The organism is Streptomyces sp. NPDC047315 (assembly GCF_040643215.1).
GTDB lineage: Bacteria > Actinomycetota > Actinomycetes > Streptomycetales > Streptomycetaceae > Streptomyces.
Genome location: NZ_JBEYTZ010000024.1, coordinates 1 through 113284 on the forward strand (window position 1 = coordinate 1; position 113284 = coordinate 113284).

The window sequence follows — 113284 nt, forward strand, 5'->3', positions numbered from 1 at the left end:
CCGTTCGGGCCCAGCAGGGCGAACACCGACCCGGCCGGAATGCTCAGATCGATGCCGTCCAGGACGGACTTGCCACCGTACGACTTGCGCAGGCCGGTGACGGAGATGGCGGCGTTGGAGGAGGCGGCGGAGGCGGCGTGCGGACCGTCGCCCTGCCTGGACGTGGGCATGACAGAAGAAGGCATGGAGCCCTCCGTTCGAAGACCGAGGTGAAAGTGGGCGGGGTGAGGGGTGAGGCGGGGGTGAGGCGAGCGGGGCTCAAGCGCCCGGGCGCTCAGCGCTCAGATGCTGCTCTGTGGCCGTGCAGCTGCTGCGCGGGGCCGCGGGGCGCGGCGCAGCAGCGTTCGATCGGGGCGTTCAGGCCCTGGCGCGGAGGATGTCGATGCTGCCGTACCGGGTCCTGGCGCGGACCTCGACGGTCTCCTCGGTCTGCTTCGGGCTCTCGGACGCCGTGAGCGTGTTCCGGACCTGCCCGGAGTCCGATGTGACGTCGAGCCAGGCGGCCGTGCCCTCGCGGACGCCGACCTCGATGGAGCCGAAGGACGTCTCCAACTGGACGGTGCCGCGGGCCACGTCGGCGACGCGCAGGGCGCCGTGCGCGGTGGTGGCCGCGACCGAGCCCTCGGCCCGTGCCACGTCGATGTCACCGTTGGCGCCGCTCACCCGCAGGTCGCCGACGACCGTGCCGACGATCGTGGTGCCGTGCGAGTTCTTCAGCACGCCGGTGCCGTCGATGCTGCCGACGCGCAGGCTGCCGGTGCTGGTGGAGACCTCCGCCGGGCCCTCGACGCGGTCCACGGTGATCGAGCCGTGCGACGCGTTCAGGTACAGCGGACCGGTCGTGTCGAGGCGGACGTCGCCGGACGAGGTCTTCACCCGCACCTCGCCGAGCCGGCCCTCGCCGTACACCTGGGCCCAGGCGCCGGTCAGCTCGATGCGCGAGCCCTCGGGCAGTTGGACCGTCACGTCGACGGTGCCGGTGCGCCCGATCAGATAGCGCTGCTTCGGCGTCCGGATCGTCAGGGTGCCGTTCGCGAAGGAGACGTCGGTCTGCTCGGCGGCCCGCACGTCCATGTCCTTCTTCGGTTCGCGGGGCTCCACCGCGACGACGGTGTCGAGGCGGTCGCTCGCGGCGAACCGGATGGAGCCGGCTTCCACGTGGGCGATGGCGGAGATCGGTTCGGGGGTGTCGAAAGAAGGCATGGCTGTCCCGTCCTCTTGGCTCTCTGGGGCGTCCCCGCTGGTGGGACGTGGTGTGGATGAAGTGGTGCGGGTACGGCGCGTACGTGGTCTGCGTGATCTGCGTGATCTGTGCGGGCTACGCGTTCTGCGTGGGGCTACGCGGCCGGCTCGGCGAGCGCGGCCGGCGAGGTCCGCCCGGCCTGCGTGGTCAGCGCACCCAACCCGTGATGCTCTGTCCGAAGCTCTGGGTCCTTCGCGGTGTGTGCGACGGGGGCTGTGCGCCGCCGTCGACCGCGGCGGACACGGCGCGCACCAGCCACGCGTTGACCGAAAGGCCCTCGCGGCCGGCCGCCTCCTCGGCGCGCGCCTTGAGGTGGGCCGGCAGCCGCAGGTTGATGCGGGCGGTGCCGCCCTCGTCGCCGTCGACCGGGGCCGCGGGCTTGAGCGGCTCGGCCGGCGCGGCGGTCGCCTCCGCCGGGGCGTCGGCGGGCGGCAGCGACACCACGAAGTCGGGGTCGAGTCCGCGCAGCCGTACGTCGACCGAGCCGGGGGCTAGCTCGCGGGTGATCTCGTCCATCGCGGCGGAGAGCACGTTCAGCATGGTCAGTCGGGTCGCGGACTCCAGAGGAGCAGTGAGCCGCTCGGCCAGCTCGCGGGCTTCGCCCCCACCGGCTTCGGCGGCCACCGCGAGTTCGCGGCGGAGGTTGTCGACATACGGGGTGAGGTCCATGGCGTCATCATGGCATCACTTGTGGTGCCACTGCAAGCCCTGTTTGGCCTCACTCGTGAAAACTGCAGGTCAGGGTGGGTATTTTTGGTGATGCCAAAGGTGTCGCGGCAGGTGTTGCCGGGTGTGGTGCTGCCACATGGCATCGCTTGGCGTCATGTGGCAGCACCTTTGTGCCGTTGCTGGTGCCGGGTGGCACGCGGTGGCACTCGGTGGCGTTCAGCGGCGTTCAGCGGCGCTCTGTGGCGCCGGACCGGGTTCCCCGTGCTCCTCGACTCGTAGAAGCGCGCGTACGAGCGGACGCGTCCGCGCGTACGCCTACCCGTCCAGGGCCGTCAGATCGATCCCGGCCAGCCGGTCCGCACCGGCGAGCGAGTCGATCTCCACGATCTTCCCGTCCGTGATCGTGAAGGCCATGACCGAGAGCGGCGTGCCGTGCGGGGTGTACGCCACGAAGCCCGCCGCCCCGTTGATGAGCGCCGGCCGTGCCGACCCCGCCAGCCGGGTGTACGTGATGGCGTTGCCGGCCACCGTGTCGGCGCCCCGCACCACGCTGCCCGGGCGCAGCGCGCCCCAGTCCGTCCGCACCACCACGTCCGGGTCCAAGATCGCCAGCAGCCCGGCGAAGTCCCCGCCGCGCGCCGCCGTCAGGAAGGCGTCCACGACCGCCCGCTGCCCCGCCAGGTCGGCATCGGGCGCCGGGGTGCCCTGCACCCGGCGCCGCGCCCGGCTGGCGATCTGCCGGGTCGCCGCCGGCGTGCGTCCCACGATCGGCGCGATCTCGTCGAAGGGCACCGCGAACAGGTCGTGCAGCACGAAGGCGAGCCGCTCGGCCGGCGCCAGCGTCTCCAGGACCACCAGCAGCGCGAGCCCGACCGAGTCCGCCAGCACCGCTTCGTGCTCGGGGTCCTTCGGCTCCGCCCGGTCGACCACCGGGTCAGGGAGGCGGACGCCGAGTGGCTCCTCGGCCCGCTGGCTGCGCGAGCGCAGCATGTTCAGACAGACCCGGCCCGTGATCGTGGTCAGCCAGCCGCCCAGGTTCTCCACGTCGTCGTCGCCGTGCCGACTGACCCGCAGCCACGTCTCCTGGACGGCGTCGTCGGCCTCGCTGACCGAGCCGAGCATCCGGTAGGCGACCCCGTGCAGGTGCCGGCGGTGCGCCTCGAAGCGCTCGGCCAGGAAGTCCTTCTCGTCCATCGGTCGCACGTCTCCTCGTGTCTCCTCGCGTCGTGTCAGTGAGGTGACCCGTCGGGCGCGGCCGATGTGACACCCGGTGCAGATCCTGCACGTACGGACGGAGCGCGCGGCACCCTAACCCCTCCGACCCGGTTCGGAGACCCGGAGGGGGCCGATCGGGTGGTGTTCATCAGAAGAACCGCTTAGCAGCTGCGTCGGTCCCCCGCAACCCGAGATGCGTACACATCATGAGGAAGGTATGTAGATCGCCCAACCCGAAAGTGCGTCGTCCAACCCGGACGTCGCCCGACGCGGACGTCCTCCCACCCGGACGTCCCCCAACCCGAAAGCGAGGGGTCATGGCCGCCCTGAAGGTCAGAAACCTGTGGACCGCGTTCCTCACCGCGCTGGTCGCACTGTTCGCGTCGCTGGGGCTCACCAGCGCCGCCGCGGCGAACGGCGCCCGTTCGGCCGCCGCTCCCACCCCCGAAGAGCCCGCCCGCCCGGCGCAGGACGCGGTGTCCGCCACCGGCGCCCCGGCGCCCGGAGGACGAACGGCCGTCGACGCCGAACCCGGCGGGACCGCCGCCGGCGGCTCGCCGCGCCGGGAACGCGAACGGGAGCGCGAACGCGAGCGCGCGCAGGAGGCGGAGCGCGCCCGTGCCGTGCGGTCCCTGCTGCCGATGCTGCTGCCCGCACAGCACTCGCCCTGGCACGCCGAAGCGCGCGAGCGGTCTCTGCCGCCCACGATCAAGCAGCGCATCCGCGCCGAGGCGCACGGCTCGTCCCCGTCCGTCCGCAAGCTGGCCGTGTACGACACCGGCGCCGAGCCGGTGGCACCGGAGGCGGCGGCGGTGGCCGACCGGTCCCTGCACGCGGGCGAGCCGGTCACGACCGACCGGACGGTGGTTCCTGCGGCCCGGTCCTCCTTCACCACCGCGGCGTGAAGCGCCGGGAGCCGCGTGCACAGCAGCTTCCCGGCGCTCCTGAAGACGTACGTCGTACCGCGCGTCCCGCGCCCCTAGTCGTCGTACGCAGCCACGGATGCAACCGCAGCCACGGCCACAACCACAGTCACAACCGCAGCCTCAGCCTCAGCCACGGCCGCCGTCAGCGGCCCGGACCGTCCTCGTCGCGGTCAGCGGCGTCCGCGTCGGCCTGCTTGGCCCGCACCTCGGGGTCCAGCGCCTCCGGACTGCCGTCGACGGACGACAGCGGATCGCGTCCCGGCACTTCCGTAGCCGCGGGCGGCTCCACCAGCCAGTCGGGATTGGCCTGCCGGTCCCACCACTTCCACGCGGCGAAGGCTCCGACAGCCACCACGCCCACGACCGCCAGACCCTTGACGACCCGGCCGGCCTTCGCCCGCCGCTCGTGCTTGCGCACCAACCGCTGAATCTCCTTGGCCGTCACCCCGCCGCGCAGCGCGGCGAGAGCGGCACTTGACCTCACCGCGGCCTCCTCCCGTACCGGCTGGGCCGCGGACACCACGTGCTCGATGCGCGGCTTGCCGTAGTCCACCGCCTGACGAGCGGCCTTCCGGGCCTGCCACGCCGCCCGGTGCGCGGCCTCGTCCACCTTGGGCGGCACGTGCGGCGCCACATGGGCGTCGTATTGGACCCGGGCCTGCGCGGCTGCCTGCTGAGCGGCCTTCGAGACCTTGGGCGCGATCCGCACGCGCGCTTCGTGCGCGTAATGAGCGGCCTGGTCCCGGGCCGTACCGGCGTATGGCGCCACCACGTCCGCTGCGTGCAGCACGCTGTCCCTGGCCGTCTCGGTCGCGGCGCGCACGCTGTCCATGCGGGTCACGGAAACCTCCTCATCGGTGGCGTTCTCCTGGGTACGGCCGCACGATCCGCCCGACCCAGTTCGGTGCATTTCGCCTTTCCGCCTGCTCGGAAATCATGCCTCCGGGCGCTGGCCTCGGCATGCGGTGCGGGCATCCGGGTCATACGCCCCGCCCTCAGACGGTTCGTCCGCATCCGTCCCCGGCCGGTTTTGTCCCCCGGCCCTGCTTCCGTGCGAGGATCGGGGCGTCCCGAGACGACTGACGACCTACCGGAAGGCAGGACCGTGGCTGAGCAGCTTTACGCCACCCTGAAGACCAACCAAGGCGACATCGAGATCCGGCTGCTGCCGAACCACGCGCCGAAGACGGTCAAGAACTTCGTCGAGCTCGCCCAGGGCGAGCGCGAGTGGACCAACCCCCAGACCGGCAAGCCGTCCACGGACCGGCTGTACGACGGCACGATCTTCCACCGGGTGATCAGCGGCTTCATGATCCAGGGCGGCGACCCGCTGGGCAACGGCACCGGCGGCCCGGGCTACAAGTTCGCCGACGAGTTCCACCCGGAGCTGGCCTTCAACAAGCCGTACCTGCTGGCCATGGCCAACGCCGGCCCGGGCACCAACGGCTCGCAGTTCTTCATCACGGTCGGCCCCACGACCTGGCTGACCGGCAAGCACACCATCTTCGGCGAGGTCACCAACGACGCCAGCAAGAAGGTCGTGGACGTGATCGCGGGCACCCAGACCAACCCGCGCACCGACCGTCCCGTGCAGGACGTGGTGATCGAGTCCGTGGTGATCGAGACCCGCGAGGGCTGATCCCGCCCGCCGGCCCGTCTCGCGGTCGGCCGTCCCGCCGGTCCGTCCCGCGGCCGGCCTAGCCCGCCCGCCCGGTGGCCCCACCGGCGGCCCGACGGTCGCTCCGACGGCCGGCCCCACCGCCGCGGTCACCTGCGATCGCGCGCGCCACGGGAACAAATGCGCCCCGCCCATCCGTCTGGTGGATGGGCGGGGCGGTGTGTTCTGCCCCGGGTGCCGGGGCAGACGTGCGCAGACGGTTGCGGAGAGCTGGAACAGCAGCGGGAAGCAGAGACCCAGGATGTCGAGGGAATTCATGGACCAGGCGCCAGACAGTCCGCGCGAGTCACCGGGCGCGCACGGCCTGCCCAGCTGCTACCGCCACCCCGGCCGCGAGACGGGCATAAGCTGCACGCGCTGCGAGCGGCCCATCTGCCCCGAGTGCATGATCAGCGCGTCCGTGGGCTTCCAGTGCCCCGAGTGCGTGCGCAGCGGCTCCGGTACGGGCCACGGCCCCGCGGCGAACCAGCCCCGCACGATCGCCGGCGGCACCGTCGTCGCCGACTCCTTCCTGGTCACGAAGGTCCTGATCGGGATCAACCTCGCGGTCTTCGTCGCGGTGCTGGCCCTGGGCGACAGATTCGTCGACGAGCTGAGCCTGATCGGCTACGCGTACAACCCCCAGCTCGGGGAGGTCGTCGGCCTCGCCGACGGCGAGTGGTACCGCCTGGTGACCTCGATGTTCCTGCACCAGGAGCTCTCCCACATCGCGTTCAACATGCTCGCGCTGTGGTTCCTGGGCCGGATGGTGGAGCCGGCGCTCGGCCGCGGGCGCTTCCTCGCCCTCTATCTGCTGTCGGGGCTCGGCGGCGACGTCTTCGTCTATCTGCTGAACGCCCCGAACCAAGCAACGATCGGCGCATCGGGAGCCATTTTCGGACTCGTCGGAGCCTTCGCCGTGCTGCTGCGGCGGATGAAGCTCGACATGGGCCCGGTCGTCCTGATCATCCTCTTCAGCGTGGTCCTGACCTTCGTGCGGCCCGGGGAGATCTCCTGGCAGGCGCACCTCGGCGGGCTGCTGACGGGCGGGCTGCTCGCGCTGGGGATGGTGTACGCCCCGCGGGAGCGCCGCACCCTGGTGCAGGTCGTGGTCATGGCGGCGGTGGCGGTCGCGATCGTGGCGGCGCTGGTCGCCCGCACCGCGTACCTCACGTAGCACGGGCACCGGGTCCCACGTGGGGCGTTGCACAGGGTTGTCCACAGCGAGTGGCGGATCCTGTGCATGTCGTGGGGAAAGGGTGCGCCCCTCGTCCCCGACTGCGGTCGAACAGCTGTCGACCCAGCGGGGACAAGGGGCGTGGACGGTCTTCGCGCAGGTCACCAGGGTGGCGCAGGCGCAGTCATCCAGTCACACCAGCGTCAACATCCTGAAGGTTATCCACAGATCGTCTGACCTTTTCCCCACTGTGGACAACCTTGTGGACAAAGCTGTGGACCATCACTTCCACTGGGTGGAGACACCGAAGCCGGCGGCGATGAAACCGAAGCCGACGACGATGTTCCAGTTACTGAGGCTCTCGATCGGCAGGTCCCCGTCGGTCACGTAGAAGAGGACGATCCAGACCAGCCCGATCAAGAACAGGGCCAGCATGACCGGAGCCACCCAGCTGCGATTGGTCAGCTTGATGCTCGTCGCCTGCTTGGCGTTCGGCGGCGTGTAGTCGGCCTTCTTGCGGATCCGTGACTTCGGCACGAGGGACTCTCCTGTCGATGCGCTGCGTGACCGCGCAGGGAACTTGGCTGGGCTGGCGCCGAGGGCCGGAGCGACGGGGACCACTGCCTCCCTCGGGGCGTCCGTTAGCGTAGTGCTTCCGCGGCGCCTGGTGAGATAAGGGTACGCTGAGCAATTCTGCCGAGGCAGGGGGTGGGGAGCGCGATGACGGCCGGCCGCCGCATCACGGGCAGGGCGCTGACCGCCTCGGTCTTCGCCCTCGCCGGCGTGATCTTCGTGACGAGCTTCAACACGGCGAAGGGCACTGATCTGCGCACGGACGACTCCCTGCTGAAGCTCTCCGACCTGATCCAGCAGCGCAGCGACCGCAACGGCGAGCTCGACGAGTCCACCGGCAGGCTCCGCGACGACGTCGACGCCCTCGCCCGGCGCGACGACGGATACACCCGCGCGGAGAACGAGAAGTTCGACGCCCTCCAGAAGGCGTCCGGCACCGAGCGGGTCAGCGGCGACGCACTGACCGTCACCCTCAACGACGCCCCGCCCGACGCCCGCGCCGCGCCCGGCTACCCCGAGCCGCAGGCCAACGACCTGGTGATCCACCAACAGGACCTCCAGGCCGTGGTGAACGCGCTGTGGGCCGGCGGCGCCCGCGGCATCCAGGTCATGGACCAGCGGCTGATCTCCACCAGCGCGGTGCGCTGCGTGGGCAACACCCTGATCCTCCAGGGCCGCGTCTACTCGCCGCCGTACAAGATCACCGCGGTGGGGGACCGGGAGCGGCTGCGCGCCGCGCTGGACCGCTCGACCGCGATCCAGAACTACCAGCTGTACGTGGAGGCGTACGGACTCGGCTGGAAAGTGGACGAGCGCAGGGCAGTGACTCTTCCGGGGTACTCGGGCACAGTGGATCTCCATTACGCAAAGCCCGTTCAGTAGCAGGGCGCCGCCGGCGCGGCAGAGGTGCCCACACGTCTGGGGGCCCGGGTGTCGGTGCGTCTGATCGTCCGCAGCTTCAGCGAGCTGTGCATCACCGTCGGCACGGTCATCGTGCTGTTCGTGGTGTACGTCCTGTACTGGACCGGGGTGAAGGCGGCGGACGCCACGGACGGGCAGATCGCCCGGCTCCAGGAGCAGTGGTCGCAAGGGGCGGTCCCGCCGCCCGCGGCCCCGCCGACGGCCGATCCGCCCGGCGTCGACCCGACCCCGCCCACCGCCGCCCCGGCGCCGGGACCGGGGCCGAAGGAGCAGCCGCCCGCTCCCGCGTACCGCCCCGGCAAGCCCTTCGCCGTGATGTACGTCCCGCGGTTCGGCGCGGACTGGGACTGGCCGGTGCTCGAAGGCACCGCGGTCGACACCCTCAAGAAGGGCCTCGGCCACTACGCCGGCACCGCCGCGCTCGGCGCCACCGGCAACTTCTCCGTCGCCGGCCACCGCCGCACCTACGGCGACCCCTTCAAGGACTTCCCGCGGCTGCGGCCCGGTGACCCGGTCGTGGTCACGGACGGCACGACCTGGTTCACCTACCGCATCGCCAGAAAGCCCTTCAAGACGGTCCCGACCGACGTCGGAGTGGTCGATCCCGTTCCGAAGAAGTCACCTTTCGAACAACCCGGGCGCTACCTGACCTTGACGACGTGTGATCCGGAGTGGGGCAGCAGCCACCGGCTGATCGCCTGGGCGCGGCTGGAAGCCACCCGGCCTGTGACGCAGGGCAAACCGGAAGCTCTGCGCAGCTGACCCGGCGGACCGTGCCGCCCCGTAGTCTGGAGCGGTACCGAGAAACGGAAAGGGACGGCAATGTACGGCTGGATCTGGCGGCACCTGCCGGGCAACGCGTGGGTGCGTGCGCTCATCTCGCTCGTCCTGGTCCTCGGAATCGTCTACCTGCTGTTCCAGTACGTCTTTCCGTGGGCGGAGCCGCTGCTTCCGTTCAATGACGTGACGGTCGACGGGGCGGGCGGCGACACCGGAACCGGTGCCGGCAGCGGTTCCGACGCCGGCTCCGACCCCGAGGAAGGGATCCGATGAGCGAGCCGAGCGCCCGCATCCTGGTCGTCGACAACTACGACAGCTTCGTCTTCAACCTGGTCCAGTACCTGTACCAGCTCGGGGCCGAGTGCGAGGTCGTACGGAACGACGAGGTCGAGCTCTCCCACGCACAGGACGGCTTCCACGGCGTCCTGCTCTCCCCCGGCCCCGGCACCCCCGAGGAGGCCGGCGTCTGCGTCGACATGGTCCGCCACTGCGCCGCGACCGGCGTGCCCGTCTTCGGCGTGTGCCTGGGGATGCAGTCGATGGCGGTGGCGTACGGCGGCGTCGTCGACCGCGCCCCCGAGCTGCTGCACGGCAAGACATCGCCGGTCACCCACGAGGGCAAGGGCGTCTTCGCCGGGCTGCCCTCGCCCTTCACCGCGACCCGCTACCACTCGCTGGCCGCGGAGCCGGCCGACCTGCCGGACGTCCTGGAGGTCACCGCGCGCACCGCGGACGGCACCATCATGGGGCTGCGCCACCGCGAGCTGGCCGTGGAGGGCGTCCAGTTCCACCCCGAGTCCGTACTCACCGAGCACGGCCACCTGATGCTGGCCAACTGGCTGGCGCAGTGCGGCGACGCCGGTGCGGTCGGGCGATCGGCGGGCCTCGCGCCGGTGGTGGGCAAGGCCGTGGCGTGACCGTGCGGGAGCCCGTGCCAGGGGAGGGAGCGTCCCCGTGGTTCACGGAGCGCGCCCCCGGCCCGGCCGAGCAGGGCGCCGGCCCCGGGGACCCCGTACCGGAACCGCCGCCGTACGGCTCCGTGCCCAAGCGGCCGTCGTACGGTTCCGCGCCCGAACCGCCCCCGTACGACTCCGGCCGTACGCAGGACGGGTACGCGCCGCCGCCCCGGGCGGCCCGCCACGCCCGCCCTGCGGCGCCGCCCGCCGCCGCGGCCGGCGGTGGGGACACCCACGTCATGCCCGTCTTCGACGGCTCGGACCCGAGCCCGAGCCCGGACGACGAGCCCGGGGCCAGCACCGTCGCCCCGCCGGTGCCCGGCGAAGGCCGGGCCGCCCGGCGCAAGGCCGCTGCCGCCGCGGCCAAGGGGCGGGGCGGACGACGGAAGCCCGCACCCACCGCCGCACCGGCCTCCACGGCCGCCGACGGCGCCCCCGCCCGCCCCCTGACCCGCGTCGAGGCGCGTCGGGCCGCCCGCGCGGCCAAGGACAGCCCGGCCGTGATCGCCAGCCGCGCCATGGGTGAACTCTTCATCACCTGCGGCGTGCTGATGCTGCTCTTCGTCACGTACCAGCTGTGGTGGACCAACGTCCGCGCCGGCATGGAGGTCAGCAAGGAGAAGGACCGGATAGCGCAGAGCTTCAAGGAGAAGGACGAGGACCGGACCCCGGGCGTCTTCAAACCGGGTGAGGGCTTCGCCATCATGTACATCCCCAAACTGGACGTCGTCGTGCCGGTGGCCGAGACCATCGACAAGGAGAAGGTTCTCGACCGGGGGATGGTCGGGCACTACGCCGAGGGCAAGTTGAAGACCGCGATGCCCTCCGACACCACGGGCAACTTCGCCGTCGCGGGCCACCGCAACACCCACGGCGAACCGTTCCGGTACATCAACCGCCTCAAGCCCGGCGACCCCATCGTGGTGGAGACCCGCGACGCGTACTACACCTACGAGATGGCGAGCATCCTGCCCCAGACCGCCCCGTCCAACATCGACGTACTCGACCCGGTGCCCCGCGGCTCCGGGTTCACCGGACCCGGCCGCTACCTCACCATGACCACCTGCACCCCGGAGTTCACGAGTACCTATCGGATGATCGTGTGGGGCAAGATGGTGGAGGAACGGCCGCGCAGCAAGGGCAAACCCGACGCTCTCGTGGGCTGAGACGGGCGGGACGGACCGGGAGTCCAACCGGACGACCGGACCACTTCGAGACGGGAACGGTGCAGTGACACGTGCGCGCAGCCGGATCGCCGGCGCCATCAGCGTCTTCGGCGAACTGCTGATCACGGCAGGCGTGGTGCTCGGGCTCTTCGTCGTCTACTCGCTGTGGTGGACCAACGTCCTCGCCGACCGCGAGTCCACCCGCCAGGGCAACGAGGTGCGGGACGGCTGGAAGGACCGCGCCGTGCCGCCCGGCATCGACACCAAGGACGGCATCGGCTTCCTCCACGTGCCCGCCATGAAGAACGGCGAGGTGCTGGTGAAGCGGGGCACCGACCCCGAGGAGCTGAACGACGGCATCGCCGGCTACTACACCAAGCCGGTCAAGTCGGCGCTGCCCTGGGACGAGAAGGGGAACTTCTCCCTCGCGGCCCACCGCGACGGCCACGGCGCCAAGTTCCACAACATACACAAGATCAAGACGGGTGACCCGATCGTCTTCGAGACCCGGGACACCTGGTACGTCTACAAGGTCTACAAGACGCTCCCGAAGACGTCGAAGTACAACGTCGACGTGCTCGACGCGGTGCCGAAGGAGTCCGGGAAGGCGAAGCCGGGCCGCTTCATCACGCTGACGACCTGCACGCCCATCCTCACCTCCGACTACCGCTACATCGTCTGGGGCGAGTTGGTGCGCGAGGTGAAGGTCGACAAGGACCGCAGCAAGCCGGCCGAGCTGCGCTGAGGGCCCGAAGACCCCGACACGAAGGCCCCGACACCCTTGAGGGGTGCCGGGGCCTCCTGCTGTCACGAACGCCCCGAGGGGCGGTACGGGTCAGTCGTTGTCCCGCCCGTTGCCGTTCCCGTTGTCCCCGCCGATCCCGCCCTGCGTACGGACGTTGATCCGGTCGCCCTGCTTGGCCTGCGCGCCCAGCTTCGGGTTCTGGTCGATGATGATCGCGTTGTCGTCCCGCGGGCCGTCGATGTCACCGAGTTGGAGCCCCTGCTGCTCCAGCGCGGCCCTGGCCTGCCCCACCGTCTGCATGAACAGCATCGGCACCTGGACCGGCTGCTGCGTCTGCTGCGGGCCCTTGGAGACCTTCAGCTTCACGGTCGAGTTCGCCGCCGCCTTGCCGCCGTTCGGGGTCTGCTCCACGACCTGGTTCGCCGGCTGCTCCGAGTCCACCATCTCCGTGGACACCTGGAAGCCGGCGGCCGTGAGCTGCTGTTGCGCGAGCGCGAGCTGGCGGCCGACCACGGGCGGCACGTCCATCTGCGCCTGGCGCGCCACCGTGATGGTCACGGTGGAGCCCTGCTCGGCCTCGGTGTTGCCGTCCGGCTTCTGGGAGATGACCTTCCCGGACTCGACGTCGGACGACTCCTGCGTCTTCACCTCGACCTTGAAGCCCTTGCGGTCCAGGGCCTCCTTGGCGTTCTGCTCGGACTTCTCCGTGACGTCCGGGACCTCGACCTTCGGCGCGCCCTCGGAGACGACGACCTGGACCGTGTCCTTCTTCTTCATCTTCCCGGAGTCGGGCGTCTGGCTGCAGATCTGCCCCTTGGGCTGGTCGCAGCGCTCCGTACCGGACTGGGTGATGTTCACCCCGGCATTGGTCGCCGACTCCTGCGCCTGCTGCATCGTCTGGCCCACCAGGACGGGCACGTTGACCTCGTCCTGGGCGCTGTCGGTGCCGTCGAAGAAGTACTTGCCGATCAGGATCGCGCCCACCAGCACCAGCACCGCGGCGACCACGAGCAGGACCGTCGAGGTGTTCGACTTCTTCTGCTGACGGCGGCGGTCGGGCCGGTCGTCGTAGCCGTAGCCGCCGTCGTCCGGGTTCATCGGCGGCAGCATGGAGGTCTGCGCCGCGGCCGGGTCCGCCTGCCGCAGCGCCGTCGTCGGCTGGTCCTGCGGGCCGTACCCGCCGCCGTAGCCGACCGCGCCGAGCGCCGCCGTCGCTGCCACCGGCTGCCCGTCCAGGCACGCCTCGATGTCCGCGCGCATCTCGTCGGCGGACTGGTAGCGGTAGTCGGGGTCCTTGACCAGGGCCCGCAGGACGATGGCGTCCATCTCGGGCGTGATCTCGGGGTCGAAGTTCGAGGGCGGCTGCGGCTCCTCGCGTACGTGCTGGTACGCCACGGCCACCGGCGAGTCCCCGATGAACGGCGGTCGCACGGTCAGCAGTTCGTACAGCAGGCAGCCGGTGGAGTACAGGTCGGAGCGCGCGTCGACCTGCTCGCCCTTGGCCTGCTCGGGGGAGAGGTACTGCGCGGTGCCGATCACGGCGGCGGTCTGGGTCATCGTCATGCCCGCGTCGCCCATGGCGCGCGCGATGCCGAAGTCCATCACCTTGACCTGACCGGTTCGCGTCAGCATGACGTTCGCCGGCTTGATGTCGCGGTGGACGATGCCGTTGCGGTGCGAGTACTCCAGCGCCTGGAGGATGCCGATCGTCATCTCCAGGGTGCGCTCGGGCAGCAGTCTGCGCCCGGAGTGCAGCAGTTCCCTGAGCGTGGAGCCGTCGACGTACTCCATCACGATGTAGGGGATCGAGACCCCGTCGACGTAGTCCTCGCCGGTGTCGTACACGGCGACGATCGCCGGATGGTTGAGCGAGGCGGCCGACTGGGCCTCCCGGCGGAACCGGGCCTGGAAGGACGGATCACGGGCGAGATCGGCCCGCAGCGTCTTCACGGCGACGGTGCGGCCGAGCCGGGTGTCGTGGGCGAGGTAGACCTCCGCCATGCCACCACGGCCGAGCACCGAGCCCAGTTCGTACCGGCCGCCGAGGCGACGCGGCTCTTCCATAACTGTTCCAGCCCTCTCCGTCACTCCCCGCCGCACTCGTGTCTGGTCCGGCGGTGTGCTGCTCGCGCCTACGCTACCGGGCCCCCACCACCCGATCGGCCCGCGACCGCCACCTGATATCCGACCGGTATACCGATGTGCAGGTTCCGAGGACGGGGGTGAGCTGCGTCACGCCCCGCGGGTGCGGGGGCCGGCCGGTCATCGCTTGCTGTCCACGACCGCCTTCATCACGGCCTTGGCGATCGGGGCGGCGAGGCCGCCGCCCGAGATGTTCTCGCGCTCGGCACCGCTGTCCTCGACGACCACGGCGACCGCGACGGGGGAGCCGTCGCCCGTCTTGGCGTACGAGATGAACCACGCGTACGGGTTCTTGGCGTTGTTCTCACCGTGCTGGGCGGTACCGGTCTTGCCGCCGACCTTGACGCCGCCGCCGAGCGCCGCGTTCTTGCCGCCGCCCTTCTCGACGACGTTCTCCATCATCTGCTGGAGCAGTTGGGCGTTCTCGCCGGAGAGCGGTCGGCTCATCTCCTGCGGCTTGGTCTTGGAGATCACGTCGAGATTGGGCGCCACGAGCTGGTCGACCATGTACGGCTTCATCAGCTTGCCGTCGTTGGCGATCGCGGCGGCCACCATCGCCATCTGGAGCGGGGTGGTGGCGGTGTCGAACTGGCCGATGGACGACAGGGCGTTGCCCGGCCGGTCCATGGTCTCGTTGTAGCGGGACTTCGCCGCCCGCACCGGAGTGTCCAGCTCGGCGTCGTTGAAGCCGAACTTCTCCGCCGTCTCCAGCATCTTGTCCCGGCCGACGTCGTCGCCGAGCTTGGCGAAGACGGAGTTGCAGGAGATCTGGAGCGCGAACATCAGCGTCGCGTTCTCGCAGCCGCCCGACATGTTCTTCATCTCGGTGCGGGTGTTCGGCAGGATGTACGGCTGGGGCGTGTCGGTGGGGTCGTTGATGTCCTTGACCTTGCCGTGCTCCAGCGCCGCCGCCGCGGTGACCACCTTGAACGTGGAGCCGGGCGGGTAGACCTCGCGCAGCGCCCGGTTCAGCATGGGCTTGTTCTTGTTGTCCTTGGCGGACAGCGTGGCCCACGCCTTCTCGTCCTCCTTCGCGCTGCCGGCGAAGGAGGAGGGGTCGTACGAAGGAGTGGAGGCGAGCGCGAGGACCTTGCCGGTCTTGGGGTCCATCGCGGCGACGGCGCCCTTCTTGGAGCCCAGCCCCTCGAAGGCGGCCTTCTGGGCGGCGCCGCTCAGGGTCGTGACGACGTTGCCGCCCTTCTTCTCGTCGCCGGTGAACATCGACATCGTGCGGTCGAAGAAGAGCTGGTCCGAGTTGCCGCTGAGGATGCCGTCCTCAAGCTTCTCGATCTGGTTGGCGCCGAACACCTGGGAGGCGTACCCGGTCACCGGGGACCACATGGGGCCGTTGACGTAGGTGCGCTTGTAAGCGAAGTCCGTGTGGTCCGTCTTCACCGAGCCGGTGATCGGCTTGCCGTCCACGATGATGTTGCCGCGCTCGTACGCGTACCGGTCGATCAGTACGCGGCGGTTGCGGTCGTTGGTGTTCAGCTCGTCGGCGTCCACGTACTGGAGCCAGTTGGCGCGCACCAGCAGGGCGAGCACGAGCAAGCCGCAGAAGATCGCGATCCGGCGCAGTGGCTTGTTCACGGGCGGACCACCTGGGTCATCTCGGCGTCGGGGGACGGAGCGGGCGCGGGAGCCGGGCGGCGCGCGGTGTCGCTGATCCGGATCAGGATGGCGATCAGGGCCCAGTTGGCGATCACGGACGAGCCGCCGGCCGCGACGAACGGCATCGTCATGCCGGTCAGCGGGATCAGGCCCATCACGCCGCCGGCGACGACGAACACCTGGATGGCGAAGGCGCCCGAGAGGCCGATGGCGAGCAGCTTGCCGAAGGGGTCGCGGGCGGCCAGCGCGGTGCGCACGCCGCGCTCCACGATCAGCCCGTAGAGCATCAGGAAGGCCATCATGCCGGCGAGGCCGAACTCCTCGCCGACGGTGGAGAGGATGAAGTCGGAGTTCGCGGCGAAGCCGATCAGGTCGGAGTTGCCCTGGCCGAGGCCGGTGCCCAGGGTGCCGCCGGCGCCGAAGGACATCAGCGCGTTGGAGATCTGCGTGCAGGCGCCGCTGTCGTCGTAGCAGCCGAAGGGGTCGAGCCAGGCGTCGACGCGGGCGCCGACGTGGGGGGAGACGGAGGCGACGCCGACCGCGCCCGCCGCGGACATCAGCAGGCCGAAGACGATCCAGCTGGTCCGTTCCGTGGCCACGTACAGCATGATCACGAACATGCCGAAGAACAGCAGCGAGGTGCCGAGGTCGGTCTCGAAGACCAGGATCAGGATCGACATCGCCCAGACCACGAGGATCGGGCCGAGGTCACGGCCGCGCGGCAGGTAGAGGCCGAGGAAGCGCCGGCTGGCGAGGGCCAGGGCGTCCCGCTTCACCATCAGGTAGCCGGAGAAGAAGACCGCGATGATGATCTTCGCGAACTCGCCGGGCTGGATGTTGATCGGGCCGAGGCTGATCCAGATCCGGGCGCCGTTGCGGGCCGGGAAGAACATCGGCAGCACCAGCAGCACCAGCGCCGCCGCCATGGAGATGTAGGTGTAGCGCTGGAGGATCCGGTGGTCCTTCAGCAGCAGGAGCACGCCGACGAAGAGCGCGATGCCGATCGCGGAGTACATCATCTGCTTGGGCGCGTCGGGGGAGAACGAACCCCAGGCGGCTTCGGCGCGGGCGATCAGTCGCGGCGACTGGTCGAGCCGCCAGATCATCACCAGTCCGAGGCCGTTCAGCAGCACAGCGAGCGGGAGCAGCAGCGGGTCCGCGTACTTGGCGAACTTCCGCACCACCAGGTGGGCGACGGCGGCGAGCAGCGTGATCCCGAGCCCGTAGCCGAAGACGCCGGCGGGCAGCTTGCCGTCGAGGGCGAGTCCCACGTTGACGTACGCGAACACCGCGATGGCGACCGCGAGGCCGAGCAGCATCAGCTCGGTGTTGCGGCGGCTTGGTGCGTCGATCGCGCCGATCGTGGTGGTGTTGGTGACAACGCTCATGGTCGAGAAGGCCCCCTACGGCTGACTACTGCTTTCCGCAGTTCGAGGCGAGCTTCTGCTCCTCTTCCGAAAGCGTGGGGCCCGGGGAGGGAGAAGGCGTGGACGGCTTTTCGTTCTTGTCGTTCTTGTCGTTCTTGCCGGCGGCGTTCTCGTCGGCCTTCGCACGTTCCTGGGCGGCGATGACCTCGGCGGCCTTGCGGCGCTCCTCGACCTTCTTGCACGCCGTGGCCTGTGCGGACAGCTCGGTGATCTTCGTACGCGCCCGGTCCAGGCTGTCCTGGGTGATGGTGCCCTCGACCTGCTTGCGCTGGTAGGGCGGTAGGTACTTGAGTTCGATCTCGGGGTGGTCCTTCTCCACCTTCGAGAGCGAGATCCACGCCAGGTCCTGGCTGATGCCCCGGTAGAGCGCGACGTGGCCGTCGTTGGTGCCGACGTAGTACTGCGTCTGCGTCCAGCGGTAGCCGCCGTAGAGGCCGGCGCCGACCACGGCCAGCGCCAGCACGGTGAAGATCGAGCCCTTCAGCCAGGCGCGGCCGGCGGAGCGGGGCTTGGTGAAGGCGTCGTCGCCGTCGGTGGCGTCAGCGTAGGCGTTGTAGCCGGCGTCCGGCGCCGGGCCGTCGTAGCCGCCGCCGTCGCCGCTGCCGGGCGGGCCGAAGCCGCCCTGCTGGGGGGCGGGGCGGCCGAGCCCGGAGGCGCGGCCGGCGGGCGTCTGCATGGCCCCGCCGTCGTTCAGGGGGTACTGGTGTTCGGCGACGGCGCCGACCACGACCGGGGTGTCGCTGATCTGCCCGGCCAGCCCGTCGTTGGACTCGGCGTCGAGCACGTCGGCGACGATGCAGGTGATGTTGTCCGGACCGCCGCCGCGCAGCGCGAGCTGGATCAGGTTCTGGACGGTGTCCTGCGGGCCCTGGTAGCTGGCGAGGGTCTCCTCCATCGTCTGGTGGGAGACGACGCCGGACAGGCCGTCGGAGCAGACCAGGTAGCGGTCGCCGGCGCGGACCTCGCGGATGGAGAGGTCCGGCTCCACGTGGTCGCCGCTGCCGAGCGCACGCATCAGCAGCGAGCGCTGCGGATGGGTGGTGGCCTCCTCTTCGGTGATCCGGCCCTCGTCGACCAGCCGCTGCACCCAGGTGTGGTCCTGGGTGATCTGGGTGAGCACCCCGTCGCGCAGCAGATAGGCGCGGGAGTCGCCGACGTGGACGAGTCCGAGCCGCTGGCCGGTCCACAGCAGGGCGGTGAGCGTGGTGCCCATGCCTTCGAGCTGAGGGTCCTCCTCGACCATCAGCCGCAACTGTTCGTTGGCGCGCTGCACGGCCGTGCCGAGGGAGGTGAGGATGTCGGAGCCGGGGACGTCGTCGTCGAGCGTGACGAGGGCGGAGATGACCTCGGACGAGGCGACCTCGCCCGCGGCCTGGCCCCCCATGCCGTCGGCGATCGCGAGCAGTCGGGGTCCGGCGTAGCCGGAGTCCTCGTTGCCCTCGCGGATCATGCCCTTGTGCGATCCGGCGGCGAACCGCAGGGACAGACTCATGTGCACCTGCCCCGTTTGGTGTGCGTCGGGGTACACCCGGTCTCGTGGAGCCACACTGCCCACCCTCCGGTCGGGAGCCCCCACCGGTCCGCTGTCGGGACCGCTACGGCTCGCTCGCTCCGCTCGCGCGCTGTCATTAGTCCTACTACTTCCGCAGCTCGATGACGGTCTTGCCGATGCGGATCGGCGCGCCCAGCGGAATCGGGGTCGGGGTGGTGAGTCGGGTCCGGTCGAGATACGTGCCGTTGGTGGACCCGAGGTCCTCGACGATCCACTGGCCGTCACGGTCCGGGTAGATCCTGGCATGCCGGCTGGACGCGTAGTCGTCGTCCAGCACGATCGTGGAGTCGTGGGCCCGGCCCAGCGTGATCGTCTGGCCCTGGAGCGCCACCGTCGTGCCGGTGAGGGTCCCCTCCGAGACGATCAGTTTGGTGGGCGCTCCGCGCCGCTGGCGGCCGTTCGACGACTGCCGCTGCTGCTGTTGTTGGCGCTGCGGCGGCGGCGTGGCCGCCTGCTGGCGCGGCTGCGGACGCGTGTCGCCGCCGCGGCGCGAACCGCGCTGCGTGACGCGCGTCCCGAACAGGTCGCTGCGGATGACCTGGACGGCCACGATGACGAACAGCCACAGAACGGCCAGGAAACCCAGCCGCATGACCGTCAGGGTCAGCTCTGACATTGCCCCCGCTTCACCCTTCGGCTTGCCGGTAAACGATTGTGGTGCTGCCCACGACGATCCGCGAGCCGTCGCGGAGCGTAGCGCGGGTGGTGTGCTGCCCGTCTACCACGATGCCGTTGGTGGACCCGAGATCCTGGATCGTCGAGGGCGTTCCGGTCCGGATCTCGCAGTGCCGGCGGGACACGCCGGGGTCGTCGATCCGCACGTCTGCGTCGGTGCTGCGGCCGAGCACCAGCGTCGGACGGGAGATCTGGTGGCGGGTGCCGTTGATCTCGATCCAGCGGCGCAGCTGTGCGCCGGGCAGCGGGCCGGGACTCGTGCCCGGTCGCTGGGTGCCGCCAACGGCGGCGAGGCCGGGGCGGGCGCCCGGCGGCGGTGAGGAAGGCATGGGGGGTGCGCCGGGGGGCGGTCCGCCGGCGGCGCCGCGGGACGGCTGGCCGTAGCCGCCCTGGCCGCCGGGTCCGCCCGGTCCACCCGCGCTCGGTCCGCCCGGCCCGCCGGGCGTCTGCGAACTGCTCGACGCCAGGGTGCGGCTGCGCACCCGGTACAGACCGGTGTCGAGGTCGTCCGCCTTCTCCAAGTGGACCTTGATCGGGCCCATGAAGGTGTAGCGCTGCTGCTTGGCGTAGTCCCGCACCAGTCCCGCGAGCTCGTCGCCGAGCTGCCCCGAGTAGGGGCTCAGGCGCTCGAAGTCGGGCGCGCTCAGCTCGACGATGAAGTCGTTGGGGACGACGGTCCGGTCGCGGTTCCAGATCGTCGCGTTGTTGTCGCACTCGCGCTGGAGAGCGCCGGCGATCTCGACGGGCTGGACCTCGGACTTGAACACCTTGGCGAAGGTGCCGTTGACCAGACCTTCGAGACGCTGCTCGAACCGCTTCAGTACTCCCATCGGGCACCTCCTCCGTGGCTGCCGTCCTGATACTGCTTACTGATCGTATCCACGCGTCGGGAAATCGGCTGGTTCCCCTTGTCTTCCCCGTCGATGAGTGTCACCTCTCACACGGATCGTAGAGGCGGCCTCGTGCCAGTGTCCCGCACCCCGGGGGGACCGGTGCGGAACGGGGGCGAACGCCGTCCACGAGGACGCCCGCGGGCCCGCGGCCACCTGTCCGGGCACCTGCCCGGAGCCGGCTGTCCGATACGTGCCCGGAAGCCGGGTCTTCGTATCCGCTTCCGCTTTCTGATCCGCTTCCGGGGTGGCGTCCACCCGCGGCCGGTTCGCGGCCGGTCCGGGGTCGGCCCAGAGGTCGGTCAGCCGCGCGGCGTCGCGTCGTCCCCTTCGTCACCTTCGACTCCGCGGGCGGCTGCCCTTGTGTTCGCATGCCCTTGCGCGTCGCTCTTGTGCGTGCGCGCCTTCGTGTGCACGGTCCCGGCCCCGCTCCGGTCCCGCTCCGGTCCCGCTCGTCAAGCGATGTGAATCCACCCTGCGCAGCGTGCTAATCTTCTGGATGTCGCCAGGCAAACGCACCGGAAGGTGGGAGAGCCCAACGACAACACCCAATGCGCGGGTGGCGGAATAGGCAGACGCGCTGGATTCAGGTTCCAGTGCCCGAAAGGGCGTGGGGGTTCAACTCCCCCCTCGCGCACCATACGGAACGGGCGGATCGCTTCAAGCGATCCGCCCGTTCCGCTGTGTCCGGACGAGCTCCGGGCGCGGCCTCCGGGCGCCGGTGTGACGAGTGTCTCAAGCGGCGCCGGTGCCGGGTCGGCCCGGTGGTCCGGCGGTGCCGTGGCGCGACGTTCGTCGTGGGCGGCGGGGACGAAAGTGGGGCGAGGGCGTCGGGCCCGGGTGCCTAGGGTGCGGTTGTGAACGTGGTGATGACGAGCGGTGTGGCGGTGCGGCGGGCCTGGGGCTGGCTGATGGCGCCCGATCCCCCGTCGCCGCGCCAGGGCGTGCTCCCCCTGATGCGCCGCGGCCCGATGCGCGAGCTGTTGTTCGCCCTGGCGCTGGGCGCCCTCACGGCGGTGATCGGGTGGGCGGCCGACGTGTGGCCGTGGCTGATGGTCACGGCGCCCCTCGGCGTCTTCGTGCTCGCCCTGCTGCGGCGTCGGCTCCCCGTGCCCGTGCTGGTGGCCATCGGCGCCCTCGCCGGCGCGATGCCCGGCTACTCCTTCGTCGTGGTGCCGCTGGCCTGGTCGGCGGGGCGGCGGATCGAGCGGTCCGGACACGCGCTCCTCGCGTTCACCGCGACGTACGTCGCCTACAGCGGCACCGCCCTGCTGCTGTCGGACAGCTCCAACGTCCCGGTGCTCGCGGTGGTGCTGTCCACGCTCACGTTCCTGCCGATCGCGGTCGTGCCCGGGCTCGCCAGCCGCTACTTCAGCCAGCGCCGGACCCTGCTGCACGCCCTCCAGGAGCGCAATGCGCAACTGCTGTGGGAGCGCCAGATGGTGGCGGACCAGGCCCGGCTGCTGGAGCGGCAGCGGATCGCCCAGGACATGCACGACAGCCTGGGCCACCAGCTCGCGCTGATCGCCGTGCACACCGGTGCGCTGGAGGTGGACCCGGAGCTGACCGACCGCCAGCGGGAGGCCGTCGGGGTGCTGCGGAACGCTTCCGTCGGTGCCATGCACGAGCTGCGGGAGGTCGTCGGCATCCTGCGGGACGGGGTCGAGCCCGCCGTCGCGCCGGTCGACGAGTCGGGACGGGCGGCGCGGGGCACGGCCGGCGTCCAGGCGCTGGTGGAGACCGCGCGGGGCGCCGGCACCCGGGTGGGGCTGCGCTCCACCGGCGAGCGGCGCCCGCTGGCCGCGGCGGCTGACCACGCGGCGTACCGCATCGTGCAGGAGTCGCTGACCAATGCGTACAAGCACGCCCCCGGGGCGTGGATCGAGGTGGAGCTGCGGTACGAGCCGGACTCGCTCGTCGTGGAGATCGTCAACGGTCCGCCGGCGGAGGGCGCGGCCGGCGAGGTCGTCAGCGGCGGCCAGGGGCTGACCGGACTGCGGGAGCGGGCGCGGCTCGTCGGCGGGATCGTGCACGCCGGGACCACCGACGACGGCGGCTTCCGGGTGGCCGGGGTGCTGCCGTACGGGGTGGCCGAAGCGGCGCCTTTCGTCGCCGTGCCCGACGACTTTCCCCGGCAGCCCCCGCCCCCGCCCCAGCCCCATGGTGTTCCGGTCATGAACTGGTACGTCGCGGGACAGGGGCCGAGGATGGGCGAGATGCACGGGGTCGGTAGGCAGGGCAGCCGGGCGGGGGGCGTCGGGATCGGCTGCGGGATCTCGCTGGCCGTGGTGGTGCTGCTGACCGCCTTGACCGTGGTCGGCGGGTACTTCCTGTTCACGTCGCTCGACGACTCCATGGTCACCCAGTCCGAGTACGAGGAGATAGAGATCGGCACGCCGGAGGACGAGGTCCGCGGCCGGCTGCCGGAGGAGGACTCCCTCTGGGCCTCCGACATCAAGGGGCGCGAGGGGGAGCCGAAGAAGCCCGAGGGCGCCGACTGCCTGGTGGTGATGTCCGAGGAGATCGGCAGCACGTGGGAGAAGGAGCCGGTGTTCCGGTTCTGCTTCAAGGACGGCAAGCTGATCGAGAAGACCTCGTACGAGGTCGTGGTCGACTTCTGACCCCCGAACCCTCGCCCGGCGGGCCGTCGCACCGGCTGCTGGAGCGCCCCTTGTTGGGGATCGCCGGCCGGGGCCGGCAAACTGGTGGCCCGGACCGGACGGTCCGGACGGACACGGCGAGTGTGAGGGTGGCTATGGCGGGGGCGCGGATCCGGGTCGTCATTGCGGATGACGAGCCCTTGATCAGGGCCGGGATCCGAATGATCCTCACGTCCGACCGGGAGATCGAAGTGGTGGCCGAGGCGTCGAACGGCCGGGAGGCCGTCGAGGCGGCCCGGTCCCACAAGGCCGACGTGGTGTTGCTGGACATCCAGATGCCCGTGATGGACGGGCTCACGGCCATGGGGGAGCTGCGCCAGGTGACCCCCGCGACCAAGGTGATCATCCTGACCACCTTCGGAGAGCGGGAGAACGTGTTGCGCGCGCTGGAGTCGGGCGGTGCGGGCTTCCTCCTGAAGGACACCGCGCCGGCGGAGCTGATCGGCGCCGTACGGGCCGCGGTCTCCGGTGACGCGTACCTCTCCCCCGGCGCGACCCGGCACGTCGTCGACCAGCTGGCCACCGGCCGGGCGGCGGCCCGCGGTGAGCAGGCGCGGGCGCGGATCGCCCAGCTGAGCGGGCGGGAGCAGGACGTGCTGGCGCTCCTCGGCGAAGGGCTGTCCAACGCCGACGCGGGCAGACGGCTGCACATGAGCGAGGCCACGGTGAAGACGTACGTGAGCCGGATCCTGGCCAAGTTGGAGTGCGACAACCGTGTGCAGGCGGCGCTGCTGGCGCGGGACGCGGGGCTGGGCCCGGAGGGCTGAGCCCGATGGGGAAGGTCGACCCGATAGGGAAGCTCGACCCGATCGAGAAGGCCGAGCTGTCCGATTGCCGGGCCGCCCGTTCGTGGGGCTGTCTGCGTACGGGCTGTCTGTGCACACGGCTGTCTGTGCACACGGCTGTCTGTTTCACGTGAAACACCGCGAGTTGGGGTGTGTGCCCGAGGTGCGCCGGGTGTACCAGAGGTGGCGTTTGCCGGGGTGAGGGGTACCGTCGGGGGACGGACGACACGGTCGGCGGGCTGACAGCGGCTCGAGCCGTACGGAGCGGGGGAGGCGGCGCGCGATGGGCGAGGTCGAGACGGAGATACCGGCGGGCGGCAGACGGATTCCGGTGGTGCCGGGGTTCGCACCGCGCAGCGGTGAACGGACTGCCGGTGCCGCGGGCGGTCAGGGTCCCAAGCAGCAGGGCAAGGCGCTGCGGGACCGCGTCCCGAGGTCCTCCCACGACTCCCTGGTCCTGGCGGTCGGCCGTCCCGACGCCGTCCGGGCCGTGGAGGAGTCCAGCCGCGGCCGGGTGCCGGAGCTGACGCCGATCCGGGTGGGCAGGATGGCCGCCTCCCCCTTCGCGTTCCTCCGCGGCGCCGCCGGGCTGATGGCCCACGACCTGGTCGGCACCCCGGTCACCGGGGTCCGTGCCCAGCTGTGCGGCGACGCGCACGCGGCGAACTTCGGTCTGTACGGCGACGCCCGGGGCGGGCTCGTGATCGATCTCAACGACTTCGACGAGACCGTGGCGGGGCCCTGGGAGTGGGACCTCAAGCGGCTCGCCGCTTCGCTGGTGCTCGCCGGCCGCGTCGGCGGCGCGGACGAGCTGACGTGCCGTGCCGCCGCCTTCGACGCCGTGGGCGCCTACCGGCGCACCATGCGCCTGTTGGCGAAGCTGCCCGCGCTGGACGCGTGGAACGCCATCGCGGACGAGGAGCTGGTCTCCCACACGGACGCCCGGGACCTGGCCGGCACCTTGGAGCGGGTGTCGCAGAAGGCGCGGAACAACACCAGTGCCCGCTTCGCGGCGAAGGCGACCGAGGCCGTGACGGACGCCGTGGGCGAGGGGCGGCGGTTCGTGGACGCCCCGCCGGTGCTGCGGCGCGTACCGGACGCGGAGGCCGCGGCGGTGGCCGCGTCGCTGGCGGAGTACCTGACCACGGTGGCGGAGGACCGACTGCCGCTGCTCGCCCGGTACGCGATCCACGACGTGGCGTTCCGGGTGGTGGGGACCGGCAGCGTCGGCACCCGTTCGTACGTGGTGCTGCTGCTCGACCACCGGGGCGACCCGCTGGTGCTCCAGGTGAAGGAGGCGCGGGCGTCCGCGCTGCTCCCGCACCTGGCGGCGGCCGGCTTCCCGGCGGCCCGGGTGGCGCACGAGGGCCGTCGGGTGGTGCTGGGACAGAAGCGGATGCAGGTGGTCAGCGACATCCTGCTGGGCTGGACGACCGTCGGAGGGCGCCCCTTCCAGGTGCGGCAGTTCCGCAACCGCAAGGGCAGCGTGGACCCCGCCGAGCTCACCCCCGAGCAGCTCGACGACTACGGGCGGATGACGGGCGCGCTGCTGGCCCGGGCGCACTCCCACAGTGCCGACCCCCGACTGCTCGCCGGCTACTGCGGCAAGAGCGAGGAGCTGGACGAGGCCGTGGCCGCCTTCGCGGTGCGCTACGCGGACCGTACGGAAGCCGATCACGACGACCTGCTGACGGCGATCAAGAAGGGGCGGATCACCGCCGAGCTGGGGGTGTGACGGGCGGCCCCGGTGCGCCCGTAGGCTGGGCGGGTGACCCAGGACCCACCCGGTGGACCGATGACCCGGAACGACGAAGCGACCCCCGGCCACGACGCGGAGACGCCCGTCCAGGGCGGGGGGACGCCCGTGGACGGCGGAGGGCCGGACGCGCAGGAGCGGCCGGAGGCCCGTCTGGAGAAGGCGGTGTACGCGGCCGAGCACGCCCTGATCGAGTTCGAGATCGCGCTGGAGACCTTCCGGGTGGAGGTGGAGAACTTCTCCCGGCTGCACCACCAGAAGCTCGGCCCGATGTACGCCCGGCTCGACGAACTGGACGCGCAGATCGCGGAGGCGCGGGCGGCGCGCACCGGTGACCCGGAGGACGTGCGCCGGGCGCAGGAGGCGCGGGCGGCCGTGATGCCGATGCCGGGCGTGGAGGAGCTGTTCCACGACTGGATGGACTCCGACGGCATCTCCCCCGAGGCCGCCGCGATGCTCACGGGCCGCCAGGTGCGCGCGCCCAAGCGGGTGCGGCCGAGCGAGGAGGCCCGCCGGCTCTATCGCGAGCTGGCCCGCCGGGCGCATCCGGACCTGGCGCAGGACGAGACGGAGCGGGCCCGGCGCGAGGAGTTCATCACCCGGGTGAACGCCGCGTACGCCCTCGGCGACGCCGAGCAGCTGCGCGAGCTGGCGCAGGAGTGGGACGCCGGGCCGGTGCCGCCGGAGCACCGGTTCAGCGCGGCCGAGGAGCTGTACGCGCGGCTGGAGTGGCTGTCGCAGCGCCGCGAGATGCTGGGCGCGCACGCCCGGGAGCTGGAGGAGAGCGCGATCGGCGCGATGCTCCGGATGGCGCCGGACGACCCGGACCGGCTGCTGGAGGAGATCGCGGAGCAGCTGTTGGCGCAGGTCGCCGAGCGGGAGCGGGAACTGGCCGGGCTCCTGCAGTAGGTTCTTCCGGTGCCGCCCGACGGGCGGCACCGTTGTGCGAAAAGCGTTGTGCGAAGAGCGTTGCGCGACGAGTGCGGCGTGCGGAGCGTCGTGCGACGAGTGCGGCGTGACGAGACCGGAACAGACGGAACGAGACGAGAGGAGGCGTGTGCCATGAGCTTCGCCCCGTTGCCCTCGGTGGCTGCTGACCAGGTGCCGGCCGACGCCCTGGTGCTGGACGTCCGGGAGGACGACGAGTGGCGGGCCGGCCACGTGGAGGGCGCCCTGCACGTACCGATGAGCGACTTCGTGGCCCGCTTCGGCGAGGTGACCGACGCCGTGGCCGACGGTCGACGGGCGTTCGTGATGTGCCGGGTGGGCGGCCGTTCCGCCCAGGTGACGCAGTACCTGGTGCAGCAGGGCATCGACGCGGTGAACGTCGACGGCGGCATGCTGGCCTGGGAGGGCGCGGACCGTGCCATCGTCACGGACGACGGGAGCCCCGCGTTCGTCCTGTGAGCGTGCCGCGGCCACTCTGACGGGCGCCGGATCGGCCTCGGTCCGCCGCCGCAGTCAGGCGAGCGGGTGCGCTGCCAGGAGGTCGCCCAGTGCCTCCTCGTGCTCGGCCGCGGGCCCGAGGGACAGTTCGAGCTGTTTGGCCCAGGCGTGGTACCGGTGCAGCGGGTAGTCGGTGTCGGCGCCGAACCCGCCGTGGAGGTGCTGAGCGGTCTGCACGACCCGACGCGCGCCCTCCGAGGCCCAGATCTTCGCCACGGCGACGTCCGCGGCCAACGGCAACGGCCCGCTGCCGTCGACGCCGTGATCGCCGTGGTCGCCGCGGGCGGGGTCGAGCCGCCAGGCGGCCTGCCACAGCGTGGCTTCCATCGCCCGGAGGTCGATGTAGCGGTCCGCGGCTTGTACGGCGACGGCCTGGAAGGTTGCGACGGGGAAGCCGAACTGCTCCCGCTTCCCGGTGTACTCGGCGGTCATCGCGAGGACGCGGGTGCCGAGGCCCAGCGCGAGGGCGCAGGTCCCCGTGGTCAGGAGCTGGCGCAGCCACTCCCAGGCGCCCCCGTCGTCGACGAGCCGCGGCGCCGCCACGCGCACCGCGTCGAGGGTCACCTCGGCGTACCGCTCGCCGTTGGTGGAGAACTGTTCGGCCAGGGTGACGCCGTCCTGGCCGGGAGCCACCAGGGCCAGCACGGTGCGGCCCTCGCCGGTGTGCGCGGGCACGGCGATCAGATCGGCCGAGTGGGCCCAGGGCACCGCAGTCTGCACGCCCTCCAACGACCAGTGCGCGCCGTCGGGAGCGTCGGCGTACGGGCGGGCGAGCACGGCGAGTTCGGCCGGGTCGTGACCGGTGCGGCCGTGGGCCCCGACGGTGAGCACCAACTCGCCGCGCACGACGCGGGGCAGCAGGTCCCCGGCCAACTCGGCGCTGCCGTAGCGCTCCACGGCCATGGCGACCGCGCTCGTCTCCAGCAGCGGCACGCGGGCGAGCACCGCGGCTGACTCCCGCAGCGCCAGGCAGAGCGCGACGGGGTCGAGCCCCGCACCGCCGTACGCGGGGGAGACCACAAGACCCAGCAGATCGCTCGCGGCGAGCTTGGCCCACAGGGGCCGGTCGAAGGCGTCGGCCACCGCACCGGGGGTGAGTGCGGGGCTCGGTACGCCATCGGGCGCGACGTCGGCGAAGACCGCCCTGGCCGCCTCGACGACCGCCTGCTGTTCCTCGGTGAAAGTGAAGTCCACAGCCCGTCCTTCCTGCCCGGCGCCATTATCTGACGGTCCGTCAAGATAGGGCAGACGCCCGGAAAAGAACACAGCCAGACGGGACAGTCGGACGGGACAGTCGGACGGGACAGTCAGGCGGGGCGGACGAACGCGCGCGCCCGAGAGGCGGCGACCGAAGAGAACTGGGCCGGGGCCGGCGGGCGCTCAGCGGTCGAAGTCCAACTCCACCTCCGGGGTCGTCGGATGGGACTGGCACGCCAGCACGTAACCCGCTTCGGTCTCCTCGGGTTCCAACGCGAAGTTCCGGTCCATGTGGACCTCGCCCGAGACCAGGAAGGCCCGACACGTGCCGCACACCCCGCCCTTGCACGCGTAGGGCGCGTCCGACCGGCCCCGTAGGACGGTCTCCAACAGGGACTCCCCCTCCCGCACGGGCCAGGTGCCGGAGCGGCCGTCCAACGTCGCCGTGAGGGAGGCGTGCGCGGGCGCGGCGGCGCCCGCCGGTGGCCGCCCGGGCGTCGAGCCGTCGTCCACGTGGAAGATCTCCTGGTGGATACGGCTCCGGTCCACGCCGAGCCCGCGCAGCGCCCGGTCCGCGGCCACCACCAGCCCGAGCGGCCCGCACAGGAACCAGCCGTCCACCTCCGCCACCGGCAGCAGCGACGGCAGCAGCCCGGTCAGCCGCGCGCGGTCCAGCCGCCCGGACGGCAGCCCCGACGCCTGCTCCTCCCGCGACAACGCCGTCACCAGCTGGAACCGGTCCGGATACCGGTCCTTCACCTCCGCGACCTCGTCGAGGAACATCGTGGACGCCACGGTCCGGTCGCTGCGGATCAGACAGAACCGGGCCGCCGGCTCACGGGCGAGCACCGTCGAGGCCATCGACAGCACCGGGGTGATCCCGCTGCCGCCGACCACCGCGGCGAAGTACCCGGGGCGCGGATCGAGCCGGAAGCGGCCCATCGGGGGCATGACCTCGACCACGTCCCCGACGGCGAGCTCCTTGAGCGCGTACGTGGAGAACTCGCCGCCCTCGACGAACCGGATGCCCACGCGCAGTTCGGGCCGCGCCCCGGCGGGGGCGGCCGGGGCGCAGATCGAGTACGTCCGACGGATCTCCTCGCCGCCCACCACCCGGCGCAGGGCCAGATGCTGGCCGGGGGTGTACCGGAAGGCGTCGCTCAGCTCGGCCGGCACCTCAAAGGCGACCGCGACCGAGTCGTCCGTGAGCCGGTCGACCGCGCTGACCCGGAGCGGATGGAACATCTACAACTCCTTGAAGTGGTCGAACGGCTCGCGGCAACTGACGCAGCGGCGCAGCGCCTTGCAGGCCGTGGAAGAGAACCTGCTCAGCAACTCCGTATCGGTGGAGCCGCAGTGCGGACAGCGCACCGAGAGGGCGAGCGGAACCGGCCCCGCCGCCCGCGAGCCGCCCGCCGCCGTGCCCGAGGGGCCGCCCACGCCGCGGGCGCGGGGCGGGGCTATGCCGGACTCGGCCAGCTTGCGGCGGCCCTCGGCCGTGATGTCGTCCGTCGACCAGGCGGGGGAGAGGACCGTGACGACCGAGACCTCCGCCACGCCGTGGTCGAGCAGGGCCCGCTCGATGTCCGCGGACATCGCCTCCACGGCCGGGCAGCCGGTGTACGTCGGGGTGAGGGCCACCTCGACCCGGCCCGGGCCGAGGATCTCGACCCCGCGCAGCACGCCCAACTCCGCCAGCGTCAGCACCGGAAGCTCCGGATCGGGCACGGCTCCCGCGATCCGCCGCAACTCGGCCTCCAGCCGGGTGTCGGTCACCATGACGCCCCCGGGTGGCTGCGGTGCAGGTGCTGCATTTCGGCGAGCATCCGGCCGAAGGGCTCGGTGTGGACGCCCTGGCGGCCCCTGCCCGCCGTCCAGCCGTCGACGCGCGGACCGACGGGCACGGTCAGCGTCGCCCGCTTCAGCACCGAGGTCACGGACTCCAGCCAGTCCGCCTCCAGGGCGTGCGGATCGACGTCCGCCAGCCCCTCGACGGGCTGGAACAACTCGCCGGTGTACCGCCACAGGGCGTCGCACGCCGTCTGCATCCGCCGTCTGCTCTCCGCCGTGCCGTCGCCCAGCCGGAGCGTCCACTGCTCGGCGTGGTCACGGTGGTACTCGACCTCCTTGACGGCCTTGGCGGCGAGAGCGGTGAACTCGCCCTCCGAGCGGGCCAACTGCCCGTACAGCAGGTGCTGGTAGGTGGAGAAGTACAGCTGGCGGACGACGGTGTGGGCGAAGTCGCCGTTCGGCTGCTCGACCAACTGGACGTTGCGGAAGGCGCGCTCCTCGCGCAGATACGCCAACTCGTCCTCGTCGCCCACCAGGGAGAGCAGCACCCGGGCCTGGCCCAGCAGGTCCAGGGCGATGTTGGCGAGGGCGACCTCCTCCTCCAACACGGGGGCGTGGCCCGCCCACTCCCCCAGCCGGTGCGAGAGCACCAGCGCGTCGTCGCCGAGTGCGAGCGCGGCGGCGGTCGTCGTCACAGGTGCTTCACCCCCTCCGGGATCTCGTAGAACGTCGGATGGCGATAGGGCTTGTCGGCGGCGGGCTCGAAGAAGGGGTCCTTCTCGTCCGGCGACGAGGCGGTGACGGCGGTCGAGGGCACGACCCAGATGGACACGCCCTCATTGCGCCGGGTGTACAGGTCCCGGGCGTTGCGCAGGGCCATCTGGGCGTCGGGGGCGTGCAGGCTGCCGGCGTGGGTGTGGGACAGGCCCCGCCGCGAACGGACGAAGACCTCCCACAGCGGCCAGTCCTTCGCCCCGCCCGCAGCGGCTGCCGTGCCGTCGGAACTGCTCATGCCGTGGCCTCCCGCGGCTCGTCGGTGTGCGTGCGCGCCTGCTTGGCGGCGTGCGCCGCGGCGGCCTCCCGCACCCAGGCGCCCTCCTCGTGCGCCCGGCGGCGCTGGGATATCCGCTGCTCGTTACACGGGCCGTTGCCCTTGAGGACGGCCTGGAACTCCGACCAGTCGATCGCGCCGAAGTCATGGTGGCCACGGTCTTCGTTCCACCGCAGGTCGGGGTCGGGGAGGGTGAGGCCGAGGGCCTCGGCCTGCGGGACGCAGATGTCCACGAAGCGCTGGCGCAACTCGTCATTGGAGTGACGCTTGATCTTCCAGGTCATGGACTGCGCCGAGTGGGCCGACTCGTCGTCGGGCGGGCCGAACATCATCAGCGACGGCCACCACCAGCGGTCCACCGCGTCCTGCGCCATCTCGTGCTGCGCGGGGGTGCCCCGGGACAGGGTCAGCAGCAGCTCGTACCCCTGGCGCTGGTGGAAGGACTCCTCCTTGCAGATGCGGACCATCGCGCGGGCGTACGGGCCGTAGGAACAGCGGCAGAGCGGCACCTGGTTCGTAATCGCGGCGCCGTCCACGAGCCAGCCGATGGCGCCGACGTCCGCCCAGGTCAGCGTCGGATAGTTGAAGATCGAGGAATACCGCTGGCGGCCGGAGTGGAGCTTGTCGAGGAGCTCGTCGCGGCCGACGCCCAAGGTCTCCGCAGCGCTGTACAGATAGAGGCCGTGCCCGGCTTCGTCCTGGACCTTGGCCATCAGGATCGCCTTGCGCCGCAGCGAGGGTGCGCGGCTGATCCAATTCGCCTCGGGCTGCATGCCGATGATCTCCGAATGGGCGTGCTGCGCCATCTGACGGATCAAGGTCGCACGGTAGGCGTCCGGCATCCAGTCGCGCGGCTCGATGCGCTCGTCCGCGGCCACGGCCGCGTCGAAGACCGCCTCGTACCTCTCCGTCGCATCTGGCGTCACTGTCGTCATCCGGACCCCCTACCGACCGATCGTTCGGTTCATTGACTTCAATGGTGAGTCGCCGGCCCTTAAGGTGTCAACCCTGTGGATAACCGAGGCTGGCCGGACTGGATCGGGGCGGGATGAACTCCTACGAGGACCGGGGCGAGGGCGAGAGCGAGGACGCGGACGATGCGTCCACTGGAGTGACCGGCCCACCGGCCCCGACCGCAGGAGGGGCTACCGGAGCCGGCGGGGCTCCAGCGGCTGGTGGGACTCCCGAGGCGTCCAAAGTCCCTGAGGACCTCGAAGCCCCTGAGAACCGCGAGGCTCCCGAGAACCCCGAGGCTCCCGACGGTCTTCAGGCTCCTGACACCCCCGAGGCGCCCGAGCCGACCGACCCGGCGCCCGACGCCCCGACCGGCCCCCCGCCCCCGCCCCCCGCCGGCATAGCCGCGCTCACGCTCCCGTACCAGATCGCCGCCGCAGTCGTCCTCGGCCTGCTCGCGCTCGCCGCCTGCATCCACCTCGCCATGACGTTTCTGCACGTCGCGCCCTCCAACACCGTGACGAAGGAGTACGGCAAGCAGATCGACGCCTGGATCTACCCCGAGTTCGAGCAGAACTGGAAGCTCTTCGCCCCCAACCCGCTCCAGCAGAACATCGGCGTCCAGGTGAAGGCCGAGGTCAAGACGGCGGACGGCGCGCTGCGGACGACCGAGTGGATCGACCTGGCCGCCGAGGACGCCGAAGCGATCCGCGGCAACCTGCTCCCCAGCCACACGCAGCAGAACATGCTGCGCCGCAGCTGGGACTTCTACCAGAACACGCACGACAGCCAGAACCGCTCCACCGAGGCCCGCGGCCCCCTCGCCGAGAACTACCTGCGGCGGCTCGTGATGCTGCGCCTCGCGGACCGCGACCTCGGGGGCGAGGTGGAGCGCATACAGATCCGGTCCTCGGCGGCCTTCGTGAAGCCGCCGCCCTGGACCGACGAGAAGGTCGACACGGCACCCGTCCACCGCGTCCTGCCGTGGTGGAACGTCACCCCCGCCGACCTGCCGCCGGACGCCCGCGCCGACGCGGCCGGCGGCGACCGCACCCGGGGCACGCACGGCGAGGAGGGGGCTCGATGAGCGCGACGACGTCCAACGGGGACCACGGCGCCCGGCCCCCGGCCGGCCCCGGCAGGGCCGCCGAACTGCTCCAGCGGGTCACCGCCGCGCCCCTCGGTCCCTACCAGAGCGCCGTCATCCGGATCGGCTTCTCCGCGACCTGGTTGCTCTTCCTGCTCTGGGAACTGCCCAACCGACACGAGATGTACGGTCCGGACGGACCGTGGAGCTGGTCGATCGGCCGCGAGTTCACCGACGGCAACGACGCCTTCACCGCGCTCATGTGGTCGAGCAGCACGGTCTGGTTCGAGATCGTCTACTTCGGCGCGATGCTCTCCGCCCTGCTGCTCTGTCTGGGATGGCGCACCCGGACCATGTCCGCGGTGTTCATGGTCGGCGTGCTCTCGCTCCAGAACCGCTCGATCTTCGTGGGCGACGGCGGCGACAACGTCATCCACATCATGGCGATCTACCTGCTGGTGACGCGGTGCGGTCGCGTCTGGTCGCTGGACGCGCGGCGGGAGGCGCGCGCCGAGCCGGGCGCGCCCGACCGGGTGGGCCCGGTGCTCTGGGTCGTCACCGGCACCGCCCTGCTCTTCGCCACCCTCCTCAACCGCACCGGCACCCCCGTCCTGGTCGCCCTGTGGGCGATGTGGCTGCTGTTGGCCCTGTGGTGGGTGGTGAACCACTACGGGCCGCGCAGCCAGGGCCGCGTCTTCCTGGACACCGTCGCCAACCTCGCCCACAACGCCGGTCTCGTCGTGATCATGGCCGAGGTCTGTCTGATCTACGCGACCGCAGGTTGGTACAAGGTGCAGGGCTCGCGCTGGCAGGACGGAACGGCGCTGTACTACCCGCTGAAGCTGGACTACTTCACGCCCTTCCCCGCCCTGTCGGACCTGCTGGCCTCGCACGGCGTGATGGTGATGGCGCTGACGTACGGCACGGTGATCGTGCAGGTCGCGTTCCCCTTCACCCTCTTTAACCGGCGGGTGAAGAACGTCCTGCTCGCGGTGATGATGCTGGAGCACGCCGCCATCGCCGTGATCCTGGGGCTGCCGTTCTTCTCGCTGGCGATGATCGCCGCGGACGCGGTGTTCCTGCCCACCGCCTTCCTGCTCTGGCTGGCCGTACGGGCGGGCCGCGGCCGGGACCGGGTGCGTGCCCTGCTCCCCTTCCTGCCCTCCCCGTCCGCGCCCGGCGCGACCGCGGCGGCGCCGGGCGCGGGGCCGGGGGCCGTCCCCGAGCAGCGGCGGGACGGCTCCGAGCAGCCCCGTACGCTCGTGGGGTGAGCACCTTCCCAGGCACCAGCCCCGCCAGCGCGCCGCCATTGGCACCGTCCCCGGCGCCGTCCGCGGACGAGCCGGTGCAGTACGACGACGGGTACGGCCCCGAGGTCGGCGTCGGGCCGCACCCGTTGCCCTGGCCCGAGGGCGAGCAGTACGACCGCGAGCTGCTGGCCGGCGGCGACCGCCGCAACGTGGTCGACGCGTACCGCTACTGGACGCGGGAGGCGATCGTCGCCGACCTGGACACCCGGCGGCACGACTTCCACGTGGCCGTGGAGAACTGGGGCCACGACTTCAACATCGGCTCGGTGGTGCGCACCGCCAACGCCTTCCTCGCCCGGCAGGTCCACATCGTGGGCCGCCGTCGCTGGAACCGGCGCGGCGCCATGGTCACCGACCGCTACCAGCACGTACGGCACCACCCGGACACCGAGTCCCTGACCGCCTGGGCGGCGGCGGCGGACCTGCCGATCATCGGGATCGACAACCTGCCCGGGGCGGTGCCGCTGGAGCGGACCGCCCTGCCGCGCCGCTGCGTACTGCTCTTCGGTCAGGAGGGGCCCGGGCTGACGGAGGAGGCCAGGGCGAAGGCGTCGATGGTGTGCTCCATCGCCCAGTTCGGCTCGACCCGCTCGATCAACGCCGGGGCCGCGGCGGCGATCGCCATGCACGCCTGGGTGCAGCGGTACGCCGAGATACCCGCGCCCTCCTGACGGGCCCCACGGCCCTACGCCTGTCGACGCACCTCCACCACCCGGAAGCGGTTGGACACGAACGCGCCGTCGCACAGCGCCGCGTTCGCCGAGGGGTTGCCGCCGGAGCCGTGGAAGTCGGAGAACGCCGCCGTCTGGTTCACGTACACCCCGCCCGTCAGATTCAGCGAGAGCTGGGCCGACTCCTCCAGGCAGACCTCCTCGACGGCCCGCTCCGTCTCCTCGGAGGTGGTGTACGCGCCGACGGTCATGGCGCCCTTGTCGCGCACGGTGCGCCGCAGCAGCTCGATCGCGTCCGCCGTGGAGTCCACCGCGACCGCGAAGGAGACCGGCCCGAAGCACTCGGAGAGGTATGCCGCCTCGTCGTCCGGCTTGGCGCCGTCGAGCTTGACGATCACCGGGGTGCGCACCACCGCGTCGGGGAAGTCCGGGTGGGTGACCTCACGGGAGGCCAGCGCCACCTCGCCGAGCCCGGCGGCACCCTCCAGCCGGCCCTTCACCTCCGGATTGACCAGGGCGCCCAGCAGGGCGTTCGCCCGGGCGTCGTCGCCGAGGAGGCCGCCGACCGCGGACGCGAGGTCGGCCACCACCTCGTCGTACGACTTGTGGCCGGCGTCCGTGGCGATGCCGTCGCGCGGGATCAGCAGGTTCTGCGGGGTGGTGCACATCTGGCCGCTGTAGAGGGAGAGGGAGAAGGCCAGGTTCGACAGCATGCCCTTGTAGTCGTCGGTGGAGTCGATGACGACGGTGTTGACGCCGGCCTTCTCCGTGTAGACCTGGGCCTGGCGGGCGTTCTGCTCCAGCCAGTCGCCGAAGGCGGTCGAGCCGGTGTAGTCGATGATCTTGATTTCTGGGCGGACGGCCAGGGCCTTGGCGATGCCCTCGCCGGGGCGCTCGACGGCCAGGCACACCAGATTCGGATCGAAGCCGGCCTCCGCGAGCACTTCGCGGGCCACCCGCACGGTCAGCGCCAGCGGCAGCACCGCGCGCGGGTGCGGCTTGACCAGCACCGGATTGCCGGTGGCGAGGGAGGCGAAGAGGCCGGGGTATCCATTCCAGGTGGGGAAGGTGTTGCAGCCGATGACCAGGGCGATGCCGCGGCCCGCGCTGGTGAACGTCTTCCGCAGCTCCAGCGGGTCGCGCTTGCCCTGGGGCTTGGACCAGTCGGCGCTGGCCGGGGTGCGCGTCTGTTCCAGGTACGCGTACGCCACGGCCTCCATGCCGCGGTCCTGGGCGTGCGGCCCGCCGGCCTGGAACGCCATCATGAACGCCTGCCCGCTGGTGTGCATCACGGCCTGGGCGAACTCATGGGTGCGGGCGCTGATGCGGGCCAGCACCTCCAGGCAGACCAGGGCCCGCTGCTCGGGCCCGGCCGCCCGCCACGCGGGCACGGCCGCGCTCATCGCGGGCAGCAGCACGTCCGGATCCACGTGGGGGTACTCGATGCGCAGCTCCGGCCCGTACGGAGAGACCTCGGCGCCCGTCCAGCCGTCGGTGCCCGGCTGGTCGAGCTCGAAGCGGGTGCCCTGGAGCGCCTGGAAGGCGGCGAGGCCGTCGGCCGGCGCGCTCTCGCCGTACGCCTTCGGGTGCTCGGCGTGCGGGGACCAGTAGGCGCGGGTGCGGATGGCTTCGAGGGCTTGGTCGAGCGTCGCTCGGTGGCCACTCAGCCGGGTCTCGGTCAGCGTCATGACGGACCAACTCCTCGTCGAGCCGGGCGGGAACATGCGGACAGGGTTTAGAGTAACCGAACGATCGGTCGGTACAAGGGGGCCTGTCGAACCTGTGGAAAACTCATCGGGGAGGATCACCTCCATGACCGCCATCGAGCACGGGGCCGCCGCCGAGCCGGCCCCCGTCGACCGGAGCCGGACCGTGGCCGTGGTCGGCGCCGGCACCATGGGCCAGGGCATAGCCCAGGTGGCCCTCGCCGCGGGTCATCCCGTACGCGTCTTCGACGCCGTTGAGGGCAGGGCCGCCGAAGCCGTCGCCGCCGTCGTCGCCCGACTGGACCGGCTCGTCGAGAAGGGCCGCATGAGCGCCGACGAGCGCGATGGGGCCCGCGCCCGGCTCCGCCCGGTGGACGACCTTTCCCGGCTCGCCGACGCGGCGCTCGTCGTCGAGGCAGTCGTCGAGCGCCTCTCCGTCAAGCAGGAGCTGCTCACGGCGCTTGAGCAGGTCGTGGCGGAGGACTGCCTGCTCGCGACGAACACCTCCTCGCTCTCCGTCACCGCCGTCGCGGGCCCCCTCAAGCGCCCCGGGCGCCTCGTCGGACTGCACTTCTTCAACCCCGCCCCCCTGCTCCCGCTGGTCGAGGTCGTCAGCGGCTTCGCCACGCACGAGGAGTCCGCGGCGCGCGCGTGGGCGACGGCCGCGGCCTGGGGCAAGACGCCGGTGCACTGCGCGGACACCCCCGGATTCGTCGTCAACCGGGTGGCCCGGCCCTTCTACGCGGAGGCGTTCGCCCTCCACGAGGAGCGGGCGGCCGATCCGGCGACCATCGACGCGGTGCTGCGCGAGTGCGGCGGCTTCCCCATGGGCCCGTTCGAACTGACCGACCTGATCGGGCAGGACGTGAACGAGGCGGTCACCCGTTCCGTGTGGGAGTCCTTCTTCCACAGTCCGAAGTTCACGCCCTCCCTGGCGCAGCGGCGGCTCGTGGAGGCGGGTCTGCTGGGCCGCAAGTCGGGCCGCGGCTGGTACGACCACGCCCCGGGCGCCGAGCGCCCGCGCCCGCACACCGCGCCGCCCGCGGACCCGCCCTCGTACGTCGTCGTGCACGGCGCCGACGGGCTCGCGGCCGAGCTCCTGGAGTTGATCGCGGACGCCGGGATCTCCGTACGGCAGTCGGACGACCCGCGCGCGGGCGGCGGTCTGGAGCTGCCCGGCGGCGGCCGGCTGGCGTCCGTCGACGGGTCCTTCGCCGGGGCCGGGCGCGGCGACGTCGTCCGGTTCGACCTGGCGCTGGACTACCGGACCGCCACCCGGATCGCCCTGGCGCCCTCCGCGGCGGCCCGCGGGGGCACCCTCCAGGAGGCGATCGGGCTCTTCCAGGCGCTCGGCAAGGACGTCAGCGTCATCGACGACGCACCGGGCATGATCGTGGCCCGTACGGTCGCCATGCTGATCGACGTCGCGGCCGACGCGGTCGCCCGGGGGGTGGCCACCGAGGACGACGTGGACACCGCCATGAGGCTCGGGGTCAACCACCCCGTCGGGCCCTTCGAGTGGGCCCGGCGGCTGCCCGGGGCGTGGGCCCACGGGCTGTTGGAGAAGCTGCACGGCGCCGTCCCCACGGGGCGCTACGCGCCGAGCCCGGCGCTCGGCCGACGGACTTTCGACGGTGCCGACGGTGAGGGAGCCGACGCATGACCACCCCCAAGCGGGACACCTACACGCCCGAGACGCTGCTCTCCGTCGCCGTGCGGATCTTCAACGAGCGCGGTTACGACGGCACCTCCATGGAGCACCTGTCGAAGGCCGCAGGGATCTCCAAGTCATCGATCTACCACCATGTGGCCGGCAAGGAAGAGCTGCTGAGGCGGGCCGTCAGCCGGGCGCTGGACGGGCTCTTCGGCATCCTCGACGAGCCGGGGGCCCAGCGGGGCCGGGCGATCGAACGCGTCGAGTACGTGGTGCGGCGCACCGTCCAGGTGCTGGTGTCCGACCTGCCCTACGTGACGCTGCTGCTGCGGGTGCGGGGCAACACCAAGACCGAGCGGTGGGCGATGGAGCGCCGCAGGGAGTTCGACCAGCGGGTCGTGGACCTGCTGAAGGCGGCTGCGGCCGACGGCGACCTGCGCGCGGACGTGGACACCCGGCTGGCCACCAGGCTGCTGTTCGGCATGGTGAACTCCCTGGTGGAGTGGTACCGACCGCACCCCGGCAGCGGGTACGAGGGCGACCAGGTGGCCGAGACGGTCGTACGGATCGCCTTCGACGGGCTGCGCAAGGACGCGGGACCGGCCTGAGGACGCGCCCCGGAACGGGGCCCTCCGGGCCCTCCGCGTCAGTCGGGGTCGGCCGGCGGTGCGTCGTGCTCCGCGTCGGCGCTGCCGTCGAGGTCGGTCTCCTCGAAGACCAGCAGGGTGCGCGTGGACAGCACCTCGGGGATGGACTGGAGCCTGGTGAGGACCAGCTCGCGCAGGCTCCGGTTGTCCGGTGCGTGCACCAGCAGCAGGACGTCGAAGTCGCCGCTCACCAGCGCGATGTGGGCGGCGCCCGGCAGCGCCTTGAGCTGCTCGCGCACGGTCCGCCAGGAGTTCTGGACGATCTTGAGCGTGATGTAGGCGGACGCGCCCTGCCCCGCGCGCTCGTGGTCGACGCGCGCGCTGAATCCGCGGATCACACCGTCCTCGACGAGCCGGTTGATCCGCGAGTACGCATTGGCGCGCGAGACGTGGACCCGCTCGGCCACCGACCGTATCGACGCCCGTCCGTCCGCCCGCAGGGTGCGCAGGATGTCCTGGTCAATGGGGTCGAGCGGGCGGGGCGGCCCCTGGTCGCCGAGCCCCCTCCTGCCCGCGCCGTCGGCCATTTGTTCAGCTGGCATGCCCCCCGCCTTCCCGGTGTGGACGACCTGTGCACATTGCAAGTTGTGGAGAACCGTTTGTCCACAGGCTCGGGCCGCCTGTAGCCAAAATGCGCCGACGACCGAACAATCGGTAGGTGAGGCGGACCACAGCCGGCCGCTTCCTTCGTCGCTCCCACGAGGAGGTGTTCGCGTTGCGCAAGAGCAGCAGCATGACCGTGCAGGAGCTGCCCGACTCCCTCGCCTACCGGCCCACCCCGCCGCCGGCCTGGAAGCCGCGCACCGACCCCGCGCCCCTGCTCCCCGACCCCGAGCCGCTTCGGGTGCTCGGCACGGACGCGGCGGCCGACGCCGACCCCGAGCTGCTACTGATGCTGTACGCACAGCTCGTCCGCGGCCGGCGGTACAACGTCCAGGCGACCGCCCTCACCAAGCAGGGCCGGCTCGCCGTCTATCCGTCCAGCACCGGCCAGGAGGCGTGCGAGGTCGCCGCCGCCCTGGTGCTCAAGGAGCGGGACTGGCTCTTCCCCAGCTATCGGGACACCCTCGCGGCCGTGGCCCGCGGGCTGGACCCGGTGCAGGCGCTCACGCTCCTGCGCGGCGACTGGCACACCGGCTACGACCCGTACGAACACCGCATCGCCCCCTTGTGCACCCCCCTCGCCACCCAGCTCCCGCACGCGGTGGGCCTGGCGCACGCGGCCCGGCTCAAGGGCGACGACGTGGTGGCCCTCGCCATGGTCGGCGACGGCGGCACCAGCGAGGGCGACTTCCACGAAGCGCTGAACTTCGCCGCGGTGTGGCGCGCCCCGGTCGTCTTCCTCGTGCAGAACAACGGCTTCGCCATCTCCGTACCGCTCGCCAAGCAGACCGCCGCACCCTCCCTCGCCCACAAGGCCGTGGGGTACGGCATGCCAGGACGCCTCGTCGACGGCAACGACGCGCCCGCGGTGCACCAGGTCCTCTCCCAGGCCGTGGCGCGCGCCCGCGCCGGCGAAGGGCCGACGCTGATCGAAGCGGTGACCTACCGCGTCGAAGCCCATACGAACGCGGACGACGCCACGCGGTACCGCACCGCCGACGAGGTCGACCCCTGGCGGGCCCACGACCCGATCCTGTTGCTGGAGCGGGAGCTCACAGACCGCGGCCTGCTGGACGACGAGCGCCGGCGGGCCGTGGCCGACGACGCCGAGGCGATGGCGGCCCGGCTGCGGAAGGTGATGAACGCCGATCCGGTGCTCGACCCGGCGGACCTGTTCGCCGACGTCTTCGCAGAGCGCACCGGCCAACTGCGCGAGCAGGAGGCCCGGCTGCGCGCCGAGTTGGCGGCGGAGGCCGGCGCCGAGCAGGCGGGCGGGGCGGGCGCGGTGGATGGGGGGCGCGCGCGATGACGACGGCGACCACCCCGACCGGGCGGGCTTCCGCGGTGAAGCCGGCCACCATGGCGCAGGCCCTCCAGCGCGCCATGCGGGACGCGATGGCCGAGGACCCCACGGTGCACGTGCTCGGCGAGGACGTCGGCGCGCTCGGCGGCGTCTTCCGGGTCACCGACGGGCTCGCCGCGGAGTTCGGCGACGACCGCTGCACGGACACCCCGCTCGCCGAGGCCGGCATCCTCGGCGCGGCCGTGGGCATGGCGATGTACGGGCTGCGGCCCGTGGTCGAGATGCAGTTCGACGCCTTCGCCTACCCGGCGTTCGAGCAATTGGTCAGCCACGTCGCCCGGATGCGCAACCGCACGCGCGGGGCGATGCCGCTGCCCATCACGGTCCGAGTGCCGTACGGCGGCGGGATCGGCGGCGTCGAGCACCACAGCGACTCCTCCGAGGCGTACTACATGGCCACCCCCGGGCTGCACGTGGTCACCCCCGCCACCGTCGAGGACGCGTACGGGCTGCTCAGGGCGTCCATCGCGTCGGACGACCCGGTCGTCTTCCTGGAGCCCAAGCGGCTGTACTGGTCAAAGTCCACGTGGTCGCCGCAGGCGCCGGCGGCGGTCGAGCCGCTGGGGCGGGCCGTGGTGCGCCGCCCGGGGCGCAGCGCCAGTCTGATCACCTACGGACCTTCGGTCCCGGTGTGCCTGGAGGCGGCGGAGGCCGCGGTCGAGGAGGGCTGGGACCTGGAGGTGGTCGATCTGCGCACCCTGGTGCCGTTCGACGACGAAACGGTCTGCGCGTCCGTGCGGCGCACCGGGCGGGCGGTCGTCGTCCACGAGTCCACGGGCTTCGGCGGCCCGGGCGGGGAGATCGCGGCGCGGGTGACCGAGCGCTGCTTCCACCACCTGGAGGCGCCGGTGCTGCGGGTGGCCGGCTTCGACATCCCCTATCCGCCGCCCATGTTGGAGCGGCACCATCTGCCCGGAGTGGACCGGGTGCTGGACGCGGTGGCGCGGCTGCAGTGGGAGGCGGAGAGCTGACATGGCCCAGGTGTTGGAATTCAGGCTGCCCGACCTCGGCGAGGGGCTGACGGAGGCGGAGATCGTGCGCTGGCTGGTCTCCGTGGGCGACGTCGTCGCCGTCGACCAGCCCGTGGTAGAGGTGGAGACGGCGAAGGCGATGGTGGAGGTGCCCTGCCCGTACGGGGGCGTGGTGACCGCGCGCTTCGGCGAGGAGGGCACGGAGCTGCCCGTGGGAGCGCCGCTGCTCACGGTCGCGGTGGGCGCGGCTGCCGGCGCGTCCGCGGACCCCGATGGTCCCGATTCTGGCCGCGGGCCCGGTCCCGGTCCCGGTCCCGGGCCCGGTCCCGGTTCAGGTGGGGCGGAGGCGGCCCAGTCGGTGGGGGCGGTCGAGAGCGCAGGGCGGTCCCGGGGCGCGCCCGGGGAGTCGTCAGAGGGGTCGTCCGGGGAGTCGTCGGGCAATGTGCTCGTCGGCTACGGCACGGGGGCGCCCGCAGCCCGGCGCCGTAGGGTCAGGCCCGAACCCGTGGCGACGTCCGCCGCTCCCGCTCCCGCGGAGCCCGGTCCGGCGCCGGAGGGTCCCGTGCAGGGCGGTCCTGTGCCGGTGATCTCCCCGCTGGTGCGCCGGCTGGCCAGGGAGAACGGCCTCGATCTCCAGCGGATGACCGGCTCGGGGCCGGACGGGCTGATCCTGCGCTCCGACGTGGAGCAGGCGGTGCAGGCCGCGGCCACCGAAGCCCCGCCCGCGCCGACGGCCGCAGCCTCCCGGCCGGTGGGCGAGCGCGTGCCGCTGCGCGGGGTGCGCGGAGCCGTCGCCGACAAGCTGTCCCGCAGCCGTACGGAGATCCCCGACGCCACTTGCTGGGTCGACGCGGACGCGACGGAGCTGATGGCCGCGCGCGCCGCGATGAACGCCGCGGGGGGCCCGAAGGTCTCCCTGATCGCCCTGCTCGCCCGGATCTGCACGGCCGCGCTCGCCCGCCACCCGGAGCTGAACTCCACGGTCGACACGGCCGCCCGGGAGATCGTGCGGCTCCCCGCAGTGCACCTCGGCTTCGCGGCCCAGACCGAGCGCGGGCTGGTCGTGCCCGTCATACGCGACGCCCACGCCCGGTCCGTCGAGTCGCTGAGCGAGGAGTTCGCCCGGCTCACGGAAGCGGCGCGGCGCTCGGCGCTGACACCGGCCGAGCTCACGGGCGGCACGTTCACCCTGAACAACTACGGGGTGTTCGGCGTCGACGGCTCCACCCCGATCATCAACCACCCGGAGGCGGCCATGCTCGGGGTCGGCCGGATCGTCCCCAAGCCGTGGGTGCACCAGGGCGAGTTGGCCGTCCGTCAGGTCGTACAGCTCTCCCTCACGTTCGACCACCGGGTCTGCGACGGCGGCACCGCCGGCGGCTTCCTGCGCTACGTCGCCGACTGCGTCGAACACCCCGCGGTGCTGCTGCGCACGCTGTGACCGCGGGCGCGGGCCCGCTCTCCGGGGGCGCGGACCATACTCAAGGGCATGACCGCAGGCATGACCGCGCCCCCCGGTGATTCCGAGCCGACCTTCGTCCCCCACGGCGCCGCCCCCGACGGCGCCGTTCCCTACGACGTCGTCGTCCTGGCCGGAGGGGGCGCGCGACGGCTGGGCGGGGCGGACAAGCCCGCGCTGAGCGTGGGCGGGCGCCCCCTGCTCGACCGGGTGCTCGGAGCCTGCCGGGACGCCGTCCGGACCGTGGTCGTCGGCGGGCGCCGGCCCACCGCGCGGCCCGTGCTCTGGGCGCGGGAAGACCCACCGGGCGGCGGCCCGCTCGCCGCCCTCGACGTCGGGTTGCGACGGCTCGCGCCCGAGCCGGGGCCCGAGCCCGGGTCCGAACCGGACGTCGTGCTGGTGCTCTCCGCGGATCTGCCGTTCCTCGGCGGGGCGACCGTGCGGCGCCTGGTGGACGCGCTCGACCGGAGCGGGCGCGAGGGCGTGCTGCTGGTCGACGCCGACGGACGGGACCAACCGCTCGTCGCCGCCTACCGGCCGGAGCCGCTGCGCCGTGAGCTCGCCCTGCTCGCCACCGAGTACGGCACACTGGCCGGGCTGCCGCTTCGGCTGCTCACCCACGAGTTGGACCTGGCCCGGACCGAAGCCGACCCGCTGGCGTCCTTCGACTGCGACACCTGGGCGGACATCACCGCCGCCAGGACCCTGATCAGGGAGCATGGCAACGTGCTGGACGAATGGATCACCGCAGTCAAGGACGACCTCGGCATCGAGCTCGACGTCGACACCAAGGCCCTGCTCGACCTGGCGCGGGACGCCGCACACGGCGTCGCCCGCCCCGCCGCCCCGCTCACCACCTTCCTGGTCGGGTACGCGGCGGCGTCGGTGCGCGGGGGCGGTCCCGAAGCGGTGGCGGAAGCCACCCGCAAGGCCACCGCACTCGCCCTGCGATGGGCCGCGGAGGCCGAAGAAGCCGCGGAGGCCGAACGGGCCGCCAGCGGCAGCGACCGGGCCGACGAGGGATGAGCGCGCCCGGCGGGGAGGGCACGAAGCACGGGCGGGGGCCGTGCACGGAGGCCGACGGCATCGACGACGGCGTCGAGGACGCCCTCGCGCTGGTCGGTCGGCAGACGCGCCAGTCGCCGACGGCACCCCGAGGCCCCGGGCAGGGCGAACGGCCGGGCCCGACCGCGGAAGCGAGGCCGTCCCGCCGCCCCGCGATGCCCTGGCCGCAGGCGCGACGGCTCGCCGGGCGCACCGGCCGGCAGGCGGGCGCCCGCCGCACGACCGGCCCGACCTCGACTTTGCCCTCGCTCCCGAGCACGGCCACGGCCGGTACCAGCAGCGACGGCGTGCGCCGGGTGCCGTTGGAGCAGGCCGTCGGACTCGTGCTGGCCGAGGAGCTGACGGCGCTCTGCGATCTGCCGTCCTTCGACACCTCCGCCATGGACGGTTGGGCCGTCGCCGGGCCCGGCCCCTGGACCGTCGACCGGGAGACCCCCGTCCTCGCCGGGCTCGGTGACGCCCCCGCCCTCCCCGACGGCGCGGCCGTACGGATCGCCACCGGCGCCCGGATTCCGCCCGAGACCACCGCCGTGCTCCGTAGCGAGCACGCCCGAACGGACCCCGACCAGCGCCAGCTCTCCGCCGACCGGCGGGTCGTCCCCGGGCAGGACATCAGACCGCGCGGCCAGGAGTGCCGCTCCGGCGACCGGCTGCTGCCCGTCGGAACCGTGGTGACGCCCGCCGTACTGGGGCTCGCCGCGGCGGCCGGCTACGACGAAGTGGCCGTGGTCTCCCGCCCCCGCGTCGAGGTGCTGGTCCTCGGTGACGAACTCCTCGGCGAAGGACTGCCGCACGACGGGCTGATCCGGGACGCCCTCGGGCCGATGCTCGCACCGTGGCTACGGCTCCTCGGGGCCGAGGTCATCGCCACCCGCCGGCTCGGAGACGACGCCGAGGCGCTGCACCACGCCCTGACCGGCACCGAGGCCGATCTGCTGCTCACCACGGGCGGCACCGCCGCCGGCCCGGTCGACCACGTTCACCAGGTGCTGGCGCGGGCCGGCGCCGAACTGCTGGTGGACTCCGTCGCCGTACGGCCGGGACACCCGATGCTCCTCGCGCAGCTGCCGTTCAAGGGCGGCGCCCGCCATCTGGTGGGGCTGCCGGGCAACCCTCTGGCGGCGGTCTCCGGGCTGCTCACCCTCGCCGGGCCGGTGCTCAGTGGGCTCGCGGGCCTGCCGGACCCCACCCCGTACACCGCACCCGTACGGGACGAGGTGCCCGGCCATCCCCATGACACTCGGCTGGTGCCGATCGTGCACCACGACGGGGCGCTGGTGCCGCTGCGCTTCAGCGGTCCGGCGATGCTCCGTGGGGTGGCGGCGGCCGACGGGCTGGCCGTCGTACCTCCGGGCGGTGCCCGGCCGGGGGACGAGTTGGAGGTGTTGGACCTGCCGTGGGGTCCTTGCTGAGCGTGTTTCACGTGAAACACGCTCAGTCACCGAGCTCAGGGACCAGCTCAGTGACCAAACTCAGGGCCGGGCTCAGTACTCGGTCTGCTCACGGCTGATGGTGATCAGTCGATCGCCGAACTGGAGGGGCGCGACCTCCGGGTCCGCGTAGTCCATCATCTTCTTGCGCCGGACGACGGCCACGACGAGGTCCACGCACTCCCGCGGCGATCTGCCCACCTCGTCCCTGCCCACGGACCGCTCCGCGAGGGACAGCCCGGTGCCGTGGCTCATCAGGTCCTCCAGCGCGTCGGCGACGTGCGGGCTGGCCGTGGAGACGCCGAGCAGTCGGCCGGCCGAGCTGGAGCTGGTGACCACGGTGTCCGCGCCGCTCTGCTTGAGCAGCGGGACGTTCTCGTCCTCCCGTACGGCGACGACGATGGTGGCGCGCCGGTTGAGCTGTCGTGCGGTGAGCGTGACCAGGGTCGCGGTGTCGTCCCGCTGCGGGGCGATGATGACCCGGGCGGCCGACTGGAGTTCGGCCTTGAGGAGCGTACGGGAGCGGGTGGCGTCGCCCTGGACGGCGACCAGGCCGTCCATGCTCGCCGCGTCGACGGACTTCTGCTGCGGGTCGACCACGACGATCTTGTCCTTGGGGATGCCCTGGCCGACCAGGGTTTTGATGGCGTGCCGCCCCTTGGTGCCGTAGCCGACGACCACCACGTGGTCCTGCATCCGGGCCCGCCAGCGGTGCACCCGAACCTGCTGACGGGTGCGCTCGGTGAGGACTTCCAGAGTGGTGCCGACCAGGATGATCAGGAACACCACGCGCAGCGGCGTGATGATGAAGATGTTCGTCAGCCGGGCGCCGTCGCTGACCGGGGCGATGTCGCCGTAGCCCGTGGTCGAGAGGGTGACCGTGGTGTAGTACGCGGCGTCCAGGAAGTCGACCTTGCCGTCCGCGTTGTCGTTGTAGCCGTCGCGGTCGAGCCAGACCAGCAGGGTGGTGACGGCCAGCACGAGCAGGGCCATGGCGAGCCGCCGCAGCACCTGCTGGAGCGGCGGTACGGCGGACTGTGCCGGCATGGTGATGGAGCGGCCGGCTTCGGCGTCGTCCCTCGCCTCCTTGCGGGAGCGGGCCCAGACGGAACGCAGGATCGAGAACTTTCCCGCCGCAGGGCGGGGATGGTCTTCGTCCTTCATCGGGTCTCTCCTGTGGCGTTGGCCTCGTCGCGGGACATGGGTGACCATGGTCGCGGATCTCTCCGGGTAAGTCTCGCCGGATCCGACCGTTGGAGGCTTGGCTTGCGCGACCACACGATCATCGTCGGCTTCGGCACGAAGGGCCGTTCCGCGATTCACACGTTGATGGCGACCGGGCTGCGGAAGGAGCAGATCGTCGTCATCGACCCCAGCGGCAAGGTCATCGACGCGGCCGGCGCCGAGGGGTTCGCCGGGGTGGTGGGCGACGCGACGCGCAGCGGCGTGCTGATGCGGGCAGAGGTGCAGCGGGCGCGGCAGATCGTGATCGCGACCCAGCGCGACGACACGGCGGTGCTGGTCACCCTGACGGCGCGACAGCTCAACCCGGAGGCGAAGATCGTCGCGTCCGTGCGGGAGGAGGAGAACGCCCCGCTGTTGCGCCAGTCCGGCGCGGACGTGGTGATCACCAGCGCGAGCGCGGCGGGACGGCTGCTCGGTCTGTCGGTCCTCAGCCCCAGTGCGGGCGCGGTGATGGAGGACCTGATCCAGCAGGGCAGCGGCCTCGACCTGGTGGAACGTCCAGTGATAAAGGCCGAGGTGGGGCGGAATGTCCGGGACACCGACGACCTGGTGGTGAGCGTGCTGAGGGGGCACCGGCTGATCGGGTACGACGATCCGGCGGCGAGCCCGTTGCAGTTGACGGACCGCGTGATCACGATCGTCCGGGCGGATGAGCCCGCACCCGACGACGTCGGGTGAGTGGCTGAGGGTGAACGACGTCGGGTGAGCGACTGCTGGTCAACGACGTCGGGTGAGCGACTGCGGGCGAACGACCCGGCGGGACCGAACACGGGGTCCGCTGCGGCCGGCCGGCGCTCGATAGCGTGAGGTCATGAAGGCAATCACGATCCCCCAGCCGGGTGGGCCGGACGTGCTCACATGGACCACCGTGCCGGACCCGGAGCCGGGCCCGGGTGAAGTCCTCGTCGACGTCGTGGCGAGCGCCGTGAACCGGGCCGACCTGCTCCAGCGGCAGGGCCACTACGACCCGCCGCCCGGCGCCAGCCAGTACCCGGGCCTGGAGTGCTCCGGGCGCATCGCGGCGCTGGGGCCCGGGGTCGCCGGTTGGGAGGTGGGCCAGCCGGTGTGCGCCCTGTTGGCCGGCGGCGGTTACGCGGAACGGGTGGTCGTGCCCACGGGGCAGCTGCTTCCCGCGCCGGAGGGCGTGTCGCTCCGGGACGCCGCGGCGCTGCCGGAGGTCACCGCAACGGTCTGGTCCAACCTGTTCATGATTTCCCACCTCCGCCCGGGTGAGACCGTGCTGGTCCACGGCGGGGCGAGCGGGATCGGGACGATGGCGATCCAACTGGCGAAGGCCGTCGGCGCGAAGGTCGCCGTCACGGCCGGCAGCCCCCAGAAGCTGGCGCGCTGCGCGGAGTTGGGCGCGGACATCCTGATCGACTACCGGCAGCAGGACTTCGTGGAGGAGCTGCGGAAGGCGACGGACGGGGACGGTGCCGACGTGATCCTCGACATCGTCGGCGCCAAGTACCTGGACCGCAACGTGCGGGCGCTCGCGGTCAACGGGCGGCTGTCCGTGATCGGGCTCCAGGGCGGCGTCAAGGGCGAGTTGAACCTCGCGACGCTGCTGGGGAAGCGCGCCGCCGTGACGGCGACGTCGCTGCGGGGCCGTCCGCTCGCGGAGAAGACGGCGATCGTCGCGGCGGTCCGGGAGCACGTGTGGCCCCTGGTCGAGGCGGGCCGGGTGCGCCCGGTGATCGACCGGTCCTTCCCCCTCCCGGACGCCTCCCTGGCCCATGAGGCGCTGGAGTCCGGCGCCCCCGTGGGCAAGGTCCTCCTCACGGTGGAGTAAGCCCCCGGACCCCGGGCCCCCAACCCCCGGCCCCTCGGCTCGATCCAAAGGGAAGCCCCCGCGGGGGCTTCCCTTTGGATCCCTTTGGATCCCTGGATCGATCCCTTAGAGGTACGGGCCGGAGCGAAGCGCGCCGCCGGCGGCCTGGTCGTCGTGGGGAGCGCCGGGCGGCAGGGCGCGGCGCATCTGCTCCAGCTGCGCGCGGGCCGCCATCTGCTGGGCGAACAGCGCGGTCTGGATGCCGTGGAACAGCCCCTCCAACCAGCCGACCAGCTGGGCCTGGGCGATGCGGAGCTCCGCCTCGGAGGGGATCGCCTCGTCCGTGAAGGGCAGCGAGAGCCGCTCCAGCTCTTCCACGAGCTCCGGCGCGAGACCGTCCTCCAGCTCCTTCACGGAGCTGGCGTGGATCTCCTTGAGGCGGACCCGGCTCGCCTCGTCGAGAGGAGCTGCGCGGACCTCCTCCAGCAGCTGCTTGATCATGCTGCCGATGCGCATGACCTTCGCCGGCTGCTCGACCATCTCCGTCACCGGGATCTCGCGCGACTCGTCGTCCGCGCCGCCCCCGCCGAGAGCCATGCCGTCCTGCCCCACGACGAGAACGTGGGGATTCTCCTGTGAGCTTTCATTCCTCGGCATCTCCATGCCGCCATTCTCTCGCACGGCTGCTCCATCACGCGGTGTGCCCCCGGGCAGGAGTGATCACTCCTGCCCGGGGGCACGGACCCGGGCACAAAACCGCTGGTGGTCGATTTCCGGTGCGGTGACGGCCGGGCGGGGTGCGCGCCGACGGCGCGGTGTGACCGTCGCTACCGCTCTTGCGACGCGGTGTGACGACGCGGGGTCACGACGCCTCGCGACGGGCCAGCGCACCGCGCGAGCGGGTCAGCAGGGCCGCCAGCAGTGCGGCGCCCAGCGGGACCGCGATCAGCAGTGCGCCCAGGGTCCCCCACGGCATGACGAGCGGTACGTAGGGCTCCGAACCGGGGGCGTAACCGGCGTCGAGGGCCTGCTGGTACCACTTCATCTCGTCGCGGCGCTCGGTGAGCAGCAGTCCGATCGCCGGCACCACGCCCGCCGCCGACCCCAGGACCACGCCCATAGTGGACACCACCCCGCACTGGAACCCGCTGAGCGTACGGCGCACCCGCGGCGGGGCGCCCACGGCCGACAGCGTCTTCAGGTCCGCCTCGGCGTCCGCCTGGGCGAGGCCCGTGGCGATCCCCGCGGCACCGATGGTGATCAGGCCGGCGAAGACGGCCAGCGCCAGCAGGATGAGGCTGGCCTCGGACTCGTACCCCTTCTCGATGTGCAGGTTGATGTCCGTGCCGATCTTGGACAGTGCGTCGTCGACGCCCTGCTCCTCCTTGCTGGTGGGCATCCGGTCGGTCGAGAAGTACGCACCGCTGGGGACGATCTTGAAGCCGGCGGCGGTGGCGGCCGACGGCGGCAGCACCGTCGTGATGCCGTAGCTCTCCACCGACTCGGGCGCCTGGTGGACCGCGAAGGACTTGATCTCGCCCGGCGGCTCCTTGCCCTGCTCCCACGCCTTCTCGGCGGCCTTCTCGTCGGTGATCACGCGGATGCCGAGCTTGCCCGCGGTGTCGACGTTCTGCTTACTGAACGACACGACCTTGCCGGCCTTCAGGGCCTTCACCGTCGCCTCGTCCTTGATCCCGAGGACCGCCAGCAGCTTCTCGTCGGCGACGGCGATCTCGGTGCCGTAGAACCCGCCGTCGTTCATCGCGCAGCGCCAGTCCTTGGCGAGCTTGCGCCGCTCGGCAACCGTGAACTTGGACGCCGGGTCCTCGTTCGGACCCGTGGAGAACAGCGGGCACTGGTTGGCCTTGGGGACGACGATCTCGTACCGGCCGCAGCCCGCCTCACCGCCGTACTGGGTGCAGCGGTCCTTGCCGACCGCGATCCGGGACAGGTCGGCCCGGACGTCCACCGGGAACCCGCCGTGCACGGCGTCGCGGATCGCGGGCACGTCCCGCGGGTTCTCCTCGTCGATGACGGCGATCGCGCCGCTCGGCAGCTGGGCGTCGTACTGCGCGCGCTGCTGGGCGTCGGCGCTCGCCGCGTACGTGGCGACCGCGACCGTACCGGCGACCGCCGCGAGGACCGCGGCCACCGCCGGGGCCGTACGTCCCCGGTTGCGCACCGCGTCCCGCAGGGCGAGCCGCGGCGACAGCGGCAGGAAGCGCCCGAGCCGGCCGAACAGACCGACCAGCACCGGGGTGAGGGCCACCACGCCCAACTCGGCGACGGCGGCACCGAGGCCGACGATGGCGAAGCTCTCGAACATCAGCGAGCCCGCGAGCGCGATCGTGGAGCCGAGGGCCACGCCGATCAAACCGAGGATCGGCAGCACGCGGCCCGTCTTGCGGACGCCGCGGCGCCCGGTGAGCGAGGCCAGCACGGACTGCCGGGAGGCGGTGACCGCGGGGACGAGCGCGGCCATGGTGCCCGTGAACACCGCGAGCAGCGCGATGCCCAGGAGCTCCAGCGGCCGGACGTCGAAGCTGCCGAACCGCTCGCCCATCTGGCCTTCCATCACGGGCTGGAGGACGACGGCGAGGATCGTGCCGAGCACGGTGCCGACCACGGCCGCGGCCACGCCGATCACCAGACCGCCGGCGAGCACGATGGCCCTGATGTGGTTGCGGGCACCGCCGTTGGCACCGACGAGACCGAGCTGACGGCGCGAGCGCCGGGCGCCGACGGCGAAGGCCGGACCGGCGAGCAGACAGATCTCCAGCAGGGCGAGGCCGACGACGGTGGCGATCGACGCGAGCGCCGCCGCGTCCGCCGCGGTGCTCGACTCGTACGAGGCGTACGGGGACTTCTTGTAGTACGGGACCTCCGAGCGCGCCGGCTCGTCCAGGGCCACCAGGCGGGACTCGACCAAGACGCCCTTGGCGTTGGCCTCCTTGACCATGTTCCACGTGAAACCACCCTCGACGGCGACCAGATACGTCGTCTCCAGGTAGCTCTCGGACAGGTCGGCCTTCTTCAGGGCCTTGTTGAGCGGGGCGAGCAGGGCGCCGGGGAGGGCGTTGACCTGGTCCGTCTTCAGCGCGCTCGGCAGCTCGTAGGCGCCGACGATCCGGTACTCCCGGTCGAAGTTGCGCACCGTGAGCTTGTCGCCGACGGAGAGGCCGCTCTTGTCCAGGAAGGAGGTGGTGGCGGCGACTTCCTCGGCGCGCTCCGGGAACCGGCCCTTCTCCAGGGTGGCGATCCCCTTCGCCATCGGGTCCGAGAACTTCAGCTCGCGGATCTCCGTGTTCATCAGGCCGTGCTCGGTGTTGAGCTTGGCCCGCCCCATGGTGTCCGGCAGGTTCTTGGCCCCGGCGGGCAGGCCCTTGGTGGCGTCGCCCTTGCCGCTCGGCCAGGGCTTGTCGCCGTAGTCCTCCGCGGTGTCGTACATGTCGCCCAGGGGTTCCTGGAGGATCGGCACGCCGCCCATGCTGGGGTCCTTGAGAACGGCGTCGGCCGCGCCCATCTGGCGCTCCATCTTCTCCGTGGTGGAGAGTTGGGCGCTGCGCAGGGTCAGGTCGGCGGCGCTCACGCCCATGATGGGCAGCGCGATCATCGCGAGGACGAGGAAGCTTCGTCCCTTGGCGCGCCAGGCGTCGCGGCGGGCGATCCGCACGGCGGCCCGCCAGGAGTGGAGCCAGGTCTTCACAGCTCGGCCGCCTGGCCGGTCAGGAGGGAGTCGGCGTCGGAGCGCACGGTCTGGTCGACGACCGCGCCGTCCCGCAGGAAGACGACCCGGTCGGCCCAGGCTGCGAAGCGCGGCTCGTGGGTGACGAGGACGCCGGCGGCACCGGCGTTGCAGCGGGCGCGCAGCAGCGCGAGCACGGACTCACCGGTCTCGGAGTCCAGCGCGCCGGTCGGTTCGTCGGCGAGCACCAGGCGCCGGTCACCGACGAGCGCACGGGCTATCGCCACCCGCTGCTGCTGACCGCCGGACATCTCGTCCGGGAACCGGTCGGCGAGGTGCTCCAACTCCATCTCCGCCAGCGCGGCCAGGGCCTCCACCTTGGCCTTGCGGGCGGAGACGCCGTCCAGTTCGCGCGGCAGGGAGATGTTCTCCGCCGCGGTCAGCGCGGGGATGAGGTTGTAGTCCTGGAAGACGTAGCCGATGCTGCGGCGGCGCAGCGCGGCGAGCGTCTTGCGGTTGGCGGTGGTGATGTCCGTGCCCTCGACGATCACCCGGCCCGAGGTGGGCATGTCGAGGCCGCCCGCGATGGTCAGCAGCGTGGACTTGCCGGAGCCGGAAGGGCCCATCACGGCGACGAGTTCACCGGGGAAGACGTCGAGGTTGATGCCGCGCAGCGCGTGCACCTCGGTGGCCCCGCTGCCGTGCACCCGGGCCAACTGCTGGAGCTGGAGCACCGGGCTCGGTGCCCCCTGTGACGACTGTGAACCCTGTGGCTGTTGTGACTGCTGAGGGCTGGTTTGGGACATGAGTTGGGTATCCCCCTTGAGCGGACGGTTCTGGGCGGCTGGTTCGACGCGTGTTCGGCGGGAACGGGGAAGGTTCCGGGCCGAGCGGCCCGTACGGGTGCTCCGTACGGGTCGGGCGGGACGGTCGGGGCCGCTGGCGGGACGGACCGGGGCAGGGCCGCGATCCGGGTGGGTCGGGACGTTCGGTGGTGCGGGGTGGTGCGGTACGCGGTACGGGGTGGTGCGTTACGCGGTGCGAGGTGGTGCGGTACGGGGTGGTGCGGTTCGCGGTGGTGCGGGTCGTGAGACGGGTGGTGCGGTCAGCCGCGGCGGGCGCGGCCGGTGGGCCCACCGGGCCCGCCGGGACCGCTGACCGGGGACGGCGTGCCGGCTCCGGTGCGGCCGGCGGCCCGGCCGGGCGCGGTGGCCTGGGCAGGTGCTTGCGCTCTCCGATCGGCCGTGGCGGAGAGCCGGATCAGCCGTGACTCGCAGTGGTCGAGCCAGCGGGCCTCGGCCTCGGTCTGGAAGATCAGCTGCTCCAGGACCAGCAGCCAGGCCACGTCGTCCCGCTCCTGCCCGGAGCCCCCGCCCTCCAGCGCGGCCAGCGCCTGCGCCTTGAGGCGGGTGTAGTCCTGCATGGCCTTCACGGTGTGGTGCCGCTGGGCCTGGATCACTGCGCGGATGTCGACACCGGGTGCTCCGATCGCCATCGCCAGCTTGATGGACAGCTCGTCGCGCGGCGGACTGGTCCGGTCCACCGGCGCCTCGAACCAGTTCATCAGCTCGCTGCGGCCCGCGTCGGAGATGACGTACAGGGTGTGGCCCGCTTCGTCCTCGCCGTCCTGGGTCACCATGCCGTCGCGTTCGAGGCGGTTGAGCGTGGTGTAGACCTGGCCGACGTTCAACGGCCAGGTCGCCCCGGTACGCGCCTCGAACTCCGTACGGAGCTGAGACCCGTACCGAGGCCCGTGTTCTAGCAGGGCAAGCAGCCCGTGGCGGATCGACATACTCAGTATGTATACCCGGTATGGAGCCGCTCGGCCAACCCTCGCCAGACGGACCTTCGGCGTCCGACTCAAGGGGGACACGAGGGGGAGGGGCGGAGTACGTACGGGGGAGCCCGCGCCGAAGGGGCCCCTCTTCTGAGGGACTCGGGAGGGGTGCGGGAGGGGGTGCGGAGAGGGGCCCGTGGCGTTCAGCGCCGTCTCAACCGCAGGCCCAGGAAGCCGATGCCGAGCCCCATCAGGGCCATGCCGGCGCCCAAGGAGACGGGGGAGACCTGCTGGTCCGCCGTGGTGCCCACGGACTGGGCCGGCCGCTGGCGGGCGGCGGTGGGCGCGTTGCCGGTCAGTTCGGGCTGCGGATCGGAGTCTGCGTCCCGGTTCGCATCTGTGCCGGCGCCCGTTTCCGTGCCCGCGTCGGTGTCGGTGTTCGGCTCCGCGGCGCCGTCCCCGTCCGTCCCGTCCGTCTCCCCGTACGCCTCCTCGCCGGCGACGTCCGGGGAACTGGGACGGGACTGTGACACGGACGCGTCAGCGTCGCCGGTGCGGTCCGGCGTCCACGGCTCGGCGGGCTGTGACTCGACCGGCTGCTGCTCATCGGGGCCCGCGGAGTGCGGAGCGCGGCCCGGCCGGGGTCGCCCCTCCCCCGCGAGCCGCCCCGCGAAGGACGCCGTGGGATCCGGTGCGGGCGCGGTAGCCACGGCCGGCGCGGCGGCGGGCGGGCCGCCGGGGGCCGCGGCGCCGGGCCCGAGGTCGTTCGCTTGGGCGAGCGGGGAGGCCAGGACCACCAACGAGCCGACGGTGATCGCGCAGCGCTTGCGGAGTGTGGGAATCACCGGGGTGAGGCCCCTCCCGTGCGGGCCGCTCGGTGGCGGCGGACGGCCGTGATCACGGACTCAGGTTCACACGCCGCGGTGCTTCCGGCATCTCGGGAGGAATCGCCCAACTCGCGGGCGAGCGGGGCCACGGCAGGGACCTGGCCGAGACCTGGCCGGAACCCGGCCGAGGAAGGGCCCTACGGCCTGCTCAGCCCGCCTTGCCCGTGGAGATCCTCAGCTCGAACTCCTGGCTCTTGGGGGTGACGGCCGTGTTGGGGCTCGGGAACTGGTCGACCACCGCGTCCTTCGGGTACTGCGGGTTGTCGACCTCGGTGAGCCGCCACGTCCAGCCCGCGGCCCGCAGGCACTCCTTCACCGAGAGCACGTCCCGGTACCGCAGATCGGGCGCGTACACCTTCGACGGGTCGTCGCTGTCCTCGGTCGCGTCGCTGCACTTGTCGGCGTCGATCTTGCGCGTGCGGTCCGGCGGGATCACGGTGTCCGAGCCCGAGCCCGAGTCCGAGTCCGAGTCCGAGCCCGTGCCGGTGTCCGCGGACGCGGACGCGCCGGTGTCGCCGCGGCCCTTCTCGTCCGTGCTGCCCTTGTCGTCCGGTTCGACGAACGACTGGACGATGCCGATCACCAGGAACAGCCCGAGGATGGCGCTGATGACGACCAGCGCGCCGGTCTTGCCCCGCCCGCCCCGCCCGCCCTGGCCGCCGCCCCCGACGGGGTGCGGCTGCTGCGGGACGGCGTACGGCGCCGGCGTGGGCATCCCCTGGCCATGCGCGCCGAGCGCGGGACCGTGCTGACTGTGCTGCCCGGGGTGCCCGTGCCCCGTCTGTGGATGGGGGTGGGGATGGGGATAGCCCTGCGCCGCGTGCTGCTGCTGCGCGTTCGGCTGCGGATAGCCGTACGGCGGCGGCGTCCCCTGTGCGGGCGGCGGCGTCGCGGGTCCGTACGGCCCCGGAGTCGGAGCCGCGGCCGGCCCCGGCTGATACGGCGCCTGCACGCCGTGCGGCGCCGCCCCCTGCGCCGTGCCCTGTGCCGCTCCCTGCGCCGTGCCCTGCCCCAGCGGCGGGAACACCGCCGAGCCCACGCCCGACCCGTTCGACGGCGCCGGCGTCCCGCTGACGATCATCGGCGCCGCGCCCTGACCGGCACTCGCCACCCGCAGGCACTCGGCGCGCATGGCGTCCGCGCTCGGGAAGCGCTCGTTCGGGTTCTTCCGCAGCGCGCGCAGCACGAGCGCGTCCATCGCCGGGGTGATCGAGCGGTTGATCGTGGAAGGCGCGACCGGCTCCTCCTGGACGTGCGCGTACGCGATCGCCAGCGGCGAGTCCGCGTCGAACGGCAACCGCCCGGTGAGCAGCTGGAACAGCATGATCCCGACCGAGTACAGGTCGGAGCGGGCGTCCACGCCCCGCCCGAGCGCCTGCTCGGGCGACAGGTACTGCGGGGTGCCGACCACCATGCCGGTCTGCGTCATCGAGGTGACGCCCGACTGCACGGCCCGCGCGATGCCGAAGTCCATCACCTTGACGACCCCGCGCTTCGTGACCATCACGTTGCCGGGCTTGATGTCCCGGTGGACGAGGCCGACCTCGTGGCTGGTCTCCAGCGCGGCCAGCACGTCCGCGGTGACCTTCAGCGCCCGGTCCGCGGGCATCGCGCCGTGGCTCTGCACGTCCGTCTGGAGCACGGAGCCCAGGGGCTGGCCCTCGACGTACTCCATGACGATGTACGGCATCGGCGCACCACCGAGGACGTCCTCGCCGGTGTCGAAGACGGACACGATGTTGGTGTGGGACAGGTTGGCGACGGCCTGCGCCTCGCGCCGGAACCGCTCGCGGAAGGACTGCTCGCGGCTCAGCTCGGTGTGCAGCGTCTTGATCGCCACCTGGCGGGCCAGCGCGGTGTCGTACGCGAGGTAGACGGACGCCATGCCGCCCTCGCCGAGCAGATCGCGCAGCTCGTAGCGACCGCCTGCGATCGAAGCGCCCACGTGGCGGCCCTGCACGCCGTCCTGGCTCATGGTTCTGCTTCCCCCGCGCTCGACCTGTGGTGCGTGTGGTGCCCGTGTCCGTGCCCGTGCTCGTCACCGTGTGACTGTGACTGTGACTGTGACCGTGACTGCGATTGTGCTTGTGGCGTCGGTGAACCTGGCGGGTACTCCGGTGCCCCGGCCAGTCTGCCCGAGCCGCGCGCCGCGGCGTCAAGTCGGGTGCCCGTTCCGTGACCGTACGCACGGGAAGCGTCCCGGAAGCGTTACAGGAACACCACCGGAATTTGCGTGGCCGTGCTCACAGCGGGTTTGATGACCGGTCCGTCCCGGGCGGTCATGTCGTATGAAGGCTGTAGCGTGAGGCAACGGAACGCACCGCGACTCCGTTATACAGACGCATCCTCTCAGCGGAAGCCCCCACGAACCCCTCACAATCACCCGGAGCGCACGGCGGGAACCGCCACCGCGACAAGTACGGCAGCACGACAGGCAGTACGACAGGCAGTACGACAGCACTGGCACTGGACACGACAGCTCCACGGATAACGGACGGCGAGGACTGATGGCACCCGAACCCGAAGCAGGCGGCAGCGGCGTGCCGGACTCCGGGGACGCCTGGGGCATCGGCGGACTGGTCGGCGACGGCCGCTACCGGCTGAGCTACCGCCTCGGACGCGGCGGCATGGCCGAGGTGTTCGCGGCCGAGGACGTACGGCTGGGCCGGGACGTCGCGGTCAAGCTGCTCCGTGCGGACCTCGCCGAGGACCCGATCGCCAAGGCCCGCTTCACCCGCGAGGCACAGTCGGTCGCCGGGCTTAACCACCACGCGATCGTGGCGGTTTACGACTCCGGCGAGGACGAGGTGGCCGGGCAGTCCGTCCCCTACATCGTGATGGAGAAGGTCGTCGGCCGGACGATCCGCGATCTGTTGATCAACGCGGAGGCGCCGCCGGTCGAGCAGGCGCTGATCATCGTCTCCGGCGTCCTGGAGGCCCTGGCCTACTCCCACCAGCACGGCATCGTGCACCGCGACATCAAGCCGGCCAACGTCATCATCACCGACTCCGGCGCGGTCAAGGTGATGGACTTCGGCATCGCCCGCGCCCTGCACGGCGCGTCGACGACGATGACGCAGACCGGCATGGTCATGGGCACCCCGCAGTACCTGTCGCCGGAGCAGGCCCTCGGCAAGGCGGTGGACCACCGCTCCGACCTCTACGCGACGGGCTGTCTGCTCTACGAACTGCTGGCGCTGCGTCCGCCGTTCACCGGTGAGACCCCGCTCTCCGTGGTGTACCAGCACGTCCAGGACACCCCGGTGCCGCCGTCCCAGGTGCTGGACTCGGTGCCGCCGGAGTTGGACGGCCTGGTGATGCGCTCCCTGGCGAAGGACCCGGACGACCGGTTCCAGAGTTCGGAGGAGATGCGCGGACTGGTGCAGTACGCGCTCCAGATGCTCCAGCAGGCCGGCGGCCACAGCGGCAGTTGGAACACCGGGCCGGTCGACGCGTACGGACAGGGCGCTACCGCCGGCGGCATGGCCGGGATGACCGGCGCGACCGCCGTGCACCCCGCGGCGCACGGCCACGGCGAGACGTCGCAGGGCCCGATACTGCCTCCGGTGAATCCCGACGACGGCGGCTTCACGGGCTACAACGGCCGTCCGGGCGGCGGCCGTCGGCGCGGCGGCAAGGTGTGGCTGGTCGCCGCGCTCGCGGTGATCGCGGTCGTGGCCGGCGTCGCCTTCGCGCTGAAGGCCGCCGACAAGACGGACGGGCCCAAGGACGACACCAAGGTCTCCGACGCGCCGACGCAGCGGGAGACCACCTCCCCGACGGCCGAGACCAAGCCCTCGCAGGACGAGGAGCGGGACGACACGCCCTCGTACCACAACACCCCGCGGTGGCCCACCTCCAGCAAGACGTACAAGCCGTCGCAGGACAACGTGAAGCCGTCGGACGACGTCACGCCGTCCGACGACGTGAAGCCCACGGATGACGTGACGTCGTCCGAGGGCCCGCCCACGCAGCCCACCAAGTCGGAGAATCCCGGCGCTTCTGGTGGCAATCCCGGCAATTCGGGCGGGCCGGATCCGGAGAATCCGGAGGGCGGCAACAACGGCTGACGCCGGGAGCGGCGTCGGGAGCGGCGTCCGGGGCGCCGCTCAGGCCGCGAAGGCTTCGCGCACCGCCTCGTACTCCCTCGTCCACCACACCGCCAGGGCCGACACCGCAGCGAACTGCGGGTCGGCCCTGCGGTCGTTCAGCTGGTAGCGCCAGCGGAGTATCCAGAAGTCGTTCAGCCGCTCCCACCACACGCGGTGGACGGCGGCGGCGATTTCGGAGGTGTCGGCGCCGACGGCGTGCCGGTACGCCCGGGCGTACGCCCGCACCTTCGTCAGCTCCAACGCGCCCTCGGGCTGCACGAAGAAGATCGCGGCGGCCCGCACCGCCTCCTCCGCGCGCGGCTGGACGCCGAGGCGGTCCCAGTCGACGATCGCGGCGGGTTCGGCGCCGCGGTAGAGGAGGTTGAGGGGGTGGAAGTCGCCGTGCACCCAGCCGCCGGCGACGGCCGGCGGGGGGCGGGAGTCCGCGTGCAGTTCCAACAGGGTGCGGCGCTCCAGCAGACGGTGCTCGGCGAGGAGGTCGAAGGAGTCGCGGTGGCGGGCGGCGCGGACGAGGGCGAGCAGTTCGTCGATGAGGGTGAAGGTGTCCTCGGGGTCGGCGCTCGCGTACCCCGCGGTCCCGGCCGCGGCCCCGGTGGCGTTCCCGCTCCCGTTCCCGCTCCCGGCCCCGGTGGCGCTTCCGCTTCCGTTCTCCGGGCCGTCGCCCTCGGTGCGGCCCATGACCTGCTCCAGGCAGGTGTGCACCAGCCCCAGGAGCCCGCCGAGGCGGCGGCACTGGAGCGTGGACAGATGGGCGCCGTCGCGGTGGCGGCCGTCGATCCAGGGGTGCAGGGCGTAGCAGTCGCCGCCGATGACGGCGACGGTCTCGCCGTGGGCGTCGGTCACGGGCGGCGCGACGGGCACGCCGAGGCTCTGGAGGCGCTGGGTGACCCGGTGTTGGCGGGCGATGGCGCGGTGGTCGCCGTCGAGGTGGTGTTTGAGGAAGTACGCCCCCTCGGTCGTCGACAGCCGGTAACCGCGGTTGAGCAGCCCCAGCGTGACCGGTTCGCAGGACAGGGGCTCGCCGGGGCCGTCGTATCGGCGCAGCAGCGCGCCGAGGGGAGGGACGGCGGTGGCAAATGAGCGGAGCACGCGCCAGATGTTAGATCACGCAGCGTGTCCGTTGGGCTGCTCTTCGCAATAGTCGAGCGTGTGCAGGGTTACGAACTGAGGTTCTACGCGCATGAATACGGGCTCGAAGGGTTCGCCGTCGGCGCGCAGCGGGGGCCGGCCGAAGCGGCGGACCTCTTCGGGCGTCGGCCGGACGATGGCCGCGGTGCCGATGAACTGCACGGACCACATGGCGGCGGCGGGCGCCTGCGCGCCGGTGCCGTCACCCGGGCCGCCGTCCGGTCCGACGGCGGCCAGGCCGTCGGCGGTGAAGCCGTCCGCGCCGTACGCGACGACGCTGCCGTTGCAGGCGCGGTGGTAGCCGAAGCCGCGGTGGATGCGCAGCACGACGGCGCCGTCGCACACCACGTGGCGGGCGGGGGCGACGAAGGGCATCGCGCGCATGCTGGTGGCGAGCCGTCCGTACGAGACGCTGCCCAGCAGCTCCAGGGCGCGCAGTTCGTCGGCGCGCAGCTGCTCGTCGGCCCGCAGTTGCTCGTCCGTGCGCAGCTGCTCATCGGCCCGCAGTTGCTCGTCGGCGTGCAGCTGTCCGTCAGCGTGCAGCTGTTCGTCGGTGCGCACGTGCGCGGCGCGGCGTTCCCCGACCCGGCGTTCCTCGGTGGACATGCGTTCCACTCTCGGTGACGGGAAGTCCGACGGGAAGGGGCGGGCGCCCCTCCTCATCGGGGACGTAAGTCCCGTACGGGTGGGTCCGTCAGGGTTCGGCCGTTCGTGGTGCCGGGCGGTCGTGCGCTGGTCCGGCCGGTTTTCGGGCCGGTCTTCGGGGTGCGGACGGCCTTCGGGACGCGGGCCCGGCGCGGCGGGCCCTTCGGCCGGCCGCGTCACGGAGCGTAAGGCTCGGTCTGGCCCGCCTTGCCCTGCGCCTGCATGCGCGCCACGTACGCCGCCGCCTGCGAGCGGCGCTCCATGCCCAGCTTGCTCAGCAGGCTCGACACGTAGTTCTTGATGGTCTTCTCGGCGAGGTGCAGCCGCTCGCCGATCGCCCGGTTGGTCATGCCCTCGCCGATGAGGTCGAGGATCCGGCGCTCCTGCTCGGTCAGCGCGGCCAGCCGGTCGTCCCGCTTGGGGCCGTTCCCGTCGCGCAGCCGCTCCAGGACGCGCGCGGTGGCGATCGGGTCGAGCAGCGAGCGGCCGGCGGCGACGTCACGGACGGCCGAGAGCAGTTCGTTGCCGCGGATCGCCTTGAGGACGTAACCGGAGGCGCCGGCCATGATGGCGTCGAAGAGCGCTTCGTCGTCGGCGTACGACGTCAACATCAGACACTTCACCGACTCGTCCCGGGAGCGGATCTCCCGGCACACCTCGACGCCGCTGCCGTCCGGCAGGCGTACGTCCAAAACGGCGACGTCCGGGCGGGTGGCCGGAATGCGGGCGATGGCGTCCTCCGCGGTGCCGGCCTCGCCGACGACCTCGATGTCGTCCTCCACGGAGAGCAGTTCGTGGACGCCCCGGCGGACGACTTCATGATCATCCAGCAGGAATACCGTGATTTTTCCTTCTTCGCGCACGCTTGCAGTCTCACACATCGACTCTTCCCGTGTGCCGGGTGGCCGGGATAACGTTCGCGTGTTCCCGGCGGTCCACGAGGCCCCACAAAAAGGCCGCGTCAAGGCCCTGACCAGTCATTGTCACCCGTGTCTGCGACCCCACGACCGATTTACTTGGAAATCCAAGCAAAAACGCAGGTCAAATAGGGTTTCGCAGGAATGCGACACACTGGGTAACGTGCATGGAACAGGGCGCTCGTCGGGACACCTGTCACGCCTGCTCCCGACGCCGCACCCACCCCGTGCGGGGGTTCGAGAGCGGGTGAGCCTCCCCTTGCCCTCCGGGGCAGGGGCGACCCCAGGCTCCCGGCGAACCCGGGGACCGGACAGACGGAGGAGCACGCACGTGACCGTGGAGAGCACTGCCGCGCGCAAGCCGCGCCGCGGCGCCAAGCGCGTGAGCGCCGCGAAGAAACCGCAGCGTTCCGAGCCCCAGCTCGTACAGCTGCTGAACCCCGAGGGCGAACGCGTCCAGGATCCCGACTTCGACCTCGAACTCACCCCCGACGAGCTGCGCGGGCTGTACCGGGACATGGTCCTGACCCGCCGCTTCGACGCGGAGGCCACCGCCCTGCAGCGCCAGGGCGAGCTGGGCCTGTGGGCCTCGCTGCTCGGCCAGGAGGCCGCGCAGATCGGCTCCGGCCGGGCCCTGCGCGACGACGACTACGTCTTCCCGACCTACCGCGAACACGGCGTGGCCTGGTGCCGCGGCGTCGACCCGACGAACCTGCTGGGCATGTTCCGCGGGGTCAACAACGGCGGCTGGGACCCCAACACCAACAACTTCCACCTCTACACGATCGTCATCGGCTCGCAGACGCTGCACGCCACCGGCTACGCGATGGGCGTGGCCAAGGACGGCGCCGACTCGGCCGTGATCGCGTACTTCGGCGACGGAGCGTCCAGCCAGGGCGACGTCGCGGAGTCGTTCACCTTCTCCGCGGTCTACAACGCCCCCGTGGTCTTCTTCTGCCAGAACAACCAGTGGGCCATCTCGGAGCCCACCGAGCGCCAGACCCGGGTGCCGCTCTACCAGCGCGCCCAGGGCTACGGCTTCCCCGGCGTCCGCGTCGACGGCAACGACGTCCTCGCCTGTTACGCGGTGACCCGCTGGGCGCTGGAGCGGGCCCGCCGCGGCGAGGGCCCCACCCTCGTGGAGGCGTTCACCTACCGGATGGGCGCACACACCACCTCCGACGACCCCACCCGCTACCGCCACGACGACGAGCGTGCGGCCTGGGAGGCGAAGGACCCGATCCTGCGGCTGCGGCGGCACCTGGAGGCCCAGGGCCACGCCGACGAGGCGTACTTCGCCGCGCTGGAGGAGGAGAGCGACGCGCTCGCCAAGCGGGTGCGGGAGACGGTGCGGAACATGCCCGACCCCGATCCGATGGCGATCTTCGAGAACGTCTACGCGGACGGGCACGCGCTCGTCGACGAGGAGCGCGCCCAGTTCGCCGCGTACCAAGCCTCGTTCGAGGACGCTCCCGAAGGATCAGAAGGACCCGAAGGAGGGGAGAAGTAACCATGGCCGTACAGAAGCTTCCGCTCGCGAAGGCGATCAACGCGTCCTTGCGCACGGCCCTGGAGAACGACCCCAAGGTCCTGGTGATGGGCGAGGACGTCGGCAAGCTCGGCGGCGTCTTCCGGGTCACCGACGGGCTCCAGAAGGACTTCGGCGAGGACCGGATCATCGACACCCCGCTCGCGGAGTCCGGGATCATCGGCACCGCGATCGGCCTGGCGCTGCGCGGCTACCGCCCGGTGGCGGAGATCCAGTTCGACGGGTTCGTCTTCCCGGCGTACGACCAGATCGTCACCCAGCTCGCGAAGATGCACGCACGGGCGCTCGGCAAGGTGAAGATGCCGGTCGTCATCCGCATTCCCTACGGCGGCGGCATCGGCGCGGTCGAGCACCACAGCGAGTCGCCCGAGGCGTTGTTCGCGCACGTCGCGGGGTTGAAGGTGATCTCGCCCTCGAACGCGTCGGACGCGTACTGGATGCTCCAGCAGGCCATCCAGAGCGACGACCCGGTCATCTACTTCGAGCCCAAGCGGCGCTACTGGGAGAAGGGCGAGGTCGACACCGAGGCCATCCCCGGTCCGCTGCACGGCGCCCGCGTGGTGCGCGAGGGCACCCGGTTGACGCTCGCCGCGTACGGGCCGATGGTCAGGGTCTGCACCGAGGCGGCAGCGGCGGCGGCCGAGGACGGCGTCTCGATCGAGGTGCTGGACCTGCGCTCGATGTCCCCGATCGACTTCGACGCGATCCAGCGGTCGGTGGAGAAGACCCGGCGGCTGGTGGTGGTGCACGAGGCCCCGGTGTTCTACGGTTCCGGCGCGGAGATCGCCGCTCGCATCACGGAGCGGTGCTTCTACCACCTGGAGGCGCCGGTGCTGCGCGTGGGCGGCTTCCACGCGCCCTACCCGCCGGCGCGCCTGGAGGAGGAGTACCTGCCGGGACTCGACCGGGTGCTCGACGCCGTCGACCGCGCGCTGGCGTACTGAGGAATGAGGAGTGCCGAGACGATGACGGAGAACGCTTCCCTCCGCTACCGCGAGTTCAAGATGCCCGACGTGGGCGAGGGGCTCACCGAGGCGGAGATCCTCAAGTGGTACGTGCAGCCCGGCGACCGGGTCGCCGACGGGCAGGTCGTGTGCGAGGTGGAGACGGCGAAGGCGGCGGTGGAGCTGCCGATCCCGTACGACGGGGTGGTGCACGAGTTGCGCTACCCGGAGGGCACGACGGTCGACGTCGGGCAGGTGATCATCGCGGTCGACGTGGCGCCGGGCACGGCGTCGGAGGCCGCGCCTGCCGCGCCTGCCGCAGAGGTTTCCGAGGAACCCGTTTCCGAGGAACCCGCTCCGGAGGAGCCCGAGGCGCCGAAGGGGCGTCAGCCGGTGCTCGTCGGGTACGGCGTCGCGGAGAGCTCCGGCAAGCGCCGGCCGCGCAAGTCGTCGGCGGCGCCGGTCGCCGCGGCGGCGGTGGCGGCTGCGGCGATCCAGGGCGAGTTGAACGGGCACGCTTCTGCTCCTGCGGCTCCTGCGGCTCCTGCGGCTCCTCCTGCTCCTGCGGCTCCTGCTGAGCGGCCGTTGGCGAAGCCGCCCGTACGGAAGTTGGCGAAGGACCTCGGCGTCGACCTGGCGCAGGTCACCCCGACCGGACCGGATGGCATCATCACCCGCGACGACGTGCACGCGGCGGTCGCCCCGGCGGCGCCCGAGGCACCGGCGGCACCTGTCACGGCGCCCGCGCCCGTACCGGAGGCGCCGCAGGCGCAACCGGTCGATCTCGGCGTCCGGGAGACGCGCATCCCCGTCAAGGGCGTGCGGAAGGCGACGGCGGCGGCGATGGTGGGCAGCGCGTTCACCGCACCGCACGTCACCGAGTTCATCACGGTCGACGTCACCCGCACGACGAAGCTCGTCGAAGAGCTGAAGTCCGACCGGGACATGACCGGGCTACGGATCAACCCCCTGCTGATCATCGCCAAGGCGCTGCTGGTCGCGGTGAAGCGGAACCCGGGCGTCAACGCGTCCTGGGACGAGGCCGCGCAGGAGATCGTGCAGAAGCACTACGTCAACCTGGGCATCGCCGCGGCCACTCCGCGCGGTCTCATCGTGCCGAACGTCAAGGACGCGCACGCCAAGACCCTGCCGGAGCTCGCCGAGGCGCTGGCGGAGCTGGTCTCCGTGGCGCGGGACGGCAAGACGACGCCGGCGGCGATGCAGGGAGGCACGATCACCATCACGAACGTCGGCGTCTTCGGCGTCGACACGGGTACGCCGATCCTGAACCCGGGCGAGTCCGCGATCCTGGCCGTGGGCGCGATCAAGCTCCAGCCCTGGGTCCACAAGGGCAAGGTGAAGGCGCGCCAGGTGACCACGCTCGGCCTGTCCTTCGACCACCGGCTGGTCGACGGCGAGTTGGGGTCGCGCTTCCTCGCGGACATCGCGGCGATACTGGAGAACCCGAAGAGGTTGATCACCTGGGGCTAGCTCGTCTGGCGGGGGCGGCGGCGCACGGCGTCGGGTTGCACGGGTGATGCGTGCGACGCCGGCGCCGTTTCCCTGCGGGTGCGTTGGTCACCACCGGGCGAGGCTTACTGGTCATCATGGCGTGGTCGTGCACGGCGGAGGCTCAGTCCGCCACTGAACCCCGTGCCGTCGCAGCCGGTGGATCTCCCACCAGGCCAGCGCCGTCACCGACAGCGGGCCGCCGAGGAACGCGCAGACCGCGAGTGGGACGGGGCCCGGCGGGAGGCCGCCCGTCGCCAGGCCGAAGAAGGCGAAGACCCAGACCAGGACGGCGGTGACCAGCGCGGGTAGCGCCGCGTGCAGGGCGGTCAGGTTGAAGGCGTGACGCAGCGCCGGGCCGGAGGAGAAGCCGACGAAGTAGACCAGCCACCAGAACGGCGTCCAGAGCGCGAAGAACACGAACAGCAGGAACACCCCGAGCAGCAGCCCGGACCCGCCCTCGAACCGGTTCGGTGCCAGCCAACCCATCGTCTGGAACGCCACCACGGCAAACAGCGGGATCAGGCTCCAGGCACCGAAGTACCACAAGGCTGACCGGCCGGCCGGCCACAGATTCGTCCGCATGGCCCGCCGCGTCCCGGGCCTGGCCGCGCAGAAGAACAGCGCCACGACCACCACGGCACTCAACAGCGCGCCCCAGGGCGTGAGGAACAGCCGCAGCGTGATCTGTACCTGTGCCTCCTCGACGTCCTCGAAGTCACCGAACGCGGCCAGTACCGCCACCGACATGAGGAGGCCCACCCAGGCCCGCACCCGCTGCACCCGGAGCAGCGCGGCGTCCTCGACGTACCCTTCCGGGCGTACGGGGAAGATCCGGCGCGCAATGCGGCGGGCCGTGCGGGCTGACCAGTAGCCGAGCAGCAGCGGCACGGTCAGGCACCACAGGCACGGAAGGGCCAGCACCAGCACCAGCCCGGGTGGCATCCCTCGTACCACCTCGCCCAGTGGCGGCCACTCGTCCTCACGGATCCGTTGCCACCGCGACGCATACGGCTGCGGCGGATCGACACTCATGAGCGTCCCTTCGACGGTCGGGAAGAGGAACGCGATCCGACCGGCAGCGGTTCCCGACCGATGAGCCGTTCCCCCAACAAGCCATTGGACTGTGCCCGTTCGTACCGGCCAGGGCGTGCCCGCGGGCAGCGAAGAGCCCCGTGACACGGTCCCGTGTCACGGGGCTCTCGGATGCTGCGGGCGGCTCGATCGTCAGACGGTGCCGTCCTTGACGCCCGTGACGAACGCGGTGAACGCGTCGGCGGGGACGTTGAGTACGGGTCCGGTCGGGACCTTGGAGTCGCGAACGGCGACTATGTCGGTAGTAGAGGCGTGCGCGGGTGCCCACTCGACGCAGGTGCCACCTTGACCGCTGTAAGAGGACTTGACCCAACGCAGACTGGAGGAGTCGGTTGTCACAACATGCCCTTTCGAGCCTCGTTGATCATGTCTATTGATTCCGTCTGAGAGAGCGATACGGCCTGGAGTTGATGGTAGGCCCTCACCAGCGGCAAGACCGAGCCGATCTCGCGGTCCAGAAGGCCCTGGGTCTCCGACTCGACGTACGACATCACCGCCCGATCGGCCATCGTGAGCAGGTTGATCTGGCGCTTGAACGGCCGGCACTCCCCCAACTCGTAGGGCGCGAGCTGGAGCACGGTGTGCGACCGCTCGGCGAAGTCGATCAGGCTCGCCAACTGGGCTGCCATCACGGTCCGTCCGCCCACCATTCGACGGATGCAACTCTCGTCGAGAACGACGATGACGACGGGCGGCAGGTGGCGCGCCGGCACGGCTTGGCGATCGGTCAGGAACTCGATTCGTTCGACAGCTTGCTCCGGTGGGATCGCACCGTGCATTACCACGCTTTCCTCTATGGCCGTCGCGTACTCCGGCGTCTGGAGCAGTCCAGGGATCGCGCCCACCTCAAAAAGGCGGATCTCTGCCGCGCGGCCCTCGTAGCCGACGTATTCCGGGAAGCCCTCCAACATCACGCCGTGGACCATGTCGTGCCACTCGCGTTCAAACGAGTCGGCGGTGCCGACCAGCCCAAGTGCCGTATCGGCGCTGCGCGCGACGGGGAGAGTCGGCACTTTGCGCCCGACTTCAACAGCCGAGACATGTCTTCCGGAATAGCCCATGCGTTCGCCCAGGTCGTCTTGGGTCCAGCCTTGAGCCTCGCGCAGCCTGCGCAGACGTGCTCCAAAGGCTGCTTGCGGCGACCTGTCGGGGTTCAGTTCCTTGCGGTTGCGGCTGCCTCGGACTGATGCTCCTCAGCCTGGCCAGGAAGTAGCAGACTCCCGCTGTCGCGGTGGCAAGGGGAGATCCGCGACAGCGGGCCGAACGCGTGGCCGAGCCATCCTTGCGAAAACCATTGGTGCCCGGCTTGCTCCGCTGGTGGACTGACGTCCTACCGCGAGTCTGCCGCGTGACGGAGGTAGTGGTTGTGACGGGTTATGACGTGCTTGCCGAGGTGTACGAATGGCTCATCTCGGATGCAAGGTTGCCTCCAGCCGAATTCGCTGCGTCGTACGACGACGTCCTCAATCTCCTGCCGTCGAACGCTCACGTCCTCGACTGTTCGTGCGGAACCGGACAGTTGGCGGTTGGCCTCGCCGGTCGTGGCATGCAGGTTGTCGCAACTGACGCCAGCGAGGCGATGGTTCGTCGGACTGCGGCGTTGTCTGAGGAGTTCGGGGCATCCGTCCGGGCCGTGCGGGCGAGCTGGGAAGAGTTGCCCGACCGTTTCCAGGACAACACGTTCGACATGGTGTTCTGTGTTGGCAACTCGCTTCACCATGCCACGGGAGCGACAGGCAGGGGTGCTGCTCTGGAGTCGATGTCACGGCTTCTGCGCCCGGGCGGGCGCTTGGTACTCACATCCCGTACCTGGGAACTCGTGAGGGCCAGAGGTTCCCGGCTGGAGATCGGTGACCGACTCGTCCGCCGGAACGGTCGCGATGCCGTCGTGGTCTACCGCTGGGAGATTGCGCCGCATTGGGAGGAGGAGCACCACATCGAGATTGCGATCGCGCAAGTCGATGCGACCGGGTTGGTTCTTGTCCGCTCGGAACTGCTTTCCTGCTGGCCCTACCGGTACGAGGAACTCGAAGTCGAGCTGCACCGGGTCGGGCTCCAGACGGAACTGAGCACGTTCGATCTTGAGGCCGAGAACTACATGGTGGTCGCGAGCAAGGTATAAACACCGGACTCTCAGTGTCTGGCCGGAAGCTCAAGTCGCCCGCCAGCCTTCGATCCAGATTCGCCAGACATGGCCCTGCCCCCCCCGCACGGCGAAGAGCCCCGTGGCACGGCACAGTGCCACGGGGCTCTCGTTCGCTACGGGTGCGATCAGTCCTGCTGGGCGCCCTCGGGGAGGGTGCGGAGCTTCATCGTCTTCGCGCTCGTCGAGCCGAAGCCGTAGTCCAGCAGCTTCGCCGCGTCGTCGTAGCGGCCCGCGCCGTTCAGCACGACGCCGATGTACGTCTTGCCGTTGCGGGACGCGGTGAACGTCAGGCAGGGGCCGGCGGCCGTGCCCGTGCCCGTCTTCACGCCCGTCGCGCCGCTGTACGAGCCCAGCAGCTTGTTCGTGTTGTACCAGGTGTACGTGCGCGCGCCGCCCGTGCTGGTCTTCGCGGGGGCCTTGTACGTGGTGGCCTTGATGATCTCGCGGAAGGTGCCGTTCGCGTAGGCGTGCCGGGCCAGCTTCGTGAGGTCGGCCGCCGTGGTGTAGTTCTGGCCGCGCTGCGAAATGCCGTCGAAGGAGTCGAACTTCGTCTTCTTCAGACCCAGCGACGCGGCCTTCGCGTTCATCTTGGCGACGAACGAACGGGTCCGCTCGTTCGGACTGTTGCCCGTGCCGAACGTCTCGGCCAGCGCGTACGCCGCGTCACAGCCGGAGGGCAGCATCAGGCCGTACAGGAGCTGGCGGACCGTCAGGGTGTCGCCGGGCTTCAGGTCGGCGGTGCTGCCGCCCTGCTTTATCACGTAATCGCGGTGCGACGACTTGATCGTCACCTTGCGGTCGAGGTTCACGCCGGGCGTCGTCAGCACGGTGATCGCAGTCGCGATCTTCGTCGTGCTCGCCATCTGGCGGGTGGTGTGGGCGTCCTTGCTGTAGATCGAGACGCCGGAGTCGTAGTCCATCACGTAGCCGCTCTTGGCCGTGATGGTCGGGACCGCGGGCTTCGCCTGCGCGGGCGTGGCCAGCGGGGATGCGGTGAGCAGCAGGCCGCCGGAGAGGATCACGGTGGCGGCTCGGCGCGTCCGCACGCTGTTGAGAATCAAAGGGAACGCTCCCGTTGTGGACGAATGCGTGTGTGTCAAAAGGTGTGTGGGAGCCCTGTCGTCATGGGAGTGCGAGAAGGGGCTCACATAAAAGACGCGTGAGTCTCGTGAATGGATGCACAAGAAGCCCGGATTTCTGTGCGGGCTCTGTGCGCACCCTGTACGCGCGGTCCGCGTCCGCGCCCGTCCTGCATGGTGGACAGCCCCTGGGAACGCACCTCACTTGTATCTATGCTGTGCGCATGTCAGCTCCTGCGCCCGCTCCCGCCGCTGCCGAACGCGTCTACACCCACATCAAGCAGGCGGTGCTGGACCGTCGGTACGAGGGCGGGACCCTGCTCACCGAGGGCGAGTTGGCCGACGCGGTGGGCGTCTCCCGGACGCCCGTGCGCGAGGCGCTGCTCAAGCTTGAGGTGGAGGGGCTGATCAAGCTCTATCCGAAGAAGGGCGCGCTGGTGCTGGCCGTCTCGGCGCAGGAGATCGCCGACGTGGTCGAGACCCGGCTGCTGGTGGAGGAGCACGCGGCGCGAAAGGCCGTGCCCGCGTCCCCCCGGCTGCTGGCGCGTCTGGAGGAGCTGTTGGAGCAGCAGAAGCGCCAGTGCGAGGCCGGCGACCTGGCCGCCGTCGCCGTCACCGACCGCAACTTCCACCTGGAGATCGTGCGCAGCGGCGGCAACGAGATCCTGTCCCGGCTGTACGAGCAGTTGCGCGACAGACAGCTGAGGATGGGCGTCGCGGTGATGCACGCCCACCCGGACCGGATCGCGAAGAACGTCGTCGAGCACGGCGAGATCCTCGACGCGCTGCGCGCCGGCGACCCGGACGCGGCGGCGGCGGTCATCCACCGGCACGTCGGCTGGTTCAGCAACCTCGCGCGCGGCGACGTCCGATGAGCCGGGGCCCGTCGGGCGGATCGGCGCCGGCCCCGATATCCCTCCCCGGTGACCCGCCCGGCGGCCGTCGCGCCGCCGTGATCTGGGGCATCGGGGTCTCCGTCTACTTCGTCGCGGTCATCTTCCGCACCTCGCTGGGCGTCGCCGGGCTGGACGCCGTCGAACGCTTCGACGTCAGCGCCTCCGCGCTCTCCACCTTCTCCATCCTGCAACTGCTGGTCTACGCGGGCATGCAGATCCCCGTCGGCCTGCTGGTGGACCGGCTGGGCACCAAGAAGGTGCTCGCGCTGGGCGCCGCGCTTTTCACCGTCGGCCAGTTGGGCTTCGCGCTCGCCCCTTCCTACGGCACCGCACTCGCCGCCCGTGCCCTGCTGGGCTGCGGCGACGCCCTGACCTTCATCAGCGTGCTGCGGCTCGGCAGCCGGTGGTTCCCGGCCCGGCGCGGGCCGTTGGTGGGTCAGGTCGCCGCGCTCTTCGGCATGTTGGGCAACCTCGTCTCCACGATGGTCCTCGCGCGGGTGCTGCACGACCTCGGCTGGGTGGCCACCTTCGCGGGCAGTTCGGCGGCGGGCGCCGTCGTCCTCGTCCTGGTGGTGTGCTTCCTCAAGGACCACCCCGAGGGGCACGAGCCGCCGCCGGCCCGCCCCGAGCGGCTGCGGGGCCGCGGCTCCGGCGCGTCCTTCGTCCGACGGCAGGTCGCCGACTCCTGGCGGGAGCCCGGCACCCGCCTGGGGATGTGGGTGCACTTCACCACCCAGTTCCCCGCGATGGTGTTCATGCTGCTGTGGGGCATGCCGTTCCTCGTCGAGGCGCAGGGGCTGTCCCGGGAGACCGCCGGCTCCCTGCTCACCCTGGTGGTGCTGGTGAGCATGGTGGTGGGCCTGGTGTACGGGCAGGTCATCGCCCGGCACCACGCGGCCCGGCTGCCGCTCGCCCTCGGCACGGTCGCGGCCACCGCGCTGGCCTGGGGCGCCACCATCGCGCACCCGGGCGACCGCGCCCCGCTCTGGCTGCTGGTCACGCTCTGCGCCGTGCTCGGCGCCTGCGGGCCCGCCTCGATGATCGGCTTCGACTTCGCCCGTCCCGCGAACCCTCCGCACCGCCAGGGCACGGCGTCGGGCATCGTCAACATCGGTGGCTTCACGGCGTCGATGACGACGCTGCTGGCGATCGGCCTGCTCCTGGACGCGACCGGCGGGTCCTACCGGATCGCCTTCTCCTGCGTCTTCGTGCTGGAGGCGCTGGGCGTGGCCCAGATCCTGCGGCTGCGCGGCCGGACCGCGCGGCTGGAGCGGGAGAGGCTGGTGGCGAGCAAGGTGGAGGCGGTACACGTACCGGCGTGACCGCGACGGCGGGACCTCACATGGCGCGACGGACTTCACGCGGCGCGGGGACGGGGCCTCACGCGGCGCGACGGACTTCACGCGGCGCGACGGACCTCACGCGGCACGATGACGCGACCGGTCCGCGGCGGCCCGCCGCGGACCCGCGGATCACGGCGTGACCGCGAACTCCCGCAGGATCGCCGAGGCCAGCTCCTGGTCGCCCTCGACCTTGATCCGGTCGGCCACCGCGTTCGCCCGCACGCGTCCGCACGCCAGCCGGTAGTACGTCTCCCAGTCCGTCGCCAGCGTCACCAGCGGGCCGAGCGAGGGCGAGCCGTCGACCGAGCCGCGGCCCTCCGCGTTCACCCGGACCGTGCGCAGGAACTCCACCGGACCGTGCACGTCGATCACCACGGCGGAGTTCGCCGGGGCGCCCGCGTCCTTCGCGACGACCTTGGCCAGCGCCTCCAGCAGCACGTCCCGCACCACGAGCGCGCCGGGGGAGTCGATGTTCCCCGGGGAGTTCAGCGCGGTGCGCAGGTCCTGCTCGTGCACCCAGGTGTCGAACGCCCGCATCCGCATCGCCAACTCCAGCGTCTGCTCGGCCCCCAGCGGCGCGCGCACCATGGTCTGCGGCGAACGGTTCTCGTTCCTCAGCTGCCGGGCGCGGCGGATCATGACGTACTCCAGCTCCGCCACCATCTCCGGCGAGGTGTGGTGTCGGCGCACGTCCACCTGCATCTCCATGTACCGCGCGAAGTCGCTCTTCACGTGGTACAGGTCGCGCGGCAGGGTGTGGATCGGGCGCGGGTCGCCCAGCATCTCCGTCTCCATGCCGATCACGTGCGAGACGACGTCCCGCACCGACCAGGCAGGGCACGGCGTGGCGCGGTTCCACTCGCCTTCGACGAGGGGCGTCACCAGCTCCGCTATGGCTTCGACGGAGTGGGTCCAGGCATCTGCGTAGGTCTGGAGACTGGGATGGACGGTCACGGAACCCCTCGACGAATCTGCGGGCGGCTGGGCGGCTGGGCGGTGGACGGTGCGTGGGAGGCTCGGCAGGGTAAAAGTTACGCTGCCGGGCACCGGGACGGCAGAGCTTTCGTGTGACGATCGTAGGCCCGTACGCAAGGGGGGAGTACAGCTACGGCGTGGGTACGCCAGGGCAGCGGGCGCATCCGACCCTACGCCCGAGCCCCTGGCGCGCGCTCCGGCCCTACCGCGAGCGCCCCGTCACTCCAGTTCCACCAGGACGAAGACCGCCGTCGTCGGCAGCAGCGCCACCGCCGCGAGGACCCACCAGTAAGCCCGGGCGGCGCGCAGCGGCCCCCTCCGCATCAGGCTTCCCGCCAGGAGCCACAGCCCCAGCAGACCGCCCGTCAGCGGGACCAGGACCACCAACCAGGGGAGGGTGCCGTCGTTCTCGGTCGGTGCGCGCTCGGTCAGTCCCAGCTCCGCCAGCGGGAAGTTGATCGCGAAGAGGACCGACAGCCACAGCGGTACGACGGCGAGCAGGCCCAGCACCAGGTTGAGGAGGACGGGCACCACCCACGCGACGACGGCGGCGCCTGCGCTCGGCGACTCCGTGCTGGTGGGGTCGGTGCGGTCGGGTTCGGTGCTCATGTGAAGGAGGGACGTCAGCCGCGGGTCCCCCGGTTCGGCGGGGTCGGCGGCCGTGATCCGGCGTTCACACCCGGGTGGCATGAACGATGCCGCCCCGTCGCCCGCCCCCGCGCCCGTGTCCGCGCCCCCGAGCCGGTCGGTAAGGGCGGCTGGATCAACACCGGCGGTCAGCAACTGACCCTACGGTGACGAGCGCTGCCGGATCATCTGGGCGACCAGAGACGAGGCTGGGGCGGAGCCAACGGGTGACGAAGTGACGGAATGACGGTCGAAGCCCATTACCCCTTTAAGAGATGTTCTGAGTCTCTATAGGTGGAATAGAACAAAACGTCATTCCGTCACTCCGTCACCGGGGTCATCGGAGGGTCGGCGGAGCAATAGTCAATACCTGTGGATGGCTTGGTCATGGCCGCGGGTTGGTCCCCCTGATGGCCTGCCAGCGGGAGCTCGGGGTAGCTGACGTCAGGAGTTGGACTCCTGCGCCTCGGAGGGTCACCAGCGCGGTGTGGACGGGGTCGAGTTCCTCGACGGGACGGTGGTAGGCGAGGATCTGCGTCAGTTCCAGGTCGATGGCTTCTGCCGAGTCGCGGATGCGGTCGAATCGGGCGCCACAACGAACCGGCCCGAGCATGCAGCGCACGGTGGCGGTGGCCTCGGCCGGGTTCACGATGGTGACCTGATCAATCGCCAGTTCCACCTCGACCGAGTGGCTGCTGGGGGTGAGGGGCTCGGTCATGCTGCCACCTCGGTGCACTCGACCAGGACGCCGTTCTCGAACTTGGCGCCGGAGCGGACCAGGGCGACGAGGTGTGCGCCGGTGATCGCCCGCCAGCGGGCCTGGGCGGACTCGACGAGCTTGAACACCATCGCCGGGGCCGCGGCCGGGCTGCCGGCACCACGGGTGACCTTGGTTCGCAGCTTGACGGTGGAGAACGTCGACTCGATCGGATTCGTGGTCCGCAGGTGGATCCAGTGCTCGGCCGGGAAGTCGTAGAACGCCAGCAGCTCCTCGGCATCGTCCGTGATCTTCGCAACGGCCTTGGGGAACTTCGCGCCGTAGGTGCGCGCGAACGCCCCGATCGCCTTCTCGGCGTGGGTGCGATCCTCGGCGTTGTAGATCTCCTGCATGGCCCTCGTCGCGCCCGGTTGCGCGGACTTCGGCAGAGCGTTCGTGACGTTGCGGGCCTGGTGAACCCAGCACCGCTGATGGCGAGTGGTGGGGAACACCTCGGCCAGGGCCCGCCACAGGCCCATCGCGCCGTCGCCGACCACCAGCTCGGGGTCACGCATGCCGCGTCGGCGGCAGTCGCGCAGCAGGTCGGCCCACGACTCCGTGGACTCCCGCAGCCCCTCCGCGAGCGCGATCAGCTCCTTCGTGCCGTCGACGCGCACGCCGAGGAGGACCAGGACGCATGAGTGCGCCTGCCCGAGCCGGACCTTCGGGTGCACTCCGTCGGCCCATACGTAGACGAAGTCGCGGTCGGACAGGTCGCGGGCTCGGAAGGCGGCGTGGTCGTCGCTCCACTGCTTGGTCAGCCGAGTGACGGTGGCCGACGACAGCCCGGTGGCCGAGCCGAGGAACTGCTCCAGCGCGGGCACGAAGTCGCCAGAGGAGAGTCCATGCAGGTAGAGCAGCGGCAGCACCTCGCTGACTTTGGGCGACTTGCGGCACCGCGGTGCGAGGATCTTCGAGGAGAACCGCTTGCGCTCGCCGGTCGTCCCGTCGACCCGCTTGTCGTTCACGCGCGGGGCCCGGACCTCGATCGGGCCGGCGGCAGTGGTCACGGTTCGCGGCCGGTGGTGGCCGTTGCGGACCACCAAGCGGCGACCTGCCTCGTCGGTCTCGGCTGCCAACTCGGCTATGTACTGGTTGACTTCCACTTCCAGAGCTGCGGCCAGCATCCGGCGGGCACCCTCGCGGACGATCTCGTCGATCAGGGAGCCGGACTGCGTGGAGCCATCGGCGTTGACTACGCTGAGCACGGACGTGCCTTCCCGACCCGCGCTGCGAACGCGGGCCTACTCGGTGACCATCACAGGATCATTCGGGAAGGTACGCCCTCCGCGTGCCCTCCCGGAACCGATCCACAGGTCTTGAGCATTGCTCGGGTCGGCGCGAAGTTGCGCTGTGGTCACCATCCCGACCCCGGCCCCAGCTCGGAGCGCGCACGCTGGGTGTGACCCCGTTTTTCGGGCCCATTGTGAGCTCTGACCAGCGCATATCGACCGCCGAAGGCGCGAGAGCGGCACAGTTAACGCCCTGCAAAGCCCGCCGAAGGCCCCATTCCGTGGGGTCTTCGCCCCGTCAGGTGCCCCGTCGGATGTCACTCCGGCGGCTGGCTGTACCTCTCCAGCGTCGCCTTGCTCGTGGACCGGTCCACCAGCCGCAGTTCCCAGGGGCCGGTATTCACGTCGAAGTCCTTGCCGAAGCCGACCCACTTTCCGGCCATGCGCCGTCCGGTCGGCTCGACCAGGAGTTGGATGGCCCCGTGGTAGCGGGCCCCGTTGTAGTAGCCGTCTGCGGCAGTCTGCTCGACCCACGTGCCCGTGACCACGTTGCGATCGACAGTGAGATCCAGCGTGAGCGGGCTGTCCGGGTTGCTGCTTGCCCCGGGCAGACTCTGAACGGTCAGCCGGTTCCCGTGCTGGACGATCACTACGTAGTGCTTGCCCTCGTACGAGTCGCCCCGGCTCGAAGAGAAGAACTCGTAGCGGCTGAGCCACACTCCCGAAAACGTCTCCTCACCCGTCTGCGCGGTGGGCTGCGCGCCTACAGAGGCATACGCGACACCGGTTGTGCCGGTCTCCATGTCATGCCCTCCCTTCCCGTCTGCGTGGACTCGTGCCGTCGGCACCGGCAGGGCGAACCCCAGTGCCTAGACCGGACGCCCAGTGACCCGTTCTAAGGCCCTGGCGTACACGCCCCGAGGCGTCTTGCTCGTGCCGGACTCCCAGCGCTGCACCAGCCGTTTGGAAGCCTCGTTCGGCTCCCCCAGTTCCGCACCTGCCCGGCGGAGCGCCTTGGCGAAGTCGTCTTGGCTTAAGCGCAGGCTGATACGCACGGCCCGCAGGACATCATTCGGCACCACGGCGGTCGTCGTCATGACGTCAAAACTCTGACGATCACCGACACGACGAAGACCGTGTACGACTTCATCACCTCGGAGCTGAGGGCCGACCTCATCACCATGGTCCGCGAGGACTCCTGGCCGGAGATGACCGACGACCAGGGCCAGCGCGGCGTCAACCAGGTGGCGGCCTTCCTCGCCGTCGCCGCGAACACCACGGAGAGGGCCACGCCCAGCCTTCGCGTGGACCTCTTCTGGCACGCACTCGTGCTCCACACCAAGGACTACGCCAGGGTCTGCGACGCGCTCGGCGGCGGATTCATCCACCACGTCCCCGACCGCAACAACGGCCACGACCCCGCCGAGGGCCGGGCCGCGATGCGTCGGACGGCCGAGGTGATCCGATCGGCCGGCTCGACGTGGACCCGGAGTTCTGGCCGATCAACGGCGCAGCCGACTGCACCCAGAGCTACGCGGGCTGCTCCGACAGCCCCGTTGCCAAGTAGCTCCGACTCAGGCGGAGCGACTGACCCACGAGAGCTTCAGCCGCCCGGTATCGTGCCGGGCGGCTGTCGCCGTGAACGAGAACGGACAGGTAGTGACTGACGCTCGCAGCACCGCATGGGACACCTACTCGCAGAGCAAGCCCCAGCGGCGGAAGACCAACGCCAAGGGCGAGACCACATGGTTCAACTGGACCCAGTACCCGGACCACGGCCCCAGGGCCGACGTGCTCAACCCCAACCCGGGAGACCGCGTGCTCGATCTCGGGTGCGGGTCTGGAGGGAACGCCGCTCACCTCGCAACGCTCGGCATGAAGTCCGTCGGGATCGACCTCTCCGCCAAGCAGCTCGACAAGGCACGCGAGCGGTGGCCGGGCGTGGACGGGATGGAACTCCACCAGGCCGACGCGCTCACCTACCTCGGAGACACGTTCACGATCTTCGATGCGGTCTACAGCGTGTTCGGCGCTGCCTGGTTCACCGACCCCTGTCTTCTGCTGCCGATGGTTCACGCGAACCTCAAGCCGGGTGGCGTCTTCGCCTTCTCCCAGCGTCCCCCGGTTGAAGGGTGCTACGGCTGCCAGGCGTCATACATCCCGCGCGGGCCCGAAGAAGACCCCGCTGTCGTCAAGCGGTGGGACTACGAACCCGATGTGTGGGCGCTGATTCTCAAGGAACACGGCTTCGGGGACGTGTCAGCGTCCGTGCTTGCCCCACCCGCCGGGAGTCGGCGCACAGGAACCCTGTTCGTCCGGGGCGTCCAAGGAGGCTAGTCCGTGGTGGAGCGGATCCCGTAGCTGCGCAGGACAACGGCGTCGTACGGTCGTGATCCGCTGTTCATGGGCCAATGGCAAGCTTGAAGCATGAACGATCCCGCCCCCTCGCCCGCCCCCGCACCCAGCCGCGCCCGCGTCCGCGCCCCCGAGCTGGTCGGCAAGGGCGGCTGGCTCAACACCGGCGGTCAGCGGCTGACCCTCGCCGACCTGCGGGGCAAATGCGTCGTCCTCGACTTCTGAAAATAGACAACGGACCACCGAACTCTTCGTCACACTGACTGTGTACACCAAGACACAATCTGTGACCTGTACCTCCGCCTGTCTCTTGACCGGGACGGCAAGACCGCAATCGAACGGCAGGAAGCAGACTGCCGTGCCTGGGCCGAACGCAACGGACTGACCGTCCGCAAGGTCCACATAGACAGAGGGCGCTCCGGCTACAAGACCGTTGAGCGCAAGGGCTTCGACGCCGCGCTGGCGGCCGTCACGGCGGGCGTCGTCGGCACGCTGATCGTCTGGAAACTGGACCGCCTGTCCCGCAAGGGCATCGGCCAGGTCGGCAAGGTGCTGGACGACATCGAGAAGGCCGGCGGCCGTCTCGTCTCTGTCGTGGACGGTCTCGACACCTCGAACGACTCGGCACGCATGGTCGTGGCGATGCTCGCCGAACTCGCCCGATCCGAATCGAAGAATCTCGGCACACGCGTCAGCCATGCCAAGCGATACCTACGCAGCAAGGGTCAGTGGATCGGCGGACAGCCTCCGTACGGGCGGCTCATCGACCCGCAGGCCAAGAAGCTCGTCCATGACCCGGAGCACGCCGTCTACGCCCGTCTCATCGCGGATGAAGCGCTTGCCGGAACGTCGCTGGTCAAGATCGCCCGACTTCTCAACGAATACGAGATTCTTTCGCCCAGAGGCGGGCAGTGGAACGCGGCGAGCATCATGCAGCTCCTGCGCTCCCCAGCCTTCGCCGGCCTGATGCCACGACGGCGAGCGGAAGTACACGGGCAGGGTCTTCCCGTACCGCGATCCCGAGACTCTGGACACCGTCGAGATCGGCGAGGGGATCATCACGGTCGGAGAGCGTGAACGGATCATCCGCACCCTGGAATCCAGGACGTTCGTACACGCAGGAAAGCGGCGGCCGAAGCCCGAGGGGACGGCGCTGCTCACGGGACTCGTCTACTGCGCGGTACCCGGCTGTGGTCGCCGGATGCACCGGGTGGGAGGCAGCTACCAGTGCATGGCTCGCCGCGCAGGCAACCAGTGCATCGGAGCGTCAGCGCTGGCTGAAGCGGTTGACCAGTACGTGACGGAACAGTTCCTCACGAAGCTCCCAGCGCTCGAACCGGACGACCCGTTGCTTGTCGCGATCGCAGACCGCTGGGTCCACCGCGTGGACCCGGAGACCTTCGCGAAACGTGATGCGCTTACTGCTGAGATCCAGGATGAGGAAGCCCGCCTCGCCGACCTGGAGGACGCGCGATACGTGCGCGGTGAGTTCAGTGGCCCCGCAGCCGTGGAGCGCTACAACCGGCTTGCAGAGCGCCTGAGGGGGTGCATCGAAGGGCTTGGCACCGATCTTCGCAAGCTCCCCATGCCGTCCGTGGACGTGTCGCCGATGCTTGACGGCCTCATCCTGCGTGAGGCGTGGGCTGAGGCCACGAACGAAGACCGGCGCGGCCGGTTGTCACTCGCGATAGACCGGGTTGAAGTGACCAAGGGAGTGCGCGGACAGCGGATCATCCCTGAGCAACGCATCCAGATCCATTGGGCGAAGCTGGGTACCGACAGCGTCACCTGAGCACCGGCGTAACCCCTCCAGCTGTCGGCAGCGGACACGCGTGACGAAGTGACGAAGTGACGCTCTCCCTCCGTTACCTCTTATGGAAGTGTTGTTGTTTCTATGAGTGGATCAGAACTAATCGTCATTCCGTCACTTCGTCACCCGGGATGTCCAAAGTTCAGGCGCAGCCCTCACTGCGAAGGGTTGCTGGAGCCTCCGGTGGCTGCCCGTGCTGGGTGGCTGTCGGGGGCTTCGTCGTACCCGCGCCGTGAACCAACAAGCTTGTCCTGACGCCCTCTTGCGCCGGTCAGCCACAGGAGTGAGGCTCGTGCACAGCTACATGCTCGATGACCCGGAGTTCCTTGCCTGGCAGCAGGGCGAACGGCTGGACCCGGCTGATCGGTCGTCGTGGTGGGGCGGCTGGCGCGACGCGGTGAGTGCTGCCACGGCGCGCGGAGTGGTGGTCCGCCGGGTCCGCATCGTGTCCGAGCCGATCAGTGACTACGTGCGCTATGAGTACGACTGCACCTTCACCAATCTCGCTGCGGGTGAGATGGTCCGGTGGCTGCCCCGCCGGCAGACGACGGACTTGGCGTTGCCAGGTACGGACTTCTGGGTCTTCGACGGCAGCCAAGCCCTCTTCCACCACTTCACCGGAGAGGGCCAGTTGGACGAGGACGGGCGGGAGTACACCGAAGATCCTGCGCGGGTCCACCTGTGCACCACGGCGTTCGAGGCCGTCTGGCAACGCGCCATCCCGCACGAGGAGTACAAGCCGCGCTGACCGGTCACCACCATGGCTGTCTCTCCCTCCTCGAATGCCCAACAGGCCCGGCAGGCGCTGGCGAACCGACTCGCTGAGCTATGCCGGGACTCCGGCCTGAACGGGCGTGATCTCGCCCGGCTCTGCGGATGGCACCCGTCCAAGTCATCCCGGATCATGAACGCCCGTACGCCTCCGTCCGCCGACGACATCCGGGCTTGGTGCCGTGCGTGCGGGGCCGAAGGGCAGACGGACGATCTGATCGCCTCGCTGCGGACCGTCGAAGACATGTGGATCGGCTGGCGACGCATGGAGCGCGCCGGGCTCAGGCAAGCACAGGAAGCCCGGCTGCCGCTCTTCGAGCGAACCCGCCGGTTCCGCTCCTACTCCTCGTGGTTCGTTCCGGGCCTGATCCAGACCTACGGCTACACGGAGGCCGTCTTGCGTGCCGTGCAGCGGAGACGGGTCGAGGTCGATGACGTGGCCGATGCCGTCGCCGTGCGCATGGAGCGTCAGCGCGTCCTCTACGAGGGTGACCGCCGGTTCGCGTTCCTGGTTGAGGAGTCGGTCTTGCGTAACGGTCTCGGCGGGCCGGACGTGCAGGAGGAACAGCTCAGCCACCTGCTTATGGTCCCCTGCCCAGCGTCAGCCTGGGCGTGGTGCCCACGCGGACCGATCGGTCCCGGATGCCGGTGGAAGGGTTCTGGATCTTCGACACGGTACAGGTCAACGTCGAGCTGGTCTCCGGCTACCTCACGCTGACCCAGCCGAGCGAGGTTGCCGCGTACGCGGACACATTCACTGAACTGGCCGAGATGGCCGTCCATGGGGCGAAGGCCCGCGCACTCATCACCAGCGCCATTCAGGCCATCAGGTGACGACCGTGCAACCTCATGCAATCTCCTGGGAGTTGCAGCGCCACTCTTCCTAGCGTGGTCGCTACACGGACGACACGAGGAGCGGGGCCGTGAAGACGATCGCGTATGAGCAACCCCCGGTAGAGCTGCCGTTGCGCACAAACCCGGACCCTGCACCGGCGGCCGTCTGCGGAGTCTGCGCCGCTCTGGCCGTCCAGCGTCGGGAAGCCCGTCACCGGGCGACCACTCCACGCTCAGCGATTGCAACGTGGAGCTTCGGAACCACCCGCACCTTGGGGAATCGGCATGACCGTGAGGGCCGTGCTCCGGTACGTCAGCTACGTCATGCACCGCCACCCCTCGGCGGAGACGACGGCCACGGCGCGGTGCCTGAACCCGGACTGCCAGTGGACTGCCGCACCGACCGGGGACGCGGACGTGTGCACGGACATGTGCATCGGGCACACGGGCCGAACCGGGCACATGACCTTCCTGCGCGAGTTCTCGGAAGTCGCCGTGTCGAGCGCGCCCAGTGAGGGTGTCAGTCACCGACCTGGTGTTCCACGCGGTGGCGGATGTACTCGTCCGGATGGGACCGGGCTATCGCCACGGCCGCGTCCACCAGGTCGTGCAGCTCCGGCGGATAGGCCGACTTCCGGAGCGGCAGGCCCGGCAGGATGCAGCGCCGGACGTCCAGGTGCTCGTTGATCACGAACTCGCGTAGCGCGGTTTCGTACCACTCGGCCACGGTCGGGGCGTCGTCGGGCTTCGCCGGACCGGTGCCTGCGGGGTGCTCCGCCCGTACGGTGGGCATACGCAGGGGTAGAGCCGACCAGTACCAGGCATTCGCCGCGCCCGCCCGCTCGACGTCCGTGCCCGCCCGCAGGTATCCGAGCAACGAGGCTTGGACCCGCCCGCGCCCGAACGCGTTCAGCGCCGGTTCGAGGAAATGGCGGTTGAAGCTCGGGTCGGGGTCGTAGACGGCTGCCTTGATCAGCGCCTCGAAGGACTCCTCGGAAAGGATCAGGTCCCGGCGGCAGGCCTTGTACAGCGCCGTCCGAGCTTGGTTCACCCAAGTTCGTGGATCGCCGGGCTGCGGCTTGTGAACGACATCGAGCCCGAGGACCCGGACGACCTCCGCCACGCATCCGGCGAACACCTCCCTACGGCCCTCCACCGGGCCCGGCAGCGCCATGAACCCCTGCACCGTCCGCGCCGTCTCGCCGGCAGTCGTCTCGCCCTCGTCCGTAGCCAACCTTCGCTCCCCGGTCGTAGGTCCTGCTGTACGCGTGTGATCCGACGTTCATACCAGGATGGCAAGCTTGAAGGGTGAACGATGCTGCCCCGGCGCCCACCCCCGCGCCCGCACCCCGCAAGCGTGCCCGTGTCCGTGCCCCCGAGCTAATCGGCAAGGGTGGCTGGCTGAACACCGGCGGGAAAGATCTCACCCTCGCTGACCTGCGAGGTAAGTGCGTTGTTGTGGATTTCTGGACCTTCTGCTGCATCAACTGCCTGCACGTCCTCGACGAGCTGCGGGAGCTGGAGGAGAAGCACCGGGACACCCTCGTCGTCATCGGCGTCCACTCGCCGAAGTTCGTGCACGAGGCGGACCACGGGGCGGTCGTGGACGCCGTCGAGCGGTACCAGGTGCACCACCCCGTGCTCGACGACCCCGAGCTGGCGACCTGGAAGCAGTACGCGGTGCGGGCCTGGCCCACGCTGGTCGTGATCGACCCGGAGGGGTACGTCGTCGCCCAGCACGCCGGCGAGGGACACGCCCACGCCATCGCCCGCCTGGTCGCGGAGCTGGAGGCGGAGCACGCGGCCAAGGGCACCCTGCGGCGCGGCGACGGCCCCTACGTGGCGCCCGAGCCCGTCGCCGGCGACCTGCGCTTCCCCGGCAAGGCCGTGGCCCTGCCGGACGGCCGGCTGCTCGTCTCCGACAGCACGCGCCACCAGCTCGTGGAGTTCGCCCCGGACGGCGAGCGCGTACTGCGCCGGATCGGCGGGAACGGCGAGTTCAACGAGCCGCAGGGGCTCGCGCTGCTGCCCGACGGACGCGTCGCCGTCGCCGACACCGTGCACCACCGCATCCGGGCGTACGACCCGGCCACCGGCGCGATCGAGACGCTGGCCGGCACCGGCCGCCAGTGGTGGCAGGGCTCGCCCACCGAGGGCCCGGCGCTCGCGGTGGACCTCTCCTCGCCGTGGGACGTGGCCTGGTGGGACGGGAAGCTGTGGATCGCGATGGCCGGGGTCCACCAGCTGTGGACGTACGACCCGGCCAACGGCACCGTGCGCAAGGCCGCCGGTACCACCAACGAGGGCCTGGTGGACGGCCCCGCCGACGAGGCGTGGTTCGCCCAGCCCTCCGGCCTCGCCGCCGCCGACGACCGACTCTGGATCGCGGACTCCGAGACGTCCGCGCTGCGCTGGATCGACCGCGACGGCGTCGTGCGCACCGCCGTCGGCACCGGCCTCTTCGACTTCGGCCACCGCGACGGGGCCGCCGGGCAGGCGCTGTTGCAGCACCCGCTGGGCGTGACCGTGCTCCCGGACGGCTCGGTCGCCGTCAGCGACACGTACAACCACGCCCTGCGCCGCTACGACCCGGCGAGCGGCGAGGTCACCACGCTCGCCACGGACCTGCGGGAGCCGTCGGACGCGGTGGTGGTCGACGGGGATGTCGTGGTCGTGGAATCGGCCCGCCACCGGCTGACCCGGCTGCGCCTGCCGGAGGAGGCGGTGCGCGTCGAGGCGGTCGCCCACCGCACGCAGCGCGCGGCCACCGACGTCGCCGGCGGCGCGCTGCGGCTGGACGTGGTCTTCGAGCCCCCGGCGGGCCAGAAGCTGGACGAGCGCTACGGCCCCTCGACCCGGCTGCTGGTCTCCGCGACGCCCCCGGAGCTGCTGCGCTCCGGCGCGGGCACGGACTCGGCGCTCTCGCGCGAGCTGGAGATCGACCCGGCGGTGGGCGGGGGCGTGCTGCACGTCTCGGCGATGGCGGCGTCCTGCGACGACGACCCGGAGAACCCGTACCCCGCGTGCCACGTCCACCAGCAGGACTGGGGCGTGCCGGTGCGGGTGACGGCGGACGGGGCGGAGCGGCTGCCGCTGGTGCTGGCGGGGTTGGCGTAACCGAAACCGCCCCGGGGCATGCGCGAGGGCCGTGGTGTGCGGAACACCACGGCCCTCGGTCGTTCTTGAGGCGGACTGCCCTTCAGGGCGTCACTTCGCGATCGGGGAGATCGCGACGCAGCCCCCGGCCGAGGCGATGCCCGAACCGGACTTCTCCGCCAGCACCTTGCCCTTGTGGGTGATCTTGCAGGTCAGCTCGGTGCCGCCGGCGTCCAGCGCGGTCGGCAGCACCGACGCCGGCATGACGCCGCGCAGCTTCACCGTCTTGGTCCACGGCAGGGTCGGCTTCTCGACGGTCTCCATCTTCGGCTCCAGGGCGGTGCCGCCGCCGGCCGAGTAGACGATGGAGTCGACGTTCTTGCCGGTGACCTCCAAGGTCACCTCGTACTCCTCGTTCACCGCCTTGTCGACCTGGTCGACGGCCTTGTCCTTGACGGCCTCTTCGGCCTCGGAACAGGCCGTCAGACCGAAGACGAGGCCCGCGGTGACGGTCGCGGCAACAGCGGCCTTGCGGATGGAACGGTGCATGAGGAGCCCCCCGGTGTTGATCGATTGCACCGGCACATAACCGTAAAGACGAGGTAAAAGTCAAACGGCTGTCTGGGCCCTACACCTACTCCGCGCAGCTGCTTCGTGCCGCTACTCCGCTACTCCGCGAGGAACGCCGTGAGCGCGTTGGCCAGCAGGTACGGGTCGTCCGCGCCGCACAGTTCGCGCGCGCTGTGCATCGACAGGATGGCCACGCCGATGTCGACGGTCCGGATGCCGTGCCGGGCCGCGGTGATCGGGCCGATGGTCGTGCCGCACGGCATCGCGTTGTTCGACACGAACGTCTGCCACGGCACCCCGGCGCGCTCGCACGCCGCCGCGAACACCGCCCGGCCGCTGCCGTCCGTGGCGTACCGCTGGTTCACGTTGACCTTGAGGATCGGCCCGCCGTTGGCGCGCGGGTGGTGCGTCGGATCGTGGCGCTCGGGGTAGTTGGGGTGCACCGCGTGCCCGGTGTCGGAGGACAGGCAGACGGTGCCGGCGAAGGCGCGCGCCCGGTCCTCGTACGTACCGCCCCGGGCGTACACGGAGCGTTCCAGCACGGATCCGAGCAGCGGGCCCTCGGCGCCGGTGTCGGACTGGGAGCCGTTCTCCTCGTGGTCGAAGGCGGCGAGCACGGGGATGCACGACGGCTCGGCGCCGCCGCTCGCGACCGCGGCGAGCGCGGCGGTGCCGGCGTGCACCGACAGCAGGTTGTCCATCCGCGGCCCGGCCAACAGCTCCCGGTCCCGACCGAGGTACGACGGCGCCTCGACCGGGTGCACCATCAGGTCCCACCCGCTGACCTCGCCGGCCCGCAGACCGGCCTCCTCGGCGAGGAAGTCGATCAGGTCGCCCTCGTTGACGCGGTCGCCGAGGCCCCAGATCGGCTGCATGTGCCGCTGCTTGTCGAGCTTCAGCCCCTCGGTGTTCACCGAGCGGTCCAGGTGCACCGCGAGCTGCGGCACCCGCAGCAGCGCCCGGTCGACGTTGACCAGCCGCTCGGAGCCGTCCTTGAGGCTCAGCCGCCCGGCGAGCCCGAGGTCCCGGTCGAGCCAGGTGTTCAGCAGCGTCCCGCCGTAGATCTCCACGGCGACCTGCCGCCACCCCGCGTTCCCGGCGTCCGGCCGCGGCTTCACGCGCAGGTTCGGCGAGTCGGTGTGCGCACCGACGATCCGGAACGGGGTGTGTGCCGCGGCGCCCTCCGGCACGTACCACGCGATGACCGCCCCGCCGCGGACGACGTACCGCCCCCCGGCGGTCCCGTCCCACGCGTCGGTCTCCTGCACCTGCCGGAACCCGGCCTTCTCCAACCGCGCCCCCGCGTTCGCCACGGCGTGGTACGGCGACGGCGACGCGGCCAGGAAGGACATCAGTTCATCGGTGTGGCCGCGGTCGAACGGGCCGGGCGCTCTGCTGCTCATGGCCCCACTGTAACGAGCAGGTGTTCTCTTCCCGGCGGAGCTGCGGGGCGGGGCTACAGCGCGGCTACAGTCGGTCGAGCTCGGTGAGGTCGATGTCGATGTCGAAGGGCTCGGCGAGCTTCAGCCGGTCGCGGAAGACGCCGGTGGAGACGTAGGCGCCGCTGTCCTCGTCCCGAGCGAAGGTGTGCACCACGGGCTGCTCGCTCCGCGGCTCCATCTCCACGAGCCAGAAGTGCGGGATGCCGGCCGCGGCGTACTTGCGGGGCTTGGTGTCGCGGTCGCGGCTCTCGGAGTCCGGGGAGACGACCTCGACGGCGAGGACGACGTCGGCGGCCTCGTAGCGGGTCTGGTCCTGATCGCCGTCGCTCTCCGCCGTCACCACGACGAGGTCCGGCTCCGGGACGTTCTTGCGGCCGAGCACCACGGCCATCTCCCGGCGCACCCGCAAGTGCTGGGGTACGCGCTGCCGCAGCCCCACTTCGAAGAGGAACATCGCCAGCGAGTGGAACTTGCGCTGCGGACTCACGAAGACCAGGCTCCCGTCGATCATTTCGGTGTGCGGCGGGAGGTCGAGCGCGAAGTAGTCGTCCATGGTGTAGCCGTCCTGAGGCGGCATGGGCCACGCGGAACCGTCCGGCTGCCGGTGCTTCGAGTAGTCCGTCGCCTTGGCGGTCATGGTTCCTCCCATGAACGGGATTCTGGGGCCCTGAACCAGCCTACCCAGCTGATACGACGAGAGCCTCACTCGCATGAGTGGATCTCACGTTCGATGTTGACGCATGTCGGCGAATCCGCTGGTCCATGCCTTGGAGCTCAGCTCTTCGGCCCGGCGTAGCTCAGGGCGCCTTCCTGGAGGCGGGCCGTCGGGGTGGTGCCCTTCTGGGTTTGGCGGGAGCGGTCGGAGAAGAGGGTGGTGAGGGCGGCGACCTCGGCGTCCGTGTAGGTCTTGGCGGTGGTGCCGAGGCCGAAGGTCCGGATCGTCAGGACGGTCGTGCCGACCGCGTTCACGGACAGGACGCTCGGGGCGCGGAGCTTGCCGGTGCCGCGGACGGCGTCGGTCTGCTCGCCATCGCGCGGGGGCAGCGCGATCTTCTGCTGGCCGTCGGGCAGCAGTTCCGCCTGCGTCCGGTCCGTCAGCAGGGCCGGGTGCGCCGCCGTCGCCGCCTGTGCGGACTCGTAGGTGTGGACGGTGAACTCGACGGTGCCCGCGTCGGGGCGGTTGAACTGCGCCGTGCTCGTGTGCAGCGCGCCCTTGCACCAGCCGGTGGCCTTCCCGCGGCAGCTCGGCTCGGCGCTGGAGCGCGGCTCCTGTTGCAGGTCGTACGGCGTGGGCGGGCCGCTGAGCCGCCAGCCGGGCAGGTCGTTCGCGGCCGGGAGTACGGAGACGACGCGGGCCGCGTCGATCCGGGCCGCGACGGGCGGGCCGGACTCCTGCTTGCTGCCCGTGCCCGTGCCCGTGCCCGTGCTCTTGCCGTTGCTGTCGCTGCTCTTGCTGCTGCTCTTGCTGCTGTCGGAGTCGGACGACGAGCAGCCGGTCAGCAGCAGCGCCGCCGCGAGCCCCGCGGCGGTGGTGACGGTCGTGAAACGCGTATTCCCCGTGAACTTCATGTTCCCCCCATGTCGTTGGCCGCGATCATACGTACGGCCCGCCCCGCCGAGGAATCCCCGGCAGGACGGGCCGTGCGCGCGCCTTCGGCTACGACGAGGTCAGAACGCCGCCTCGTCCAGGTCCATCAGCGAGCCGTCCACCGACTCCGCCAGGGTCCGCTCGACCGAGACGCCCGGCAGCACGTTCGCCGCGAAGAACTTCGCCGCGGCGATCTTGCCCTGGTAGAACGGCACGTCCTTCGCGGACGCCGTCTGGAGCTTCTCCTGCGCCACGGCCGCGCCGCGCAGCAGCAGGTAGCCGACGACCACGTCACCGGAGGCGTACAGCAGCCGGGTGGTGTTGAGCCCGACCTTGTAGATGTTCTTCACGTCCTCGCCGGTGGCGATGAGGTCGTTCGTCATCGTGCCGACGATCGCCTCCAGGTCCACCGCCGCCTTCGCGAGCGCGTCGCGCGCCCCGGCCAGCTCCTCGCCGCCGCTGCCGAGCGCGAGGAACTTCTTGATCTCCTCCGCCAGGGTGTTCAGCGCCCGGCCCTGGTCGCGGACGATCTTCCGGAAGAAGTAGTCCTGGCCCTGGATCGCGGTGGTGCCCTCGTAGAGCGTGTCGATCTTCGCGTCCCGGATGTACTGCTCGACCGGGTACTCCTGGAGGTAGCCGGAGCCGCCGAAGATCTGGAGCGCCTGGGCGAGCTGCTCGTACGACTTCTCCGAGCCGTAGCCCTTCACGATCGGCAGCAGCAGGTCGTTCAGCGCGACCAGACCGGCCGCGTCCTCGCCCGCCGCCTCCTTGACCGCGATGTCGTCCTGCACGGACGCCGTGTAGAGGACGAGCGCGCGCATGCCCTCGGCGTACGCCTTCTGCGTCATCAGCGAGCGGCGGACGTCGGGGTGGTGGGTGATGGTGACCTTGGGCGCGGACTTGTCGGTGAAGTTCACCAGGTCCTGGCCCTGGACGCGCTCCTTCGCGTACTCCAGCGCGTTCAGGTAGCCGGAGGACAGGGTGGCGATCGCCTTCGTGCCGACCATCATCCGGGCGAACTCGATGATCATGAACATCTGACGGATGCCGTCGTGCTTGTCGCCGATCAGCCAGCCCTTGGCGGGGTGGCGGTCGCCGAAGGTCATCTCGCAGGTGTTGGACGCCTTCAGGCCCATCTTGTGCTCGACGTTCGTGGCGTACGCGCCGTTGCGCTCGCCCAGCTCGCCGGTCTCCCAGTCGAACTCGTACTTCGGCACGAGGAAGAGGGACAGGCCCTTGGTGCCGGGGCCGGCGCCCTCGGGGCGGGCCAGCACGTAGTGGAGGATGTTCTCCGCCATGTCGTGCTCGCCGGAGGTGATGAAGCGCTTCACGCCCTCGATGTGCCAGGAGCCGTCCTCCTGCGGCACGGCCTTCGCCCGGCCGGCGCCCACGTCCGAGCCGGCGTCCGGCTCGGTGAGGACCATCGTGGAGCCCCACTCCTTCTCGACGGCGATCGCGGCGACCTTCTTCTGCGCCTCGTTGCCCTCGGCGTGGAGGATGCCGGCGAAGGCGGGGCCGGAGGAGTACATCCAGATGGCCGGGTTGGCGCCGAGCAGCAGCTCCGCGTACGACCAGATCAGGGAGCGGGGCGCGGTGGTGCCGCCGATCTCCTCCGGCAGGCCGAGCCGCCAGTACTCCGAGTCCATGAAGGCGCGGTAGCTCTTCTTGAAGGTCTCGGGGACCGGGGCGGTGTTCGTCTCGGGGTCGAAGACCGGGGGATTGCGGTCGGCGTCGACGAAGGACTCCGCGAGGTCGTTCTCCGCGAGCCGGGAGATCTCCTCCAGGATGCTCTTGGCGGTGTCCGGGTCCATCTCGGCGAACGGACCCGTGCCGTACAGCTTGTCGCGGCCGAGGACCTCGAAGAGGTTGAACTCGATGTCGCGGAGATTCGACTTGTAGTGGCCCATGGCGACGGCTCCGTTGTAGATCGACTCGATCGACTACCAGTACTGGTGAGTAGTTACGATGATGCTACCCACCGGTAATAAAGCGCAACCCCGTTTGGGTCATCTGTGACTCGTTACTCTTGCGGGCATGTACGGCTATGACCAGAGTCAGGGCGCTCAGCAGCAGTACGCGTCCCAACAGCCCTACGGCGGACAGCAGCACGGGCAGCAACACGCACAGCAGCAACAGCAGCACGCGCAGCAGCCCGGCCAGCCGCTGTACCCGGAGCCGTCGCCGCCGTCCCTCGCCGACGCCGTACGGGCCTTCACCACGGGCTCCCTCTCCGCCGAGGACTTCCAGCAGATCTTCGCCACCTCCAAGGTCTACTGTCCGCGCGGCGACAACCCCGGCTTCCTGGCGCTGCACAACACCCAGCAGCCGGTGATCCCGATGTTCACCTCGCTGAAGGAGTTGCGCCGGTACGCGGGCAAGGAGTCGAAGTACTTCGTGATCACCGGCGCCGAGGTGATCGACCTGCTGCCGACGGGGTACGGCTTCGTCCTCGACATGGAGGGCGACCACCGGATGGTCTTCGACGCGAAGGCGGTCGAGCAGATGGTCGACTTCGCGATGCGCCGCATGTACGGCTGAGTCCCGCGCGGCTGGGATCGCGCTCTTCGGGCCCGGGAGGAATGCCTCCCGGGCCTTCCTTGTTGTCGCTGGCAGAAAGTTCAGTCTTCAACTAAACTGGCTGCAACCAGTCGCACAAGGAGGTAGGCCCCATGCCCGCAGTGACTGTCGAGAACCCGCTGACCTTGCCGCGCGTCGCCGCGCACGCCGAGGCCGTGGCGCGTCCCGTGCTCGCCGTGACCACCGCGCCCAGCGGCTTCGAGGGCGAGGGCTTCCCGGTGCGGCGCGCGTTCGCCGGCATCAACTACCGGTACCTCGACCCGTTCATCATGATGGACCAGATGGGCGAGGTGGAGTACGCGCCGGGTGAGCCCAAGGGCACGCCGTGGCACCCGCACCGCGGCTTCGAGACCGTGACGTACCTGATTGACGGAACGTTCGTCCACCAGGACAGCAACGGTGGCGGCGGCACCATCCAGAACGGCGACACCCAGTGGATGACCGCCGGCTCAGGACTGCTGCACATCGAGGCCCCGCCGGAGGACCTGGTCGTGTCCGGCGGCCTCTTCCACGGCCTCCAGCTGTGGGTGAACCTGCCCGCGGCCGACAAGATGATGGACCCGCGCTACCAGGACATCCGCGGCGGCCAGGTCCAGCTCCTGACCTCGCCCGACGGCGGTGCGCTGCTGCGCGTCATCGCCGGCGAGCTGGACGGCCACGAGGGGCCGGGCATCACGCACACCCCGATCGTCATGGTCCACGCGACCCTGCGGCCCGGCGCCGAGATCACCCTTCCCTGGCGGGAGGACTTCAACGGCCTGGCGTACGTGCTGGCCGGCCGCGGCTCCGTGGGCGCCGACCGGCGCCCGGTCCACATGGGCCAGACCGCGGTCTTCGGCGACGGCGGCTCGCTGACGGTCCGCGCGGACGAGTCCCAGGACTCGCACACCCCGGACCTGGAGGTCGTCCTGCTGGGCGGCCGGCCGATCAGGGAGCCGATGGCGCACTACGGGCCGTTCGTGATGAACACGCAGGAGGAGCTGCGGCAGGCGTTCGACGACTTCCAGAAGGGCCGCCTCGGCACTGTCCCGGCGGTCCACGGAATGTGACCTTCGCCTCCAGGGCTCCGCTCACGCGACCCGCGGTTTCGCCGTGCGGCGGGCTGCGCGGCGTCTGCGGGTCGCGGCGTCGACGCGGAGCGCCGTTGCTCTGACGGTCGGTTTGGCGACCGCGGCCCGGTGGGGGCTTGTCGCGCAGTTCCTCCCCCTACGCCCAAAGGGCGTGGGGGGACCCCCAGCGCCACCTGTTTCGCTCACCTTGTCGTTCACCTGCGGGATAGGGGGGCGAGGGACCCCCAGCGCCACCTGTTTCGCTCACCTTGTCGTTCACCTGCGGGATAGGGGGGCGAGGGACCCCCAGCGCCCCTGTTTCGCTGCCCCCGTCACTTTTCTGCGGACCAGGGGCCCAGGTTCTTAGGGGCGCGGGGAACTGCGCGACAAGCCCACCACCGGGCCGCAGGCGCAAGCTGACCGTCAGGGCAACGGCGCTTGCGCGGCACCGCGACCCGCAGGTGTCACGAACAGCTCGCCGCACGGCGAAGCGCGCCGGGGCCCGCAGGCTCCATCGTGAAGCTCGCCGCATGGTGAAGGGTCACTCGGACGGACCTTCCGGGGGGCCGTCGCCCCGGTGGGGTGATCGGGTGGCAGGGTGCACACCCTTCTGCCCGAACCGGTGCGGCGGCTCGCCGCGTGGTGCGTCGTCCTGTTGCTCATCGCGGGCGTCGGCGGGGTCGCGATCTGGCTGATCATCACGTTCCGCACCGCCGTCACGCCCTTCCTGCTCGCCATCCTCGGCACCGCGCTGCTCGGGCCGCTGTACCGGCGCCTGGTCGCGATGAAGGTGCACCCCTCGCTCGCCGCCGGCCTGACCTGCGCCGCCGTGGTCGCGGTCGTCGGAGGCGCGCTGTACGTGATCGTCGCCGCGCTCGTCGACAACGGCGCCCAGATCCTCGACTCCCTCCGCAACGCGGCGAAGGGCATCACCGACCACTTCGGCGCGGCCGGCACCTCGCTCAACGACGTCGCGCGCAACGCCAAGGACCTGCTCGCGAAGTTCGGCGGCACCGCGGCGTCCGGGGTGATCAGCGGGCTGAGCGTGGTGGGCCAGGCCATCGCCACCGCCGTGCTCGCACTGCTGTTGATCTTCTTCTTCCTGCGGGACTCCCACAAGGCGGCCGGCCTCGCCCGCTCCGTCGTGCCCGGCAAGGGCGGCGAGATGGTGGAGGCCATGGGTCGCCGCGCCTTCGAAGCCGTCGAGGGCTTCATGCGCGGCACCACCTTCATCGCCCTGATCGACGCCCTGTGCATCACCGTCGGCCTGCTGATCCTGCGGGTGCCGGGCGCGGTCGGCCTGGGCGCGCTGGTCTTCGTCGGCGCGTACATCCCCTACCTCGGCGCCTTCCTCTCGGGCGCGGTGGCCGTCCTGGTCGCGCTCGCCGACCGTGGCTGGGTGATCGCGCTGTGGGCGCTGGGCGTGGTGCTCGCCGTGCAGGTGCTGGAGGGGCACGTGCTCCAGCCGATGATCCAGAGCCGTACGGTCCAGATGCACCCCGCCGTGGTGATGCTGGCGATCACCGCGGGCGCGGGGGTGGCGGGGATCCTCGGAATGCTGCTGGCGGTGCCGGTGACGGCGGCGGCGTTCGGGATCGTCGGCGAGCTGCGCGCCCGCTACGGTCGGGCGGACGAGCCCGCGTCGAACGCCCCCGGCACCCCCGGCGCCCCGGACACGTCTTAGCCGTCGAAGCGGCGGCGGGCCTCGTCGATGTCGCCGAGGTACTGGTGCGTCCAGGCGCACATGCCGTCGACCGTGGCGTGCAGCGCCCGGCCCGGCTCGGTGAGGGCGTACTCGACGCGCGGCGGGACGGTGGGGTGCACGGTCCGTTCGACCAGGCCGTACCGCTCCATCATGCGCAGGTTCTGGGTGAGCATCTTGTGGCTGATGCCCTCGACCTCGTCCCGCAGTTCGCTGAAGCGCCGGGTGCCGCCGCTGAGCGCCTCGATGATCAGGAACGCCCACTTGTTGGCGATGTCGGCGAAGATCTCCCGCGCGAGCGAGTCCGCGCGCCGCAGGTCCGCGTCTTCGGGCGAGCCCGTGTACTGCTTGGTCACCATCAGGTTCCTCGGTTGCCGAAAAGTGCGTTCTTCCGCTGGTGCATTCACTCTCCTACGGTTCCTGAGTAACCACAAGAGACCAAGGTGAGGGAGCGGAACCATGACCACCACGGACATCTACAGCCACGGCGTGCCGGCGGAGGACGACTTCGGATACGTGCAGGCGATCAGGTCCGGCGAGCTGATCCACGTCTCCGGCCAGCTCGCGCTCGACGAGGCGGGCGCGTTCCGGCACCCGGACGACTTCGACGCCCAACTGAAGCTGACGTACGCCAACTTCGACCGGATCCTGGACCACTACGGAGCCACCCGCAACCAGATCGTCTCGCAGGTGCTGTACGTGGTGGGCCTCCAGCGGTACGCGCAGTCGGTGGCGCAGGGGAACCGGGCGTACTTCGGCGACCACCGTCCGGTCAGCACGGCGGTCGGCATCACGGAGCTGACGTTCCCCGGCCAGGTCGTCGAAATCAGCGCGATCGTCGACACGACGCTCCCCCGCTAGCGCCCTGCGGGCCACGGTGCCGTGCGGGGTGCGGGTTGCCGGGCGCTCGGACATGCCCGCCGTTGCCCTACGGGCCCCTTGGTCTCTGCGACCCGGTGGGTGGTTCTCGCGCAGTTCCGCCCCCTGTGCCCTGCGGGCACGGAGGGACCCCCAGCGCCCCTGACCCACCCGCCGTTGCCCTACGGGCCCGTTGGTCTCTGCGGCCCGGTGGGTGGTTCTCGCGCAGTTCCCCGCGCCCCTGTTTCGCTGCCCCCGTCACTTGTCTGCAAGTCGGGGCACGAGGTTTTAGGGGCGCGGGGAACTGCGCGACAAGCCACAGATCAGCCGCAGAGACCAACGGGCCCGCAGGGTAACGGCGGGCATGTCCAAGCCACCCCGCACCCCGCACCGCATCCGCACCCCGCACCGCATCCGCAGCCCGCACCGCGCAAGCGGAAAGGCCCCGCACCGGGTCGGGCGCCGTTGGCGCGTGGCGGTGCGGGGCCTTGTCGTAGTGAAGACCGGGAGGTTACTCCGAGGGCTTCGACACAGGCTTGCGCAGCTGGAGGTTCAGCTCCCGCAGTCGCGTCTCGTCCAGCTCCGTCGGCGCGCCCATCATCAGGTCCTGCGCGTTGCCGTTCAGCGGGAAGGCGATCGTCTCGCGGATGTTCGGCTCGTCCGCGAGCAGCATCACGATGCGGTCGATGCCGGGCGCGATCCCGCCGTGCGGCGGCGCACCGAAGCGGAACGCGCGCAGCATGCCGCCGAACGCCTCCTCCGTGGTCTCCCGCGCGTAGCCCGCGATCTCGAACGCCTTCAGCATGATCTCGGGCTCGTGGTTCCGGATCGCGCCGGAGGACAGCTCGATCCCGTTGCAGACGATGTCGTACTGCCACGCCAGGATGTCCAGCGGGTCCTTCTCCTCCAGGTCCTTCATGCCGCCCTGGGGCATCGAGAAGGGGTTGTGCGAGAAGTCGATCTTCCCGGTGTCCTCGTCCTTCTCGTACATCGGGAAGTCGACGATCCAGCAGAACCGGAAGACGCCCTCCTCGAAGTGGCCGGCGCGCTTCGCCGCCTCGACGCGGACCGCGCCCATGATCTTGGAGACCTCGTCGAACTCGCCCGCGCCGAAGAACACGGCATGGCCGGCCGCGAGCCCGAGGCGCTCGGTGAGGACCTTGACGTTCTCCTCGGTGAGGAACTTGGCGATCGGGCCGGTGAGCGACCCGTCCTCGGCGACCCGCACCCACGCCAGGCCCTTCGCGCCCTGCTCGATCGCGTACTCGCCGAGCTGGTCGAAGAACTTCCGCGGCTGCGCGGCGACGTCCGGCACCGGCAGCGCGCGCACGTGCTTGCCCGCGAACGCCTTGAACTCCGAGCCCTCGAAGACGTCGGTGATGTCCACCAGTTCGAGCTGGGCGCGCAGGTCCGGCTTGTCGCTGCCGTACTTCAGCATCGACTCGCGGAACGGGATCCGCGGGAACGGGGACGTGACGTGCCGGCCGCCGCCGAACTCCTCGAACAGCTCCGTCATCAGCTTCTCGACCGGCCGGAAGACGTCCTCCTGCTCGACGAAGCTCATCTCCAGGTCCAGCTGGTAGAACTCGCCGGGGGAGCGGTCGGCGCGGGCGTCCTCGTCGCGGAAGCAGGGCGCGATCTGGAAGTAGCGGTCGAAGCCGGAGACCATCAGCAGCTGCTTGAACTGCTGCGGGGCCTGCGGCAGCGCGTAGAACTTGCCCGGGTTCAGCCGGGAGGGGACGACGAAGTCCCGCGCGCCCTCGGGGGAGGTCGCGGCCAGGATCGGGGTCGCCATCTCGTTGAAGCCGAGCGCGGTCATCTTGTGCCGGATCGCGGAGATCACCGCGGACCGCAGCATGATGTTGCGGTGCATGCGCTCGCGGCGCAGGTCGAGGAAGCGGTACTCCAGGCGGCGCTCCTCGTTCACGCCGTCGTCGGCGTTGATCGTGAAGGGGAGCTGCTGGGCGGCGCCGAGCACCTCGACCTCGGCGACCTCGACCTCGACCTCACCGGTGGGCAGCTCCGGGTTCACGTTGTCCGCGCCCCGGCTGACGACCTTGCCGTCGATCCGTACGACGGTCTCCTTGGTGAGGTGGCTCAGCGCCTCGTTCGCGGCGGTGCCGGGACGGGCCACGAGCTGCGTGATGCCGTGGTGGTCGCGCAGATCGATGAAGAGGATGCCGCCCAGGTCTCGGCGATTGTGCAGCCAGCCGCTCAGCCGGACGTCCGTGGAGACGTCAGAGGCGCGGAGCTCGCCGCAGGTGTGGGACCTGTACCGATGCATCGTCGTTCATCCAGTCTTGGGGGTCGGGGGTGCCGTCAGGGGCCGGGTGTGCCCCGGTCGGCGGGGTGCCCCGGGCAGTACGGGGCCCTAAAAGGTTACCGCCCGCCCCTCCCGTACCTCATTGGCTTATACATGCCACGGCGCCCGGGGCGGTGCGTTTCACCGGCCCCGGAAGCCGCCCCCGCTGGGAAACCGCCCCCGTCGGTCATCACCCACCGGATCGGAATAAAGTGAGGCAATGCGCACCGAGGACGTCCTGGCCGCCGTCGCGACCGGCCTGTGGCGGTGGGACAACGCAGCCGGGACGGTCACCCTCGACGCCGAGGCGGCCCGGCTGCTGGAGCTGCCCGCCGCGCCTCGGTCGTACCCGGAGACCACCGTCCGGGCCCGGATCCACCCCGTCGACTGGAACGAGATCAACGGCGTGGTCAACCTCGCCGTCGCCGAAGGCACCGTCGCCGAGGGCCGGCTGCGGGTGGTCGACGACGACGGCCGGGTGCTGCGCACCGTGCGCAGCCGCTCCAAGCCGGTCCCCCGGGACGGTTCGTACGAGCTGATCGGCCTGCTCCAGGAGGTCGCCGAGCCCGCGGAGGGCGCCGCGGCGAAGACGCCCGTCACCGGCGACTGGCGGCGCTCGCGCGAGGCGTTCCTGCTGGACGCCGGGCGGGCGCTGGCCGAGGCCCGCTCCACCGCGGAGGTGCTGCGGGTCGCCGCTTCGCTGTCGATGCCCGGCTTCTCGCCGGACGGGCTCGCGGTCTTCGGCGCCGCCGGCGACCGGCTGACGATCATCGGCCACCACGGGCACCAGAGCGCCGGCGGGGACCCCTTCAGCGACATGCGCTCGGACACGGACCACCCGGCGGCCGAGGTGGTCCGCTCCGGTCGCGCCGTCTATCTGCCGAGCCCCGACGAGTACGCCCGCCGCTACCCCACGAGCTGGCCGCTTGCGCAGCCGCTGGGCCGGCAGTCCTGGGCGTACCTGCCGCTGATCGTCGCCGGGCGGACGATGGGCGCGTGGCTGGCGGCCTTCCGCCACCAGGTCGTCTTCACCCCCGACGAACGCTCCGTGCTGACCACGGTCGCCCGGATGCTGGCGCAGGCGCTGGCGCGCGCCGGCGTGGCCGAGAGCGAGCGTGAGCTGTCGCTGGGCCTCCAGCGGTCGATGATGCCGGTGATCGGGCCGGCGATCCCCGGCATGGCGGTCGCCGGGCGCTACGTCCCCACCGGCGGCGGGCTCCAGGTCGGCGGCGACTGGTACGACATGATCCCGCTGCCGTCCGGCCGGATCGCGCTGGTCATCGGGGACGTCCAGGGCCACGACGTGCGGGCGGCCGGGCTGATGGGCCAGCTCCGGATCGCGCTGCGGGCGTACGCCTCCGAGGGGCACCGGCCGGACGCGGTGCTCTCCCGCGCCTCCCGCTTCCTGCACGGCGTCACCGACGCGTACGACTCCGCCGACGTCTCCGGCCTCTCCGGTCCGCGCTTCGCGACCTGTCTGTACCTGGAGGTCGACCCGGCGACCGGGCACATCGAGATGGCCCGGGCCGGGCACCCGGAGCCGGCGGTGCGGATGGCGGACGGGACGGTCATCGTCTGGCCCACGGAGGGCGGGCTGCCGCTCGGCATCGACCCGGACTCCGACTACCCGACGACCCGGCTGCGGCTGCAGCCCGGCGAGACGATGATGATCTGCACGGACGGGCTGCTGGAGACCGGCGGCCACGACCTGGACACCGGGTGGGTGCGGCTGCGGGAGGTCATGGAGCGGCACCCGGACACCGCGTCCCTGGAGGAGCTGGCCGACGCCCTCGTCCAGGCGGTGCACGGGCCCGTCTCGCACCACACCACCGGGCCGCTGGCCGACCGGCGCGAGGACGACGTGGCCCTGGTGCTGCTCTCCCGCGAGGGCGGGCCGGTGGTCGGGGCGCCGCGGCGGACCGCGATGACGATCGCGCAGGCGGAGCCGGAGCGGATCGCGGCGGCCCGGCAGACCGTGCGCGAGCTGCTGCACGACTGGGCGGACGCGGAGCAGGTCGACGCGGCGGTGCTGATGGTCTCCGAGATGGTCACCAACGTCCTGGTGCACACGGACGGCAACGCGCTGATGGTCGCCCACGTGACGCACCCCGACGGCGCGGGGGACCGCCTGCTGCGGGTCGAGGTCGCCGACGCCAGCGACGAACTGCCGCACAAGCGACGGCCGGGGGAGCTGGCGTCGTCGGGGCGCGGGCTGGTGCTGATGGAGATGTTGGCGGACGCGTGGGGGGTCGATCCGCGGGGCGAGGGCAAGTCGATCTGGTTTGAGCTGCACGAGTCGAAGCCCGACCCGGAGAAGGCGCTGTAACTCGTACGGCCCGTGTAACTCCTACAGCCTGTGTAACTCTTACAACCTTGTCCAGCCAGCCTGCCCGCTCCTAGCGTGCGGAGCCGTAAGCGCCCGCCCCCGCGGAAGGCCCGCTCCATGCGCGTCCGGCTCCTCCAGGCACTCTCCCTCTTCGCCACCGGCCTCCTCGCCGGCTCACTCGGCTACGGCGCGGCCAACCTGGTCCCGACCTTCGACGCGGTCCCGCTGGAGCTGCGACTCGACTTCCACACCGAGCTGATGGCGATGAACGGCGTCACCGTGCAGGGCGCCATGGCCGTCGCCACCCTCGGCTCGCTGGCCCTGGCCGCCGTCACGCACGCCCGCGCCCGGGCCCTGGCGGCTACCGCCGGCGCCCTGACCTTCGCGACGTTCCTCATCACCCGCTTCGGCAACGTCCCCATCAACGCCCGCATAAGGAAGTGGTCGACGAGCGCGCCCCCGCCCGATCATGCCGAGGTCCTGGACCGCTGGGAGCTGTTCAACCTCGCCCGTACGACGACGGCGGTCGCGGCCTTCGCGGTGCTGGTCCTCCTGGCGCTGGCAACGCCGCGGCGAACGGCCCTCGCTCGACGGCCCGAGGGCCTGAGGGCCTGATGTGACGTAAATGATGCCGTGCGATCGGTGTCCGTGAAGTACCTTTCGGACGCTGGGAGTTCGTCGAACTCGACGACGGGAACGTCCCCCAGCCACCGGCCCCGCACCTTCGGGGCCGACCAACGGAGAGTGATTCATGCTGCGAACCCCGCCCGGTCAGCCCGCCCAGGAGGCGCCCGCCCCGCTCAGACGCACCGCCGTCCGGCGCACCCTCGGTGCCCTCGTGGCCCTGGCCGCGTCCGTGGCCACCCTGGTCACCGCGGCCCCGCCGGCGACGGCGTCGTCCCACACCCACTCGGGCCGCTGCCCCGAAGGAAGCCTGTGCCTCTTCGACGGCGGGGCCTTCAAGGGCGAGTTGAAGATCCTCTCGACGAGCCACGCCGGCATGGGACGCTTCGACAACAAGACGTCGTCGTTGGAGAACAACGGCCCGTTGTGGGGCATGGCGTACACCGGGCCGGGCTACACGGGTGACGACACGCTCGTGATCAGTCCGGAGAACGGGACCGTCGACCTGAGCACCGGGTTCGCCGGCGGCGTGTTCAACAACTCCATCAGCTCGATCAAGCTCGCCACCACCCGCTACGAGCTGGAGAACGACGTCCCCTGGATGGACTGGTACCGAGGGCCGGAGGGCAAGCGGCCGGCGGGCCTCCCCCGGGCGAACCAGTTCGGGGACATGAACCACGACGGCCACCCCGACCTCCTGGAGCGCGCGGACGACGGCCGGCTGTGGTTCCTCTCGGGCACCGGCGCCCAGGGCAAGCTCGTCGGCACCGGCTGGAACGGCATGACGCAGCTGCTCCGGCACGGCGACTACACCGGGGACGGCAAGGAAGACCTGCTCGCCCGGGACAAGACCGGAGTGCTGTGGACCTACCCGGGCCGGGGTGACGGCACCCTCGGCACGAGGGTCCGCGTCGGCGGCGGTTGGAACGGCATGCGCGACCTCGCGGCGGCCGGCGACCTGACGGGCGACGGCAGGGCCGACCTCCTCGCCGTCGACACCGCGGGCACCCTGTGGACGTACCCCGGCAACGGCCAGGGCATCTTCGGCGTGCGCCAGAAGGTCGGCGGCGGCTGGAACGCCATGAACGAACTGGCCGCCCCCGGCGACATGAACGGCGACGGCAGGGCCGACCTGCTGGCCCGCGACGGCGCGCGCGCCCTGTGGCTCTACCCGGGCAACGGCAAGGGCACCTTCGGCGTGCGCAAGCAACTGCCCCTGTCCTGGCGCAACGACGGCCCGTTGGTCACCACCGGCGACGTGAACGGCGACGGACTGTCCGACCTGATCCGCCCGGCCGGCCAGCAGGTCTACGTCCACCACGGGGACGGAACGGGTTCCGTCGGCCGCGCCAACGCCGACATGTCCTGGGACGGCGCACCCAACGTCCGCATCTTCTGACGCACCCCACGCACGGAGAGGGGCGGGCCCGGAACCCCGGGCCCGCCCCTCGCGCGTGCGTACGCGTCGTCCTAACTACTGCTTCGCCGGCTCCTCAAGGCGCGGGAAGAGCACCGCGCCCTTCGTCACCGTCGCGCCCGCCGGCAGCCGGCCCCACTCGCCCGACTCCGCGACCCGCTGGTCCGCCAGCGCGCCCAGGCCCGCCTCGGCGCCCAGGGAGTCCCACAGCGCCTGCGAGGTGCGCGGCATGACCGGGTTCAGCAGGACGGCGACCGCGCGCAGCGACTCCGCCGCGGTGTACAGGATCGTCGCCAGCCGCGCCCGGCCCTCGTCGGAGGCGTCCTTCGCGACCTTCCACGGCTCCTGCTCGGTGAGGTACCCGTTGACCTGCTTGACGAAGTCGAAGATCGCCAGGATGCCGCCCTGGAAGTCCAGCTCGTCGCCGATCTTCCGGTCGGCCTCGGCGGCCGTCTTCGCCAGGGCCTCCTGGATGGTCCGCTCGGCCTCGCCCGCCGCCGTCGCCGCCGGCAGCCCGCCGTCGAAGTACTTGCCGACCATCGCGGCGACGCGCGACGCGAGGTTGCCGTAGTCGTTGGCCAGCTCGCTGGTGTAGCGGGCGGTGAAGTCCTCCCAGGAGAACGAGCCGTCCTGGCCGAAGGCGATCGCGCGCAGGAAGTACCAGCGGTAGGCGTCCACGCCGAAGTGCGAGGTCAGGTCCTGCGGCTTGATGCCGGTCAGGTTGGACTTCGACATCTTCTCGCCGCCGACCATCAGCCAGCCGTTGGCGGCGACCCGGCCGGGCACCGGCAGGTCGTTCGCCATCAGCATCGCCGGCCAGATGATCGCGTGGAAGCGCAGGATGTCCTTGCCCACCAGGTGCACGTTGGCCGGGAACGTCTCCGCGAACTTCGCGGGGTTCTCGTTGTAGCCGACGGCGGTCGCGTAGTTCAGGAGCGCGTCGATCCACACGTAGATCACGTGCTTCTCGTCCCACGGGATCTTGATGCCCCAGTCGAACGTGGAGCGCGAGATCGACAGGTCCTGAAGGCCCTGCTTGACGAAGTTCACGACCTCGTTGCGGGCGGACTCCGGCTGGATGAAGCCCGGGTTCGCCTCGTAGAACTCCAGCAGCTTGGGGCCGTACTCGCTGAGCTTGAAGAAGTAGTTCTCCTCCTTCAGCAGCTCCACGGGCTTCTTGTGGATGGGACAGAGCTTCTGCCCCGCGTACTCGCCCTCGCCGTCGATCAGGTCGCCGGGGAGCTTGTACTCCTCGCAGCCCACGCAGTACGGGCCCTCGTACCCGCCCTGGTAGATCTCGCCCTTGTCGTACAGGTCCTGCACGAACTCCTGCACGCGGTCCGTGTGCCGCTTCTCCGTGGTGCGGATGAAGTCGTCGTTCGCGATGTCCAGGTGCTCCCAGAGGGGCTTCCACGCCTCCTCGACGAGCTTGTCGCACCACTCCTGGGGGGTGACTCCGTTCGCCTCGGCAGTGCGCATGATCTTCTGACCGTGCTCGTCCGTGCCGGTGAGGTACCACACCTTCTCACCGCGCTGGCGATGCCAGCGGGTGAGCACGTCCCCTGCAACGGTCGTGTAGGCGTGGCCCAGGTGAGGAGCGTCGTTGACATAGTAGATGGGGGTCGAGACGTAGTACGCCTTCGCCCCCTGCTTCTCGGATCCAGTGGCCGCCATGTCGAAATCCTATCGGCCCGGGCGAGTCGCCCCGCCCTCAATTACGGGCGGTGCCCGCTCGCTGACCGGGGCGGCGACGGCGGGGGCGACGGCGGGGGCGACGGCGGCGCCGGCCGCTGCGAAACATCGGCGAAACACCTCGGCGCGTAGAAAGCACGCATCCTGGGGGGAGACATGCCGTAAACATGCCGCAATAGGGAACGGACGGGGACAGCACCATGCGGGTACTGGTCGCGGAGGACGAGCAGGTACTGGCCGAACTCGTCGCCACCGGGCTTCGACGGGCCGGATTCGCCGTCGACACCGTCTACAGCGGGGACGCCGCCCTCGCCTACCTCGGGCTCCACGACTACGACGTCGTCGTCCTCGACCGCGACCTGCCGCGGGTCCACGGCGACCAGGTCGCCCGCCACCTCGTCGCCTCCGCGTCCCGCACCCGGATCCTGATGCTGACCGCCTCCGCGTCCATGGAGGACCGGGTCGAAGGGCTCGACCTGGGCGCCGACGACTACCTGGGCAAGCCGTTCGAGTTCCCCGAGCTGGTGTCGCGGGTGCGGGCGCTGCGCCGGCGCAGCGCCCGCTTCGTACCGCCCGTGCTGGAACGGCACGGCATATGCCTGGACACCGTCCGCAGGACCGCGGAGCGCGACGGGCGGGAGCTGGACCTGTCGCCGAAGGAGTTCACGGTGCTCCAGATCCTGCTGGAGGCCGAGGGCGGGCTGGTCTCCGCGGAGGAGCTGTTGGAACGCGCGTGGGACGCGCACGCCGACCCCTTCACGGGCGCGGTCCGGGTCTGCATGAGCAAGCTGCGCTCGAAGCTCGGCGAGCCGGCGCTGATCCGTACGGTGCAGGGCTCGGGGTACGCGCTGTGAGGCCGCTCGGCGTCGGTCGGATCGTCCGTTTCTTCGGGGGCCTTTCGGCCCGGACCCGGATCGCCCTCGTCTTCGGCGCGGTCTTCCTGGTGCTGGGCGGGGCGCTGCTGACCGTCGTCAACCTGCTCTCCAGCGCCGGTACGGAGACGGAGGCGGCGGCGATCGCCCGCCGGGTGCGGCTGGTGCCGGCGCCGCTGGTGAGCCCCACGCAGGAGGCGTTCCGGTCCGGCGACGTCTACGGGGCGCCGGTCGTGGGGCCGATACCCGGCCTGCGCGGCTCGCAGTCGGAGCTGACCGCGTCGTACTGGATCGACGCCGACCGCTCCACCGCGTACCAGCTCACGGACAACGTCAGCGACGCCGCCTCGCAGCAGATGCTGTACTGGTCGGTCGCCGCGCTGCTGGTGACGGCGTTGTGCGCGGTCGCCGTGGGGTGGTGGACGGCGGGGCGCGTGCTGCGGCCCGTGCACGCGATGACGGCGCGGGCGCGCCGGCTCTCGGAACGCACGCTGCACGAGCGGATCGGCGACGCGAACGGGCCCGACGACGAGCTGAAGGAGCTCGGCGACACGCTGGACGCGCTGCTCGCACGGCTGGAAAAGGCGTTCGACGGCCAACGGCGGTTCATCGCGAACGCCTCGCACGAGCTGCGCACCCCGCTGGCCACGCAGCGCACCGCGATCCAGGTCGGGCTGGACCCGGCCGCCTCCGCGGACGAACTGGCGGCGACGAAGCAGGTGCTGCTGGAGAGTAACCGGCGCAGCGAGCGGCTGATCGAGGGGCTGCTGATGCTGGCGCGCGGCGAGCGTGGCCTGGAGGACTGCGAGGACGTCGACCTGGGCGCGATCGCGGAGGAGGAGGCGGCGCGCTACGACATCCGGGCCGTGCGGGCGGCGGCGGACCGGCCGCGGCTGTCCCTGCGGAAGGGCGGCGGCGGGGCGTCCGGACCGCGGGTCCGGGTGCGCGGTGACCGGCTGCTGCTGGCGCAGCTCGTGGACAACCTGGTCGCGAACGCCGTGGCGTACAACGTGCCGGGCGGGACGGTGTCGGTGGTGGTGTCCGGGGGCGTGCTGACCGTGGAGAACACCGGGCCGACGGTGCCGGAGGAGGACGTTCCGGCGCTCTTCGAGCCGTTCCGGCGGGGGGAGGGCCGCGATCGGATGGGGCCGGGCGCGGGGCTCGGGCTCTCCATCGTGCGTTCGATCGCGGAGGCGCACGGCGGGACGGTGACGGCGCGGCCGGGGCCGTCGGGCGGGCTGTCCGTCACCGTGCGGCTGCCGGAGGCCCGTACGGAGCGCGGCGCGGGGCGGACCGGGCGACCGGCCCGCCCCACGGGGCGCGTCAGGGGCGCCAGACCTTGAGCAGGCCGTCGAAGACCTCCGCGTCGGGGAGGTCCTTCGGGGCGGGGCCGGCGTGGAAGAAGCCGACGTTCGGCGGGTTCTCCGCGGTCAGCTTGCGGAGGTAGTCGAACGCCTTCGCTTCGTGCTCGCCGAAGGCCACGAACTGCCAGAACACCGGGCGGTCGGCGGCTGCGGAGAGCGCGGCGGTGGCGGCGGTGCGGGACTCGGGCGCGCCGTCCGTCTGGAAGACGACGAACGCGGGCGCGGCGGGGTCGTCGGACGCGGCGTGCAGCGCGAGCACCTTCTCGACGGCGAGGTGGTAGTTCGTCCGTCCCATCCGGCCGAGCGAGCCGTGCAGCTCGTCGACCTTGCCTTCGTACGCATCGGCGGTGAGCGTGCCGGTGCCGTCCACGTCCGTGGAGAAGAACACCACCGAGACCTCGGCCCGGCCGAACTGCGCGGCGAGCGCGAGCGATTGCTCACCGAGCCGCTGGGCGCTGCCGTCCTTGAAGTACCCGCGCATCGACCCGGACCGGTCCAGCACCAGGTACACGGCGGCGCGCGCACCGTGGAGCCCGGCGCGCGCGACGGCCGCGGCGGCGGCGGACGCGTGCACAGTGACGCCTACGGTGTCGCCTGCGGCGGGCGCCTTCGTGTCGGCGTCGGTGTCGGCGTTGTCCGTAGTGTCGTCCGCGGACTCCGCGGGTGCGGTTTCGTTCGGGGTGGTGGGTGCCTGTGCCGCCGCTTCTTCGGTAAGGGCATCGGCGGGCGTCTCCGCGAGCGTCTCCGAGAGTGCGGTCTCGGCCGGGGCTTCCGGCTTCGTGGCGCCCTCCGCGGTGGCGTCGCCGGTGGAAGGCGCGACAGCCTCTGCGGCGTCGACGGGCTCGTCGACGGGCTCCGGCTGGGCGGGGGCCGCGTCGGCGGTGACGTCCGCGGGCTCGGCGACCGGCTCCGTCTCGGCCGGGCCGGCACTCTTCGCGGAGTTCTCAGCGACCTCCGCGGCTGCGGCCTCGTCGGCGGCGTCGGAAACTTCCGGCTCGGTGCTCGCCGGAGCTGCCGCGGGTACGTCCTCAGGCGTCGCGGGCTCGGCGGGGGCGTCCTGCTGGGCCTCCTTGGCCTCCTCAGCCGTGGTGACGGCCGTGGTGACGGCCGCGGTGACGGCCGTGGTGACGGCCGCGGTGACGGCCGCGGTGACGGCCGTGGGGGCGTCGTCCTTCGCGTCGGCCTCCGCCTCCACCTCGGCGTCCTTGCTCGACGCCTCGGGCACGGCGTCTGCCGACTGCTCGGGCTCGTCGGTGACGGTGACGGTGACGGCGGCGGGGGCTTCCGCAGCCTCGGTGCTGCTGGCCTCTGCCGGTGCCTGCGGCTTCGCCGGCTCGAGCTCGTCGTCGCTCGCCTCGGCAGCGGCCTCCTTGACCTTGACCTCCTCGGCCGGTTCCGGCGCCGCTGACGCCGCCGTGGGCAGGTCCTTGTCGGCCTCGGCCTCGGCTTCAGCCTCGTCCTTGGTCTCGTCCTTGCTGGCGGGTGCCTTCGCGGCCTCCGCTTCCGCGGCTTCCGGGGCTTCAACGACCTCGGCGGCGGGGGTGTCGGGCTCCGCGGAGGCCGCGTCCGCCGACGCAGGCGTGGGCTCCGAACGGGTCTGGGCGGGGACCGACGCCGAGCGCGGACGGGGGTTGTCGAAGGCGGCCGACACCAGGTCCGCCGCGTGGCTCTCGGTGGCTTCCGCGGCGGACCCCGCCGCATTCGCCGATGTGCCGGAACCGGAACCGGAACCGGAACCGGAATCGGTACCGGTACCGGTACCGGTACCGGAACTGGAACCCGCACCCGAACCGGCATCGGAACCGGCGGCCTTCGCCGCCGGCTTCGCAGCCGCATCCGCGGACTCGCGCGTCTCCGCTGCCGAAGTGGCCGGATCCGTACGGTCGGACTGGGGCGGAACGGAGGCCGACGCCGACGCCGACCCGCTGGTCTCCGCGCGGTCGAGACCGAACACCTTGCGCAGCAAACTCCGAATGCCCATGAGTGAGCCCTTTCGCATGAGTTGAATGCGTTGTTTATCCGCGCTCGGGGCAGACTGTCCCAGTACTCCCCTGGCCAGGGCGGACACGTAAGGTTATCCGCCGCACGCCCGCCAGCCCGGCAGGGGCGACCGCTCGCCGCCGACCCGCCCGTCTCGCACCGCACGGACCACGGGTCTCACCCACCCTTCACGGCGCGGATCACGCCTCGGCTGGCCGGGACCGTACGCTCCACGCTCCGGATTCATCCACCGTTCACTCAACGTCCGCCACTTTGCACACGTTCCCCCCTAACGTCACGCCCGGAGAGATTCCGACACGCTGTCGGCGCGCTGCGCGCCGGAGGAGGACGAAGTGCGCAAGCTGCTGCCGTTGTTGAGCAAGCCGCACGCGGGTGGGCGTTCGGCGCTGACCTGCCGCTTTCGCTGTGGTGACGCCTGCTTCCAGGAAGTGCCGAACACCAGTGACAACGAGTACGCCGGCGACATCATCGCCGGTGCGCTCTCGCGCCGTTCGATGGTGCGGGCCGCCGCGGTCGTGACCGTCGCCACCGCGGCCGGTGCCGCGACCGTGGCGAACCCGGGCGGCGGCGCGCAGGCCACCGCCGCGCCGCTGGCCGGCCGGGGCCACGGGCAAGGCGGCGGCAGCGCCGACGGCGCCCGCGGTCTGCGCTTCTCGCCCGTCGCGCCCAACAAGGACGACAAGGTCACCGTTCCGGGCGGCTACACCCAGGGCATCGTGATCCGCTGGGGCGACCCGATCCTGCGGGGCGCGCCCAAGTTCGACCCGAACAAGCAGACGGCGAAGGCGCAGGCGGGTCAGTTCGGCTACAACAACGACTTCCTGTCGCTGCTGCCGCTGCAGGGCGAGCGCGGCCGGCAGGTGCTCGTGGCGAACCACGAGTACACCGACGAGGTGCTGATGTTCCGGGGGTACGACCCGGAGAACCCGACCCGCGAGCAGGTGGAGATCGCCTGGGCGGCGCACGGCCTGTCCGTCGTCGTGGTCGAGGAGGAGCGCAAGTCCGGCGGGCTGACCCCGGTGACCCGCCACCGCCTCAACCGCCGTCTGACCGCGACCAGCGAGTTCCGGGTCACCGGCCCGGCCGCGGGCAGCCCGCTGCTGCGGACCTCGGCGGACCGCACGGGCTCGCGCGTCCTCGGCACCCTCAACAACTGCGCCGGCGGCGAGACCCCTTGGGGCACCACGCTGCACGGCGAGGAGAACTTCAACCAGTACTTCGCCAACGGCTCCAGCGCCACTGACAAGCGGTACGGCATCGGCACGGGCGCCTCCGAGCGCAAGTGGGAGCGGTTCGACAAGCGCTTCGACGCCAAGCAGGAGCCGAACGAGTCCCACCGCTTCGGCTGGGTCGTCGAGCTCGACCCGTACGACCCCGACTTCACGCCGCGCAAGCGCACCGCGCTGGGCCGCTTCAAGCACGAGGCCGCGCAGCCGCGGATGACCGACGACGGTCGCCCGGTGGTCTACATGGGCGACGACGAGCGGTTCGACTACTTCTACAAGTTCGTCTCCTCGAAGCGGATGATGAAGGGCAACTCGCGGGCCGCGCGCGAGCACAACCGCACGCTGCTGGACGAGGGCACCCTGTACGTCGCGAAGCTCAGCGGCGACAGCCCGCAGAGCGAGGTCGACGGCTCGGGCAAGCTGCCGAACGACGGCGAGTTCGACGGCTCCGGCGTGTGGATCCCGCTCGCCACCGGCGACACGTCACACGTGCCGGGCATGACCGCGGACGAGGTGTACGTCTTCACCCGCCTCGCCGGCGACAAGGTCGGGGCGACGAAGATGGACCGCCCCGAGGACGTCGAGCCCTCGCCGCGCACGGGCCGGGTGTACGTGGCGCTGACGAACAACAGCGACCGCGGCAAGCCGGGCAAGCCCGGCGCGGACGAGGCCAACCCGCGCAACCTCAACAAGCACGGCCAGATCCTGGAGCTCGCCGAGAACTGGGACGACCCGACGGGCGACGGCTTCGCCTGGAGGCTGTTCCTCGTCGCGGGCGACCCGAAGGACCCGTCCACGTACTTCGCGGGCTTCCCCAAGGAGAAGGTCAGCCCGATCTCCTGCCCGGACAACGTCGCCTTCGACCCCCACGGCAACCTGTGGATCTCCACCGACGGCAACGCCCTCGGCACCCACGACGGGCTGTACGGCGTGGCCACCCACGGCGAGCGGCGCGGTGAGCTCAAGCAGTTCCTCACCGTGCCCAAGGGGGCCGAGACCTGCGGTCCGGTCATCCAGGAGCGTCGGGTGCTGGTCGCTGTCCAGCACCCGGGCGAGGTCGACGGCGCGTCCGTCGAGAACCCGGCGAGCGCCTGGCCCGACGGACCGGGCCGGCTGGTCCGCCCGTCGGTCGTGGCGGTCTGGCGCAAGGACGGACGCGACATCGGCGTCTGAGCCCCGCCGAAGCGCGCAGCGCCGAGCACCGGCCGCCGCGCACGGGCCCCCGCCCCCACCAGGGCGGGGGCCCGTCCCGTTCCTGCCGTCCCTGTCCGTCCATGCCCTTCCGTGTCCGTGTCCGGGCGGGCGACCCCGGTGAAAACCCCCGCCGCACGGGGCGCACCGGGTCGTACAGTCGAGGCATGGCTTCCCAGGAACCGTCCGCACCCCCGCCGCCGCCCGCCGGCGGGTCCGAGCGCATCGACGCCTGGATCTGGTCCGTACGCCTGACCAAGACCCGCTCCCAGGCGGCGGCTGCCTGCAAGGCGGGCCACGTCCGGGTCAACGGACAGCGGGTCAAGCCGGCGCACGCCCTGAAGGTCGGCGACGAGGTCCGGCTCTTCCACGCCGACCGGGAACGACTCGTCGTCGTCTCCAAGCTCATCCGCAAGCGGGTGGGCCCGCCGATCGCCGTCCAGTGCTACGTGGACAACAGCCCGCCGCCCCCGCCGAGGGAGTTCGTCGCACCGGTCGGCGTGCGGGACCGGGGCACCGGCGGCCCGAGCAAGCGCGACCGCCGCCAACTGGACCGCCTCCGCGGCATCGCCAAGCGCTAGGGCCCGCTCTAGACCCCAGGCCGTGTCCGCAAAGTTGCCGCTGTCTTGGCTGGCGCGCTGGCGCCGTGCGGCGTGCTGCGGTGTGGCGTCTGCGGCCAGTCTGTGGCTTGTCGCGCAGTTCCCCGCGCCCCTGATTCGCTGCCCCCGTCAGTCTTCTGCGGGCCGAGACAGGAGGTTTTAGGGGCGCGAGGAACTGCGCGACAAGCCACCACCGGCCGGTGGAGACCAACGCTCCCTCAGGGAAACGGCGGCTATGTCAAGAGACGCAGGAGCGCGCGCGGGACGACCCAGCGCAGGCTCCAGAGGGCGGCCTTCTTCGGGGCGGGCGGGTGGGTCAGCGGGCGTCGTGCAGTTCCAGCTTGGTCAGCAGCGCACGGTGGTCGGTGTCCGCCAGCTCCAGGAAGCGCGCCGAGCGGACCGAGAACTCCTCGCTGATGAGCACGTGGTCTATCTGGGTGCCCAGCGGTCGGCTCACCATCGTCGGCCAGGACGGGGTGCGGGCCGCACCCCCGAGGACCGCGGCGTCCCGCAGCTTGCCCGCGTCCAGCACGCGACGGAACGCGGCGTGGTCCTGCGAAGCGTTGAAGTCGCCCGCGATGATACCCGGAGCGTCCTTCACCGTCGCCGCGTACGTCCGTATCTGCCCCAGCTCGCGGCGCCAGTCGCCGAGGCCGCTCGGGATCGGCGGCATCGGGTGCGCCAGCTGGAGGTGCACCTCGCGGCCTGCTATCTCGGCAACCGAGTTGGGCTGTGCCAGCGTGGAGTCGATGCCGGGGGCGGTGCGCAGCGGGTACTTGCTCAGGATGGCCGAGCCGAAGGCGAGCTTGCCTTCGACGACATTCCGATGGGGGTAGTCGGCCAGCGGTATCTCCCGGGCCAGGCCCTGGGAGCACTCCTCCGCGCACTCCTGGACGAACACGAGGTCGGGCTGCTCGCGCTTGATGGCGGCGAGGAGGTCCTCCGTGGCGTTTCCGAACTCGACATTGGACGTGAGGACTTCGACGCCGGCTATGACCTTGCCGGAGGGCTTCTCGGTGAGCCCGGTGTCGTACGGCCGCACGAACCAGCCGGCGACCGCGAGCACCGCGGCGGCCCAGATCATGCCCGTACGCCAACGGGCGAGGAGCGCGAGCAGCAGGGCCGCGCCGGCGGGCACCAGGAGCCAGGGCAGGAAGGCCAACAGCTGGGGGACGGGCGTCGTCGCGTCGGTGTCGGCGACGCGACAGGCCACCACCGCCGTCGGCACGAGCAGCAGCAGGGCGGAGAACCAGGCGGCCACGCGACGGACGCCACCGCCCCGCGGGCGATCGGCGGGGGCGTCGACGTCCCGCTGCGCGGCGTCGTCCGCCGCCGTCGAGATGGCGCTGTCCACTCCGGCCTCCGGCTGTCTGCTGTGTGTGTCGGGGTCTCTACGGTCCTGGTCGTCCAGTCGCGGGCGTCCACGGCTCTCCGCTGAGTCTGTGCCGCTCTGTCCTCACCTGTGATGACTTCAGTTTCGGTGAGATCGTTCCCGCTGTCCCCGCCGTGGCGTCAACTCGCCGTATGCGGAACGCAGTCCTCAACTCCTGGGCACGCATCGACTCCCGGGCGGGCCCCCGGCTTCCTGCGCCGGCTGCGCCGGACCAGCGCCGCCACCAGCACGCCGGCCGTCATCAGGCACCACGCGGTGAGCCGCAGCGTCGCGGTCAGCGCGTCGAAGGCGGCGTCGGCCGCAGGGCGGTTCACCCGCAGCGGGAGGTCGTTCAGGGCGAGGAAGCGGGCCAGCGCCACGGCGAGCAGGAGGAGCAGACCGCCCGCGGCGAGCGACAGCGCGAGCTCGGGAAGCCGGTGACGGGCCACCAGCAGCACCGCGACCATCAGCAGCAACGTCAGCAGCGGCAGCCAGACGCCGGCGAGCTGGAGCGAGTCGAACACCTCGCGCGCCGAGCCGAGCGTGTCGTGGTCCAGCACGGTGATCGTGGCGTTCCCGATCGGGATCTCGTGCGCGTACGGCACCCCGTCCTTGCTGAGCTGCGCCTTCAGCTGCTCGATCACCGGCGCCAGGTCGACGCTGGCCGTCTCGCCCTCGTAGCTGGTCAGCGCCTTCTCGACAGCGGTGTGGGCCGCCTGGTTCACCGTGTTCCAGGCCGTCCGGTACGCGTCCGTGCCGGCGAAGGAGAGCACGGCGTCGTGCACCAGGCTCCGCACCTCGTCCGCGGCGTCGGACGTCGCGAACTCCTTCATCACCTCGGCGGTGACCCGGTCGGCGACCGCGTACTCCACGTCCCGGTCCGAGGCGAGCGGAGCCATGGCGGTGACGTATCCGTCGGTGTCGCCGATCTCCCGGTCGGCCCAGACGGCGAGTGCGCTCAGCGGGGTCAGGACGGCGACGAGGACGATCAGCACGGTCGAGAGGAAGCTCCGCACCCCTCCAGGGAAAGCGGGGCAGCCGCCGGGCGCGAGCGGTGCGCCGCCAGCCGGGCGCGCCCGCGCCCGCACGTACCAGCCGCCGATCCGCCCCGCCGACTTGCCGGGTGTCGGGCCCGGGTGTGCTCTGGGAGGAGGACGTGAGAACGCGCGGAGGCGGCGAGGGCGCAGCAAGCGGCGCGGCGCCCCGGCCTGCCTCGGCGGTACGGAAGGAGCTTCCGTCATGGCCACCCACGCGACGGCGCCGATGCGCCACCACGGAACCCTCCAGTGGGCCGTGCCCCTCGGCCTCGGCCTGCTCTTCGGCTTCTACTCGGGCTTCCTGCACCGCACCGGATCCCCGGTGACCTGGTGGGACGTCCTGTACGGGGTGGTCGCCG

Annotated in this window: 100 protein-coding genes, 1 tRNA gene and 4 pseudogenes (1 of these 105 cut by a window edge); 54 read left to right on the plus strand and 51 right to left on the minus strand. The window is 71.2% G+C overall.

Annotation, left to right across the window (positions count from 1 at the left end; genetic code table 11):
• The 4 genes and pseudogenes from ABZ842_RS25715 to ABZ842_RS25730 all read right to left on the minus strand — a co-directional run.
• Positions 1-170: pseudogene (locus tag ABZ842_RS25715) on the minus strand (ABC transporter); the annotation flags it as partial.
• Between the two features lie 187 nt (positions 171-357).
• Positions 358-1203 (minus strand): DUF4097 family beta strand repeat-containing protein, encoded by an 846-nt coding sequence (locus ABZ842_RS25720; protein WP_361541128.1) that lies wholly within the window; start codon positions 1201-1203, stop codon positions 358-360.
• Positions 1204-1390: 187 nt separating this feature from the next.
• Positions 1391-1912: a toxin-antitoxin system HicB family antitoxin gene (locus tag ABZ842_RS25725; RefSeq protein ID WP_361541131.1), complete on the minus strand. Its 522-nt coding sequence runs from the start codon at positions 1910-1912 to the stop codon at positions 1391-1393.
• Between the two features lie 315 nt (positions 1913-2227).
• Positions 2228-3106: a sigma-70 family RNA polymerase sigma factor gene (locus ABZ842_RS25730; protein WP_361541134.1), complete on the minus strand. Its 879-nt coding sequence runs from the start codon at positions 3104-3106 to the stop codon at positions 2228-2230.
• A 497-nt stretch (positions 3107-3603) separates the two neighbouring features.
• Here ABZ842_RS25730 and ABZ842_RS25735 point away from each other — a divergent pair, with 497 nt between their 5' ends.
• Positions 3604-4032, plus strand: coding sequence for a DUF6344 domain-containing protein (locus ABZ842_RS25735; protein ID WP_361541502.1), 429 nt, complete (start codon positions 3604-3606; stop codon positions 4030-4032).
• Between the two features lie 163 nt (positions 4033-4195).
• Here the strand turns inward: ABZ842_RS25735 and ABZ842_RS25740 are convergent, their stop codons facing one another.
• Positions 4196-4894 carry a DUF5324 family protein gene (locus ABZ842_RS25740; RefSeq protein WP_361541137.1) on the minus strand — a complete coding sequence of 233 codons (699 nt, stop codon included), beginning with the start codon at positions 4892-4894 and terminating at the stop codon, positions 4196-4198.
• A 264-nt stretch (positions 4895-5158) separates the two neighbouring features.
• On the opposite strand from ABZ842_RS25740, the gene ABZ842_RS25745 reads away from it, so the two are divergent.
• Together ABZ842_RS25745 and ABZ842_RS25750 are read left to right on the plus strand one after the other, a co-directional pair.
• A complete protein-coding gene (locus ABZ842_RS25745) occupies positions 5159-5692 on the plus strand; it encodes a peptidylprolyl isomerase (protein WP_361541140.1) in 534 nt (177 codons plus the stop codon).
• Positions 5693-5987: 295 nt separating this feature from the next.
• Positions 5988-6887 (plus strand): rhomboid family intramembrane serine protease, encoded by a 900-nt coding sequence (locus ABZ842_RS25750; RefSeq protein WP_361541143.1) that lies wholly within the window; start codon positions 5988-5990, stop codon positions 6885-6887.
• A 282-nt stretch (positions 6888-7169) separates the two neighbouring features.
• Here the strand turns inward: ABZ842_RS25750 and crgA are convergent, their stop codons facing one another.
• The gene (gene crgA / locus ABZ842_RS25755; protein ID WP_361541146.1) at positions 7170-7424 is read right to left on the minus strand and encodes a cell division protein CrgA; all 255 of its coding nucleotides are present in this window, start codon (positions 7422-7424) and stop codon (positions 7170-7172) included.
• A 183-nt stretch (positions 7425-7607) separates the two neighbouring features.
• Between crgA and ABZ842_RS25760 the strand changes: the two genes are divergently transcribed.
• From ABZ842_RS25760 to ABZ842_RS25785, 6 genes are all read left to right on the plus strand, one after another.
• A complete protein-coding gene (locus tag ABZ842_RS25760; RefSeq protein WP_361541149.1) occupies positions 7608-8342 on the plus strand; it encodes a DUF881 domain-containing protein in 735 nt (244 codons plus the stop codon).
• Between the two features lie 48 nt (positions 8343-8390).
• Entirely contained in the window at positions 8391-9143 is a 753-nt protein-coding gene (locus ABZ842_RS25765) for a class E sortase (protein ID WP_361541505.1), read from the plus strand.
• A 60-nt stretch (positions 9144-9203) separates the two neighbouring features.
• The gene (locus ABZ842_RS25770; protein ID WP_361541152.1) at positions 9204-9434 is read left to right on the plus strand and encodes a hypothetical protein; all 231 of its coding nucleotides are present in this window, start codon (positions 9204-9206) and stop codon (positions 9432-9434) included.
• On the plus strand, positions 9431-10078 hold the full coding sequence (locus ABZ842_RS25775; protein ID WP_361541155.1) for an aminodeoxychorismate/anthranilate synthase component II: 648 nt from the start codon (positions 9431-9433) through the stop codon (positions 10076-10078). Before ABZ842_RS25770 ends, ABZ842_RS25775 begins: the two co-directional genes overlap by 4 nt.
• Positions 10036-11283 carry a class E sortase gene (locus ABZ842_RS25780; protein WP_361541508.1) on the plus strand — a complete coding sequence of 416 codons (1248 nt, stop codon included), beginning with the start codon at positions 10036-10038 and terminating at the stop codon, positions 11281-11283. The genes ABZ842_RS25775 and ABZ842_RS25780 overlap by 43 nt, the downstream gene beginning before the upstream one ends.
• 64 nt (positions 11284-11347) lie before the next feature.
• Complete coding sequence (locus tag ABZ842_RS25785; protein ID WP_361541158.1) at positions 11348-12028, plus strand: class E sortase; 681 nt, start codon at positions 11348-11350, stop codon at positions 12026-12028.
• Positions 12029-12118: 90 nt separating this feature from the next.
• On the opposite strand, the gene pknB is transcribed toward ABZ842_RS25785, so the two are convergent.
• From pknB to ABZ842_RS25815, 6 genes are all read right to left on the minus strand, one after another.
• Positions 12119-14092 carry a Stk1 family PASTA domain-containing Ser/Thr kinase gene (gene pknB, locus ABZ842_RS25790; RefSeq protein WP_361541161.1) on the minus strand — a complete coding sequence of 658 codons (1974 nt, stop codon included), beginning with the start codon at positions 14090-14092 and terminating at the stop codon, positions 12119-12121.
• Between the two features lie 198 nt (positions 14093-14290).
• Positions 14291-15760: a penicillin-binding transpeptidase domain-containing protein gene (locus ABZ842_RS25795; RefSeq protein ID WP_361541164.1), complete on the minus strand. Its 1470-nt coding sequence runs from the start codon at positions 15758-15760 to the stop codon at positions 14291-14293.
• Positions 15757-17169, minus strand: coding sequence for an FtsW/RodA/SpoVE family cell cycle protein (locus ABZ842_RS25800; protein WP_361541167.1), 1413 nt, complete (start codon positions 17167-17169; stop codon positions 15757-15759). The genes ABZ842_RS25795 and ABZ842_RS25800 overlap by 4 nt, the downstream gene beginning before the upstream one ends.
• 25 nt (positions 17170-17194) lie before the next feature.
• Entirely contained in the window at positions 17195-18700 is a 1506-nt protein-coding gene (locus ABZ842_RS25805; protein ID WP_361541170.1) for a PP2C family serine/threonine-protein phosphatase, read from the minus strand.
• 145 nt (positions 18701-18845) lie between these two features.
• Positions 18846-19376: an FHA domain-containing protein gene (locus ABZ842_RS25810; protein ID WP_361541173.1), complete on the minus strand. Its 531-nt coding sequence runs from the start codon at positions 19374-19376 to the stop codon at positions 18846-18848.
• A 10-nt stretch (positions 19377-19386) separates the two neighbouring features.
• Complete coding sequence (locus tag ABZ842_RS25815; RefSeq protein ID WP_361541176.1) at positions 19387-20265, minus strand: DUF3662 and FHA domain-containing protein; 879 nt, start codon at positions 20263-20265, stop codon at positions 19387-19389.
• A gap of 613 nt (positions 20266-20878) precedes the next feature.
• Between ABZ842_RS25815 and ABZ842_RS25820 the strand changes: the two genes are divergently transcribed.
• The 6 genes from ABZ842_RS25820 (at position 20879) to ABZ842_RS25845 (ending at position 26933) form a co-directional block, all read left to right on the plus strand.
• Positions 20879-20965: transfer RNA gene (locus ABZ842_RS25820), tRNA-Leu, on the plus strand.
• Positions 20966-21194: 229 nt separating this feature from the next.
• A complete protein-coding gene (locus ABZ842_RS25825) occupies positions 21195-22946 on the plus strand; it encodes a histidine kinase (RefSeq protein ID WP_361541511.1) in 1752 nt (583 codons plus the stop codon).
• 134 nt (positions 22947-23080) lie between these two features.
• On the plus strand, positions 23081-23752 hold the full coding sequence (locus ABZ842_RS25830) for a response regulator transcription factor (RefSeq protein WP_361541514.1): 672 nt from the start codon (positions 23081-23083) through the stop codon (positions 23750-23752).
• 301 nt (positions 23753-24053) lie between these two features.
• Positions 24054-25505, plus strand: a complete 1452-nt coding sequence (locus tag ABZ842_RS25835) for a DUF2252 domain-containing protein (protein WP_361541179.1) — start codon at positions 24054-24056, stop codon at positions 25503-25505.
• A 33-nt stretch (positions 25506-25538) separates the two neighbouring features.
• Positions 25539-26435 carry a hypothetical protein gene (locus tag ABZ842_RS25840; RefSeq protein ID WP_361541182.1) on the plus strand — a complete coding sequence of 299 codons (897 nt, stop codon included), beginning with the start codon at positions 25539-25541 and terminating at the stop codon, positions 26433-26435.
• A 153-nt stretch (positions 26436-26588) separates the two neighbouring features.
• Positions 26589-26933 carry a rhodanese-like domain-containing protein gene (locus tag ABZ842_RS25845; protein WP_361541185.1) on the plus strand — a complete coding sequence of 115 codons (345 nt, stop codon included), beginning with the start codon at positions 26589-26591 and terminating at the stop codon, positions 26931-26933.
• 54 nt (positions 26934-26987) lie between these two features.
• Here ABZ842_RS25845 and ABZ842_RS25850 read toward each other — a convergent pair whose 3' ends face one another.
• From ABZ842_RS25850 to paaA, 6 genes are all read right to left on the minus strand, one after another.
• The gene (locus ABZ842_RS25850) at positions 26988-28166 is read right to left on the minus strand and encodes an acyl-CoA dehydrogenase family protein (RefSeq protein WP_361541188.1); all 1179 of its coding nucleotides are present in this window, start codon (positions 28164-28166) and stop codon (positions 26988-26990) included.
• Positions 28167-28352: 186 nt separating this feature from the next.
• Positions 28353-29414 carry a 2Fe-2S iron-sulfur cluster-binding protein gene (locus ABZ842_RS25855; protein WP_361541191.1) on the minus strand — a complete coding sequence of 354 codons (1062 nt, stop codon included), beginning with the start codon at positions 29412-29414 and terminating at the stop codon, positions 28353-28355.
• A complete protein-coding gene (gene paaD, locus ABZ842_RS25860) occupies positions 29415-29948 on the minus strand; it encodes a 1,2-phenylacetyl-CoA epoxidase subunit PaaD (protein ID WP_361541194.1) in 534 nt (177 codons plus the stop codon).
• Positions 29942-30655: a 1,2-phenylacetyl-CoA epoxidase subunit PaaC gene (paaC, locus tag ABZ842_RS25865; RefSeq protein ID WP_361541197.1), complete on the minus strand. Its 714-nt coding sequence runs from the start codon at positions 30653-30655 to the stop codon at positions 29942-29944. The genes paaD and paaC overlap by 7 nt, the downstream gene beginning before the upstream one ends.
• Positions 30652-30972: a 1,2-phenylacetyl-CoA epoxidase subunit PaaB gene (paaB, locus tag ABZ842_RS25870; RefSeq protein WP_361541200.1), complete on the minus strand. Its 321-nt coding sequence runs from the start codon at positions 30970-30972 to the stop codon at positions 30652-30654. The genes paaC and paaB overlap by 4 nt, the downstream gene beginning before the upstream one ends.
• A complete protein-coding gene (gene paaA, locus ABZ842_RS25875; protein ID WP_361541203.1) occupies positions 30969-31946 on the minus strand; it encodes a 1,2-phenylacetyl-CoA epoxidase subunit PaaA in 978 nt (325 codons plus the stop codon). Before paaA ends, paaB begins: the two co-directional genes overlap by 4 nt.
• Positions 31947-32059: 113 nt before the next feature.
• Between paaA and ABZ842_RS25880 the strand changes: the two genes are divergently transcribed.
• Genes ABZ842_RS25880 through ABZ842_RS25890 form a run of 3 tightly spaced genes read left to right on the plus strand, consistent with a single transcriptional unit; the run spans position 32060 to position 35033 of the window.
• A complete protein-coding gene (locus ABZ842_RS25880) occupies positions 32060-33052 on the plus strand; it encodes a DUF5819 family protein (protein WP_361541206.1) in 993 nt (330 codons plus the stop codon).
• Complete coding sequence (locus tag ABZ842_RS25885) at positions 33049-34323, plus strand: HTTM domain-containing protein (RefSeq protein ID WP_361541209.1); 1275 nt, start codon at positions 33049-33051, stop codon at positions 34321-34323. Before ABZ842_RS25880 ends, ABZ842_RS25885 begins: the two co-directional genes overlap by 4 nt.
• Before the next feature lie 38 nt (positions 34324-34361).
• Positions 34362-35033, plus strand: coding sequence for a TrmH family RNA methyltransferase (locus ABZ842_RS25890; protein WP_361541517.1), 672 nt, complete (start codon positions 34362-34364; stop codon positions 35031-35033).
• Positions 35034-35047: 14 nt separating this feature from the next.
• Here ABZ842_RS25890 and paaN read toward each other — a convergent pair whose 3' ends face one another.
• Complete coding sequence (paaN, locus tag ABZ842_RS25895) at positions 35048-36721, minus strand: phenylacetic acid degradation protein PaaN (RefSeq protein ID WP_361541212.1); 1674 nt, start codon at positions 36719-36721, stop codon at positions 35048-35050.
• A 124-nt stretch (positions 36722-36845) separates the two neighbouring features.
• Here paaN and ABZ842_RS25900 point away from each other — a divergent pair, with 124 nt between their 5' ends.
• On the plus strand, positions 36846-38402 hold the full coding sequence (locus ABZ842_RS25900) for a 3-hydroxyacyl-CoA dehydrogenase (protein WP_361541215.1): 1557 nt from the start codon (positions 36846-36848) through the stop codon (positions 38400-38402).
• Complete coding sequence (locus tag ABZ842_RS25905) at positions 38399-39001, plus strand: TetR/AcrR family transcriptional regulator (RefSeq protein ID WP_361541218.1); 603 nt, start codon at positions 38399-38401, stop codon at positions 38999-39001. The genes ABZ842_RS25900 and ABZ842_RS25905 overlap by 4 nt, the downstream gene beginning before the upstream one ends.
• A gap of 38 nt (positions 39002-39039) precedes the next feature.
• Here ABZ842_RS25905 and ABZ842_RS25910 read toward each other — a convergent pair whose 3' ends face one another.
• A complete protein-coding gene (locus ABZ842_RS25910; RefSeq protein ID WP_361541221.1) occupies positions 39040-39582 on the minus strand; it encodes an Lrp/AsnC family transcriptional regulator in 543 nt (180 codons plus the stop codon).
• A gap of 191 nt (positions 39583-39773) precedes the next feature.
• Here ABZ842_RS25910 and pdhA (ABZ842_RS25915) point away from each other — a divergent pair, with 191 nt between their 5' ends.
• From pdhA (ABZ842_RS25915) to ABZ842_RS25935, 5 genes are read left to right on the plus strand one after another with little or no spacing between them, the layout of a single operon-like run.
• Positions 39774-40952, plus strand: a complete 1179-nt coding sequence (gene pdhA / locus ABZ842_RS25915; protein ID WP_361541520.1) for a pyruvate dehydrogenase (acetyl-transferring) E1 component subunit alpha — start codon at positions 39774-39776, stop codon at positions 40950-40952.
• Entirely contained in the window at positions 40949-41977 is a 1029-nt protein-coding gene (locus tag ABZ842_RS25920; protein ID WP_361541224.1) for an alpha-ketoacid dehydrogenase subunit beta, read from the plus strand. Before pdhA (ABZ842_RS25915) ends, ABZ842_RS25920 begins: the two co-directional genes overlap by 4 nt.
• Before the next feature lies 1 nt (position 41978).
• Positions 41979-43418 carry a dihydrolipoamide acetyltransferase family protein gene (locus tag ABZ842_RS25925; RefSeq protein ID WP_361541227.1) on the plus strand — a complete coding sequence of 480 codons (1440 nt, stop codon included), beginning with the start codon at positions 41979-41981 and terminating at the stop codon, positions 43416-43418.
• Between the two features lie 48 nt (positions 43419-43466).
• Complete coding sequence (locus ABZ842_RS25930; protein ID WP_361541230.1) at positions 43467-44462, plus strand: NTP transferase domain-containing protein; 996 nt, start codon at positions 43467-43469, stop codon at positions 44460-44462.
• On the plus strand, positions 44459-45913 hold the full coding sequence (locus ABZ842_RS25935) for a molybdopterin molybdotransferase MoeA (protein ID WP_361541233.1): 1455 nt from the start codon (positions 44459-44461) through the stop codon (positions 45911-45913). Before ABZ842_RS25930 ends, ABZ842_RS25935 begins: the two co-directional genes overlap by 4 nt.
• Before the next feature lie 72 nt (positions 45914-45985).
• On the opposite strand, the gene ABZ842_RS25940 is transcribed toward ABZ842_RS25935, so the two are convergent.
• Positions 45986-47095: a potassium channel family protein gene (locus tag ABZ842_RS25940; RefSeq protein ID WP_361541236.1), complete on the minus strand. Its 1110-nt coding sequence runs from the start codon at positions 47093-47095 to the stop codon at positions 45986-45988.
• Positions 47096-47182: 87 nt separating this feature from the next.
• Here ABZ842_RS25940 and ABZ842_RS25945 point away from each other — a divergent pair.
• Positions 47183-47854, plus strand: a pseudogene (locus ABZ842_RS25945) (NAD(P)-binding protein); the annotation flags it as partial.
• Positions 47855-47987: 133 nt separating this feature from the next.
• Entirely contained in the window at positions 47988-48968 is a 981-nt protein-coding gene (locus ABZ842_RS25950; protein ID WP_361541239.1) for an NAD(P)H-quinone oxidoreductase, read from the plus strand.
• A 105-nt stretch (positions 48969-49073) separates the two neighbouring features.
• On the opposite strand, the gene ABZ842_RS25955 is transcribed toward ABZ842_RS25950, so the two are convergent.
• From ABZ842_RS25955 to ABZ842_RS25980, 6 genes are all read right to left on the minus strand, one after another.
• The gene (locus tag ABZ842_RS25955; RefSeq protein ID WP_361541242.1) at positions 49074-49610 is read right to left on the minus strand and encodes a bacterial proteasome activator family protein; all 537 of its coding nucleotides are present in this window, start codon (positions 49608-49610) and stop codon (positions 49074-49076) included.
• 199 nt (positions 49611-49809) lie between these two features.
• Positions 49810-52653, minus strand: coding sequence for an ABC transporter permease (locus ABZ842_RS25960; RefSeq protein WP_361541245.1), 2844 nt, complete (start codon positions 52651-52653; stop codon positions 49810-49812).
• The gene (locus ABZ842_RS25965; protein ID WP_361541248.1) at positions 52650-53366 is read right to left on the minus strand and encodes an ABC transporter ATP-binding protein; all 717 of its coding nucleotides are present in this window, start codon (positions 53364-53366) and stop codon (positions 52650-52652) included. The genes ABZ842_RS25960 and ABZ842_RS25965 overlap by 4 nt, the downstream gene beginning before the upstream one ends.
• 371 nt (positions 53367-53737) lie before the next feature.
• A complete protein-coding gene (locus ABZ842_RS25970; RefSeq protein ID WP_361541250.1) occupies positions 53738-54424 on the minus strand; it encodes a PadR family transcriptional regulator in 687 nt (228 codons plus the stop codon).
• Between the two features lie 188 nt (positions 54425-54612).
• A complete protein-coding gene (locus tag ABZ842_RS25975; RefSeq protein ID WP_361541253.1) occupies positions 54613-55254 on the minus strand; it encodes a hypothetical protein in 642 nt (213 codons plus the stop codon).
• A gap of 190 nt (positions 55255-55444) precedes the next feature.
• Positions 55445-57271 carry a protein kinase gene (locus tag ABZ842_RS25980; protein WP_361541255.1) on the minus strand — a complete coding sequence of 609 codons (1827 nt, stop codon included), beginning with the start codon at positions 57269-57271 and terminating at the stop codon, positions 55445-55447.
• 532 nt (positions 57272-57803) lie between these two features.
• Here ABZ842_RS25980 and ABZ842_RS25985 point away from each other — a divergent pair.
• Positions 57804-59366 (plus strand): protein kinase, encoded by a 1563-nt coding sequence (locus ABZ842_RS25985; protein ID WP_361541258.1) that lies wholly within the window; start codon positions 57804-57806, stop codon positions 59364-59366.
• 39 nt (positions 59367-59405) lie between these two features.
• On the opposite strand, the gene ABZ842_RS25990 is transcribed toward ABZ842_RS25985, so the two are convergent.
• The 3 genes from ABZ842_RS25990 to ABZ842_RS26000 all read right to left on the minus strand — a co-directional run bounded on the left by ABZ842_RS25990 (position 59406) and on the right by ABZ842_RS26000 (position 62044).
• Positions 59406-60497, minus strand: a complete 1092-nt coding sequence (locus tag ABZ842_RS25990; RefSeq protein WP_361541261.1) for a phosphotransferase — start codon at positions 60495-60497, stop codon at positions 59406-59408.
• Positions 60498-60512: 15 nt separating this feature from the next.
• Positions 60513-61142 (minus strand): pyridoxamine 5'-phosphate oxidase family protein, encoded by a 630-nt coding sequence (locus ABZ842_RS25995; RefSeq protein WP_361541263.1) that lies wholly within the window; start codon positions 61140-61142, stop codon positions 60513-60515.
• Between the two features lie 215 nt (positions 61143-61357).
• A complete protein-coding gene (locus tag ABZ842_RS26000) occupies positions 61358-62044 on the minus strand; it encodes a response regulator transcription factor (protein WP_361541266.1) in 687 nt (228 codons plus the stop codon).
• Positions 62045-62429: 385 nt separating this feature from the next.
• Here ABZ842_RS26000 and pdhA (ABZ842_RS26005) point away from each other — a divergent pair, with 385 nt between their 5' ends.
• Genes pdhA (ABZ842_RS26005) through ABZ842_RS26015 form a run of 3 tightly spaced genes read left to right on the plus strand, consistent with a single transcriptional unit; the run spans position 62430 to position 66082 of the window.
• Positions 62430-63608 carry a pyruvate dehydrogenase (acetyl-transferring) E1 component subunit alpha gene (gene pdhA / locus ABZ842_RS26005; protein WP_361541269.1) on the plus strand — a complete coding sequence of 393 codons (1179 nt, stop codon included), beginning with the start codon at positions 62430-62432 and terminating at the stop codon, positions 63606-63608.
• A 2-nt stretch (positions 63609-63610) separates the two neighbouring features.
• Positions 63611-64591 (plus strand): alpha-ketoacid dehydrogenase subunit beta, encoded by a 981-nt coding sequence (locus ABZ842_RS26010; RefSeq protein WP_361541272.1) that lies wholly within the window; start codon positions 63611-63613, stop codon positions 64589-64591.
• Positions 64592-64612: 21 nt separating this feature from the next.
• Entirely contained in the window at positions 64613-66082 is a 1470-nt protein-coding gene (locus tag ABZ842_RS26015) for a dihydrolipoamide acetyltransferase family protein (RefSeq protein WP_361541275.1), read from the plus strand.
• Between the two features lie 114 nt (positions 66083-66196).
• On the opposite strand, the gene ABZ842_RS26020 is transcribed toward ABZ842_RS26015, so the two are convergent.
• From ABZ842_RS26020 to ABZ842_RS26030, 3 genes are all read right to left on the minus strand, one after another.
• Positions 66197-67135, minus strand: coding sequence for a hypothetical protein (locus tag ABZ842_RS26020; protein ID WP_361541278.1), 939 nt, complete (start codon positions 67133-67135; stop codon positions 66197-66199).
• Between the two features lie 192 nt (positions 67136-67327).
• Entirely contained in the window at positions 67328-67534 is a 207-nt protein-coding gene (locus ABZ842_RS26025) for a DUF397 domain-containing protein (protein ID WP_361541281.1), read from the minus strand.
• Complete coding sequence (locus ABZ842_RS26030) at positions 67531-68352, minus strand: helix-turn-helix transcriptional regulator (RefSeq protein WP_361541523.1); 822 nt, start codon at positions 68350-68352, stop codon at positions 67531-67533. Before ABZ842_RS26030 ends, ABZ842_RS26025 begins: the two co-directional genes overlap by 4 nt.
• Before the next feature lie 209 nt (positions 68353-68561).
• Between ABZ842_RS26030 and ABZ842_RS26035 the strand changes: the two genes are divergently transcribed.
• On the plus strand, positions 68562-69317 hold the full coding sequence (locus ABZ842_RS26035; protein ID WP_361541526.1) for a class I SAM-dependent methyltransferase: 756 nt from the start codon (positions 68562-68564) through the stop codon (positions 69315-69317).
• Positions 69318-69466: 149 nt separating this feature from the next.
• Here the strand turns inward: ABZ842_RS26035 and ABZ842_RS26040 are convergent, their stop codons facing one another.
• A complete protein-coding gene (locus ABZ842_RS26040) occupies positions 69467-70387 on the minus strand; it encodes a serine hydrolase (protein WP_361541284.1) in 921 nt (306 codons plus the stop codon).
• Positions 70388-70644: 257 nt separating this feature from the next.
• Between ABZ842_RS26040 and ABZ842_RS26045 the strand changes: the two genes are divergently transcribed.
• A complete protein-coding gene (locus ABZ842_RS26045; RefSeq protein ID WP_361541287.1) occupies positions 70645-71295 on the plus strand; it encodes a GntR family transcriptional regulator in 651 nt (216 codons plus the stop codon).
• Positions 71292-72638, plus strand: coding sequence for an MFS transporter (locus tag ABZ842_RS26050; protein WP_361541290.1), 1347 nt, complete (start codon positions 71292-71294; stop codon positions 72636-72638). The genes ABZ842_RS26045 and ABZ842_RS26050 overlap by 4 nt, the downstream gene beginning before the upstream one ends.
• A gap of 150 nt (positions 72639-72788) precedes the next feature.
• Here ABZ842_RS26050 and ABZ842_RS26055 read toward each other — a convergent pair whose 3' ends face one another.
• From ABZ842_RS26055 to ABZ842_RS26075, 5 genes and pseudogenes are all read right to left on the minus strand, one after another.
• A complete protein-coding gene (locus ABZ842_RS26055) occupies positions 72789-73613 on the minus strand; it encodes a maleylpyruvate isomerase family mycothiol-dependent enzyme (RefSeq protein ID WP_361541293.1) in 825 nt (274 codons plus the stop codon).
• A gap of 240 nt (positions 73614-73853) precedes the next feature.
• Entirely contained in the window at positions 73854-74243 is a 390-nt protein-coding gene (locus tag ABZ842_RS26060; protein WP_361541296.1) for a hypothetical protein, read from the minus strand.
• Between the two features lie 403 nt (positions 74244-74646).
• Entirely contained in the window at positions 74647-74979 is a 333-nt protein-coding gene (locus ABZ842_RS26065) for a hypothetical protein (RefSeq protein WP_361541299.1), read from the minus strand.
• A complete protein-coding gene (locus ABZ842_RS26070) occupies positions 74976-76226 on the minus strand; it encodes an IS256 family transposase (RefSeq protein WP_361541302.1) in 1251 nt (416 codons plus the stop codon). Before ABZ842_RS26070 ends, ABZ842_RS26065 begins: the two co-directional genes overlap by 4 nt.
• A gap of 341 nt (positions 76227-76567) precedes the next feature.
• Positions 76568-77347 (minus strand): annotated as a pseudogene (locus tag ABZ842_RS26075) (helix-turn-helix transcriptional regulator).
• 39 nt (positions 77348-77386) lie between these two features.
• Between ABZ842_RS26075 and ABZ842_RS26080 the strand changes: the two are divergent.
• From ABZ842_RS26080 to ABZ842_RS26110, 7 genes and pseudogenes are all read left to right on the plus strand, one after another.
• A complete protein-coding gene (locus tag ABZ842_RS26080) occupies positions 77387-77917 on the plus strand; it encodes a hypothetical protein (RefSeq protein WP_361541305.1) in 531 nt (176 codons plus the stop codon).
• A complete protein-coding gene (locus ABZ842_RS26085) occupies positions 77889-78587 on the plus strand; it encodes a class I SAM-dependent methyltransferase (protein WP_361541308.1) in 699 nt (232 codons plus the stop codon). The genes ABZ842_RS26080 and ABZ842_RS26085 overlap by 29 nt, the downstream gene beginning before the upstream one ends.
• Positions 78588-78677: 90 nt before the next feature.
• Complete coding sequence (locus ABZ842_RS26090) at positions 78678-78830, plus strand: hypothetical protein (RefSeq protein ID WP_361541311.1); 153 nt, start codon at positions 78678-78680, stop codon at positions 78828-78830.
• Between the two features lie 78 nt (positions 78831-78908).
• Positions 78909-79682 (plus strand): recombinase family protein, encoded by a 774-nt coding sequence (locus ABZ842_RS26095; protein WP_361541529.1) that lies wholly within the window; start codon positions 78909-78911, stop codon positions 79680-79682.
• A 154-nt stretch (positions 79683-79836) separates the two neighbouring features.
• Entirely contained in the window at positions 79837-80397 is a 561-nt protein-coding gene (locus ABZ842_RS26100) for a hypothetical protein (RefSeq protein WP_361541314.1), read from the plus strand.
• 310 nt (positions 80398-80707) lie between these two features.
• Positions 80708-81163: a DUF6879 family protein gene (locus ABZ842_RS26105; RefSeq protein WP_361541317.1), complete on the plus strand. Its 456-nt coding sequence runs from the start codon at positions 80708-80710 to the stop codon at positions 81161-81163.
• Positions 81164-81175: 12 nt separating this feature from the next.
• Positions 81176-82020 (plus strand): annotated as a pseudogene (locus ABZ842_RS26110) (helix-turn-helix transcriptional regulator).
• 520 nt (positions 82021-82540) lie between these two features.
• Here the strand turns inward: ABZ842_RS26110 and ABZ842_RS26115 are convergent.
• Positions 82541-83254 carry a hypothetical protein gene (locus tag ABZ842_RS26115; protein WP_361541320.1) on the minus strand — a complete coding sequence of 238 codons (714 nt, stop codon included), beginning with the start codon at positions 83252-83254 and terminating at the stop codon, positions 82541-82543.
• A 74-nt stretch (positions 83255-83328) separates the two neighbouring features.
• Here ABZ842_RS26115 and ABZ842_RS26120 point away from each other — a divergent pair, with 74 nt between their 5' ends.
• Complete coding sequence (locus ABZ842_RS26120; RefSeq protein WP_361541323.1) at positions 83329-85137, plus strand: thioredoxin-like domain-containing protein; 1809 nt, start codon at positions 83329-83331, stop codon at positions 85135-85137.
• A 90-nt stretch (positions 85138-85227) separates the two neighbouring features.
• Here the strand turns inward: ABZ842_RS26120 and ABZ842_RS26125 are convergent, their stop codons facing one another.
• The 5 genes from ABZ842_RS26125 to ABZ842_RS26145 all read right to left on the minus strand — a co-directional run bounded on the left by ABZ842_RS26125 (position 85228) and on the right by ABZ842_RS26145 (position 90623).
• Positions 85228-85665: a hypothetical protein gene (locus ABZ842_RS26125; RefSeq protein ID WP_361541326.1), complete on the minus strand. Its 438-nt coding sequence runs from the start codon at positions 85663-85665 to the stop codon at positions 85228-85230.
• 119 nt (positions 85666-85784) lie between these two features.
• Positions 85785-87089 carry a M18 family aminopeptidase gene (locus tag ABZ842_RS26130; RefSeq protein ID WP_361541329.1) on the minus strand — a complete coding sequence of 435 codons (1305 nt, stop codon included), beginning with the start codon at positions 87087-87089 and terminating at the stop codon, positions 85785-85787.
• 64 nt (positions 87090-87153) lie between these two features.
• A complete protein-coding gene (locus tag ABZ842_RS26135; RefSeq protein ID WP_361541332.1) occupies positions 87154-87777 on the minus strand; it encodes a Uma2 family endonuclease in 624 nt (207 codons plus the stop codon).
• Positions 87778-87902: 125 nt separating this feature from the next.
• A complete protein-coding gene (locus ABZ842_RS26140) occupies positions 87903-88697 on the minus strand; it encodes a hypothetical protein (RefSeq protein WP_361541335.1) in 795 nt (264 codons plus the stop codon).
• Between the two features lie 99 nt (positions 88698-88796).
• Entirely contained in the window at positions 88797-90623 is a 1827-nt protein-coding gene (locus ABZ842_RS26145; RefSeq protein WP_361541338.1) for an acyl-CoA dehydrogenase, read from the minus strand.
• Positions 90624-90750: 127 nt separating this feature from the next.
• On the opposite strand from ABZ842_RS26145, the gene ABZ842_RS26150 reads away from it, so the two are divergent.
• The 3 genes from ABZ842_RS26150 to ABZ842_RS26160 all read left to right on the plus strand — a co-directional run bounded on the left by ABZ842_RS26150 (position 90751) and on the right by ABZ842_RS26160 (position 94026).
• Positions 90751-91254: an SseB family protein gene (locus ABZ842_RS26150; protein WP_361541341.1), complete on the plus strand. Its 504-nt coding sequence runs from the start codon at positions 90751-90753 to the stop codon at positions 91252-91254.
• 131 nt (positions 91255-91385) lie between these two features.
• Positions 91386-92342, plus strand: coding sequence for a pirin family protein (locus ABZ842_RS26155; protein WP_361541344.1), 957 nt, complete (start codon positions 91386-91388; stop codon positions 92340-92342).
• A gap of 598 nt (positions 92343-92940) precedes the next feature.
• Entirely contained in the window at positions 92941-94026 is a 1086-nt protein-coding gene (locus ABZ842_RS26160; RefSeq protein ID WP_361541347.1) for an AI-2E family transporter, read from the plus strand.
• On the opposite strand, the gene ABZ842_RS26165 is transcribed toward ABZ842_RS26160, so the two are convergent.
• Positions 94023-94403: a helix-turn-helix domain-containing protein gene (locus ABZ842_RS26165; RefSeq protein WP_361541350.1), complete on the minus strand. Its 381-nt coding sequence runs from the start codon at positions 94401-94403 to the stop codon at positions 94023-94025. The genes ABZ842_RS26160 and ABZ842_RS26165 overlap by 4 nt on opposite strands.
• A 100-nt stretch (positions 94404-94503) precedes the next feature.
• Here ABZ842_RS26165 and ABZ842_RS26170 point away from each other — a divergent pair, with 100 nt between their 5' ends.
• Positions 94504-94905, plus strand: a complete 402-nt coding sequence (locus tag ABZ842_RS26170; protein ID WP_361541353.1) for a RidA family protein — start codon at positions 94504-94506, stop codon at positions 94903-94905.
• A gap of 508 nt (positions 94906-95413) precedes the next feature.
• Here ABZ842_RS26170 and aspS read toward each other — a convergent pair.
• Positions 95414-97186 carry an aspartate--tRNA ligase gene (gene aspS / locus ABZ842_RS26175; protein ID WP_361541356.1) on the minus strand — a complete coding sequence of 591 codons (1773 nt, stop codon included), beginning with the start codon at positions 97184-97186 and terminating at the stop codon, positions 95414-95416.
• Positions 97187-97424: 238 nt separating this feature from the next.
• Between aspS and ABZ842_RS26180 the strand changes: the two genes are divergently transcribed.
• The 3 genes from ABZ842_RS26180 to ABZ842_RS26190 all read left to right on the plus strand — a co-directional run bounded on the left by ABZ842_RS26180 (position 97425) and on the right by ABZ842_RS26190 (position 101553).
• Positions 97425-99530, plus strand: coding sequence for a SpoIIE family protein phosphatase (locus ABZ842_RS26180; protein ID WP_361541359.1), 2106 nt, complete (start codon positions 97425-97427; stop codon positions 99528-99530).
• A 117-nt stretch (positions 99531-99647) separates the two neighbouring features.
• Positions 99648-100145, plus strand: coding sequence for a DUF1772 domain-containing protein (locus ABZ842_RS26185; protein WP_361541362.1), 498 nt, complete (start codon positions 99648-99650; stop codon positions 100143-100145).
• A gap of 136 nt (positions 100146-100281) precedes the next feature.
• A complete protein-coding gene (locus ABZ842_RS26190) occupies positions 100282-101553 on the plus strand; it encodes an FG-GAP-like repeat-containing protein (RefSeq protein ID WP_361541364.1) in 1272 nt (423 codons plus the stop codon).
• A 75-nt stretch (positions 101554-101628) separates the two neighbouring features.
• Here ABZ842_RS26190 and metG read toward each other — a convergent pair whose 3' ends face one another.
• Complete coding sequence (gene metG, locus ABZ842_RS26195) at positions 101629-103245, minus strand: methionine--tRNA ligase (protein WP_361541367.1); 1617 nt, start codon at positions 103243-103245, stop codon at positions 101629-101631.
• 218 nt (positions 103246-103463) lie between these two features.
• On the opposite strand from metG, the gene ABZ842_RS26200 reads away from it, so the two are divergent.
• Positions 103464-104117 carry a response regulator transcription factor gene (locus tag ABZ842_RS26200; RefSeq protein WP_361541370.1) on the plus strand — a complete coding sequence of 218 codons (654 nt, stop codon included), beginning with the start codon at positions 103464-103466 and terminating at the stop codon, positions 104115-104117.
• Positions 104114-105478, plus strand: a complete 1365-nt coding sequence (locus ABZ842_RS26205; protein WP_361541372.1) for a HAMP domain-containing sensor histidine kinase — start codon at positions 104114-104116, stop codon at positions 105476-105478. The genes ABZ842_RS26200 and ABZ842_RS26205 overlap by 4 nt, the downstream gene beginning before the upstream one ends.
• On the opposite strand, the gene ABZ842_RS26210 is transcribed toward ABZ842_RS26205, so the two are convergent.
• Positions 105459-107480 (minus strand): VWA domain-containing protein, encoded by a 2022-nt coding sequence (locus ABZ842_RS26210; protein ID WP_361541375.1) that lies wholly within the window; start codon positions 107478-107480, stop codon positions 105459-105461. The genes ABZ842_RS26205 and ABZ842_RS26210 overlap by 20 nt on opposite strands.
• A 352-nt stretch (positions 107481-107832) precedes the next feature.
• Between ABZ842_RS26210 and ABZ842_RS26215 the strand changes: the two genes are divergently transcribed.
• Complete coding sequence (locus ABZ842_RS26215) at positions 107833-109899, plus strand: PhoX family protein (protein WP_361541378.1); 2067 nt, start codon at positions 107833-107835, stop codon at positions 109897-109899.
• Between the two features lie 185 nt (positions 109900-110084).
• On the plus strand, positions 110085-110498 hold the full coding sequence (locus tag ABZ842_RS26220) for an RNA-binding S4 domain-containing protein (RefSeq protein WP_361541381.1): 414 nt from the start codon (positions 110085-110087) through the stop codon (positions 110496-110498).
• A gap of 334 nt (positions 110499-110832) precedes the next feature.
• Here ABZ842_RS26220 and ABZ842_RS26225 read toward each other — a convergent pair whose 3' ends face one another.
• Positions 110833-111777 carry an endonuclease/exonuclease/phosphatase family protein gene (locus ABZ842_RS26225; RefSeq protein WP_361541532.1) on the minus strand — a complete coding sequence of 315 codons (945 nt, stop codon included), beginning with the start codon at positions 111775-111777 and terminating at the stop codon, positions 110833-110835.
• 251 nt (positions 111778-112028) lie between these two features.
• The gene (locus ABZ842_RS26230) at positions 112029-112904 is read right to left on the minus strand and encodes a hypothetical protein (RefSeq protein WP_361541384.1); all 876 of its coding nucleotides are present in this window, start codon (positions 112902-112904) and stop codon (positions 112029-112031) included.
• 223 nt (positions 112905-113127) lie between these two features.
• Between ABZ842_RS26230 and ABZ842_RS26235 the strand changes: the two genes are divergently transcribed.
• Positions 113128-113284, plus strand: the start of a protein-coding gene (locus ABZ842_RS26235; protein ID WP_361541387.1) for a hypothetical protein. The gene runs 221 nt beyond the window's last position; the window shows 157 of its 378 coding nt (coding positions 1-157); it begins with the start codon at positions 113128-113130; its stop codon lies off the right edge, out of view.

Excerpts from the sequence above, each read along its gene's own strand:
- ABZ842_RS25720 (WP_361541128.1), bottom strand. The coding sequence starts at position 1,203 with ATGCCTTCTTTCGACACCCCCGAACCGATCTCCGCCATCGCCCACGTG.
- ABZ842_RS25725 (WP_361541131.1), bottom strand. The coding sequence starts at position 1,912 with ATGGACCTCACCCCGTATGTCGACAACCTCCGCCGCGAACTCGCGGTG.
- ABZ842_RS25730 (WP_361541134.1), bottom strand. The coding sequence starts at position 3,106 with ATGGACGAGAAGGACTTCCTGGCCGAGCGCTTCGAGGCGCACCGCCGG.
- ABZ842_RS25750 (WP_361541143.1), top strand. The coding sequence starts at position 5,988 with ATGGACCAGGCGCCAGACAGTCCGCGCGAGTCACCGGGCGCGCACGGC.
- ABZ842_RS25760 (WP_361541149.1), top strand. The coding sequence starts at position 7,608 with ATGACGGCCGGCCGCCGCATCACGGGCAGGGCGCTGACCGCCTCGGTC.
- ABZ842_RS25770 (WP_361541152.1), top strand. The coding sequence starts at position 9,204 with ATGTACGGCTGGATCTGGCGGCACCTGCCGGGCAACGCGTGGGTGCGT.
- ABZ842_RS25775 (WP_361541155.1), top strand. The coding sequence starts at position 9,431 with ATGAGCGAGCCGAGCGCCCGCATCCTGGTCGTCGACAACTACGACAGC.
- pknB (WP_361541161.1), bottom strand. The coding sequence starts at position 14,092 with ATGGAAGAGCCGCGTCGCCTCGGCGGCCGGTACGAACTGGGCTCGGTG.
- ABZ842_RS25800 (WP_361541167.1), bottom strand. The coding sequence starts at position 17,169 with ATGAGCGTTGTCACCAACACCACCACGATCGGCGCGATCGACGCACCA.
- ABZ842_RS25805 (WP_361541170.1), bottom strand. The coding sequence starts at position 18,700 with ATGAGTCTGTCCCTGCGGTTCGCCGCCGGATCGCACAAGGGCATGATC.
- ABZ842_RS25810 (WP_361541173.1), bottom strand. The coding sequence starts at position 19,376 with ATGTCAGAGCTGACCCTGACGGTCATGCGGCTGGGTTTCCTGGCCGTT.
- ABZ842_RS25815 (WP_361541176.1), bottom strand. The coding sequence starts at position 20,265 with ATGGGAGTACTGAAGCGGTTCGAGCAGCGTCTCGAAGGTCTGGTCAAC.
- ABZ842_RS25825 (WP_361541511.1), top strand. The coding sequence starts at position 21,195 with ATGACGAGCGGTGTGGCGGTGCGGCGGGCCTGGGGCTGGCTGATGGCG.
- ABZ842_RS25830 (WP_361541514.1), top strand. The coding sequence starts at position 23,081 with ATGGCGGGGGCGCGGATCCGGGTCGTCATTGCGGATGACGAGCCCTTG.
- ABZ842_RS25835 (WP_361541179.1), top strand. The coding sequence starts at position 24,054 with ATGGGCGAGGTCGAGACGGAGATACCGGCGGGCGGCAGACGGATTCCG.
- ABZ842_RS25845 (WP_361541185.1), top strand. The coding sequence starts at position 26,589 with ATGAGCTTCGCCCCGTTGCCCTCGGTGGCTGCTGACCAGGTGCCGGCC.
- ABZ842_RS25855 (WP_361541191.1), bottom strand. The coding sequence starts at position 29,414 with ATGTTCCATCCGCTCCGGGTCAGCGCGGTCGACCGGCTCACGGACGAC.
- paaD (WP_361541194.1), bottom strand. The coding sequence starts at position 29,948 with ATGGTGACCGACACCCGGCTGGAGGCCGAGTTGCGGCGGATCGCGGGA.
- paaB (WP_361541200.1), bottom strand. The coding sequence starts at position 30,972 with ATGAGCAGTTCCGACGGCACGGCAGCCGCTGCGGGCGGGGCGAAGGAC.
- paaA (WP_361541203.1), bottom strand. The coding sequence starts at position 31,946 with ATGACGACAGTGACGCCAGATGCGACGGAGAGGTACGAGGCGGTCTTC.
- ABZ842_RS25880 (WP_361541206.1), top strand. The coding sequence starts at position 32,060 with ATGAACTCCTACGAGGACCGGGGCGAGGGCGAGAGCGAGGACGCGGAC.
- ABZ842_RS25885 (WP_361541209.1), top strand. The coding sequence starts at position 33,049 with ATGAGCGCGACGACGTCCAACGGGGACCACGGCGCCCGGCCCCCGGCC.
- paaN (WP_361541212.1), bottom strand. The coding sequence starts at position 36,721 with ATGACGCTGACCGAGACCCGGCTGAGTGGCCACCGAGCGACGCTCGAC.
- ABZ842_RS25900 (WP_361541215.1), top strand. The coding sequence starts at position 36,846 with ATGACCGCCATCGAGCACGGGGCCGCCGCCGAGCCGGCCCCCGTCGAC.
- ABZ842_RS25905 (WP_361541218.1), top strand. The coding sequence starts at position 38,399 with ATGACCACCCCCAAGCGGGACACCTACACGCCCGAGACGCTGCTCTCC.
- ABZ842_RS25910 (WP_361541221.1), bottom strand. The coding sequence starts at position 39,582 with ATGCCAGCTGAACAAATGGCCGACGGCGCGGGCAGGAGGGGGCTCGGC.
- pdhA (WP_361541520.1), top strand. The coding sequence starts at position 39,774 with ATGACCGTGCAGGAGCTGCCCGACTCCCTCGCCTACCGGCCCACCCCG.
- ABZ842_RS25920 (WP_361541224.1), top strand. The coding sequence starts at position 40,949 with ATGACGACGGCGACCACCCCGACCGGGCGGGCTTCCGCGGTGAAGCCG.
- ABZ842_RS25925 (WP_361541227.1), top strand. The coding sequence starts at position 41,979 with ATGGCCCAGGTGTTGGAATTCAGGCTGCCCGACCTCGGCGAGGGGCTG.
- ABZ842_RS25930 (WP_361541230.1), top strand. The coding sequence starts at position 43,467 with ATGACCGCAGGCATGACCGCGCCCCCCGGTGATTCCGAGCCGACCTTC.
- ABZ842_RS25935 (WP_361541233.1), top strand. The coding sequence starts at position 44,459 with ATGAGCGCGCCCGGCGGGGAGGGCACGAAGCACGGGCGGGGGCCGTGC.
- ABZ842_RS25940 (WP_361541236.1), bottom strand. The coding sequence starts at position 47,095 with ATGAAGGACGAAGACCATCCCCGCCCTGCGGCGGGAAAGTTCTCGATC.
- ABZ842_RS25950 (WP_361541239.1), top strand. The coding sequence starts at position 47,988 with ATGAAGGCAATCACGATCCCCCAGCCGGGTGGGCCGGACGTGCTCACA.
- ABZ842_RS25955 (WP_361541242.1), bottom strand. The coding sequence starts at position 49,610 with ATGGAGATGCCGAGGAATGAAAGCTCACAGGAGAATCCCCACGTTCTC.
- ABZ842_RS25970 (WP_361541250.1), bottom strand. The coding sequence starts at position 54,424 with ATGTCGATCCGCCACGGGCTGCTTGCCCTGCTAGAACACGGGCCTCGG.
- ABZ842_RS25980 (WP_361541255.1), bottom strand. The coding sequence starts at position 57,271 with ATGAGCCAGGACGGCGTGCAGGGCCGCCACGTGGGCGCTTCGATCGCA.
- ABZ842_RS25985 (WP_361541258.1), top strand. The coding sequence starts at position 57,804 with ATGGCACCCGAACCCGAAGCAGGCGGCAGCGGCGTGCCGGACTCCGGG.
- ABZ842_RS25995 (WP_361541263.1), bottom strand. The coding sequence starts at position 61,142 with ATGTCCACCGAGGAACGCCGGGTCGGGGAACGCCGCGCCGCGCACGTG.
- ABZ842_RS26010 (WP_361541272.1), top strand. The coding sequence starts at position 63,611 with ATGGCCGTACAGAAGCTTCCGCTCGCGAAGGCGATCAACGCGTCCTTG.
- ABZ842_RS26015 (WP_361541275.1), top strand. The coding sequence starts at position 64,613 with ATGACGGAGAACGCTTCCCTCCGCTACCGCGAGTTCAAGATGCCCGAC.
- ABZ842_RS26020 (WP_361541278.1), bottom strand. The coding sequence starts at position 67,135 with ATGAGTGTCGATCCGCCGCAGCCGTATGCGTCGCGGTGGCAACGGATC.
- ABZ842_RS26045 (WP_361541287.1), top strand. The coding sequence starts at position 70,645 with ATGTCAGCTCCTGCGCCCGCTCCCGCCGCTGCCGAACGCGTCTACACC.
- ABZ842_RS26050 (WP_361541290.1), top strand. The coding sequence starts at position 71,292 with ATGAGCCGGGGCCCGTCGGGCGGATCGGCGCCGGCCCCGATATCCCTC.
- ABZ842_RS26060 (WP_361541296.1), bottom strand. The coding sequence starts at position 74,243 with ATGAGCACCGAACCCGACCGCACCGACCCCACCAGCACGGAGTCGCCG.
- ABZ842_RS26065 (WP_361541299.1), bottom strand. The coding sequence starts at position 74,979 with ATGACCGAGCCCCTCACCCCCAGCAGCCACTCGGTCGAGGTGGAACTG.
- ABZ842_RS26090 (WP_361541311.1), top strand. The coding sequence starts at position 78,678 with ATGAACGATCCCGCCCCCTCGCCCGCCCCCGCACCCAGCCGCGCCCGC.
- ABZ842_RS26100 (WP_361541314.1), top strand. The coding sequence starts at position 79,837 with ATGGCTCGCCGCGCAGGCAACCAGTGCATCGGAGCGTCAGCGCTGGCT.
- ABZ842_RS26125 (WP_361541326.1), bottom strand. The coding sequence starts at position 85,665 with ATGCACCGTTCCATCCGCAAGGCCGCTGTTGCCGCGACCGTCACCGCG.
- ABZ842_RS26130 (WP_361541329.1), bottom strand. The coding sequence starts at position 87,089 with ATGAGCAGCAGAGCGCCCGGCCCGTTCGACCGCGGCCACACCGATGAA.
- ABZ842_RS26135 (WP_361541332.1), bottom strand. The coding sequence starts at position 87,777 with ATGGGAGGAACCATGACCGCCAAGGCGACGGACTACTCGAAGCACCGG.
- ABZ842_RS26140 (WP_361541335.1), bottom strand. The coding sequence starts at position 88,697 with ATGAAGTTCACGGGGAATACGCGTTTCACGACCGTCACCACCGCCGCG.
- ABZ842_RS26145 (WP_361541338.1), bottom strand. The coding sequence starts at position 90,623 with ATGGGCCACTACAAGTCGAATCTCCGCGACATCGAGTTCAACCTCTTC.
- ABZ842_RS26150 (WP_361541341.1), top strand. The coding sequence starts at position 90,751 with ATGTACGGCTATGACCAGAGTCAGGGCGCTCAGCAGCAGTACGCGTCC.
- ABZ842_RS26155 (WP_361541344.1), top strand. The coding sequence starts at position 91,386 with ATGCCCGCAGTGACTGTCGAGAACCCGCTGACCTTGCCGCGCGTCGCC.
- ABZ842_RS26165 (WP_361541350.1), bottom strand. The coding sequence starts at position 94,403 with ATGGTGACCAAGCAGTACACGGGCTCGCCCGAAGACGCGGACCTGCGG.
- ABZ842_RS26170 (WP_361541353.1), top strand. The coding sequence starts at position 94,504 with ATGACCACCACGGACATCTACAGCCACGGCGTGCCGGCGGAGGACGAC.
- aspS (WP_361541356.1), bottom strand. The coding sequence starts at position 97,186 with ATGCATCGGTACAGGTCCCACACCTGCGGCGAGCTCCGCGCCTCTGAC.
- ABZ842_RS26180 (WP_361541359.1), top strand. The coding sequence starts at position 97,425 with ATGCGCACCGAGGACGTCCTGGCCGCCGTCGCGACCGGCCTGTGGCGG.
- ABZ842_RS26185 (WP_361541362.1), top strand. The coding sequence starts at position 99,648 with ATGCGCGTCCGGCTCCTCCAGGCACTCTCCCTCTTCGCCACCGGCCTC.
- ABZ842_RS26190 (WP_361541364.1), top strand. The coding sequence starts at position 100,282 with ATGCTGCGAACCCCGCCCGGTCAGCCCGCCCAGGAGGCGCCCGCCCCG.
- metG (WP_361541367.1), bottom strand. The coding sequence starts at position 103,245 with ATGGCGGCCACTGGATCCGAGAAGCAGGGGGCGAAGGCGTACTACGTC.
- ABZ842_RS26200 (WP_361541370.1), top strand. The coding sequence starts at position 103,464 with ATGCGGGTACTGGTCGCGGAGGACGAGCAGGTACTGGCCGAACTCGTC.
- ABZ842_RS26210 (WP_361541375.1), bottom strand. The coding sequence starts at position 107,480 with ATGGGCATTCGGAGTTTGCTGCGCAAGGTGTTCGGTCTCGACCGCGCG.
- ABZ842_RS26220 (WP_361541381.1), top strand. The coding sequence starts at position 110,085 with ATGGCTTCCCAGGAACCGTCCGCACCCCCGCCGCCGCCCGCCGGCGGG.